The sequence below is a fragment of the Enterobacter sp. Bisph1 genome (genome assembly GCF_000814905.1).
Classification (GTDB): domain Bacteria; phylum Pseudomonadota; class Gammaproteobacteria; order Enterobacterales; family Enterobacteriaceae; genus Kosakonia.
This window is the reverse complement of sequence record NZ_JXAG01000042.1, coordinates 1-115343: the sequence shown is the minus strand read 5'-3', so window position 1 is coordinate 115343 and position 115343 is coordinate 1. Positions and strand designations below refer to the sequence as shown.

The 115343-nt window shown below is 55.3% G+C and carries 103 protein-coding genes and 1 tRNA gene (1 of these 104 running past the window's edge); 61 read left to right on the top strand and 43 right to left on the bottom strand.

The features are described 5' to 3' along the window. Together aas and lplT are read left to right on the top strand one after the other, a co-directional pair. Positions 1-198: the 3' portion of a bifunctional acyl-ACP--phospholipid O-acyltransferase/long-chain-fatty-acid--ACP ligase gene (gene aas / locus RW65_RS13425; protein ID WP_039057273.1), read on the top strand. 1962 nt of this gene lie to the left of the window's left edge; only the last 198 of its 2160 coding nucleotides appear in the window; its start codon lies beyond the left edge, outside the window; the stop codon is at positions 196-198. After that, positions 191-1384 (top strand): lysophospholipid transporter LplT, encoded by a 1194-nt coding sequence (gene lplT, locus RW65_RS13420; RefSeq protein WP_039057272.1) that lies wholly within the window; start codon positions 191-193, stop codon positions 1382-1384. Before aas ends, lplT begins: the two co-directional genes overlap by 8 nt. 3 nt (positions 1385-1387) lie before the next feature. Here lplT and RW65_RS13415 read toward each other — a convergent pair whose 3' ends face one another. From RW65_RS13415 to mutH, 4 genes are all read right to left on the bottom strand, one after another. Beyond that, positions 1388-2428, bottom strand: a complete 1041-nt coding sequence (locus RW65_RS13415; RefSeq protein ID WP_039057271.1) for an NADP(H)-dependent aldo-keto reductase — start codon at positions 2426-2428, stop codon at positions 1388-1390. A 129-nt stretch (positions 2429-2557) separates the two neighbouring features. Then, positions 2558-2776: a YgdI/YgdR family lipoprotein gene (locus RW65_RS13410; protein ID WP_039057270.1), complete on the bottom strand. Its 219-nt coding sequence runs from the start codon at positions 2774-2776 to the stop codon at positions 2558-2560. A gap of 146 nt (positions 2777-2922) precedes the next feature. Beyond that, positions 2923-3636, bottom strand: coding sequence for a TerC family protein (locus RW65_RS13405; protein WP_039057269.1), 714 nt, complete (start codon positions 3634-3636; stop codon positions 2923-2925). Positions 3637-3701: 65 nt separating this feature from the next. Beyond that, a complete protein-coding gene (gene mutH, locus RW65_RS13400; RefSeq protein ID WP_039057268.1) occupies positions 3702-4397 on the bottom strand; it encodes a DNA mismatch repair endonuclease MutH in 696 nt (231 codons plus the stop codon). Between the two features lie 680 nt (positions 4398-5077). Here mutH and rppH point away from each other — a divergent pair. The 12 genes from rppH to recD all read left to right on the top strand — a co-directional run bounded on the left by rppH (position 5078) and on the right by recD (position 23408). Next, a complete protein-coding gene (rppH, locus tag RW65_RS13395; protein ID WP_039057267.1) occupies positions 5078-5608 on the top strand; it encodes an RNA pyrophosphohydrolase in 531 nt (176 codons plus the stop codon). Between the two features lie 12 nt (positions 5609-5620). Then, a complete protein-coding gene (gene ptsP, locus RW65_RS13390) occupies positions 5621-7867 on the top strand; it encodes a phosphoenolpyruvate--protein phosphotransferase (RefSeq protein WP_039057266.1) in 2247 nt (748 codons plus the stop codon). 149 nt (positions 7868-8016) lie between these two features. Next, positions 8017-8892, top strand: coding sequence for a prolipoprotein diacylglyceryl transferase (gene lgt, locus RW65_RS13385; RefSeq protein WP_039057265.1), 876 nt, complete (start codon positions 8017-8019; stop codon positions 8890-8892). A 6-nt stretch (positions 8893-8898) separates the two neighbouring features. Beyond that, entirely contained in the window at positions 8899-9693 is a 795-nt protein-coding gene (gene thyA / locus RW65_RS13380; protein WP_039057264.1) for a thymidylate synthase, read from the top strand. Positions 9694-9878: 185 nt separating this feature from the next. Further along, a complete protein-coding gene (locus RW65_RS13375) occupies positions 9879-10340 on the top strand; it encodes a prepilin peptidase-dependent protein (RefSeq protein ID WP_039057263.1) in 462 nt (153 codons plus the stop codon). Further along, positions 10334-10897 carry a prepilin peptidase-dependent protein gene (locus RW65_RS13370; RefSeq protein WP_039057262.1) on the top strand — a complete coding sequence of 188 codons (564 nt, stop codon included), beginning with the start codon at positions 10334-10336 and terminating at the stop codon, positions 10895-10897. Before RW65_RS13375 ends, RW65_RS13370 begins: the two co-directional genes overlap by 7 nt. Then, positions 10894-11301, top strand: coding sequence for a DUF2509 family protein (locus tag RW65_RS13365; protein WP_039057261.1), 408 nt, complete (start codon positions 10894-10896; stop codon positions 11299-11301). The genes RW65_RS13370 and RW65_RS13365 overlap by 4 nt, the downstream gene beginning before the upstream one ends. Then, on the top strand, positions 11286-11609 hold the full coding sequence (locus RW65_RS13360) for a prepilin-type N-terminal cleavage/methylation domain-containing protein (RefSeq protein ID WP_039057260.1): 324 nt from the start codon (positions 11286-11288) through the stop codon (positions 11607-11609). The genes RW65_RS13365 and RW65_RS13360 overlap by 16 nt, the downstream gene beginning before the upstream one ends. Before the next feature lie 12 nt (positions 11610-11621). Continuing rightward, positions 11622-14993, top strand: a complete 3372-nt coding sequence (gene recC / locus RW65_RS13355; RefSeq protein WP_039057259.1) for an exodeoxyribonuclease V subunit gamma — start codon at positions 11622-11624, stop codon at positions 14991-14993. Between the two features lie 153 nt (positions 14994-15146). Continuing rightward, a complete protein-coding gene (ptrA, locus tag RW65_RS13350) occupies positions 15147-18047 on the top strand; it encodes a pitrilysin (RefSeq protein ID WP_039057257.1) in 2901 nt (966 codons plus the stop codon). Then, complete coding sequence (recB, locus tag RW65_RS13345) at positions 18028-21576, top strand: exodeoxyribonuclease V subunit beta (RefSeq protein WP_039057256.1); 3549 nt, start codon at positions 18028-18030, stop codon at positions 21574-21576. The genes ptrA and recB overlap by 20 nt, the downstream gene beginning before the upstream one ends. Further along, on the top strand, positions 21573-23408 hold the full coding sequence (gene recD, locus RW65_RS13340) for an exodeoxyribonuclease V subunit alpha (protein WP_039057255.1): 1836 nt from the start codon (positions 21573-21575) through the stop codon (positions 23406-23408). Before recB ends, recD begins: the two co-directional genes overlap by 4 nt. Before the next feature lie 30 nt (positions 23409-23438). Here recD and argA read toward each other — a convergent pair whose 3' ends face one another. Then, positions 23439-24770, bottom strand: coding sequence for an amino-acid N-acetyltransferase (gene argA, locus RW65_RS13335; RefSeq protein WP_039057253.1), 1332 nt, complete (start codon positions 24768-24770; stop codon positions 23439-23441). A gap of 227 nt (positions 24771-24997) precedes the next feature. On the opposite strand from argA, the gene amiC reads away from it, so the two are divergent. Further along, complete coding sequence (gene amiC, locus RW65_RS13330) at positions 24998-26251, top strand: N-acetylmuramoyl-L-alanine amidase AmiC (RefSeq protein ID WP_039057350.1); 1254 nt, start codon at positions 24998-25000, stop codon at positions 26249-26251. An 80-nt stretch (positions 26252-26331) separates the two neighbouring features. On the opposite strand, the gene RW65_RS13325 is transcribed toward amiC, so the two are convergent. Beyond that, a tRNA-Met gene (locus tag RW65_RS13325) sits at positions 26332-26408 on the bottom strand. Positions 26409-26614: 206 nt separating this feature from the next. Between RW65_RS13325 and mltA the strand changes: the two genes are divergently transcribed. Both mltA and tcdA read left to right on the top strand, forming a co-directional pair. Next, a complete protein-coding gene (mltA, locus tag RW65_RS13320; RefSeq protein ID WP_039057252.1) occupies positions 26615-27721 on the top strand; it encodes a murein transglycosylase A in 1107 nt (368 codons plus the stop codon). Between the two features lie 72 nt (positions 27722-27793). Beyond that, positions 27794-28606 (top strand): tRNA cyclic N6-threonylcarbamoyladenosine(37) synthase TcdA, encoded by an 813-nt coding sequence (gene tcdA / locus RW65_RS13315; protein ID WP_039057251.1) that lies wholly within the window; start codon positions 27794-27796, stop codon positions 28604-28606. On the opposite strand, the gene csdE is transcribed toward tcdA, so the two are convergent. After that, positions 28591-29040, bottom strand: a complete 450-nt coding sequence (gene csdE / locus RW65_RS13310) for a cysteine desulfurase sulfur acceptor subunit CsdE (RefSeq protein ID WP_039057250.1) — start codon at positions 29038-29040, stop codon at positions 28591-28593. The two genes, tcdA and csdE, sit on opposite strands and share 16 nt — an antisense overlap. Continuing rightward, positions 29037-30245, bottom strand: coding sequence for a cysteine desulfurase CsdA (gene csdA, locus RW65_RS13305; protein WP_039057248.1), 1209 nt, complete (start codon positions 30243-30245; stop codon positions 29037-29039). The genes csdE and csdA overlap by 4 nt, the downstream gene beginning before the upstream one ends. A gap of 192 nt (positions 30246-30437) precedes the next feature. On the opposite strand from csdA, the gene RW65_RS13300 reads away from it, so the two are divergent. From RW65_RS13300 to rlmM, 4 genes are all read left to right on the top strand, one after another. Next, positions 30438-30665, top strand: coding sequence for a YgdI/YgdR family lipoprotein (locus RW65_RS13300; RefSeq protein ID WP_039057247.1), 228 nt, complete (start codon positions 30438-30440; stop codon positions 30663-30665). A gap of 351 nt (positions 30666-31016) precedes the next feature. After that, positions 31017-31931: a glycine cleavage system transcriptional regulator GcvA gene (gcvA, locus tag RW65_RS13295; protein ID WP_039057246.1), complete on the top strand. Its 915-nt coding sequence runs from the start codon at positions 31017-31019 to the stop codon at positions 31929-31931. Between the two features lie 40 nt (positions 31932-31971). Beyond that, complete coding sequence (locus RW65_RS13290; RefSeq protein WP_039057245.1) at positions 31972-32367, top strand: DUF423 domain-containing protein; 396 nt, start codon at positions 31972-31974, stop codon at positions 32365-32367. Next, positions 32360-33460, top strand: coding sequence for a 23S rRNA (cytidine(2498)-2'-O)-methyltransferase RlmM (gene rlmM / locus RW65_RS13285; protein WP_039057243.1), 1101 nt, complete (start codon positions 32360-32362; stop codon positions 33458-33460). The genes RW65_RS13290 and rlmM overlap by 8 nt, the downstream gene beginning before the upstream one ends. Before the next feature lie 38 nt (positions 33461-33498). On the opposite strand, the gene RW65_RS13280 is transcribed toward rlmM, so the two are convergent. Then, a complete protein-coding gene (locus tag RW65_RS13280) occupies positions 33499-34530 on the bottom strand; it encodes an aminopeptidase (RefSeq protein WP_039057242.1) in 1032 nt (343 codons plus the stop codon). Positions 34531-34774: 244 nt separating this feature from the next. Here RW65_RS13280 and cysG point away from each other — a divergent pair, with 244 nt between their 5' ends. The 13 genes from cysG to rpoS all read left to right on the top strand — a co-directional run bounded on the left by cysG (position 34775) and on the right by rpoS (position 46052). Further along, positions 34775-36181: a siroheme synthase CysG gene (cysG, locus tag RW65_RS13275; protein WP_197058892.1), complete on the top strand. Its 1407-nt coding sequence runs from the start codon at positions 34775-34777 to the stop codon at positions 36179-36181. 9 nt (positions 36182-36190) lie between these two features. Then, positions 36191-37099 (top strand): sulfate adenylyltransferase subunit CysD, encoded by a 909-nt coding sequence (gene cysD, locus RW65_RS13270; protein ID WP_039057241.1) that lies wholly within the window; start codon positions 36191-36193, stop codon positions 37097-37099. A gap of 9 nt (positions 37100-37108) precedes the next feature. Then, positions 37109-38536, top strand: a complete 1428-nt coding sequence (cysN, locus tag RW65_RS13265; protein ID WP_039057240.1) for a sulfate adenylyltransferase subunit CysN — start codon at positions 37109-37111, stop codon at positions 38534-38536. Continuing rightward, the gene (cysC, locus tag RW65_RS13260) at positions 38536-39141 is read left to right on the top strand and encodes an adenylyl-sulfate kinase (RefSeq protein WP_039057239.1); all 606 of its coding nucleotides are present in this window, start codon (positions 38536-38538) and stop codon (positions 39139-39141) included. Before cysN ends, cysC begins: the two co-directional genes overlap by 1 nt. Before the next feature lie 105 nt (positions 39142-39246). Beyond that, the gene (locus RW65_RS13255) at positions 39247-39576 is read left to right on the top strand and encodes a DUF3561 family protein (protein ID WP_039057238.1); all 330 of its coding nucleotides are present in this window, start codon (positions 39247-39249) and stop codon (positions 39574-39576) included. A gap of 161 nt (positions 39577-39737) precedes the next feature. Next, positions 39738-40076, top strand: coding sequence for a cell division protein FtsB (gene ftsB / locus RW65_RS13250; RefSeq protein ID WP_039057237.1), 339 nt, complete (start codon positions 39738-39740; stop codon positions 40074-40076). Between the two features lie 19 nt (positions 40077-40095). Next, positions 40096-40806, top strand: a complete 711-nt coding sequence (gene ispD / locus RW65_RS13245; RefSeq protein ID WP_039057236.1) for a 2-C-methyl-D-erythritol 4-phosphate cytidylyltransferase — start codon at positions 40096-40098, stop codon at positions 40804-40806. Beyond that, positions 40806-41285, top strand: coding sequence for a 2-C-methyl-D-erythritol 2,4-cyclodiphosphate synthase (gene ispF, locus RW65_RS13240; protein WP_039057235.1), 480 nt, complete (start codon positions 40806-40808; stop codon positions 41283-41285). Before ispD ends, ispF begins: the two co-directional genes overlap by 1 nt. Beyond that, positions 41282-42331, top strand: coding sequence for a tRNA pseudouridine(13) synthase TruD (gene truD, locus RW65_RS13235; RefSeq protein ID WP_039057233.1), 1050 nt, complete (start codon positions 41282-41284; stop codon positions 42329-42331). The genes ispF and truD overlap by 4 nt, the downstream gene beginning before the upstream one ends. Next, entirely contained in the window at positions 42312-43073 is a 762-nt protein-coding gene (surE, locus tag RW65_RS13230) for a 5'/3'-nucleotidase SurE (protein WP_039057232.1), read from the top strand. The genes truD and surE overlap by 20 nt, the downstream gene beginning before the upstream one ends. Then, positions 43067-43693 (top strand): protein-L-isoaspartate(D-aspartate) O-methyltransferase, encoded by a 627-nt coding sequence (locus RW65_RS13225; protein WP_039057231.1) that lies wholly within the window; start codon positions 43067-43069, stop codon positions 43691-43693. The genes surE and RW65_RS13225 overlap by 7 nt, the downstream gene beginning before the upstream one ends. A gap of 166 nt (positions 43694-43859) precedes the next feature. Further along, positions 43860-44933 (top strand): murein hydrolase activator NlpD, encoded by a 1074-nt coding sequence (gene nlpD, locus RW65_RS13220; RefSeq protein ID WP_231564391.1) that lies wholly within the window; start codon positions 43860-43862, stop codon positions 44931-44933. Between the two features lie 126 nt (positions 44934-45059). Further along, a complete protein-coding gene (rpoS, locus tag RW65_RS13215) occupies positions 45060-46052 on the top strand; it encodes an RNA polymerase sigma factor RpoS (RefSeq protein WP_002442472.1) in 993 nt (330 codons plus the stop codon). Positions 46053-46116: 64 nt separating this feature from the next. On the opposite strand, the gene RW65_RS13210 is transcribed toward rpoS, so the two are convergent. Both RW65_RS13210 and mutS read right to left on the bottom strand, forming a co-directional pair. Then, positions 46117-46482 (bottom strand): hypothetical protein, encoded by a 366-nt coding sequence (locus tag RW65_RS13210; RefSeq protein ID WP_039057228.1) that lies wholly within the window; start codon positions 46480-46482, stop codon positions 46117-46119. Between the two features lie 96 nt (positions 46483-46578). After that, positions 46579-49140, bottom strand: coding sequence for a DNA mismatch repair protein MutS (gene mutS, locus RW65_RS13205; RefSeq protein ID WP_039057227.1), 2562 nt, complete (start codon positions 49138-49140; stop codon positions 46579-46581). Between the two features lie 170 nt (positions 49141-49310). Between mutS and RW65_RS23170 the strand changes: the two genes are divergently transcribed. Both RW65_RS23170 and RW65_RS22885 read left to right on the top strand, forming a co-directional pair. Next, positions 49311-49433, top strand: a complete 123-nt coding sequence (locus RW65_RS23170; protein ID WP_286133888.1) for a hypothetical protein — start codon at positions 49311-49313, stop codon at positions 49431-49433. Positions 49434-49579: 146 nt separating this feature from the next. Then, positions 49580-49747: a hypothetical protein gene (locus tag RW65_RS22885; RefSeq protein ID WP_197058891.1), complete on the top strand. Its 168-nt coding sequence runs from the start codon at positions 49580-49582 to the stop codon at positions 49745-49747. On the opposite strand, the gene RW65_RS13200 is transcribed toward RW65_RS22885, so the two are convergent. Further along, positions 49744-50361, bottom strand: coding sequence for a Fic/DOC family protein (locus tag RW65_RS13200; RefSeq protein ID WP_039057226.1), 618 nt, complete (start codon positions 50359-50361; stop codon positions 49744-49746). The genes RW65_RS22885 and RW65_RS13200 overlap by 4 nt on opposite strands. A gap of 484 nt (positions 50362-50845) precedes the next feature. Continuing rightward, a complete protein-coding gene (locus RW65_RS21990; protein WP_156124002.1) occupies positions 50846-51178 on the bottom strand; it encodes a type II toxin-antitoxin system RelE/ParE family toxin in 333 nt (110 codons plus the stop codon). Between the two features lie 229 nt (positions 51179-51407). Here RW65_RS21990 and RW65_RS13195 point away from each other — a divergent pair, with 229 nt between their 5' ends. After that, positions 51408-52301 carry a GntR family transcriptional regulator gene (locus RW65_RS13195; protein ID WP_039057225.1) on the top strand — a complete coding sequence of 298 codons (894 nt, stop codon included), beginning with the start codon at positions 51408-51410 and terminating at the stop codon, positions 52299-52301. A 34-nt stretch (positions 52302-52335) separates the two neighbouring features. Here the strand turns inward: RW65_RS13195 and RW65_RS13190 are convergent, their stop codons facing one another. Further along, on the bottom strand, positions 52336-53673 hold the full coding sequence (locus RW65_RS13190) for a CitMHS family transporter (RefSeq protein WP_039057224.1): 1338 nt from the start codon (positions 53671-53673) through the stop codon (positions 52336-52338). A gap of 73 nt (positions 53674-53746) precedes the next feature. Next, entirely contained in the window at positions 53747-54490 is a 744-nt protein-coding gene (gene phbB / locus RW65_RS13185) for an acetoacetyl-CoA reductase (RefSeq protein WP_039057223.1), read from the bottom strand. 308 nt (positions 54491-54798) lie between these two features. Here phbB and RW65_RS13180 point away from each other — a divergent pair, with 308 nt between their 5' ends. After that, complete coding sequence (locus tag RW65_RS13180; RefSeq protein ID WP_039057222.1) at positions 54799-55896, top strand: lactonase family protein; 1098 nt, start codon at positions 54799-54801, stop codon at positions 55894-55896. A gap of 2 nt (positions 55897-55898) precedes the next feature. Here the strand turns inward: RW65_RS13180 and RW65_RS13175 are convergent, their stop codons facing one another. The 7 genes from RW65_RS13175 to RW65_RS13145 all read right to left on the bottom strand — a co-directional run bounded on the left by RW65_RS13175 (position 55899) and on the right by RW65_RS13145 (position 64336). After that, positions 55899-56822: a LysR family transcriptional regulator gene (locus RW65_RS13175; protein ID WP_039057221.1), complete on the bottom strand. Its 924-nt coding sequence runs from the start codon at positions 56820-56822 to the stop codon at positions 55899-55901. Then, on the bottom strand, positions 56812-59472 hold the full coding sequence (locus RW65_RS13170) for an aconitate hydratase (protein ID WP_231564390.1): 2661 nt from the start codon (positions 59470-59472) through the stop codon (positions 56812-56814). The genes RW65_RS13175 and RW65_RS13170 overlap by 11 nt, the downstream gene beginning before the upstream one ends. Before the next feature lie 121 nt (positions 59473-59593). Further along, on the bottom strand, positions 59594-60271 hold the full coding sequence (locus tag RW65_RS13165) for a transporter substrate-binding domain-containing protein (protein ID WP_039057219.1): 678 nt from the start codon (positions 60269-60271) through the stop codon (positions 59594-59596). Then, positions 60258-61631: an MFS transporter gene (locus tag RW65_RS13160; protein ID WP_039057218.1), complete on the bottom strand. Its 1374-nt coding sequence runs from the start codon at positions 61629-61631 to the stop codon at positions 60258-60260. Before RW65_RS13160 ends, RW65_RS13165 begins: the two co-directional genes overlap by 14 nt. A gap of 11 nt (positions 61632-61642) precedes the next feature. Next, positions 61643-62533 (bottom strand): amidohydrolase family protein, encoded by an 891-nt coding sequence (locus RW65_RS13155; protein ID WP_039057217.1) that lies wholly within the window; start codon positions 62531-62533, stop codon positions 61643-61645. Between the two features lie 26 nt (positions 62534-62559). Continuing rightward, the gene (locus tag RW65_RS13150; protein ID WP_039057216.1) at positions 62560-63213 is read right to left on the bottom strand and encodes an aspartate/glutamate racemase family protein; all 654 of its coding nucleotides are present in this window, start codon (positions 63211-63213) and stop codon (positions 62560-62562) included. A gap of 52 nt (positions 63214-63265) precedes the next feature. Further along, complete coding sequence (locus tag RW65_RS13145; protein WP_039057215.1) at positions 63266-64336, bottom strand: isocitrate/isopropylmalate dehydrogenase family protein; 1071 nt, start codon at positions 64334-64336, stop codon at positions 63266-63268. Between the two features lie 327 nt (positions 64337-64663). On the opposite strand from RW65_RS13145, the gene otnK reads away from it, so the two are divergent. The 3 genes from otnK (at position 64664) to RW65_RS13130 (ending at position 67929) form a co-directional block, all read left to right on the top strand. Beyond that, on the top strand, positions 64664-65923 hold the full coding sequence (gene otnK / locus RW65_RS13140; protein WP_039057214.1) for a 3-oxo-tetronate kinase: 1260 nt from the start codon (positions 64664-64666) through the stop codon (positions 65921-65923). After that, a complete protein-coding gene (gene otnC / locus RW65_RS13135; RefSeq protein WP_039057213.1) occupies positions 65916-66554 on the top strand; it encodes a 3-oxo-tetronate 4-phosphate decarboxylase in 639 nt (212 codons plus the stop codon). The genes otnK and otnC overlap by 8 nt, the downstream gene beginning before the upstream one ends. A gap of 73 nt (positions 66555-66627) precedes the next feature. Continuing rightward, positions 66628-67929 (top strand): SLC13 family permease, encoded by a 1302-nt coding sequence (locus RW65_RS13130; RefSeq protein ID WP_039057212.1) that lies wholly within the window; start codon positions 66628-66630, stop codon positions 67927-67929. Between the two features lie 75 nt (positions 67930-68004). On the opposite strand, the gene RW65_RS13125 is transcribed toward RW65_RS13130, so the two are convergent. From RW65_RS13125 to RW65_RS13110, 4 genes are all read right to left on the bottom strand, one after another. Beyond that, entirely contained in the window at positions 68005-69021 is a 1017-nt protein-coding gene (locus tag RW65_RS13125; protein WP_039057211.1) for an AI-2E family transporter, read from the bottom strand. An 87-nt stretch (positions 69022-69108) separates the two neighbouring features. Beyond that, complete coding sequence (locus RW65_RS13120; RefSeq protein ID WP_039057209.1) at positions 69109-69984, bottom strand: GNAT family protein; 876 nt, start codon at positions 69982-69984, stop codon at positions 69109-69111. Between the two features lie 226 nt (positions 69985-70210). Further along, on the bottom strand, positions 70211-70969 hold the full coding sequence (locus RW65_RS13115; RefSeq protein WP_039057208.1) for a MipA/OmpV family protein: 759 nt from the start codon (positions 70967-70969) through the stop codon (positions 70211-70213). Between the two features lie 91 nt (positions 70970-71060). Continuing rightward, complete coding sequence (locus tag RW65_RS13110) at positions 71061-71657, bottom strand: TetR family transcriptional regulator (protein ID WP_039057207.1); 597 nt, start codon at positions 71655-71657, stop codon at positions 71061-71063. Positions 71658-71955: 298 nt separating this feature from the next. Here RW65_RS13110 and RW65_RS13105 point away from each other — a divergent pair, with 298 nt between their 5' ends. Then, a complete protein-coding gene (locus tag RW65_RS13105; RefSeq protein WP_039057206.1) occupies positions 71956-73092 on the top strand; it encodes an efflux RND transporter periplasmic adaptor subunit in 1137 nt (378 codons plus the stop codon). Positions 73093-73125: 33 nt separating this feature from the next. Beyond that, positions 73126-76230 carry a multidrug efflux RND transporter permease subunit gene (locus tag RW65_RS13100; RefSeq protein ID WP_039057204.1) on the top strand — a complete coding sequence of 1035 codons (3105 nt, stop codon included), beginning with the start codon at positions 73126-73128 and terminating at the stop codon, positions 76228-76230. A 252-nt stretch (positions 76231-76482) separates the two neighbouring features. Here the strand turns inward: RW65_RS13100 and cspE are convergent, their stop codons facing one another. Both cspE and RW65_RS13090 read right to left on the bottom strand, forming a co-directional pair. Beyond that, positions 76483-76695, bottom strand: a complete 213-nt coding sequence (gene cspE / locus RW65_RS13095; RefSeq protein ID WP_039057203.1) for a transcription antiterminator/RNA stability regulator CspE — start codon at positions 76693-76695, stop codon at positions 76483-76485. Positions 76696-77048: 353 nt separating this feature from the next. Further along, positions 77049-77339, bottom strand: a complete 291-nt coding sequence (locus RW65_RS13090) for a putative quinol monooxygenase (RefSeq protein WP_039057202.1) — start codon at positions 77337-77339, stop codon at positions 77049-77051. 293 nt (positions 77340-77632) lie between these two features. On the opposite strand from RW65_RS13090, the gene RW65_RS13085 reads away from it, so the two are divergent. From RW65_RS13085 to RW65_RS13075, 3 genes are all read left to right on the top strand, one after another. Continuing rightward, positions 77633-78484 carry a hypothetical protein gene (locus tag RW65_RS13085; protein WP_156124001.1) on the top strand — a complete coding sequence of 284 codons (852 nt, stop codon included), beginning with the start codon at positions 77633-77635 and terminating at the stop codon, positions 78482-78484. A gap of 185 nt (positions 78485-78669) precedes the next feature. Further along, positions 78670-79485, top strand: coding sequence for a hypothetical protein (locus RW65_RS13080; RefSeq protein ID WP_039057200.1), 816 nt, complete (start codon positions 78670-78672; stop codon positions 79483-79485). Positions 79486-79797: 312 nt separating this feature from the next. Next, positions 79798-80121 (top strand): hypothetical protein, encoded by a 324-nt coding sequence (locus RW65_RS13075; protein WP_039057199.1) that lies wholly within the window; start codon positions 79798-79800, stop codon positions 80119-80121. 53 nt (positions 80122-80174) lie between these two features. Here the strand turns inward: RW65_RS13075 and RW65_RS13070 are convergent, their stop codons facing one another. The 8 genes from RW65_RS13070 to RW65_RS13035 form a co-directional block, all read right to left on the bottom strand. Beyond that, on the bottom strand, positions 80175-81515 hold the full coding sequence (locus tag RW65_RS13070; protein ID WP_039057198.1) for a carbohydrate porin: 1341 nt from the start codon (positions 81513-81515) through the stop codon (positions 80175-80177). A 713-nt stretch (positions 81516-82228) separates the two neighbouring features. Further along, entirely contained in the window at positions 82229-82987 is a 759-nt protein-coding gene (gene chbG, locus RW65_RS13065; RefSeq protein ID WP_039057197.1) for a chitin disaccharide deacetylase, read from the bottom strand. 12 nt (positions 82988-82999) lie between these two features. Then, positions 83000-84355, bottom strand: a complete 1356-nt coding sequence (locus RW65_RS13060; protein ID WP_039057196.1) for a 6-phospho-beta-glucosidase — start codon at positions 84353-84355, stop codon at positions 83000-83002. Positions 84356-84408: 53 nt separating this feature from the next. Then, positions 84409-85248, bottom strand: coding sequence for a transcriptional regulator ChbR (gene chbR / locus RW65_RS13055; protein WP_039057195.1), 840 nt, complete (start codon positions 85246-85248; stop codon positions 84409-84411). Between the two features lie 13 nt (positions 85249-85261). Beyond that, positions 85262-85609 (bottom strand): PTS N,N'-diacetylchitobiose transporter subunit IIA, encoded by a 348-nt coding sequence (chbA, locus tag RW65_RS13050; RefSeq protein ID WP_039057194.1) that lies wholly within the window; start codon positions 85607-85609, stop codon positions 85262-85264. 50 nt (positions 85610-85659) lie between these two features. Further along, positions 85660-87018 (bottom strand): PTS N,N'-diacetylchitobiose transporter subunit IIC, encoded by a 1359-nt coding sequence (gene chbC, locus RW65_RS13045; protein ID WP_039057192.1) that lies wholly within the window; start codon positions 87016-87018, stop codon positions 85660-85662. 79 nt (positions 87019-87097) lie between these two features. Then, entirely contained in the window at positions 87098-87418 is a 321-nt protein-coding gene (locus RW65_RS13040; protein WP_039057191.1) for a PTS sugar transporter subunit IIB, read from the bottom strand. 324 nt (positions 87419-87742) lie between these two features. Beyond that, on the bottom strand, positions 87743-88420 hold the full coding sequence (locus RW65_RS13035) for a type 1 glutamine amidotransferase domain-containing protein (RefSeq protein ID WP_039057190.1): 678 nt from the start codon (positions 88418-88420) through the stop codon (positions 87743-87745). A 222-nt stretch (positions 88421-88642) separates the two neighbouring features. On the opposite strand from RW65_RS13035, the gene RW65_RS13030 reads away from it, so the two are divergent. Beyond that, positions 88643-90307 carry a phospholipase D-like domain-containing protein gene (locus RW65_RS13030; protein WP_039057189.1) on the top strand — a complete coding sequence of 555 codons (1665 nt, stop codon included), beginning with the start codon at positions 88643-88645 and terminating at the stop codon, positions 90305-90307. 57 nt (positions 90308-90364) lie between these two features. On the opposite strand, the gene RW65_RS13025 is transcribed toward RW65_RS13030, so the two are convergent. Continuing rightward, positions 90365-90961: an NAD(P)H-dependent oxidoreductase gene (locus RW65_RS13025; RefSeq protein ID WP_039057188.1), complete on the bottom strand. Its 597-nt coding sequence runs from the start codon at positions 90959-90961 to the stop codon at positions 90365-90367. A 112-nt stretch (positions 90962-91073) separates the two neighbouring features. Here RW65_RS13025 and RW65_RS13020 point away from each other — a divergent pair, with 112 nt between their 5' ends. The 11 genes from RW65_RS13020 (at position 91074) to RW65_RS12970 (ending at position 106797) form a co-directional block, all read left to right on the top strand. Continuing rightward, complete coding sequence (locus RW65_RS13020; RefSeq protein WP_039057187.1) at positions 91074-91670, top strand: TetR/AcrR family transcriptional regulator; 597 nt, start codon at positions 91074-91076, stop codon at positions 91668-91670. A 59-nt stretch (positions 91671-91729) separates the two neighbouring features. Then, the gene (locus RW65_RS13015) at positions 91730-92986 is read left to right on the top strand and encodes a nitrate regulatory protein (protein ID WP_039057186.1); all 1257 of its coding nucleotides are present in this window, start codon (positions 91730-91732) and stop codon (positions 92984-92986) included. A gap of 273 nt (positions 92987-93259) precedes the next feature. Further along, complete coding sequence (locus RW65_RS13010) at positions 93260-94516, top strand: CmpA/NrtA family ABC transporter substrate-binding protein (RefSeq protein ID WP_039057185.1); 1257 nt, start codon at positions 93260-93262, stop codon at positions 94514-94516. A 10-nt stretch (positions 94517-94526) separates the two neighbouring features. Then, positions 94527-95414: a nitrate ABC transporter permease gene (gene ntrB / locus RW65_RS13005; RefSeq protein WP_039057184.1), complete on the top strand. Its 888-nt coding sequence runs from the start codon at positions 94527-94529 to the stop codon at positions 95412-95414. A gap of 9 nt (positions 95415-95423) precedes the next feature. Further along, positions 95424-96218, top strand: coding sequence for an ABC transporter ATP-binding protein (locus tag RW65_RS13000; protein ID WP_039057183.1), 795 nt, complete (start codon positions 95424-95426; stop codon positions 96216-96218). 31 nt (positions 96219-96249) lie between these two features. Continuing rightward, positions 96250-99159 carry a nitrite reductase large subunit NirB gene (gene nirB / locus RW65_RS12995; protein ID WP_039057181.1) on the top strand — a complete coding sequence of 970 codons (2910 nt, stop codon included), beginning with the start codon at positions 96250-96252 and terminating at the stop codon, positions 99157-99159. Positions 99160-99177: 18 nt separating this feature from the next. Next, a complete protein-coding gene (locus tag RW65_RS12990) occupies positions 99178-102918 on the top strand; it encodes a bifunctional nitrate reductase/sulfite reductase flavoprotein subunit alpha (protein WP_039057180.1) in 3741 nt (1246 codons plus the stop codon). Positions 102919-103006: 88 nt separating this feature from the next. Further along, positions 103007-103747, top strand: a complete 741-nt coding sequence (locus RW65_RS12985; RefSeq protein WP_039057178.1) for a response regulator — start codon at positions 103007-103009, stop codon at positions 103745-103747. Further along, the gene (locus RW65_RS12980; RefSeq protein WP_039057177.1) at positions 103744-105042 is read left to right on the top strand and encodes an ATP-binding protein; all 1299 of its coding nucleotides are present in this window, start codon (positions 103744-103746) and stop codon (positions 105040-105042) included. The genes RW65_RS12985 and RW65_RS12980 overlap by 4 nt, the downstream gene beginning before the upstream one ends. Positions 105043-105172: 130 nt before the next feature. Continuing rightward, a complete protein-coding gene (locus RW65_RS12975; protein WP_039057176.1) occupies positions 105173-106360 on the top strand; it encodes a cytochrome c biogenesis protein DipZ in 1188 nt (395 codons plus the stop codon). Positions 106361-106440: 80 nt separating this feature from the next. Next, positions 106441-106797 (top strand): nitrous oxide-stimulated promoter family protein, encoded by a 357-nt coding sequence (locus RW65_RS12970; protein WP_039057348.1) that lies wholly within the window; start codon positions 106441-106443, stop codon positions 106795-106797. Between the two features lie 35 nt (positions 106798-106832). Here the strand turns inward: RW65_RS12970 and flhA are convergent, their stop codons facing one another. Genes flhA through hypA form a run of 6 tightly spaced genes read right to left on the bottom strand, consistent with a single transcriptional unit; the run spans position 106833 to position 112565 of the window. Beyond that, the gene (gene flhA / locus RW65_RS12965) at positions 106833-108911 is read right to left on the bottom strand and encodes a formate hydrogenlyase transcriptional activator FlhA (RefSeq protein WP_039057175.1); all 2079 of its coding nucleotides are present in this window, start codon (positions 108909-108911) and stop codon (positions 106833-106835) included. 39 nt (positions 108912-108950) lie between these two features. Then, the gene (hypE, locus tag RW65_RS12960; protein ID WP_039057174.1) at positions 108951-109961 is read right to left on the bottom strand and encodes a hydrogenase expression/formation protein HypE; all 1011 of its coding nucleotides are present in this window, start codon (positions 109959-109961) and stop codon (positions 108951-108953) included. Beyond that, on the bottom strand, positions 109958-111079 hold the full coding sequence (gene hypD, locus RW65_RS12955) for a hydrogenase formation protein HypD (RefSeq protein ID WP_039057173.1): 1122 nt from the start codon (positions 111077-111079) through the stop codon (positions 109958-109960). Before hypD ends, hypE begins: the two co-directional genes overlap by 4 nt. Continuing rightward, positions 111079-111351, bottom strand: a complete 273-nt coding sequence (locus tag RW65_RS12950) for a HypC/HybG/HupF family hydrogenase formation chaperone (protein ID WP_039057172.1) — start codon at positions 111349-111351, stop codon at positions 111079-111081. Before RW65_RS12950 ends, hypD begins: the two co-directional genes overlap by 1 nt. Next, positions 111342-112214 carry a hydrogenase nickel incorporation protein HypB gene (gene hypB / locus RW65_RS12945; protein WP_039057171.1) on the bottom strand — a complete coding sequence of 291 codons (873 nt, stop codon included), beginning with the start codon at positions 112212-112214 and terminating at the stop codon, positions 111342-111344. The genes RW65_RS12950 and hypB overlap by 10 nt, the downstream gene beginning before the upstream one ends. A 3-nt stretch (positions 112215-112217) precedes the next feature. Beyond that, positions 112218-112565 carry a hydrogenase maturation nickel metallochaperone HypA gene (gene hypA / locus RW65_RS12940; RefSeq protein WP_039057170.1) on the bottom strand — a complete coding sequence of 116 codons (348 nt, stop codon included), beginning with the start codon at positions 112563-112565 and terminating at the stop codon, positions 112218-112220. A gap of 199 nt (positions 112566-112764) precedes the next feature. Between hypA and hycA the strand changes: the two genes are divergently transcribed. The 3 genes from hycA to hycC all read left to right on the top strand — a co-directional run. Then, entirely contained in the window at positions 112765-113232 is a 468-nt protein-coding gene (gene hycA, locus RW65_RS12935; RefSeq protein WP_039057169.1) for a formate hydrogenlyase regulator HycA, read from the top strand. Positions 113233-113329: 97 nt separating this feature from the next. Next, positions 113330-113938: a 4Fe-4S dicluster domain-containing protein gene (locus tag RW65_RS12930; protein ID WP_039057347.1), complete on the top strand. Its 609-nt coding sequence runs from the start codon at positions 113330-113332 to the stop codon at positions 113936-113938. Next, positions 113935-115343, top strand: a 1409-nt coding sequence (gene hycC, locus RW65_RS12925; RefSeq protein ID WP_039057168.1) for a formate hydrogenlyase subunit 3, incomplete at its 3' end; no start/stop codon positions are given. The genes RW65_RS12930 and hycC, both read left to right, overlap by 4 nt.

Here is a 115343-nt window from a genome sequence, read left to right as displayed (position 1 = left end):
GCGCTGGTGATGTTTACTACCGATAACGAACTAACGCGCGATAAGCTGCAACAGCAGGCGCGTGCGCAGGGCGTACCGGAACTGGCCGTTCCCCGTGATATCCGTTACCTGAAGCAGCTGCCGGTGCTGGGCAGTGGCAAACCCGATTTTGTGACCCTTAAAAGCATGCTGGATGAGGATGAAACCGCGAATGCCTAAGTCAGTAAGCACTAACTCCTCGCTGTGGTCGCGCGGGATGATGGCGGTGATTGCCGCCCAGTTCCTGTCAGCTTTTGGCGACAACGCGCTGTTGTTCGCCACGCTGGCCTTACTGAAGGCGGAGTTTTATCCCGACTGGAGCCAGCCAATTTTACAGATGGTGTTTGTGGGTGCTTACATTCTGTTTGCCCCTTTTGTCGGTCAGGTGGCGGACAGTTTCGCCAAAGGCCGGGTGATGATGTTCGCCAACGGTCTGAAACTGTTAGGCGCGGCGAGTATCTGCCTCGGCATTAATCCGTTTGTCGGTTATATGCTGGTGGGTGTTGGTGCGGCAGCCTACTCGCCGGCGAAATACGGCATTCTTGGCGAAATCACGACCGGCGATAAGCTGGTTAAAGCGAATGGTTTAATGGAGTCGTCGACCATCGCCGCGATTCTGCTTGGCTCCATGGCGGGTGGCGTGCTGGCCGACTGGCATGTACTGGCGGCGCTGGGGGTTTGTGCGTTGACCTACGCGGGCGCGGTAGCGGCGAATCTGCTGATCCCGAAACTGCCGGCGGCACGGCCCGGGCAATCCTGGCGTTTCGGCCCGATGACGGGCAGCTTCTTCAGCGCCTGTAAAAGCCTGTGGCACAACAGCGAAACCCGCTTCTCGCTGGTAGGCACAAGCCTGTTCTGGGGGGCCGGGGTGACGCTGCGTTTTCTGCTGGTGCTGTGGGTGCCGGTGGCCCTCGGCATTACCGATAACGCAACGCCAACTTATCTTAATGCGATGGTCGCCGTTGGGATTGTGGCCGGTGCGGGTCTGGCGGCGAAACTGGTGACGCTGGAAACCGTGGCGCGCTGCATGCCCGCTGGCATCTTGATTGGCGTGGCGGTGGTGCTGTTTTCTCTGCAACACGCGCTGTTGCCCGCCTACGGCGTTCTTATGCTGATCGGTATGCTGGGCGGCTTCTTTGTCGTGCCGCTTAATGCGTTATTACAATCCATTGGTAAAGCGTCCGTCGGCGCGGGCAACGCGATTGCCGTGCAGAACCTGGGGGAGAACCTGGCGATGCTGCTGATGCTGGGATTGTACTCGCTGGCAGTGAAGGCGGGCGTACCGGTTATCGCCACCGGCGTTGGCTTTGGGGTGATTTTCGCGCTGGCGATTGCGGCGCTGTGGATCTGGCAGCGCCGCCGTTAACGATTACGGTGCCGGGTAGGTATAAACCTGATGCACCGCTTCGATCTCCGCAATAACCTCTTCACTGAGTTCCAGGTTGAGGCTTTCAACGTTGGTTTTCAGCTGTTCCATCGTCGTCGCGCCCAGCAGGGTGCTGGCGACGAAGGGCTGACGACGCACAAAGGCCAGCGCCATCTGTGCCGGATCCAGATTGTGACGCCGGGCAATATCAACATACGCCGCAACGGCTTTTTGCGCCTGTTCGCCGCTGTAACGCGTAAAGCGGCTAAACAGCGTGTTACGCGCGCCTGCGGGTTTCGCGCCGTTAAGATATTTGCCGGTTAACGTACCAAACGCCAGACAGGAGTAGGCTAACAGCTCGACGCCTTCATACTGGCTCACTTCTGCCAGACCCACTTCAAAGCTGCGATTTAACAGGCTGTAGGGATTCTGAATCGTCACAATCCGCGGCAGTTCATGTTTCTCCGCCAGTTGCAGATAGCGCATCACGCCAAAGGCGGTTTCGTTGGAGACGCCGATATAGCGAATTTTCCCGGCGCGTTGATACTCCGTTAGCGCTTCCAGCGTCTCCAGCAGCGTTACTACCGGCGCGCTCTCCACCCAGCTGTAGCCGAGTTTGCCAAAGCAGTTAGTCTGGCGCTGTGGCCAGTGCACCTGGTAAAGATCGAGATAGTCCGTTTGCAGGCGTCTTAAACTGTCGTCCAGCGCCACGCGGATATTTTTCCTGTCTAATGCCTGGTTCGGGCGAATACCGCTGTCACCGTTACGGCTCGGGCCGCTGACTTTCGAGGCAATAACCAGTTTTTCACGGATGCCGCGTTTTGCCAGCCAGTTGCCGACATAGGTTTCCGTTAATCCCTGGGTTTCCGGGCGTGGCGGAACAGGGTACATCTCTGCGACATCAATCAGGTTGATTCCCTGACTGACGGCATAATCGAGCTGTGCATGGGCGTCGGCTTCGCTGTTTTGTTCACCAAACGTCATTGTGCCCAGCCCAAGGGTGCTTATCTCAAGCGTACTGTGGGGGATACGGTGATACTGCATAGCCGGCTTCCTTAAGCGTGCAACGTCAGACGACCTGACAAAGGAATATAAACATGGCAGAGGGCAGACAAAAGGGGAAGAGAAAAATCATTGAAAGGTCAGTAGGTCACTGACCTTTATGGTAATTTCTTAGCGTTCGATAATCTGGGATACGTCATCGCGGTTAATCTGCATCTTATTGCCCTGCTGATCGCGGTAGCTTACCAGCCCCGTATCATCATCAACCTGTGGCTTTCCATCCGTCAGGATCATCCTGCCGTCTTTGGTAGCCATCACATAATCACTTGAGCATCCGGACACGGCGAAAGCCAATCCTACTGCGGAAATAATCACTGCCCATCTCTTCATTATTCTCCCCCTCTGGTAGCGTGTGTCTGACAACAAGTGTAGTAATAGCGTGCTGTATAGCGATGAAAAAGCGGGATAATCTGAAAATAGCCGTTAAAAGCAGATTAATCAGGAAAAACGCTTCCCCGCAAGAGGAAGCGTTTTACTTACAGAGGATTCTTCTTATTTCGTATCAGGTTGAGACTTTCAACGGCGATGGAGAAGAACATGGCGAAGTAAATGTAACCTTTCGGCACATGAATAGAGACGCTTTCCAGAATCAGCGTGAAGCCGACCAGAATCAAAAACGACAGCGCCAGCATTTTCACCGACGGGTGACGATCGACAAACTCACCGATGGGGCGCGCGGCAAACATCATCACGCCGACGGCGATAACCACCGCCGCCATCATAATAAACAGATGATCGGAGAGCCCGACGGCGGTGATCACCGAGTCGAGGCTAAAGATGATATCCAGCAGCATAATCTGCACAATCGCGCCGAAGAACGAATGCACATTGGTTTTTAAGCCTTCCTCTTCCCCTTCGATCGATTCGTGGATCTCTTTGCTCGCCTTCCAGATTAGGAACAGGCCGCCGAGGAACAAGATCATATCGCGGGCTGACACGTTGTGATCAAACACGCTGAACAGCGGGTGCGTTAGCCTGGTGACCCAGGCAATCGACGCCAGCAGTAACAGACGCATTATCATCGCTGCGGCCAGACCCAGCCTGCGCGCGTGGTTTCGCTGCGCAGCAGGCAGCTTAGCAACCACCAGAGAGAGAAAAATGATGTTGTCGATCCCAAGCACTATCTCCAGTAGCGTCAGCGTACCGAGCGCCATCCAGGCATTGGGATCGGTGATCCATGCAAATAACATTGATAAAAATCCTGCCAAAAAAAAGAAGCGCTAATTATAAGCGCCGCTGACAAGGAGGCAAAAAATTAATAGGGTGAAAGTAAAAAGTGGCGCGCCAGCAGGGCACCGGTGAAGTTCTTTTTCAGGTAAAAGCCGCGCGGTAGGGTGAGAATGGTTTCCCCATGCTCGCCGATGGCTTCAGTCAGCGCTTTGCTGTTGGCGGCCTTTGGGCGCAGCTGCAGCACTTCGCCGTGGCGGGCCGTGATGCGGGTGACCTGCCCTAGCACAATCAGATCCATTAACTCTTCCCAGTCGAGACGCAGCTGCTGCTCTTCCGCTTCATTGGGGCTCCACAGCAGCGGCGATCCGACGCGGCGATCCGCAACCGGGATCTCCCGCGCGCCTTCAATGGGGATCCATAACACGCGCTTAAGCTTATGCCGCACATGGCTGGTTTCCCACACCACGCCGCTATTGCCCGTCAGGGGCGCGACGCAAACAAAGGTGGTCTCCAGCGGACGCCCGAAGTTATCCACCGGGATGGTTTTAAGCTCGACGCCGAGCGCGGCAAAATCCTGCTCAGGTTTACTGCCCGCGCTGGCGCCCAGCCACAGCTCCAGCAGCACGCCGGTCCAGCCTTTGTCACGCTTCAAATTGAGCGGCACGGGCAAACCGGCAATCGCCGCCAGTTCGCCAAGGGTATAACCCGCCAGGCGCTGCGCCTGCGCGAGCAGCTGCGCTTCGGAGTCGGGTGGAGAAGTGAAAGGGGCTAACGCTAGCATGTTTAAAACCTTCGCTCAAAAAATAGACAGCTGTTTTGTACCGTCGCCGGGCAGTGTATCTTTTTCTGCATGACATAAACAATGTGATGATTTATAAGATAATTTCTGACGATATATTTTGAGTTGCGCAACACCCCGTCGGGTTTTCCAATTCTGGTCACTGACAATGAACAGGATCTTACACCATGTTATCCACAGAAAAGTGGGATAACTGGGGAAAAGCACGACTACTGTTTCGATTTACAGCATTGACGTGCGACGAAAATCGAATTCCTGCACAAAATACGCTTAACTAAGTGGCATAAACTGTGGATAAATTCGACTCTGTTCGATCTTTCATCAGTTACAGGATCCTTTAGGTGATGATCGTCACATTATGGGCGGGATAACCGTGTTTAATGGGGTTAACGTAATGAATTTATGTATTTTATTTTCTGACGATAATAATGTGTTATTCAGACTGTTCCGGGTTTTCCCTGGGTAATTCCATACTTTTTCACAACTCTATCCACAGAAAAGGTGAATAAAAAGCGCCGCCGATGGCGTTCTCTGTTTATAACTTCGAGGATAGCTGTGAGTTATTCAAATGTTATTCGTTCTGATCCTTGTCATAGAGTGGTTTACCGTTTTCCGGGAGTGTGAAACAATCACTTTATTCAGACTTTTTTTGAGGTAGTCCGGTGATTGATGACGATGGCTACCGCCCAAATGTGGGAATCGTAATCTGTAATCGACAAGGTCAGGTCATGTGGGCCAGACGTTTTGGACAGCACTCATGGCAGTTTCCCCAGGGTGGGATCAACCCTGGCGAGTCCCCGGAGCAGGCAATGTACCGGGAACTGTTCGAGGAAGTGGGCTTAAGTCGTAAAGATGTACGTATTCTTGCTTCTACGCGTAACTGGTTGCGTTACAAGTTACCGAAACGTTTGGTGCGTTGGGACACAAAGCCGGTTTGTATCGGCCAGAAACAAAAATGGTTTCTTTTGCAGTTGATCGGTAACGATAGCGATATCAATATGCAAACCAGTAGTACGCCCGAATTTGATGGCTGGCGTTGGGTAAGCTACTGGTATCCTGTTCGTCAGGTAGTGTCGTTTAAACGCGATGTCTACCGACGGGTGATGAAAGAGTTTGCAAGCGCGGTGTTGTCGCTTCAGGAAACGCCTGTGAAGCCACAAAGCGCGCCTGCCTGGCGACGTAAACGAGGTTAAGCCACCCACATCATGCTCACCCGACTGCGAGAAATAGTTGAGAAAGTCGCCAGCGCGCCACGTCTTAACGAAGCGCTGGAAATATTGGTTACCGACGTGTGTCTGGCGATGGAAACCGAAGTTTGTTCGGTTTATCTCGCAGACCATGACCGGCGTTGTTATTACCTGATGGCAACGCGCGGTTTAAAAAAGCCGCGCGGTCGCACCGTCACGCTCGCATTCGATCAGGGAATCGTCGGTCTGGTAGGCAGGCTGGCGGAACCTATCAACCTGGCCGATGCGCAAAAGCACCCCAGTTTTAAATACATTCCGGCGGTGAAAGAAGAGCGCTTTCGCGCTTTTCTTGGCGTGCCGATCATTCAACGCCGTCAGCTGCTTGGCGTGCTGGTGGTACAGCAGCGCGAGCTGCGCCAGTATAATGAAAGTGAAGAGTCTTTCCTGGTTACCCTCGCCACGCAGATGGCGGCGATCCTCTCCCAGTCACAGTTAAACGCGCTGTTTGGTCAATATCGGCAGACGCGTATTCGCGCCCTGCCAGCCTCGCCCGGCGTGGCTATCGCCCCGGGTTGGGTAGATGAAACGCTGCCGTTAATGGAGCAGGTATATCAGGCTTCAACCCTCGACACCGGCCTTGAGCGTGAGCGGTTAACCGCCGCGCTGGAAGAGGCCGCCAGCGAATTTCGCCGTTACAGCAAACGTTTCTCCGCCGGGGCGCAAAAAGAGACCGCGGCTATTTTCGATCTCTATTCGCACCTGCTTTCCGATGCGCGCCTGCGCCGCGATCTGTTTGATGAAGTGGATCAAGGCGTGGTGGCCGAATGGGCGGTGAAAACCGTTATTGAACGTTTTGCCGAGCAGTTTGCCGCCCTGAGCGACGGCTATTTAAAAGAGCGCTCCGGCGATTTACGCGCGCTGGGTCAGCGTTTGCTGTTCCATCTCGATGACACCATTTCCGGTCCTGACAGCTGGCCGGAGCGTTTTATCCTCGTTGCCGATGAACTGTCTGCCACCACCCTTGCAGAGCTGCCCCACGACAGGCTGGCGGGTGTGGTGGTGCGCGATGGCGCGTCAAACTCCCACGCGGCGATTATGGTGCGTGCGCTCGGTATTCCTACGGTTATGGGGGCGGATATTCAGCCCGCGTCGCTGCGCCGCCGCATGCTCATTGTCGACGGTTATCGTGGCGAATTGCTGGTCGATCCTGAACCGGTGCTGTTGCAGGAATATCAGCGCCTGATTAGCGAAGAGAATGAGCTTAGCCGGCTTGCCGAAGACGATGTCAATCTGGCCGCGCAGTTAAAGAGTGGTGAACGGGTGAAGGTCATGCTCAACGCGGGCTTAAGCCCGGAGCATGAAGAGAAACTGGGTAGCCGCATCGACGGTATCGGGCTTTATCGCACCGAAATACCCTTTATGCTGCAAAGCGGTTTCCCCTCGGAAGAGGAGCAGGTCGCCCAGTATCAGGGCATGCTGCAGATGTTTAATGACAAGCCTGTCACGCTGCGTACGTTGGATATCGGCGCAGACAAGCAACTGCCCTATATGCCTATCAGTGAAGAGAACCCGTGCCTCGGCTGGCGCGGTATCCGCATTACGCTCGATCAGCCGGAAATTTTCCTGGTGCAGGTGCGCGCCATGCTGCGCGCCAATGCGGCAACGGGCAATCTTAGTATTCTGCTGCCGATGATCACCAGCATTGAGGAAGTCGATGAAGCGCGCAGGCTGATTGAACGCGCCGGGCGCGAAGTGGAAGAGATGATCGGCTACGCCATCCCGAAACCGCGTATCGGCGTGATGCTGGAAGTGCCGTCAATGGTCTTTATGCTCTCGCACCTGGCGAATCGCGTCGACTTTATCTCTATCGGTACCAACGATCTGACCCAGTACATCCTGGCGGTCGATCGTAACAATACCCGCGTCGCAAGTATGTATGACAGCCTTCATCCGGCGGTGCTGCGCGCGCTGGCGATGGTGGCTGATGAGGCCGAACGGTTAGGCATCGATCTGCGGCTGTGCGGTGAAATGGCCGGGGATCCGATGTGCGTCGCCGTGCTGATTGGGCTGGGCTATCGCCATCTTTCCATGAACGGCCGTTCGGTGGCGCGCATCAAATATTTGCTGCGGCGTATCGATTGTGAAGAGGCGCAAACTCTGGCGCGACGCGCGCTGGACGCGCAGCTGGCGACAGAAGTACGGCATCAGATTGCCGCGTTTATGGAGCGGCGCGGGCTGGGCGGCCTTATTCGTGGCGGCATCTAGCCCGTTCATACATAACTTTTACAACTTCCTCGCCACCCGCGCGCGGTGCCTTATGCTATGATTCGCAGCTTTGGAGCGGCCCGCGATGAGGGTCGCGTAGGTGAACCGCTGTCCACTTTCGGCGGAATAACAACAAGTTGTGGTGACAGATGAACAGTGGCTATCTGCATTTTCCGGACTTCGATCCGGTGATTTTTTCCATTGGGCCGGTGTCCCTTCACTGGTACGGATTGATGTACCTTGTGGGGTTTGTATTTGCGATGTGGCTGGCAACGCGCCGGGCCAATCGCCCCGGTAGCGGCTGGACTAAAAACGAAGTGGAAAACCTGCTCTACGCGGGCTTTCTCGGCGTTTTTCTCGGCGGGCGTCTCGGCTATGTGCTGTTCTACAACTTCCCGGTTTTCTTAAACGATCCACTGTATCTGATCCGCGTTTGGGATGGCGGTATGTCCTTCCACGGCGGGCTGATTGGTGTCATCGTGGTGATGATCGTTTTTGCCCGTCGCACCAAACGCAGTTTCTTCCAGGTCGCTGATTTTATTGCGCCGCTGATCCCGTTTGGTCTGGGCGCTGGCCGGTTGGGTAACTTTATCAACGGCGAGCTGTGGGGGCGCGTTGATCCGTCGTTCCCGCTGACCATGCTGTTCCCCGGCTCACGCGCGGAAGACGCCGCGTTACTGCCTGCTCATCCGGAATGGCAGTCCATCTTTGATACCTACGGTGTGCTGCCCCGTCATATGTCGCAGCTTTATGAGCTGGCGCTGGAAGGCGTGGTGCTGTTTATCATCCTGAACCTGTTTATTCGTAAACCTCGTCCGACGGGCGCGGTCTCCGGCTTGTTCCTGATTGGCTACGGCGCATTCCGCATCATCGTTGAGTTCTTCCGCCAGCCCGACGCCCAGTTTACCGGCGAATGGGTGCAGTACATCAGTATGGGGCAGATCCTCTCCATTCCGATGATTGTCGCAGGCGCAATTATGATGATCTGGGCGTATCGCCACCGTTCGCCGCAACACGTTTCCTGAGGAACCATGAAACAGTATTTAGAATTGATGCAGAAGGTGCTTCATGAAGGCACGCCGAAAAACGACCGCACCGGAACCGGTACGCTCTCTATTTTTGGTCATCAGATGCGTTTTAATCTGCAGGACGGCTTTCCGCTGGTGACCACCAAGCGCTGCCATTTGCGTTCAATTATTCATGAGCTGCTGTGGTTCCTGCAGGGCGATACCAATATTGCCTATCTGCGCGAAAATAAAGTCTCCATCTGGGATGAATGGGCCGACGATGAGGGCAATCTTGGCCCGGTTTACGGTAAACAGTGGCGCGCCTGGCCTGCGCCGGATGGCCGTCATATTGACCAAATCTCGACGGTCATTAACCAGCTGAAAACCGATCCGGACTCGCGCCGTATTATTGTTTCTGCCTGGAACGTCGGCGAGCTGGACAAAATGGCGCTGGCACCCTGCCACGCGTTTTTCCAGTTCTATGTTGCGGACGGCAAGCTCTCTTGCCAGCTCTATCAACGTTCCTGCGATGTTTTCCTTGGTCTGCCGTTCAATATCGCCAGCTATGCGCTGTTAGTGCATATGATGGCGCAGCAGTGCGATCTGGAGCCGGGCGATTTCGTCTGGACCGGCGGCGATACGCACCTCTACAGCAACCACCTGGAACAAGCGCATCTGCAACTAAGCCGTGAGCCGCGTCCGTTGCCGAAGCTTATTATCAAACGTAAACCGGCATCGCTGTTTGACTACCGTTTCGAAGACTTCGAGATTGAAGGCTACGATCCGCATCCGGCGATTAAAGCGCCCGTCGCTATCTGATTTTTCAGAGCCTGGCATAACCGGTGCGGTAACGCGCCGGTTATTTTTTGCCCTTCTGTAGTTTCTTCGGCCTCGCTTCCACCCTTCGTGTAACGACCTGCAACATGACCCATTCCTTTCGTACTGCCTCGTAACTTTGCCGTTTGCCTCTCGATTCGCAGCAACCGTCAAGAGAGACTGCGGCCATGAAAAAACAACGTGGCTTCACACTGATTGAAACCCTTGTGGCGATAACGATTATCGCTGCGCTGAGTAGCGCAAGCGTCGCGGGCTGGCAAAGCTGGCAGGCGCAACAGCGGCTGTGGCAAACCGCCGTACAGGTACGCCATTTCCTTGAACGTATACGCGATGACGTTAACTGGAACAACCGTTCTCAGCGGGTCTATGGCGTACGCGAAGGCGCGGGCTGGTGCCTGGCGAATTCACCCTCGCAGCGCTGCGCCGTGCAGAATGCGTTTACTCTGCAACCGCGCTGGCCGGAAGTGGAACTGCTGGACGTCACGCCCTCGCTGGGTTTCTTTGGCCTGCGCAATACCGCCTGGCCCGGCAGCATCCGGTTGCGCAGCAGCGCAGGGGAGTGGCGCGTAGTGGTATCGGTTTGGGGGCGCATCAGAATGTGCCAGCCGTCGGCGACTAACGCATGTTAGACCGGGCGCGGGGGTTTTCACTGCTGGAAACGCTGCTGGCGATGGCGATTGGCAGCGTGCTGCTGCTGGCCTCCGCCCGATTTTTACCGGCACTGCAGCTGGCGGTGTCGCAGCACACCCGTCTGCAGACGGTGGAGGACGATCTCTGGCTACAGCTGCGAGGCATCGCCAAACATCTGCAGCGCGCGGGATATTGCAACGGGCGATGTAGCGGCCAGCCGCTGACCATAAGCAGTAACGGCGAGTGCGTGATTGCGCAATGGGATGCCAACAGTAACGGGCGGTGGGAATCCTCGGCCAGCAGCGAATCGGAACAAACCGGTTTTCGCCTGCAAAGCGGCGCGCTGGAGATCCTGCGCGGTGCAACCTCCTGTAGCGGCCGGGGCTGGGAAAAGATAACCGATCCTGCCCAGATGACCATTGAACGCTTCCATGTTGTAAAGCAGCAGACGGCGGATTTTGCGCCCCGGCTTACCATTACCCTCGCTGCCCGCGTGGCGGGTTATTCCGGCCCGCCCATAACGGCGCAGCTGAGCGTAAGCGGATATAACTTATGAACCGCCAGCGAGGGATGTCGTCACTGGCGCTGGTACTGCTGTTATTGCTGCTGGGCAACCTGATGCTGCATGGCTTAAACCTGCAGTTAAGCAGCCACCTGTGGCGCGTGAACAGTGAAAATCAGGGAATACGCAACGCCGCACTGCTCCACTCGGCCATGGAGCGGGCGCGCCAGCAAACATGGCCAGCCACGCCGGCGCTGCGCTGTCAGCAGCATGACGAGGTGAATGTTCGCAGCTGTTTACGCATTTTTGATGACAACAGCGCGCTGCTTATTGTCGCCAGCGCAGACGCATCGCTGTGGCAGCGGGGGCAGGTAGAAGGGGATAGCGTACGTTTTCTGCCCCATGGCTGGAGTGATTTTTGTCCAATGAAGGAGGATGCGCTATGTCTGCCGCCATAAACAAACAGCACGGCTTTAGCCTGACGGAAGTCCTGCTTGCCATGTTGTTAATGGTCATGGTCGTTACCGCCCTTGGCGGGTATCATCGGGCGCTGGCTTCCGGGTTCACCTCCGCAAGCCAGTGGCGACAGCTTTGGCGCTATGCCTGGGAGCAGGCGCAATCCGAAGCCTCGCCGTTGCCGCCGGGCTGGCACGTTCAGCGGGGGCAGACAACCAGCGGGGGATGTGTCAGCATCAACGTTACCGTGACCTCACCCGCGGGTAGGCAGGGGAACATGGTGAGATTATTTTGCCCCAACAGTCAGTAGTCAGGAGCGTATATGTTAAGGGTTTACCACTCCAATCGTCTGGATGTGCTTGAAGCACTGATGGAGTTTATTGTCGAGCACGACCGGCTTGACGATCCCTTTGAGCCTGAAGTGGTGCTGGTGCAAAGCACCGGCATGGCGCAATGGTTGCAAATGACGCTGGCGCAAAAATTTAGTATTGCAGCGAATATTACCTTCCCGCTGCCGGCAAGCTTTATCTGGGATATGTTTGTCACCGTCCTGGATGACATTCCAAAAGAGAGCGCCTTTAACAAGCAGAGCATGAGCTGGAAGCTGATGTCGCTGTTGCCCGGCATGCTTGAGGACGAAGAGTTCACCATGCTGCGCCACTATCTCAACGATGACGACGATAAGCGCAAACTGTTCCAGCTCTGTTCACGGGTGGCGGATCTGTACGATCAATATCTGGTCTACCGCCCGGAATGGCTGACGCGCTGGGAAGCGGGGGGACTTATCGACGGGCTCGATGAAGCCCAGCGCTGGCAGGCACCGCTGTGGCGCGCGCTGGTCGAACATACCGCTGCGCTTGGACAGCCGCACTGGCACCGCGCCAATCTCTATCAACGCTTTATTAATAAGCTGGAAACGGCCACTGAACCGCCCGCCGGTTTGCCTTCGCGGGTCTTTATTTGCGGCATCTCGGCGCTTCCGCCGATCTATTTGCAGGCGTTACAGGCGCTGGGTAAACATATCGATGTCCATCTGCTGTTTACCAACCCTTGTCGCTACTACTGGGGCGATATAAAAGATCCCGCCTTTCTGGCGAAGCTCATCACCCGTAACCGTCGCCACCATCGGGAAAACCGTCTGCTTCCCCTGTTCCGCGATACGCAAAACGCGGAAGGTCTGTTTAACGCCGAGGGCGAGCAGGAGGTGGGAAATCCGTTGCTGGCTTCGTGGGGCAAGCTTGGACGGGACAATATCTTTCTGCTGGCAGGGATGGAGCGCTATGAGGAGCTGGATGCGTTCGTCGATGTTACGCCCGGCTCGCTGTTACAAAATCTGAAATACGACATTCTGGAATTGCAAAATGGCGCAGTGGCTGGCGTCACGGCGGAAGAATTTTCCCGCAGTGACAAAAAACGGCTCCTCAATGCCGACGATCGCAGCGTGACGGTGCATATTTGCCATAGTCCGCAGCGCGAAGTGGAGATCCTCCATGACCGGTTATTGACGATGCTGGAAGAGGATCCCGAGCTTACGCCGCGCGATATCGTGGTGATGGTCGCCGATATCGACAGCTATAGCCCGTTTATTCAGGCGGTATTCGGCAGCGCCAGCGGCGATCGTTATCTTCCTTATGCTATTTCCGACCGCCGCGCGCGCCAGGCGCACCCGGCGCTGCAGGCGTTTCTCAGCCTGCTGTCGCTGCCGGATAGCCGTTTTGTCAGTGAAGATGTGTTGGCGCTACTGGATGTGCCGGTACTCGCGGCGCGTTTTAATATCAACGAAGAGGGCCTGCGCTATCTGCGCTTGTGGGTCAATGAATCCGGCATCCGTTGGGGCATGGATGACGATAACGTACGGGAGCTGGAGCTGCCGCCAACGGGGCAGCATACCTGGCAATTTGGCCTGACGCGCATGCTGCTGGGGTATGCCATGGAGAGTCGTCAGGGAGAGTGGCAGTCCATTTTACCCTATGACGAATCCAGCGGGCTTATCGCCGAGCTGGTCGGGCACCTGGCATCGCTGCTGATGCAGCTCAATCTCTGGCGGCGCGGGCTTGCCGAGGCGAGGCCGCTGGAAGAGTGGCTTCCGGTATGCCGCGAAATGCTCAATGACTTTTTCCTGCCGGATCCCGACACTGAAGCCGCGCTGGCGTTAATTGAGCAGCAGTGGCAGGAGATTATTGCTCACGGCGCGGGGGCAAACTACCACGAAGCGATCCCGCTCTCTTTACTGCGTGATGAACTGGCGCAGCGGCTGGATCAGGAACGCATCAGCCAGCGTTTCCTCGCCGGGCCCGTCAATATCTGCACGCTGATGCCGATGCGCTCCATTCCTTTTAAGGTGGTATGCCTGTTGGGGATGAACGATGGCGTTTATCCCCGCGCGCTGCCGCCGCTGGGGTTTGATCTGATGAGTCAGAAGCCGCAGCGTGGCGATCGCAGCCGCCGGGATGATGACCGCTATCTGTTCCTGGAAGCGCTTATCTCAGCCCAGCAGCAGCTTTATATCAGCTACATTGGCCGCTCTATTCAGGACAATAAAGAGCGTTACCCCTCGGTACTGGTGCAGGAGCTGGTGGATTACATCGGTCAGAGCCACTATTTACCTGGCGATGCGCTGCGCAACTGCGATGAAAGCGAACGGCGGGTGAAGGCGCATATCACCCATCTGCATACGCGCATGCCGTTCGACCCGGCAAACTATACCCATGATGAGTGGCAAAGCTATGTCCGCGACTGGTTGCCAGCCGCCAGCTCGCAGGGCGAAGCCCACGCGGCGTTTATTCAAACACTCGATGAGCTGTCGTTTGATACGCTCACTTTTGAACAGCTGCAGCGGTTTTGGTCGCATCCGGTGCGCGCCTTTTTCCAGATGCGCCTGCGGGTTAATTTCCGCCCGGAAGAGAGCGAAATCCCCGATGCGGAACCCTTTATTCTCGACGGCCTGAGCCGTTTCCAGCTTAACCACGAGCTATTAAATACGCTGGTGGATCAGGAAGATGCGGACAAACTGTTTCGCCGCTACCGGGCAGCGGGCGTGCTGCCCTATGGGGCATTCGGTGAAATCATTTGGGAAACGCAATGTCAGGAGATGCAGGAGCTTGCCGATCGCGTCATTGAGTATCGCCAGCCTGCTGAAAGCATGGAAATCGATCTGCACTGCGCTGGGGTGCATCTCACCGGCTGGCTGCCGCGGGTGCAGCCTGACGGGTTATTACGCTGGCGTCCGGCGCTGCTGAACGTTGCGCAAGGGGTGCAACTTTGGCTGGAACATCTTGTCTATTGTGCCAGCGGTGGAACCGGCACCAGCCGTTTGCTGGTTCGTAAAGAAGGGCAGTGGTGTTTCCCGGCGCTGCCTGCCGATAAAGCGCTGGCGTACCTGGCGACAATGATTGAAGGCTTTAAACAAGGGATGGCAAAACCGCTGCTGGTCCTGCCAGAAAGCGGGGGGGCGTGGATAAAAGTCTGTTATGACGCGGCAAATGATGCCATGTTAAAGGACGAGGAGACGTTACAAAAAGCGCAAAGTAAATTTCTGCAGGCCTATGAAGGCAATATGATGGTGCGCGGTGAAGGCGAGGATGTTTGGTATCAGCGTCTGTGGCGAACCCTTGAGCCGGAGTACTACGCAGAAATTACCCGGCAGGCGCAGCGTTTCCTGTTACCGCTTTATCGACACAACCAGTCCGAATGACGGTATAAAAATTGCGCGAAATGGAGGCATCCATTATCATGCGCGACGGTCACGGACTGATATAACAAGCGTGCTGGCTCAGCCGGCACGAAATGAACGGGTTGTCCCGAGCGTTATCGGGCAAGCCGGAAAAGTTAATGATGAGGTTCGTGAATGCCCCGCAGCACCTGGTTAAAAGCGTTAATCCTGTTTTTCGCCCTCTGGGCTTCCTTCAGTCAGGCAGATACCGGTTGGCAACCTGTTCAGGAAACCATCCGTAAAAGCGACAAAGACACCCGCCAGTATCAGGCTATCCGCCTTGATAACGGTATGGTGGTGCTGCTGGTTTCCGATGCGCAGGCGGTGAAATCCCTCTCTGCGTTGGTGGTACCCGTTGGTTCGCTGGAAGATCCCGATGCCCATCCGGGGCTGGCCCATTTCCTTGAGCATATGACGCTGATGGGGTCGAAAAAATACCCGCAGCCCGAAAGCCTCGCCGAATACCTGAAACTGCATGGCGGTAGCCATAATGCCAGTACCGCGCCTTATCGCACCGCTTACTACCTGGAAGTGGAAAACAATGCGCTGGAAGGTGCCGTTGATCGGTTAGCCGATGCTATTGCCGCACCGATGCTGGACAAAAAATACGTTGAGCGCGAGCGTAACGCGGTGAATGCCGAACTGACAATGGCGCGTACCCGGGACGGCATGCGGATGGCGCAGGTCAGCGCCGAAACCATTAACCCGGCGCATCCCGGCGCGCGCTTCTCCGGCGGTAACCTCGAAACCTTAAGCGATAAGCCGGACAGCCCGGTGCACACCGCGTTGTTGAACTTCCGCGATAAATACTACTCGGCAAACCTGATGAAGGCGGTGATTTACAGTAACCGCCCGCTGACGGATCTGGCGAAAATCGCCGTCGAGACCTATGGTCGCGTGCCGAATAAGGGGCTTGAAAAGCCGGAAATCACCGTTCCTGTGGTGACCGATGCGCAGAAAGGGATCATCATTCATTACGTTCCGGCCGTGCCACGTAAGGTACTGCGCGTTGAGTTTCGTATTGATAACAACACCCCAGCGTTTCGCAGCAAAACGGACGAGCTCATTACCTATTTGATTGGCAACCGTAGCCCGGGCACGCTCTCGGACTGGCTGCAGAGTCAGGGGCTGGTGGAAGGGATCCGCGGTGATTCCGATCCGGTGGTTAACGGCAACAGCGGCGTGCTGGCTATTTCCGCCACCTTAACTGATAAAGGTCAGGCCCGACGTGACGAAGTGGTCGCCGCCATATTCAGCTACCTGCAGCTGCTGCGCGAAAAAGGGGTAGATAAGCGCTATTTTGACGAGCTGGCGCATATCCTCGATCTCGATTTCCGTTATCCCTCCATTACCCGCGATATGGACTATGTTGAGTGGCTGGCGGATACCATGATCCGCGTACCTGTTGCCCATACGCTGGACTCGGTGAATATTGCCGACCAGTTCGATGCCAAAGCGGTGCAGGCGCGCCTTGATGAAATGACGCCGCAGAACGCCCGTATCTGGTACATCAGCCCCGATGAACCCCATGACAAAACCGCCTATTTTGTCCAGGCACCTTATCAGGTAAATAAAATTAGTGCCGACACCTTCGCCGACTGGCAGAAACGCCAGAGCGCGATTGCGCTTAAAGTCCCGGAGCTGAACCCCTATATTCCCGATGATTTCACCCTGATCAAAACCGCTAAGCAGTACGATCATCCTGAACTGATTGTCGATGAACCGAACCTGCGCGTGATCTACACGCCAAGCCAGTACTTCGCCAGCGAACCGAAAGCGGACGTCAGCGTCGTGCTGCGCAATCCGCAGGCGATGGACAGCGCCAAAAATCAGGTGATGTTTGCCCTCAATGATTATCTGGCGGGGCTGGCCCTTGATCAGCTCAGCAACCAGGCGGCGGTCGGCGGCATCAGCTTCTCGACCAATGCCAATAATGGTCTGATGCTTAACGCCAATGGTTACACCCAGCGTCTACCGCAGCTTTTCAAGGCGCTGCTGGCGGGCTATTTCAGCTACACGGCGACGGAAGAGCAGCTGGCCCAGGCCAAATCCTGGTATGCGCTGATGCTCGATTCGGCTGAAAAAGGCAAAGCCTTCGATCAGGCGATCATGCCCATTCAAATGCTTTCGCAGGTGCCCTATTTTCAGCGGGCAGATCGCCGCGCGCTGCTGCCGTCCATCACCCTGCAGGATATTTTGCACTATCGCGATGCGCTGAAGAGCAATGCGCGCCCGGAGTTTTTGGTCGTCGGTAACCTCAGCGAGCAGCAGGCAAAAGATCTCGGCCATGACGTCCAGCAGCAGCTGGCGGCTAACGGCAGCGTCTGGTGTCGCAATCAGAACGTTGTCGTGGAAAAGCAGCAGAACGTGAGCTTTGAAAAAGCGGGTAACAGCACCGACTCCGCGCTTGCGGCAGTGTTTGTGCCCACCGGCTTTGACGAGTTCAGCAGTTCGGCCTACAGCGCCATGCTCGGGCAAATCGTCCAGCCGTGGTTCTATAACCAACTGCGTACCGAAGAACAGCTGGGTTATGCGGTATTTGCCTTCCCGACCAGCGTTGGTCGTCAGTGGGGGCTGGGGTTCTTACTGCAAAGCAATGATAAACAGCCAGCCTATCTCTGGCAGCGCTATCAAGCCTTCTTCCCGACGGCAGAAGCGAAGCTGCGGGCGCTGAAGCCGGACGAGTTTGCCCAGCTCCAGCAAGGGGTAATAACGCAAATGACCCAGGCGCCGCAAACCTTAAGCGAAGAGGCGGCCAAATTTAGCAAAGATTTCGATCGCGGTAATATGCGCTTTGATTCGCGTGATAAAGTAGTGGCTCAGATAAAACTGCTGACGCCGCAAAAACTTGCCGACTTCTTCCACCAGGCGGTGGTCGAGCCGCAAGGTATGGCGATCCTGTCGCAGATCTCCGGAAGCCAAAGCGGAAAAGTGGATTATGCCCGACCGCAGGGGTGGAAGGTCTGGGATAGCGCCAGCGCGTTGCAGCAAACCTTACCGAAGATGATCGAGAAAGATGAGAGAAACGACCGCTGAGACCCTTGATCCCCTGCGCCTGCCGCTTACCGGTGCGCGCCTGATTGAAGCCTCGGCGGGCACCGGGAAAACTTATACCATTGCCGCACTCTATCTGCGGCTGCTGTTAGGGTTAGGCGGCAGCGCCGCCTTCCCGCGCCCCCTCAGCGTGGAAGAGCTGCTGGTGGTGACCTTTACCGAGGCCGCGACAGAAGAACTGCGCGGCCGCATTCGTAGCAATATCCACGAACTTCGTATCGCCTGCCTGCGCGACAGCACCGAAAACCCGCTCTACGCGAGCCTGCTCAATGAGATTGATGACAAGCAGCAGGCGGCGCAGTGGTTGCTGCTGGCTGAGCGGCAAATGGACGAAGCCGCGGTGTTTACCATCCACGGCTTTTGCCAGCGCATGTTAAGCCTGAACGCCTTTGAATCCGGCATGCTGTTTGAACTGCAGCTGCTGGAAGATGAATCCCTGCTGCGTTACCAGGCCTGTGCGGATTTCTGGCGTCGTCACTGTTATCCGCTGCCTCGCGAGATCGCCGAGGTTATCCATGCCTCGTGGAAAGGGCCGCAGGATCTGCTGAAAGCGATCGATCGCTATTTGCACGGCGAAGCGCCGCAAATCAAAGTCCCGCCGGCGGCAGATGAAACGCTGGCCTCTCGCCATCAGCAAATTATTACCCGCATCGATGAGGTAAAAGGTCAGTGGAACGCTGCCGTCAGCGAACTTGAGCCGCTGCTGGAAAATTCAGGCATTGACCGGCGCAAGTTCAACCGTGGCAACCAGGCTAAGTGGATCGAGAAGATTTCTGCCTGGGCGCAGGAAGCGACGCGCGGCTATCTGTTGCCGGACGCGCTGGAAAAATTCGCCCAGTCTTTTCTTATCGAGCGTACTAAACCAGGGGGCGCGGCACCTGAGCATCCGCTGTTTGTCACCATTGAAAACCTGCTGGCACAATCGTTAACCCTCAACGATCTGGTGCTGACCAGCGCGATGCGGGAAATCCGCGACATGGTGGCGAAAGAGAAGCGCCGCCGTGGCGAGCTGGGCTTTGACGATATGCTCAGCCGCCTTGATGACGCATTAAGAAGCCCGAACGGCGAAGCGCTGGCTGCGGCCATCCGCGCCCGTTTCCCGGTGGCGATGATCGATGAGTTCCAGGATACCGACCCGCAACAGTACCGTATCTTTAGCCGTATCTGGCTGAATCAGCCGGAGTGCGGTTTACTACTGATTGGCGACCCGAAACAGGCTATCTACGCTTTTCGCGGTGCGGATATCTTCACCTATATGAAAGCGCGCGACGAAGTGAGCGCCCGCTACACCCTGGATACCAACTGGCGTTCAGCGCCGGGGATGATTGCCAGCGTCAACCAGCTGTTCAGCCGGATGGAAGACGCGTTTATGTTCCGTCAGATCCCGTTTCTGCCGGTCAAATCTGCCCCGCAAAAAGCGGGCTTACGCTTCACCTTTAAGGGCGAAACGCAGCCGGCAATGAAGCTGTGGCTGATGGACGGGGATGGCGTCAGCGTGGGCGATTATCAGGGATTTATGGCGCAGCTCTGTGCCGCGCAAATCCGCGATCTGCTTAATGCCGGGCAGCAGGGCGAGGCGCTGCTGTATACCGAAGATAACGTGCGCCCGGTAAAAGCGTCGGATATCACCGTGCTGGTGCGCAGCCGCCATGAAGCTTCGCTTATCCGCGATGCCCTTACCTTATTAAACATCCCGTCGGTGTATCTCTCTAACCGCGACAGCGTATTCGAAACGCCTGAAGCGCAGGAACTGCTGTGGCTGCTGCAGGCGGTGCTTGCGCCCGAGCGTGAAAGTGCTCTACGCAGCGCGCTGGCAACCTCTCTACTGGGGCTGACCGCGCTGGATATCGATGCGCTTAATCAGAACGAGCTGGCATGGGATGAGATTGTCGAAGAGTTTTCCCGCTATCGCGAACTGTGGCAAAAACGCGGCGTGATGGCGATGCTGCGCACCTTAATGGGCGCACGGCAGGTGGCGGAAAATCTGCTCGCCACGCCGGGGGGCGAACGGCGGCTGACGGATATGCTGCATATCAGCGAGCTGTTGCAGGAAGCGGGAACACAGCTGGAGAGTGAGCATGCACTGACCCGCTGGCTGGCGCAGCGTATCGCCGAGCCAAATGCTAATGCCTCCAGCGAGCAGTTACGTCTGGAGAGCGATAAACATCTGGTCCAAATCGTCACTATTCACAAGTCGAAAGGGCTGGAGTATCCGCTGGTCTGGCTGCCGTTTATCGCCAATTTCCGCATCCAGGATCAGGGCTTCTACCACGATCGCGACTCCTTTGCCGCCGTACTCGATCTCAGCCACGCCGAGGAGAGCGTCGCGCTGGCGGAAGCGGAGCGCCTGGCCGAAGATCTGCGCTTGCTCTACGTCGCGTTGACCCGTTCGATTTGGCACTGCAGTTTAGGCATTGCGCCCCTGTTTCGTCGGCGGGGTGAAAAAGCCGGCACCAGCGACTTTCACCAGAGCGCGCTTGGGCGGCTGCTGCAACAAGGCGAAGCGCTGGATGCCAACGCATTGCGTAACGTCTTACAGCAGTTCTGCAATGACGATATTGCCCTGAGTACCCCTGATATGCCGGATACTGAGCGCTGGCAGCTGCCGCAAACAGACGCGCCGAGCTTAAGCGTACGCAGCGTCACCCGGCGCATTATCGATGACTGGCGTGTGACCAGCTATTCCGGGCTGCAGCAGCGCGCCCACGGTATCGCTCAGGATCTGCTGCCGAGGCTCGATATCGACGCCGCTGGGGAGCGAGAAGTGTTGCCTGAGCCGGTATTGACGCCGCACCAGTTTCCCCGCGGCGCAGCGCCGGGCACCTTCTTGCATAGCCTGTTTGAAGATCTGGATTTTACCCAGCCGGTATCAGACGCCTGGGTTGAGGCGAAACTGCTGGCCGGTGGCTATGAAGCGCACTGGCAGCCGGTAATAAGCCGCTGGATAGAGGCGGTGCTGACCGCGCCGCTGGCGCAAACCGGTGTTTCCCTGAGCCGCTTGAGCAATAAAGAGAAACAGGTCGAGATGGAGTTTTACCTGCCGATTAGCGCCACGCTCAGCGCCGATGCCCTTGATAGCTTGATTCGGCGCTACGATCCCCTGTCGGCGGGCTGCCCGCCGCTGGATTTCCGCGATGTGCGCGGTATGCTGAAAGGCTTTATCGATCTGGTGTTTCGCCATAACGGGCGCTATTACCTGCTGGATTATAAATCCAACTGGCTTGGCGAGAGCGCGGAAGCCTACACGCAAGCGGCAATGGCGGCGGCGATGCAGTCGCACCGTTATGACCTGCAGTATCAGCTCTATACCCTGGCGCTGCACCGCTATTTGCGCCATCGTATTGCCGATTACGATTATGAGCGCCATTTTGGCGGCGTGATTTATCTCTTTTTACGCGGCGTGGATGCGCAAAACCCGCAGCAGGGGATATTCACCATTCGCCCTGATATTGAACTGATTAGCCAAATGGACGACCTGTTCACAGGCGTTGCGCCAGAGGTCTTGCCATGAGTATGCAAAAATTATTGCAGGAGGCGGTGGCGCAAAAGCTATTGCGCCCGCTGGATGTCCAGTTCGCCCTGACGGTCGCGACCGAGCAGGAGCCCGCCGTGATGCTGGCGGCGGCGTTGCTCAGTCACGATACCGGAGAAGGGCACGTTTGCCTGCCGCTGTCGCGCCTGACGTCGGAGATCTTCGGCACAGACTCGCCGCTGTTTAAGGAATTATTCGCCCTCGCCGATAACCCGGATGACTGGCAGAAAACCCTGCTGGCTTCGCCTGCCGTTAGTGAAAATGAAGCCGCCGCGCCGATGATCCTGACGGATTCCCGGCTCTACCTGAACCGGATGTGGTGCCACGAACGAAGGGTAGCGGAATTTTTTGCTGAACAAGCGCTGCTTGCCGGGGTAGATGAAGCGCGCATGATGCAGACGCTGGAAACGCTATTTCCCGCCGCCACAGAAGCCGATATCAACTGGCAGAAAGTAGCCGCCGCCGTGGCGCTCACGCGGCGGATTTCGGTAATTTCCGGCGGGCCGGGGACCGGAAAAACCACCACCGTGGCGAAACTGCTCGCCGCCCTGGTACAGATGGTGGATGGCGACAAATGCCGGATTTGCCTTGCCGCACCGACGGGTAAAGCCGCCGCGCGCTTAACGGAATCCCTCGGTAATGCATTACGCCAGCTACAGCTGGATGCGCGTCTGAAAGCGATGCTGCCGGACGAGGCCAGTACGCTACATCGTCTGCTGGGTGCTCAGCCCGGCAGCCAGCGGATGCGCCACCATGCGGGTAACCCGTTGCATCTGGATGTACTGGTGGTCGATGAAGCCTCCATGATCGATTTACCGATGATGTCGCGCTTAATTGATGCCCTGCCGTCGCGGGCGCGAGTGATCTTCCTCGGCGACCGCGATCAGCTGGCCTCGGTGGAAGCGGGCGCGGTGCTGGGGGATATTTGTGCATGGGTTAACGTCGGTTACAGCCCTGAACGTGCGGCGCAGCTATCACGTCTGACCGGCACTACGGTTCCGCCAGGCGAGGTGCAAAAAGGCGGTTTGCATGACAGCCTGTGCCTGCTGCAAAAAAGCTACCGTTTTGGCAGTGATTCCGGCATCGGCCAGCTCGCCGCCGCCGTCAACCGCGGCGATAAACGCGCCACCCAGGCCGTCTTTCAGCAGGGTTTTAGCGATATTGAACGTAAGCCCCTGCAAAGCGCGCAAGAGTATCAGGATATGATTGACGATGCCCTTGCGGGCTATCGCCACTTTCTCTCGGCTGTGAAAAAGCAGGCCGCGCCGCAGGCGGTGATTGAGGCCTTTGGTGAATACCAGTTGCTCTGTGCGCTGCGCGAAGGGCCGTTTGGCGTGAGCGGGCTCAATGAGCGGCTGGAGCAAGCGATGGTGCGTCAGGGGCTTATTTCCCGCCTCCCGCACTCGCGCTGGTATCACGGGCGGCCGGTGATGATTTCACGCAACGATTCGGCGCTGGGGCTGTTTAACGGTGATATCGGCATCGCGCTGGATCAAGGGCAGGGGATGCGCGTCTGGTTCACGATGCCGGACGGCGAGATAAAACCGGTGTTGCCAAGCCGCTTGCCGGAACATGACACCGCCTGGGCGATGACGGTGCATAAATCGCAAGGGTCGGAATTCGATCACGCGGCGCTGATCCTGCCGCAACACATTGTGCCGGTGGTGACGCGTGAGCTGGTCTATACCGCTATCACCCGCGCCCGTAAGCGCTTATCCCTGTATGCCGATGAACGCGTGCTGGGACAAGCGATAGCGACCCGCACCGAGCGGCGCAGCGGGCTGGACGCGCTGTTTCGTTCACGCATGTAACACGCCTCCGCAGACGGCGGGGGCTGTTCTTCAGGTGAGATCCGCCATCAGCACCTTCGAACGGCGCTGATAGTTGTACATCTCTTTTTTGGTTTCCGGCAGGGAATCAATATCAACCGGCGTAAAACCGCGCTCCTGGAACCAGTGAATACTGCGGGTGGTGAGGACAAACAGTTTACTTAAGCCCATCTGTTTCGCCTGTGCCGCAATGCGCTCCAGCAGCGCTTCCCCGCGCGAGGAGCTGCGGTAATCCGGATGCACCGCCACGCAGGCCATTTCGCCAATTTTCTCTTCCGGGAAGGGATAAAGGGCCGCGCAGGCGATGGTCAGGTTATCGCGCTCGATAATGGTGAATTTGTCGATCTCCATCTCCAGCTGTTCGCGGGAACGGCGCACCAGAATCCCTTGCTGCTCCAGCGGGCGAATCAGCTCTAAAATGCCGCCGATATCGTTGATAGTGGCGCGGCGGATCTGTTCGGCGCTCTCCATCACAATCTGCGTACCGATGCCGTCACGGGAGAAAAGCTCCTGCAACAGCGCGCCATCTTCCTGATAGCTGATTAAGTGGCTGCGGCGTACGCCGCTGCGGCAGGCTTTGACCGCGCCGCGCAGGAAACGCACCGTGCCGGAGTGATAATCTCCGCGCGCTTCAAGGGCTTCAACGCGCGCCTGGGCTTCATTGGGAAACAACTCAGAAACAATGTCGCCCTCATCGTTCATCACCCCCTGCGAGGAGCAAAAGCCGATCATCTTTTCCGCTTTCAATTTGATAGCCAGCTGCGTGGCGATCTCTTCCGAGGTGAGGTTAAAGCTTTCGCCAGTGACCGAAACCGCCACCGGTCCCATCAGCACAATCGCGCCGCTGGCGAGCTGGCGGTTAATCGCCTCTTCATCAATACGGCGAATTCGCCCGCTGTGGCAGTAGTCCACGCCATCATCCACCCCCAGCGGTTGGGAAATAATAAAGTTGCCGCTGACGACATTAATATGCGCGCCCTGTAGCGGTGTGTTATTCAGGCTCATCGACAGGCGAGCGGTAATATCGAGCTGTAATAACCCGGCGGCTTGCTTAACCAGTTCCAGAGTTTTGGCATCGGTGACGCGGGTATGTTTGTGATAAATCGGCTCATGGTGATGTTCGGCCAGGTTCGCATCAATCTGCGGACGCGCGCCGTAGACCACCACCAGCCGGATACCCAGGCTGTGCAGCAGGCCGATGTCGTTGACAATGCTGGAAAAGTTCTCATGCTCAATGGCTTCACCGCCGAGCATAATGACAAAGGTCTTTCCCCGGTGGGTATTAATATAGGGAACGGAATGGCGAAATCCCTGCACCAGTTCGGTTCTACGCTCTTTTACCACGGCCTGTCCTCACTGCATGATTATTCGTAAATTGTGTATTTTTATTCTTTTATGCCGCCGCGTGCAAGTGCAAATTAAACGATCTCACAACAATTGTGCCTTCGCGCCGCCCGTGGGCAGACATATGTTTACCCTTTAATAGATGACAGTTTATGCAGCATTCGTTAAAGTTTTCGGTCAATTTTGACGAATATCTTTTTATTAAAGAAAAATTGCTCGGGAGAAGCATGTCGGGAAGTCATTCAGCGCTGAGCCGCCGCAGATTATTAAAAGGGACGGGGGCCATGTGGTTATTAAGCGTGAGCCAGATTGGGCTGGCCGCAGTAAGCCAGGTCGTGGCGGTTCGCGTCTGGCCTGCGTCAAGCTATACGCGCGTGACGGTCGAATCGAACCATGTCATCCAATACAAACAGTTCGCCTTGAGCAATCCCGACCGGCTGGTGGTCGATCTCGAAGGTGTGCATCTTAACTCCGTGCTAAAAGGCATGGCGGCGCAGATCCACGGCAACGATCCCTTTATTAAATCCGCGCGGGTCGGCCAGTTCGATCCGCAGACCGTGCGCATGGTTTTTGAACTGAAACAGGACATTAAGCCGCAGCTGTTTGCGCTGGCACCGGTGGCCGGTTTTAAAGAGCGCCTGGTGCTGGATCTCTATCCGGCAAACGCCAAAGATGTGCAGGATCCTTTGCTGGCGCTACTGGAAGAGTACAACAAGGGCGATCTTGAACAGCAGGTTCCGCCTGCCCAAAGCGGTCCGCAGCCCGGTAAAGCGGGGCGCGACCGACCGATTGTGATCATGCTCGATCCTGGTCACGGTGGCGAAGATCCGGGGGCGACGGGGAAATACCGCACCCGCGAAAAAGATGTGGTATTGCAAATCGCTCGTCGGCTGCATGCGCTGATCGAGAAAGAAGGCAACATGAAATCCTATATGACGCGCAACGAGGATGTGTTTATCCCTCTGAAAGTACGCGTTGCCAAGGCGCAAAAGCAGCGCGCCGACCTGTTTGTCTCGATTCATGCGGATGCCTTTACCAGCCGCCAGCCCAGCGGTTCTTCCGTTTTTGCCCTGTCGACCAAAGGGGCGACGAGTACCGCGGCAAAATACCTGGCGGAAACGCAGAACGCAGCGGACTTAATCGGCGGGGTGAGTAAAAGCGGCGACCGCTATCTCGATCACACCCTGTTCGATATGGTGCAGTCGTTAACCATTAACGACAGCCTGAAGTTTGGCAAAGCGGTGCTCAATAAGCTCGGCAGGGTGAATAACCTGCATAAAAACTCCGTTGAGCAGGCGGGCTTTGCGGTGCTGAAAGCGCCGGATATTCCCTCTATCCTCGTGGAGACGGCGTTTATCAGCAACGTCGAAGAGGAGCGTAAGCTGAAGACGGCGAAATTCCAGCAGGAAGTGGCTGAGTCGATTCTGGCGGGTATTAAAGCCTACTTCGCCGATGGGGCGACGCTGGCAAGAAGGGGATAACAGAATGGCGCCGAACAGCGCCATTTTTCTTTTTACAAACTGCAGATACAAAAAAACACCCGTTAAGGTGTTCATTGTGTTGGTTGCGGGGGCCGGATTTGAACCGACGACCTTCGGGTTATGAGCCCGACGAGCTACCAGGCTGCTCCACCCCGCGTCCGTGGATGCGCACTATACTCTGCTAACTATTTGATGCAACCTTTTTTTCGCCTTAATCCTTTAATCGCCTGATGGATGCATAAAAACAGTACAATCAGTTCAGTTTTTGCCCAAAATTGCGCTCTACGGCCGCTGGCGCATTTCATTAGTGGGGCGGGTTTGTTATCTTCACCCCGCTCCGGGTTAACCAAAAGATGAGAGATAATGAAAGGACGTTGGGTTAAGTTCGCACTCACAGGCGCAATGGTAGCAATTCTCGCGGCCTGTTCTTCCAAACCGACCGATCGCGGTCAACAGTATAAAGACGGAAAATTTTCCCAGCCTTTTTCCCTGGTCAATCAACCTGACGCGGTAGGCGCGCCGATCAACGGCGGTGACTTCTCCGAGCAGGTTAATCAAATTCGTAGCACCGCCCCGCGCCTCTATGGCAGCCAGAGCGGCGTCTATAATGCTATCCAGTCGTGGCTGATGTCCGGCGGCGATACGCGCAACCTGCGCCAGTTCGGCCTCGATGCCTGGCAAATGGAAGGCACCGACAATTACGGTAACGTACAGTTTACCGGCTACTACACTCCGGTGCTGCAGGCGCGTCATACCCGCCAGGGTGAATTCCGCTACCCCATTTACCGCATGCCGAACAAACGCGGCCGTCTGCCGTCGCGCGCGGAAATCTATGCAGGTGCCCTTAGCGAAAACTACGTGCTGGCCTACAGCAACTCGCTAATGGACAACTTCATTATGGATGTGCAGGGCAGCGGCTATATCGATTTTGGCGACGGCAGCCCGCTTAATTTCTTTAGCTACGCCGGTAAAAACGGCCGCGCTTACCGCAGCATCGGCAAAGTCTTGATCGACCGCGGTGAAGTGAAGCGCGAAGATATGTCGATGCAGGCGATTCGCGAATGGGGACAAAAACATAGTGAAGCGGAAGTGCGCGCGCTGCTGGAAGAGAACGAGTCGTTTGTCTTCTTTAAACCGCAATCCTGGGCACCGGTAAAAGGGGCCAGCGGCGTACCGCTGATTGGGCGCGCTTCTGTCGCCTCCGACCGTACGGTTATTCCGCCGGGCACCACGCTGCTGGCAGAAGTACCACAGTTGGATAACAACGGTAAGTTTAACGGCCAGTATGAACTGCGCCTGATGGTGGCCCTTGATGTAGGCGGTGCCATTAAAGGCCAGCACTTCGATATCTATCAGGGCATTGGTCCCGATGCCGGTCACCGCGCCGGATGGTACAACCATTATGGTCGCGTATGGGTGTTGAAAAACGCCCCCGGTACCGGGATGGGCGGCGGCGTGTTCAGCGGCTGAGTGTGCTTGTGATACACTCGCACCCTCTTCCGGCCCCGGAAGAGGGTTTCTTGTTTTCTCTGAGGTTTGAATATGTCAGCAGTAATCAGTGACGCCTGGCGACAGCGCTTTGGCGGCACCGCGCGGTTATATGGCGAAAACGCGCTGCAGAGTTTTGCCGATGCGCATATCTGCGTAGTCGGCATTGGCGGCGTCGGCTCCTGGGCGGCAGAAGCGCTGGCGCGCACCGGCATTGGCGCGATTACGCTTATTGATATGGATGACGTTTGCGTCACTAACACCAACCGCCAGATTCATGCCCTGCGCGAGAATGTTGGCCTGGCGAAAGCCGAGGTAATGGCCCAGCGCATTCGCGAGATCAACCCGGAGTGCCGGGTGACGGTAATTGATGATTTCGTTACCGCCGATAACGTTGCGCAGATGATGAGCGGCAATTACAGCTATGTGATAGACGCGATTGATAGCGTGCGCCCGAAAGCGGCGCTGATTGCTTACTGCCGACGCAATAAGATCCCGCTGGTGACTACCGGCGGCGCGGGCGGACAAATCGATCCCACGCAGATCCAGGTCAGCGATCTGGCGAAAACCATTCAGGATCCGCTGGCGGCAAAACTGCGCGAGCGCTTAAAAAGCGATTTTGGCGTGGTGAAGAACAGTAAAGGCAAGCTCGGCGTGGATTGTGTTTTTTCCACCGAAGCGCTGGTGTACCCGCAGGCGGACGGGTCGGTGTGTGCGATGAAAAGCACCGCCGAAGGGCCAAAACGCATGGACTGTGCATCGGGCTTTGGTGCGGCGACGATGGTCACCGCAACCTTTGGCTTTGTCGCGGTCTCCCATGCGCTAAAAAAATTGCTGGCGAAAGCCCAGCGTCAGGCCAGCGCCTGACGTGCCTCTTCCTGCACGGCGGCGGCCAGCGCCGCCAGTCCCTGACTGCGTGACGCGCTAATTTGCGCGCGTAAACCCAGCTCATCAAACAGCGCCAGCGGATCCTCATTCACCAGGGTTGCTGGCGTTTTGCCTTCCACGGCGGTCAGCAGAATCGCCAGTAATCCGCGCACGATGCGCCCTTCGCTATCGCCAAAGAAGTGCATTTTCCCGTCCGCGCCGAGCATCGAACCCAGCCAGACGCGATTTTCACAGCCGGGAATTTCCCGCGCCTGCGCTCTCAGTTGATCCGTGGCTGCAGGCAACTGCTTGCCGAGCAGGATCAGCTGGCGATATTTATCTTCCCATTGATGCAGCGCGCCAAAGGTCTGGCGCAGCGTCTCTTCGGTTACCGTTGTGCCGAACGGATGTCCGGCAAAAGTCGGGCTGGTCATTCATCCCCCAAAATTTCAAGGGCGCGATCGACGGCGTCGATCAGCGCGTCAACATCCTGCTGCGTATTATAGGGGGCAAACGAGGCTCGTAGCGTGCCCTGAACGCCGAGCGCCGCTAGCAGAGGTTGTGCGCAGTGCTGCCCGGCGCGCAGCGCGATACCGTAGCCAGCAAGCAGCGTCACCATATCGCTGTGATGAATACCGGCAAAATCAAAAGCCAGCAGGCTGGAGTCCTGACAGCGGAACGAGCGAAAACCGGGGCGCTGCGCCAGCTGCTCTTCGGCAAGGGTCGCCAGGCCGCGGCTGTAGCTTTCTGCCTGCACGACATCCTGGCTTTCCATCCACTCCAGCGCGGCGCTTAATCCGATCACCCCGGCGACGTTGGGCGTACCGGCTTCCAGTTTGTAGGGCACCGGCTGCAGGGTGAAACCGTCAAAGGTCACTTCGCGAATCATTTTGCCGCCGCCGAGCCACGGCTCCATTTCATTCAGCAGTTCCGCTTTGCCATATAACGCGCCAATGCCGTTCGGTCCGTAAAGCTTGTGGCCGGAAAAGGCGTAGAAATCGATATCCAACTGTTGGACGTCGGCCGGGAAATGCACCACCCCCTGCGCGCCATCGACCATCACCACCATGCCTGCCGCATGGGCTAGCGTAATGGCCTGGTGCAGATCCGGGCAGCCGCCGGTGACATTCGACATTTGCCCGAGCGCCAGAATACGGCTGCGTTTCGTTATCAACTGCGCCAGTTGGACGATGTCCGGCAGACGATCGGCGCCCAGCGGTAATTTCACCACTTTCGCGCCGGTCTGTTGCGCGACCATTAACCAGGGAACCAGGTTCGCATGGTGTTCCGCTTCGCTGACAATGATTTCGTCGCCGGGCTGCAGGCGCGGACGGGCGTAGCATTGAGCGACCATATTGATGGCTTCGGTGGTGCCGCGGGTCCAGACGATATTTTTACCGGACGGCGCATTAAGCAGCGCGGCAACCTGGTCGCGCGCCGCTTCATAGCGTGCGGTAAGCTGCTGCGCCTGCGCAAACTGGCTGCGATGAACGTTGCCAGCGCTCAGGCTGTAGAACTGTTGCGTGGCGTCGATCACCGCCTGCGGTTTCAGAGCGGTCGCAGCGCTGTCGAGATAGACACCCGCATCAACAAGGGCCGGAAACTGCGCGCGAAAATGCGCTGGGTTAAATGCGTTCATGGGATTCCTCATTCTATTGCCGCGATCGTCGCGCAATTTTTTCCTCTGAGCAAGGCAGTTGATAACCATAAGAATTATCTGTTTGTCCTGGCAGAGTTCATGAAGCAGGTTATGCTAAATAGTGTTAGGTAATTGTTCGAGACTCTTCTATGAAGAGTATTTCACAGTATTAATTGCCAGAAAGGAGAAGAAATGAAAAAGGCTGCCGCAATTATATCTGCATGTACTTTAGCTTTTGCCCTGAGCGCGTGTTCCGGTCCGAACTATGCATTGCACACCAATGACGGTCGTACGATTATCTCTGAAGGTAAACCGAAAACCGACAACCAGACCGGGCTGATTTCTTATAAAGATGCCAACGGCAATGAGCAGCAGATCAACCGTACCGATGTGAAAGAGATGGTTGCGCTGGAAAAATAGTGCTGCCAGCAGGTAAAAAAAAGCACCGCAATTTTGCGGTGCTACATTAATCACTATGGACAGACAGGGTAAATGTACAGGAAGTGAAAAAGGGGTAGCGTCGCTACCGGGGTCTGAATAGCAGACCAATTTGCAAACACAACAACACAACATCACAACCGTCAGCCAAAAGCCCATCAGAACACACATTCCGAAAAAAGCTTCTCGTTCCGGCTCAGGAAGTGCCGCCACTATAGGTATTTGCTGGTAGAAGCTCAACGAACAATTTATAATGGCTCAGATAAAAAAAACTAATAGGTTAAACACTGTTTCCTGTTTGTTAAATTGTATTAACATCAAAGCCAAATAACCATGTCCAAGCGATTACCGCCCCTTAATGCATTACGTGTTTTTGATGCTGCTGCCCGCCATTTAAGTTTTACTCGCGCCGCCGATGAGCTTTTTGTGACGCAGGCCGCAGTAAGCCACCAAATCAAGTCTCTCGAGGATTTTCTCGGTCTGAAATTGTTCCGTCGCCGCAACCGTTCGCTGCTGCTTACGGAGGAAGGCCAGAGCTATTTTCAGGATATTAAAGAGATATTTTCTCAGCTTAACGAGGCCACCCGCAAACTGCAGGCACGCAGTGCAAAAGGCGCACTGACGGTCAGTTTATTGCCCAGTTTTGCTATTCAGTGGCTGGTGCCAAGACTCTCCAGCTTTAACTCAGCTTATCCGGGAATCGACGTTCGTATCCAGGCCGTTGACCGTGAAGAGGACAAACTGGCGGACGATGTCGACGTGGCAATTTTCTACGGTCGCGGTAACTGGCCGGGGCTGCGTGTTGAAAAACTGTATGCGGAATATCTACTGCCGGTCTGCTCGCCTTTATTGCTGACCGGGGATAAGGCGTTGAAAAAAACCGAAGACCTGGCGCATCATACGCTGCTGCATGACGCTTCCCGCCGCGACTGGCAAACTTATACGCGCCAATTAGGTCTCAATCTTAACGTTCAGCAGGGGCCGATATTTAGCCACAGCTCAATGGTGCTGCAGGCTGCCATCCACGGACAGGGCGTCGCGCTGGCCAACAACGTCATGGCGCAGTCCGAAATTGAGGCCGGCCGCCTGGTCTGCCCGTTTAATGATGTTCTGGTCAGTAAGAATGCGTTTTATCTGGTTTGTCATGACAGTCAGGCAGAACTGGGTAAAATAGCCGCCTTTCGTCAGTGGATTCTGGCTAAAGCGGCAAGCGAGCAGGAAAAATTCCGTTTCCGTTATGAACAATAATTCGCGCGTTTATAACGCGTATGACTTTTAGGGTACTCAGATGACCAGCCGTTTTATGCTGATTTTCGCCGCGATAAGCGGCTTTATATTTGTTGCGCTCGGCGCCTTTGGTGCGCATGTGTTACGTAAATCCCTCGGCGTGGTCGAGATGAGCTGGATCCAGACCGGGCTTGAATATCAGGCGTTCCATACCCTGGCGGTGCTGGGGCTGGCGGTGGCAATGCAGCGCCGTATCAGCATTTGGTTTTACTGGAGTAGCGTCTTTTTGGCGTTCGGCACCGTGCTGTTTAGCGGCAGCCTCTATTGCCTGGCGCTCTCCCATTTACGCCTGTGGGCGTTTGTTACGCCGGTCGGTGGCGTCTGTTTCCTCATCGGCTGGGCATTAATGTTAGTGGGCGCAATTCGTCTAAAACGTAGGGGCGTTGTTCATGAATAAAGTGGTATTGCTGTGCCGCCCGGGTTTTGAGAAAGAGTGCGCGGCAGAGATTACCGATAAAGCCGGACGCCTTGAGGTGTTCGGTTTCGCGCGGGTGAAAGAGAACGCGGGCTATGTGGTGTTCGAATGCTACCAGCCAAACGATGCGGACAAACTGGCGCGCGAGTTGCCGTTCAGTTCGTTGATTTTCGCCCGCCAGATGTTTGTTGTCGGCGAATTGCTGCGGGATTTACCGCCGGAAGACCGCATTACGCCCATCGTGGGCATGCTGCAGGGCGCGGTGGAGAAGGGCGGCGATCTGCGGGTGGAAGTGGCAGACACCAACGAAAGCAAAGAGCTGATGAAGTTCTGCCGTAAATTTACCGTTCCCCTGCGCAGCGCGCTGCGTGAAGCAGGCGTGCTGGCGCACAGTGATTCAACCAAGCGTCCGGTGGTGCATGTATTCTTTATCGCCCCTGGCTGCTGTTACACCGGTTACTCTTATACCTTTAATAACTCGCCGTTCTATATGGGCATTCCGCGACTGAAATTCCCGTCGGATGCGCCGAGCCGCTCAACCCTGAAACTGGAAGAGGCGTTCCACGTCTTTATTCCGGCGGATGAGTGGGATGAACGTCTGGCAAACGGTATGTACGCCGTCGATCTGGGTGCCTGCCCTGGCGGCTGGACCTATCAACTGGTGAAACGCAATATGTGGGTCGCGTCGGTGGATAACGGCCCGATGGCGCAAAGCCTGATGGATACCGGCCAGGTAACCTGGCTGCGTGAAGACGGCTTCCGTTACCGTCCGAATCGCAACAACATTTCGTGGATGGTGTGCGATATGGTGGAGAAACCGGCGAAAGTGGCCGCGCTGATGGCGCAGTGGCTGACTAACGGCTGGTGTCGCGAAACCATCTTCAACTTGAAGCTACCGATGAAGAAGCGTTACGAAGAGGTCTCGAACAATCTGGCCTATATTCAGGCGCAGCTTGATGAGCACAATATTGCCGCAGAGATCCATGCCCGCCAGCTCTATCACGATCGTGAAGAAGTGACGGTGCATGTACGCAGAATGTGGGCCGCGGTGGGCGGCAGGCGCGACGAGCGCTAATCCTGCCAGCCGTCACGATAACGCCAGCTTAGCTGGCGTTATTTTTTGGCTTTTGCCAGCTCTTGCACCAACGGCAGCATAATGCGCATTACGTCGCGGCTGCGGCGCTCAATGCGTCCCGGCAGCGCCTGGTCGATATACTGCTGATTATCCAGCCGCGCACGGTGAAGCGTCACGCCATCGGGAAAGGCTTTTGATTTCGCCCGCTGCTGGGTGCCATCTTTCTGCCCCAGTGACCAGTTCGTCGCTTCCACGGACAGTACCGGGATCGAGGCGTTATCAAACACCTGCGCATCCGTGGCGCTATGGTTGGTTTTGCTGTTACTCTCCGGGGCGCTCGACGCCAGAATACCGTGCGTACGGGCAATCGCCAGCGCGCGATCGCGCGTGAGTTTGCGCACCGACGCCGGGGTATTTTTACCGCTGGCAAAGTAGAGCTTATCGCCGACGATCAGGTTATTCATATTGATCACCAGCAGGGTGTTTTTGCGCTCTTTATCGCTCATCCGCGCAAGAAAGCTCTCCGCACCCAGTTGGCCTTCTTCTTCGCCGCTGGTGGCGACAAAGCGAATACCGTATTGCGTGGGTGCTCGTTTCAGCACCTGCGCCAGCTCCAGCATTACGCCGACAGCTGCAGCGTTATCATCAATGCCCTGCAGGGTTAAGCCACCGAGATTAGCATCGACATCCGCATCGCTCTTAGGCGCGTAGGTATCGAGGTGCGCCATAATAATAATCTGCTGCGGCAGTTTACCTTCATGGGCGGCAATCACCGTGCTGCCGGTAATATTCTGCACGCTCTGCTGATTATCTCGCGTGGTATAGCGATAGCGGGTTTTGAATTTACGAATATCGCTTTGATAACCCATCTGTTGAAACTGCTGCTGAACATAATCCGCCGAGAGCATTTCTGCGGGCGTGCCGGTCATACGGCCGGGAAACAACGTGGCAATATGTCGTGCCTGCTCAGTGGCAAAGTCGCCGGTTTGGGAGGTACGGGCATGAACCGGAAGGATAAAGCATACGCCGAGCGCCAGGGCAGCGGTACGGAGGCGCAATGCGGAAAACATAGTGAGTCCTTTAGGAGGCAGAATTTTTACCGCGCCTAGTATGAAACTGTGACCCGCTTTACACAATTTCATTTGTTCTTAACCTTTCAAAAAACTGCTGTTAAGCACTTTTTGGCATTTGCTTTGCCCGGTCGTTATTCTTTTGCGGAACTACTCATTCCAATTCGTAATTTCATTCGTTCTAACCCGCCCCCTATAGTCCCTCTATTACTGGCTGTGAGTGAGTTACTGCGCTGTGGATTACCTGCCGATATTTGCGGAAGTGAAAGACCGTCCCGTTTTAGTGGTTGGCGGCGGCGAGATCGCCGCGCGCAAGATAACCTTTTTGCGCCGTGCGGGCGCGCAGGTGCAGGTGGTGGCGCAACGTCTGTCACCCGAACTGCAGCAGCTTGCTGATACGCAGGCCATTCACTGGCTGGATACCGCTTTTGCAGAATCGCAGCTGGAACAGGTTTTCCTGGTGATTGCCGCCACCAACGATGCGGCGCTCAATCGCCGGGTGTTCGACGCCGCCAACGCGCGCCATCGGCTGGTAAATGTGGTGGACGATCAGCCGCTGTGCTCCTTTATTTTCCCGTCGATTGTCGATCGCTCACCGCTGCTGGTAGCCATCTCCTCCGGCGGCAACGCACCGGTGCTGGCACGCCTGCTGCGCGAAAAAATCGAAGCGTTACTGCCGGGAAATCTCGGGCGCATGGCGGAAGTGGCCGGGCGCTGGCGCACACGCATTAAAGCCTATCGCCGAACCACCGATGAACGCCGACGTTTTTGGGAAAGCGCTTTTCGCGGGCGCTTCGCCAGCCTGATGGCGGCGGGAGACGAACCGGCGGCAGAAAAAGTACTGGAAGCGGAGCTTACGCAGCCCGGCTCCAGCAGCGGCGAGATTATCCTCGTTGGCGCAGGGCCGGGGGATGCCGGTTTGCTGACTCTGCGCGGATTACAGGTTATTCAGCAGGCGGACGTGGTGTTTTATGACCATCTGGTGAGCGATGCGGTCCTGGAACTGACGCGCCGCGATGCGGATAAAATTTGCGTCGGTAAACGCGCCGGTTCCCATGCTGTAGCGCAGCATGACACCAACCGCATGCTGGTTGAGGCGGCGCGCGAAGGGAAAACCGTGGTGCGTCTGAAAGGCGGCGATCCCTTTATCTTTGGCCGCGGCGGCGAAGAGTTGCAGGCAGCGGCCGCCGCCGGGATCCCTTTTCAGGTGGTGCCGGGCGTTACAGCCGCGTCTGGCGCAACAGCCTATGCGGGTATTCCCCTGACCCACCGGGATTTTGCCCAGAGCGTTACCTTTGTGACCGGCCATTACAAAGCCGATAGCGCCCCCTTTGACTGGTCGCTGCTGGCGAAAAGCCGCCAGACGCTGGCTATCTATATGGGCACGATGAAGGCGGCGGAAATCAGCACGCAATTAATCGCCCACGGGCGGGACAAAACCACACCGGTGGCGGTGCTTTCGCGCGGAACGCGGGCGGATCAGCAGGTGACCACCGGCACATTAGAACAACTCGAGGAACTGGCAAAAGCCGCGCCGATGCCCGCCCTGTTGGTGGTGGGCGAGGTGGTTGGTCTGCATCGCGAACTTGCCTGGTTCCAGCATTCGACAGCGGCGGAGGCGTTCGACGCTTCCGTGATTAATTTGGCTTAAGGAAAGGTTATGGATCAAAAACGACTCACTCACCTGCGACAACTGGAAGCGGAAAGTATCCATATTATCCGCGAAGTGGCCGCTGAATTTTCCAATCCGGTGATGATGTACTCGATAGGCAAAGACTCCAGCGTGATGCTGCATCTGGCGCGCAAAGCCTTCTATCCGGGCACGCTGCCGTTCCCGCTGCTGCATGTCGACACCGGCTGGAAATTCCGTGAGATGTATGAATTCCGTGACCGTACCGCGAAGGCTTATGGCTGCGAACTGCTGGTGCACAAAAATCCGGAAGGGGTAGCGATGGGCATTAACCCGTTCGTGCACGGCAGCGCCAAACACACCGATATTATGAAAACCGAAGGGCTGAAGCAGGCGCTGAACAAATACGGTTTTGACGCTGCATTCGGCGGTGCGCGCCGCGACGAAGAGAAATCCCGCGCCAAAGAGCGTATTTACTCCTTTCGCGATCGCTTCCACCGCTGGGATCCGAAAAACCAGCGCCCGGAGCTGTGGCACAACTACAACGGTCAGATTAATAAGGGCGAAAGTATTCGCGTCTTCCCGCTCTCTAACTGGACCGAGCTGGATATCTGGCAGTACATCTTCCTGGAAAATATTGAAATCGTGCCGCTCTACCTGGCGGCGGAACGCCCGGTACTTGAGCGCGACGGCATGCTGATGATGATCGATGACGACCGTATCGATCTGCAGCCCGGTGAGGTTATCGAGAAGCGGATGGTGCGTTTTCGTACCCTCGGCTGCTGGCCGCTGACGGGCGCGGTGGAATCGAGCGCGCAAACGCTGCCGGAGATTATCGAAGAGATGCTGGTTTCCACCACCAGCGAACGTCAGGGGCGCGTGATTGACCGCGACCAGGCCGGCTCCATGGAGCTGAAAAAACGTCAGGGATACTTCTAAGGAGCCGCCATGAATACCACCATTGCCCAACAAATTGCCGATGAAGGCGGCGTTGAAGCCTACCTGCATGCCCAGCAGCATAAAAGCCTGCTGCGTTTTCTCACCTGCGGCAGCGTCGATGACGGGAAAAGTACGCTGATTGGCCGTCTGCTGCACGACACCCGTCAGATCTATGAAGATCAGCTTTCGACACTGCATAACGACAGCAAGCGCCACGGCACCCAAGGCGAAAAACTCGATCTGGCGCTGCTGGTGGATGGCCTGCAGGCAGAGCGCGAGCAGGGCATCACCATTGATGTCGCCTATCGCTATTTCTCGACGGAAAAGCGCAAATTTATCATTGCCGACACGCCGGGGCATGAACAGTACACGCGTAATATGGCGACGGGCGCGTCGACCTGCGATCTGGCGATCTTGTTGATGGATGCCCGTAAAGGCGTGCTCGATCAGACCCGCCGTCACAGCTTTATCTCCACGCTGCTGGGTATCAAACATCTGGTGGTCGCCGTCAATAAGATGGATCTGGTGGACTTCAGCCAGGAGAGATTTGAGACCATTCGTCAGGATTACCTGACCTTTGCCGAACAGTTACCGGGCAATCTCGATATCCACTTTGTGCCGCTGTCGGCGCTGGAAGGGGATAACGTTGCCAGCCAGAGCGAGAAAATGCCGTGGTACAGCGGCCCGACGCTGCTGGAGATGCTGGAAACCGTCGAGATCCAGCGCGTGGTAGATACGCAGCCGATGCGTTTCCCGGTGCAGTATGTTAACCGCCCGAACCTCGATTTCCGCGGCTTCTCCGGCACGCTCGCCTCCGGCGTGGTGAAAGTGGGTCAGCGTATTAAAGTGCTGCCCTCCGGCGTGGAATCCGCTATTGCCCGTATCGTGACCTTTGATGGCGATTTACAGGAAGCCGGTGCCGGGGAAGCGATTACCCTGGTGCTGAAAGATGAGATCGATATCAGCCGTGGCGATCTTATTCTCGATGCGCAAGAGACGCTGCCCGCGGCTCAAAACGCCGCGCTGGATGTGGTGTGGATGGCGGAACAGCCGTTACAGCCCGGCCAGAGCTATGACATTAAAGTTGCCGGTAAGAAAACCCGCGCCCGCGTTGACGCGATTCACTATCAGGTGGATATCAACAATCTCACCCAGCGCCAGGTCGACGCACTGCCGCTGAACGGCATTGGTTTAGTTGATCTGACTTTTGATGAGCCGTTAACGCTCGATGCGTACCAGCAAAATCCGGTGACCGGCGGCATTATCTTTATCGATCGCCTGAGCAACGTGACCGTTGGCGCAGGGATGGTGCGCGAAGTGCATCTGGATACGCCTGCCCAAACCAGTGAGTTCAGCGCCTTTGAGCTGGAGCTGAATCAGCTTATTCGCAAACACTTCCCGCACTGGGGCGCGCGCGATCTGCTGGGAGGCAAGTAATGGCCGAGCATGATGAAAACGTTGTCTGGCACGCTCATCCTGTCACCCAGGAAGCGCGCGAGCAACTCCACGGCCATCGTGGCGTGGTGCTGTGGTTTACCGGCTTTTCCGGCTCGGGAAAATCCACCGTCGCCGGGGCGCTGGAAGAGGCGCTGCACCGCGCAGGCGTTAGCACCTATTTGCTCGATGGCGATAACGTGCGCCACGGGCTGTGCAACGATTTGGGATTTAGCGATGTGGATCGCAAAGAGAATATCCGACGCGTGGGTGAAGTCGCCAAACTGATGGTCGAGGCGGGGCTGGTGGTGCTGACGGCCTTTATCTCGCCGCACCGCGCTGAACGGCAAATGGTGCGCGAGCGCCTCGGGGAAGGACGGTTTATCGAGGTGTTTGTCGATACGCCGCTGGCTATCTGCGAAGCGCGCGATCCAAAAGGCTTATATAAGAAAGCGCGCGCCGGTGAACTGCGTAATTTCACCGGTATCGATTCTGTCTATGAAGCGCCACACGCCCCTGAAGCGCATCTGGACGGCGAACAATTGGTAACAAATTTAGTCAGCCAATTATTAGACCTCCTCCGGCGGGGCGATATTATCAGATCCTGAGACGGTACTGGCGATACGCGGCATAGTGGCGATGAAGGCGCGGATCTTCGCGCTTATTAGCCACGCGTATCTCCTCTACCGATCCTACAGGCAACAGGATCAGATATGCGCAACGGTCAGAACATCACCATTCCACGGTCGCAGCCAGTGGCTGCCACCCCCGACGAAACCACAACATGGTCGTTCCCCGGAGCGGTTGTGGGCTTCGTCGCATGGCTGCTGGCGCTCGGCATCCCCTTTATGCTCTACGGCTCCAATACGCTTTTTTTCTTTCTCTACACCTGGCCCTTCTTTCTTGCCCTGATGCCCGTTTCGGTGGTGGTCGGCATTGCGCTGCACTCGCTGCTGAGCGGTAAGCTGCTCTACAGCAGCGTGGCGACGCTGCTAACGGTCATCGCCATGTTTGGTGTGCTGTTTATGTGGCTGATGGGGTAATCCTCTGTACGTCAAACCGTAACGCTCATTAAGACAATGTGTCCGGCTACGGATCGCCGCACATTTATGATAAAGTTTGGCACTTGTGCGGCATCGCCCGGCCCGAAGTGGAGTCTGACGACAAGTTGTGGGATGATGATGCCGTTTTTTCAGGGGGCAGGATGGGCAAACTAACGCTGCTATTGCTGGCTTTACTGGTCTGGCTACAGTATTCGCTGTGGTTCGGCAAGAATGGTCTGCATGATTACGGCCGCGTCAGCGAAGATGTGGCGGCACAGCAGGCGACAAACGCCAAATTAAAATCGCGAAACGATCAGCTTTTCGCCGAAATTGACGATCTCAATGGCGGCCAGGAAGCGATTGAGGAACGCGCACGCAACGAATTAACGATGACTAAGCCGGGCGAAACCTTTTATCGTCTGGTGCCTGACGCGTCGAAACGCGCGGCGGGCTCTGCGCAGAACACGCAAAATACACAAAATACTCAAAACAGACCTTAAATAATCCCGGACTCACGACATGTCAGCAATGATACCGGACGTCTGTGCCGTGGTGCCGGCCGCCGGATTTGGCCGCCGCATGCAAACGGAATGTCCTAAGCAGTATCTCTCCATCGGTAATAAAACCATTCTTGAGCACGCGGTTGCCGCGCTGCTCGCCCATCCGCGCGTGGCGCGGGTGGTGATCGTCGTCAGCCCTGGCGATGAACGCTTTGCACAATTACCCCTTGCCGCCCATCCGCAAATCACCGTCGTCAACGGCGGCGCTGAGCGCGCCGATTCCGTGCTGGCGGGTCTGCATGCCGCCGAGGGGGCGCAGTGGGTGCTGGTGCATGACGCCGCGCGACCCTGCCTGCATCAGGATGATTTACAGCGCCTGCTTTCCTTAAGTGAAACCAGCCGCGTCGGCGGCATTCTCGCCGCGCCGGTGCGCGATACCATGAAACGTGCCGAACCCGGCCAAACGGCGATTGCCCATACCGTTGAGCGCAACGATCTCTGGCATGCCCTGACGCCGCAGTTTTTCCCGCTGCAGCTGCTGCGCGACTGCCTGATGCGCGCGCTTAACGAAGGCGCGGTGATAACCGATGAAGCCTCGGCGCTGGAGTATTGCGGTTTTCACCCACAGCTGGTGGCCGGACGCGCGGACAATATCAAAGTCACCCGCCCTGAAGATTTACGACTGGCAGAATTCTATTTGACCCATGCAGACCTGCAGGAGAAAGCATAATGCGCATTGGACACGGTTTTGACGTACACGCCTTTGGGGGCGTAGGCCCGATTATTATTGGCGGCGTGCGCATTCCTTTTGAAAAAGGCCTGCTGGCGCACTCCGATGGCGATGTGGCGTTGCATGCCCTGACGGATGCGCTGCTGGGTGCGGCGGCGCTGGGTGATATCGGCAAGCTGTTTCCCGACACCGATCCGGCATTTAAAGGCGCAGACAGCCGTGCACTGCTGCGTGAAGCCTGGCGACGCGTTCAGGCTAAAGGCTATACGCTTGGCAATGTCGATGTGACCATTATTGCCCAGGCCCCGAAAATGCTGCCCCATATTCCGCAGATGCGGGTGTTTATCGCAGAAGATCTGGGCTGTCACATGGATGACGTTAACGTCAAAGCCACCACCACCGAGAAGCTGGGCTTTACCGGCCGTGGTGAAGGCATCGCCTGCGAGGCCGTGGCGTTACTGCACAAGGCGGCGAAATGACCGACTTCGATAACCTGACGTTTTTACACGGCAAACCGGCGAGCAGCGGCGTACTGAAAGCTAACCCGGAAGATTTTTTGGTGGTAGAAGATCTCGGCTTTGCACCTGACGGTGAAGGCGAACATATTCTGGTACGTATTCAGAAGATCGGTTGTAACACGCGGGTTGTGGCGGATGCGCTGGCAAAATTTCTTAAAATTCCAGCCCGCGAAGTGAGCTTTGCCGGACAAAAAGATAAACAGGCGATTACCGAACAGTGGCTCTGCGCCCGCGTGCCGGGTAACGGTATGCCCGATCTCAGCGCCTTTGCGCTGGAAGGCTGCAGCGTGCTGGAGTACGCGCGTCACAAACGCAAGCTGCGCCTCGGCGCGCTACAGGGCAACGCGTTCACGCTGGTGCTGCGTGAAATAAGCGACCGCGCGGATGTTGAGGCGCGTATGAATGCCATCGCACAAAAAGGTGTGCCGAATTATTTCGGCGCGCAGCGCTTTGGTATCGGCGGCAGTAACCTGCAGGGCGCGCTGCGCTGGGCGCAAAGCAATGCCCCTGTGCGCGATCGCAATAAGCGCAGTTTTTGGTTGTCGGCGGCGCGTAGCGCGTTGTTTAATCAGATAGTCAACGAGCGGCTGAAAAAAACAGACTTCAATCAAGTTGTTGACGGTGATGCGCTACAATTAGCGGGTCGCGGCAGCTGGTTTGTGGCAACGACAGAAGAGCGAGCGGAACTGCAGGCGCGCGTTGATGCGAAAGCGCTGCTGATTACCGCCGCGCTGCCCGGCAGCGGCGAGTGGGGCACCCAGGGCGACGCGCTGGCGTTTGAACAACAGGCCCTGGCCGGTGCGCCGGAACTGCAGGCGCTTTTGTTGCGAGAGAAAGTGGAAGCGGCGCGCCGCGCGATGCTGCTTTTTCCACAAAATCTCTGCTGGAACTGGTGGGATGACGCCACCGTTGAACTGCGCTTCTGGCTTCCGGCGGGTAGCTTTGCCACCAGCGTCGTCAGGGAACTTATCAACACATCGGGTGATTATGCGAATATTGCTGAGTAACGATGACGGGATCCATGCGCCGGGCATTCAGACGCTGGCTAAGGCGCTCCGGGCGTTCGCCGACGTTCAGGTCGTCGCTCCCGATCGTAACCGCAGCGGTGCGTCTAATTCCCTTACTCTTGAATCCTCGCTGCGGACGTTTACCTTTGAAAATGGCGATATCGCCGTGCAAATGGGTACGCCGACGGACTGCGTTTATCTTGGCGTCAATGCGCTGATGCGCCCGCGTCCGGACGTTGTGGTATCCGGTATTAATGCCGGTCCGAACCTTGGCGATGATGTGATCTACTCCGGTACGGTTGCCGCCGCGATGGAAGGCCGTCACCTTGGCTTCCCGGCACTGGCGGTATCCCTTAACGGGCAGACGCATTATGACACCGCCGCGGCGGTGACCTGTTCGTTACTGCGCGCCCTGGGGCAGGAGCCGCTGCGCACCGGGCGGATTTTAAATATTAATGTTCCCGACGTGCCGCTCAATGAGATCAAAGGTATTCGCGTTACGCGCTGCGGCAGCCGTCATCCGGCAGATCAGGTTATTCCGCAGCAGGATCCGCGCGGTAACACCCTGTACTGGATTGGTCCGCCCGGCGAGAAATGCGACGCCGGACCGGATACGGATTTTGCCGCCGTGGATGAAGGCTACGTCTCGGTAACGCCGCTGCATGTGGATTTAACCGCTTACAGCGCGCATGATGTGGTGTCGGACTGGTTGGATCGTGCCGGGGTGAACAGGCAATGGTAAGCAAACGCGTACAGGATCTCCTCAATCAATTACGCGCGCAGGGCATCAAAAACGAGCAGGTGCTTGAGGCGTTATCGCAAGTGCCGCGCGAGAAATTTATCGATGAGGCGTTTGAACACAAAGCGTGGGAAAACGTCGCATTACCCATTGGTCAGGGACAAACCATTTCGCAACCTTATATGGTTGCACGCATGACGGAACTGCTGGAGCTGACGCCAGCTTCGCGTGTGCTGGAGATTGGCACCGGTTCCGGCTATCAGACGGCTATTCTGGCGCGCCTGGTTCATCACGTCTGCTCTGTCGAACGCATCAAAGGGCTGCAGTGGCAGGCGCGTCGCCGCCTGAAGCAGCTCGACCTACACAATGTTTCTACGCGTCATGGCGATGGCTGGCAGGGGTGGCAGGCACGCGCTCCCTTTGATGCCATTATCGTGACCGCAGCACCGCCGGAAATTCCGGCTGCCCTGATGGCGCAGCTTGATGACGGCGGCATTCTCGTTTTGCCCGTGGGCGACGAACTCCAGCATTTGAAGCGGGTTCGTCGGCGGGGAAGCGAATTCATTATTGATACCGTTGAAGCCGTACGCTTTGTGCCTCTGGTCAGAGGCGAATTGGCGTAAGAAACAGATTTTTCTTACGATTTTCAATCAATAACAGCGTATGGTGTGGCTGGTTGCCGGAAGTTTTCACGGTTATCTTTAAGTCATTGCTAAATTACATATTATTGGGGGATAAATGAGCGCGGGAAGCCCAAAATTAACCGTAAGCCGTGTTGCGGCATTGTCGCTGGTTTCACTTTGGCTGGCAGGGTGTTCAAATTCCACTAATCCTCCGGCCCCGGTCAGCTCCGTTGGCGGTAACAGCAACGCCAGCAGCAGTTCCAGCTCCGGTGGTATGCTAATCACGCCGCCGCCGAAAATCGGTAGCCCCGCACCGCAGCCGCAGTTTCAGCCCGTGCAACGTCCTGCTGTTCAGCCGACGCAAATGCAGCCGGTAACGCACCAGCCGGTACAGACGGTAAACGGTCATATCGTCTATAACCGACAATATGGCAATATTCCAAAAGGAAGCTACACTGGCGGCAGCACCTACACCGTGAAACGCGGTGATACGTTATTCTATATTGCCTGGATTACTGGTAACGATTTCCGTGACTTAGCGCAGCGTAACAACGTTGCAGCCCCGTACGGTCTCGAAGTGGGACAAACGTTACATGTAGGTAACTCATCTGGTACGCCAATCACAGGCGGCAATGCAATAACCCAGGCTGATGCATCCGCACAAGGAATAGTCTCAAAATCTGCACAAAATTCAACCGTAGTGGTTGCTTCAAAACCGACAATTACGTATTCTGAGGATTCAGGTGAACAGAGTGCTAACAAAATGTTGCCAAACAATAAGCCTGCGACGATTGTCACAGCGCCCGTTACGGCACCTTCTGTAAGCTCAACCGAACCGACTGTCAGCAGTACGTCAACCAGCTCACCAATCTCTACCTGGCGCTGGCCGACCGACGGCAAAATTATCGATAACTTCTCTGCGACCGAAGGTGGCAACAAAGGTATCGATATTGCAGGCAGTAAAGGACAGGCAATCACTGCGACCGCAGATGGTCGCGTTGTGTATGCCGGTAACGCACTGCGCGGTTACGGTAATCTGGTCATTATAAAACATAACGATGATTACCTGAGTGCCTACGCCCATAACGACACAATGCTGGTCCGGGAACAACAAGAAGTTAAGGCGGGGCAGAAGATTGCTACCATGGGTAGCACCGGAACCAGTTCAACACGCTTGCATTTTGAAATTCGTTACAAGGGGAAATCCGTAAACCCGCTGCGTTATTTGCCGCAGCGATAAATCGGTGCAAAGTGGCTGAAGTCCTTCCCACGTACGCCGTTGCAGCGCGCGCAGATGCCGCTGCAATGGGTGACATGAGTTGTCTTCATATGCTTTGCCCAGGGATCACGGGTAGGAGCCACCTTTATGAGTCAGAATACGCTGAAAGTTCATGATTTAAATGAAGACGCGGAATTTGATGAGAACGGAGTAGAGGCTTTTGACGAAAAAGCCTTAGTAGAAGAGGAACCCAGTGATAACGACCTGGCCGAAGAGGAGTTGTTGTCGCAGGGCGCCACCCAGCGTGTTTTAGACGCAACTCAACTTTACCTTGGGGAAATTGGGTACTCTCCACTGTTAACGGCCGAAGAAGAAGTTTATTTCGCACGCCGTGCGCTACGTGGTGACGTAGCCTCCCGCCGTCGCATGATCGAAAGTAACCTGCGTCTGGTGGTAAAAATTGCTCGTCGTTACAGCAATCGCGGTCTGGCACTGCTGGATCTGATTGAAGAGGGCAATTTGGGGCTGATTCGCGCCGTAGAGAAGTTCGACCCGGAACGTGGGTTCCGTTTCTCGACGTATGCCACCTGGTGGATCCGTCAGACCATTGAACGGGCAATCATGAACCAAACCCGTACGATTCGTCTGCCGATTCATATTGTTAAAGAGCTGAACGTTTATCTGCGTACCGCGCGCGAACTGTCCCATAAGCTGGATCATGAGCCGAGCGCAGAAGAGATAGCCGAACAGCTGGACAAACCCGTTGATGATGTCAGCCGCATGCTGCGTCTCAATGAGCGCATTACCTCAGTTGATACGCCGCTGGGCGGTGATTCTGAAAAAGCGCTGCTGGATATCCTGGCCGATGAAAAAGACAACGGTCCGGAAGACACCACGCAAGACGATGATATGAAACAGAGCATCGTCAAATGGCTGTTCGAACTGAACGCCAAACAGCGTGAAGTTCTTGCGCGTCGTTTCGGTCTGCTGGGTTATGAAGCTGCAACACTGGAAGATGTGGGCCGTGAAATTGGCCTGACTCGTGAACGTGTTCGTCAGATTCAGGTTGAAGGCCTGCGTCGTCTGCGCGAGATCCTGCAAACGCAAGGGCTGAACATCGAAGCGCTGTTCCGCGAATAAGCACTATTTCCTGTTAAAAAGGCCGCTCGAAAACGATGCGGCCTTTTTTCTTTGCTGCGCTGTGTTATTTGCCCAGCGCGGTTTCATGCAGATGCCGCCACACTATTTGCCCCTCTTGCAGCCTGAACACGGCAGTCGACCCGCGCACATTTTCCCCCTGGGTTTCCCGATAGCGAATCACCGCACCGTTGTCCCACTGTGCCAGCACGACAAAATCATCGACCACAATCTTCAACCCGGGACGGCTGCCGCGCTGCGCCTGAAAAAAACCGGTGAGGGAGGCATAATCCAGGCATGCGCCCGTCGGCGCGATCATGGAAAAATCGGCGGCAAAGCGCGCCATCAATGAAGCCAGCTCGCCTTCGCCGCGGCCAAGCCAGTTTTCGATGGCGATATGGGCGTCAACGATCTCTTGTATAAACACATTCATGGTTGCTCCTGATGCAGGCAGTAGACAGTTCGCGGATTATTAAAGAGAGCGGCCGCCAGCGCTAGCTGAGCGTCTGGCGGCCGGGAAAGGGCACCTTTACAGCAGATTTTTCAGCCGGTAGATCCACTCCAGCGCCTGGCGCGGCGTTAAGCTGTCCGGATCGAGATTCTCCAGCGCTTCAACCGCCGGGCTGGTCTCTTCCGGCGCGGCCAGCAGCGACATTTGTGTGCCGTCGATCTGCGTGGCGGCAGCGCTCGGCGATAAGCTCTCCAGCTCACGCAGTTTCCCACGCGCGCGCTTAATCACCTCTTTTGGTACCCCCGCCAGCGCGGCAACGGCGAGGCCGTAACTCTTGCTGGCGGCACCGTCCTGCACGCTGTGCATAAAGGCGATGGTGTCGCCGTGCTCCAGCGCATCGAGATGCACATTCGCCACGCCTTCCATCTTCTCTGGCAGCTGCGTTAGCTCGAAGTAGTGGGTCGCAAACAGCGTCAGCGCTTTGATCTTGTTCGCCAGGTTCTCGGCGCAGGCCCACGCCAGCGACAGACCGTCGTAAGTCGATGTGCCGCGACCGATCTCATCCATCAGCACCAGGCTGTTTTCCGTGGCGTTATGCAGGATGTTGGCGGTTTCGGTCATCTCTACCATAAAGGTCGATCGCCCGCTGGCCAGATCGTCCGCCGCACCAACGCGGGTAAAGATACGATCGATTGGGCCAATCTCCACTTTCTGTGCCGGAACATAGCTGCCGATATAGGCCAGCAGCGCTATCAGCGCAGTCTGGCGCATATAGGTACTTTTACCGCCCATATTTGGACCGGTAATAATCAGCATTCGGCGCTGTGGGGACAGGTTCAGGGGGTTGGCGATAAACGGCTCTTTCAGCACCTGCTCGACCACCGGATGGCGACCTTCGCTAATACGGATCCCCGCTTTTTCGCTAAAGGTCGGGCAGCAGTAGTTCAGGGTTTCCGCACGTTCCGCCAGATTGACTAAAACATCCAGCTCCGCCAGCGCCGACGCACTCTGCTGCAGATCGCCGAGGTGCGGCATCAGCAGATCGAACAGCTCTTCATACAGCTGTTTTTCCAGCGCCAGGGCTTTCCCTTTCGAGGTCAGCACTTTGTCTTCGTACTCTTTCAGCTCAGGAATAATGTAGCGCTCGGCGTTTTTCAGCGTCTGGCGGCGCACATAGTGGATCGGCGCATGATGGCTCTGCCCGCGGCTGATCTGAATAAAATAGCCGTGCACTGCGTTATAGCCGACTTTCAGCGTATCGAGCCCCAGACGTTCGCGCTCGCGAATTTCAAGACGATCGAGATAATCCGTCGCGCCATCCGCCAGCCCGCGCCACTCATCCAGCTCGGCGTTATAGCCCGGCGCAATCACACCGCCGTCGCGCACCAGCACCGGCGGCGCGTCGATAATCGCCCGCTCCAGCAGTTCGCGCAGCTCGCTAAATTCGCCCATTTTTTCACGCAGGGCCTGAACCGGTGCGCTATTGATTTCCGCCAGTCGGCTGCGCAGTTCCGGTAATTGCTGGAATGCGTAACGCATACGCGCTAAGTCGCGCGGACGGGCAGTACGCAGGGCCAGACGCGCCAGAATTCGCTCCAGATCGCCCACCTGGCGCAACACCGGCTGCAGTTCACCGGTAAACTCCTGCAACGCGCCTATCGCCTGCTGGCGCTCCGTCAACACTTGGGTATTGCGCACCGGCATATGCAGCCAGCGCTTCAGCATACGGCTGCCCATTGGCGTAACGGTACAGTCGAGCACCGAGGCGAGGGTATTTTCCACACCGCCCGCCAGGTTCTGGGTGATCTCCAGATTCCGGCGCGTCGCGGCGTCCATAATAATGGTGTCCTGCTGACGCTCCATGGTGATGGAACGAATATGGGGCAGGGCGGTGCGCTGAGTGTCTTTGACATACTGCAGCAAGCAACCGGCGGCGCAGAGCCCGCGCGGGGCGTTTTCGACGCCAAAACCCACCAAATCGCGGGTGCCAAACTGCATATTCAGCTGCTGGCGGGCGGTATCAATTTCAAATTCCCACAGCGGGCGTCGGCGTAAACCGCGACGGCCTTCAATCAGATCGCTTTGGGCGAAATCTTCCGCATACAGCAGCTCAGCCGGATTGGTGCGCTGCAGCTCGGCGGCCATGGTGTCGCGATCCGCCGGTTCGCTGACGCGAAAGCGACCTGAGCTAATATCAAGCGTCGCATAGCCAAAGCCGTTATTGTCCTGCCAGATGGCGGCGAGCAGGTTATCCTGGCGCTCCTGCAACAGCGCTTCATCGCTGATGGTGCCGGGAGTAACAATGCGCACCACTTTGCGCTCCACCGGCCCTTTGCTGGTGGCCGGATCGCCAATCTGTTCGCAAATCGCCACGGATTCGCCAAGGCTGACCAGTTTTGCCAGATAGTTTTCCACCGCATGATGCGGCACGCCCGCCATCGGGATCGGCTCACCGGCCGACGCACCGCGTTTGGTCAGGGAAATATCCATCAGCTGCGACGCGCGCTTCGCATCGTCGTAAAACAGCTCGTAGAAGTCGCCCATACGGTAGAACAGCAAAATATCCGGGTGCTGGGCTTTTAGCTTCAGATACTGCTGCATCATCGGGGTGTGGGCGTCGAAATTCTCTAGTGTACTCATCAGTTTGTGATGTCCATTTTCTTTAATTTTAATGAGTTAGGGATTTTAATTGTTCTCATGGCGTTCACCTGGCTCATTGGATCTCATGAAATCCTGCACTTCCTTTCATAAGGACGTAGCGAGCATGATAACGGACTCTTTATGGCAGGAAAACAGCGGGGGAGGGCTGGATGGATGAAGTGGGAGAAACACCTAAAAAGAGGTATCAAGAAATAGAAGAGACAAACGGAATGAAAGGACAGATTATCTGCATAAAGGCAGCGGAGGCTAATCGTGTAACTTTTTTCAGTTAATAAGGCATTACCTAATGCAGGTCACTTATATGCTTTGTACTTTAGCGCTTGTTCCAATGTCGTATTTAGAGCCTGTATTAAAGGCAGGAAGTTCTCACTATTCCTTGATATAATTCATTCATTAAGTCTGTCAACCGGGGGGTGTTATGAGCAACAACAAAAAAACTCAGGCAAGCTACGCTAAGCCGTCTCGTGCTGACATTGTTCGCTCAGTAGCGACATCTACGGCTGTTGAAACAGGCCAGCCTTCCGCCAGGGTTGAAGCTTCGCTGGAAGCTGCACGCAAGAAGTTCGCGCATCTTCGTCTTGCCTAATCCTTTCTTAATGCCTTCCTGACCCAGTGTTTCATTGGCTTGTAGTCCATTGATACGCCTGCATGAATAGCCGAGATATACTGGGTTTTGTTTTGCTCCCAGCTTTGATAGTCCAGCGGTTTGTATCCTCCCTGCACGGCCATCACGTCGGCTAATAGTCGCGACAAGCGTCCGTTTCCCTCTCTGAATGGATGGATAAGTATCAACTCCACATGAGTTATGGCGATAGCGGTGATGAGTTGTTCTTCATCTATGCCGCTACACGGTGTATATTGAGCCAGATACATGGTGTCGAATTCATTCAGCAGTTTTGGCAACTGCGCAGAGGGGGCAAACATAAAGCCACCTTTGCTGATATTGACCGCTCTTTCTTGCCCAGCCCACTCGTAAATGTTACCTAACCAGCGGCGATGCCAGCTTTTTATCATGGCTACGCTGAGCTGTCCTTCCGGGAACTGTTCTTCAAAAACGGACTGGTAGAGTTGTTCTAACAGGACAAGTTCGGCCTCATCCATCTCATCAGAAGTAGCGATTCCCAGCTTGTTAGCCAACACTTGCTCGCCAGAGTTTTTCTCATACTGGCCTTCACTGCTGGATACATGGTATCGGCTCATTGAGATGCCCTGTGTTATTAGAGGATGGAAAAACAGAGGGATTATAACGCTGGATAAGGACAGCAAACAATAATCGTAAAATCAGACACTTAAGTAAGTGTAGGTTAAAATATGGCTTTTATAATTTAGTGGAAAATAATCGTTATTAATCAGTGCTGTCACACCAATGCATCATCGGGGTATGGGCGTCGAAATTCTGTAGTGTACTCATCAGTTTGTGATGTCCATTTTCTTTAAATTTAATGAGTTAGGGATTTTAATTGTTCTCATGGCGTTCACGTGGCTCATTGGATCTCATGAAATCCTGCACTTCCTTTCATAAGGACGTAGCGAGCATGATAACGGACTCTTTATGGCAGGAAAACAGCGAGGGAAGGCCTGGATGGATCAAGTAGGTGAAACACTGAAACCAGTCGACAAAGATAAAACGGATGTTGGTGGAAATCGTGGATTCATTCAGTGTTCAGAATAGAAAAAAGCATGCTTACCATGCTGTATATCCGTCTAAGAGTGCATTAAATGTTGGTGAGGTTTTACGCCATGGCTGGTGGCGGAGGTTTTCCTGTGAAGGGTTTAAAATACGGCTTATGGTGACCACTGTTGTTTCAGGAATGAAGTAAATAACATGCTTCTCACTCGGGAGTGCAAAGATTTTTTCTCCAGGCTCCGGCCGCGGAGTGCCAATCTGATGAACACCTAATACATGAAAAACGGCAGAGATCCGCCCGATATACTCATCCGCTTTTACCATACCAAATTGGCGAAAACTGTAATTCCAGATGCATTCCGGGTCTTCTTCTGCCTTGGGGGAGGTCAATCATTTCGCCATTTCCTCGTCATTTAACCGTGTCATAGGAGCAGTGCATTTCTCACAAATTCCGCCTCTGACGGCCCAGTCCATTAGCATGTAAACCAACCACACACCTTTCGCGTATCCACTGCACACCAGTAAATTCCCCCTTCTTTACCCATTGCTTTTAAAGATTTAAAAATGCAATACTTATTTTATTTTTTGCATTTTGACTCTCATTTATCCGGGCTCCATCATGAAAATTAGTGCACTTACAGAACGTATTTCGCAGAAGATCATGACCTTAATTGATTCCGGGGAAATTGCACCCGGTTCGCATTTAAGCGTACCTAAGCTCGCGGAAGGCTTCGATGTCTCGCGTTCCCCGGTGCGGGAAGCCTTGTTATATCTCGAACATAAAGGGGTGCTGGCGCAAAAGGTGAATCGCGGCTTTTTTGTTAAAGACGATTATGTCACCCAGGCCGTCCACGACCAGCAACTGACCGAAGAGCTGGATCTGCCTGAATACTATCAACTTGCCGAAGACTGGCTGCAGGATCAGATCGCGTCCGAAGTCACCGAACTGTTCCTGATGAAGCGCTATAACCTGACCAAAAGCCAGCTCTCCACCGTGCTTGCCCGCGGTATCAGCGAAGGGTGGGTCGAGCGTAAGCAAGGGTACGGCTGGCGGTTTCTGCCCGTCGCAAAAACCAAAGCGGCGCTGGAGCATATCTTTAGTTTCCGCATGGTCATTGAGCCGATGGCGATTCTCGAACCCACCTTTAATGCGCCGCAGGAGAGAATTAACGAGCTTCGGCGCGAACTTGAAATGTTACTGGAAAGCGGTATCGAGCGGCTTTCTCCCACCCAGCTGCAGCTAGCCGGGTATAAGTTTCACGAAACGGTGATCGGTTTTTCCAATAATCCCTTTTTTGAAATCTCCCTGCGCAATGTCAACCGCATGCGTCGGCTGATGGATTACCGCATCATGGATGACCGCAATCGCTACTATGCCGAAGTTAAAGATCACCTGAAGATCCTTGCACTGATTGAATCCGGCCAGCGCATTGAGGCCTCTTACACCATCAAGCAACATTTGGCCGTGGCCCTCGAAAATAAAAAAATTCGTCGCATCGGCGCAGAAGCGTAAGGATAAGCTGGCTCACCCAGTGAGCCAGCGGCCATTAATTGGCGACTGAATAGAGCGGATAAAGCCCCAGCAGCAAACCCGACGCCAGAAAAATCATGCACAGCAAGATAGCCCATTTAAAGGTGTATTTTTGATGGTCGCTAAACTCTACCCCCGCCAGCCCGACCAGCAGATAGGTTGAGGCCACCAGCGGGCTTAACAGATGCACCGGCTGCCCGACAAGAGAGGCGCGACCGATTTCAGCAGCTTCAATGCCATAGGCTTTCGCCGCTTCGGCCAGCACCGGTAACACGCCGTAATAGAACGCATCGTTGGACATAAAAAAGGTGCCGGGCAGGCTTATCAGCGCGGTAATCGGTGCCAGATAAGGCCCCCAGGATTGCGGCAGGATATCCAGTAACGAATTGGACATTGCCGTCACCATACCGGTGCCGGACAAAATGCCAGCAAAAATGCCTGCCGCCAGGAATATAGAGGTCTGATTAAGGGCCGCCGGAGCATGAGCCGCAATACGCTGGCGCTGCGCATCGAGATGCGGGTAGTTAATCAATAGCGCGATGGCAAAAGCTACCATAAACAGCACCGACAGCGGCAGCAGCTCCATCACCAGCGACGCCATCAGCGCCAGCGTCAGCGTCGCGTTGAGCCAGAACATTTTCGGGCGGCGCAGCTCCTCATTCACTTCATTGATCGCCGGTAAGTAACTTTCGCTATCCTCTTCCACCACCGAACCGTAGCCATTGGTTTGGATGCTGAGCTTGCCCAGGCGGCGGCGTTCGCGGATGCCAATATACCAGGAGAGCACCAGTACACCCGCCAGCCCGGACAGCATCGAGGGGATCAGCGGGACAAACAGTTCGCTGGACTCGATTTTGAGCGATGCCGACACGCGCGCCAGCGGGCCGCCCCACGGCAGTAAATTGGTCACGCTGCCGGAGAGAAATACCACGCAGGTAAGAGCAAGGGGATCGAGGCGAATGCGTTTAAACAGCGGCAGCATGGCGGTGACACAAATCATATAGGTTGTCGATCCATCGCCATCCAACGAAACCATTGCCGCCAGCAGCGCCGTACACATGACCGCTTTTACCGGATCGCCATTAATAATACGCAGGAAGAAGCGAATAATCGGATCAAATAAGCCCGTATCGAACATGGTGCAAAAATAGAGAATGGCGAAGATCACCATAATTGCCGTTGGCGCGACCTTCTTTAAACCATCAATCATCATGTCGCCCATTTCACCCGCAAAGCCGGCAATCAGGGCAAAGATAATCGGGATAATAATCAGGGCCGTTAACGCCGATAATTTCCGCGTCATGATAAGGATCATAAAGACCACAATCATGCCGTAACCCAGTAACGAGAGCATAAGAGTCTCCGACGCATATATTGCTATATACGTTTTAAAGTCATGGAAAGGATGAATCGTTAATTCAGGCGGGTTAACTCATATGCATGCCGCCATTGACGGAGAAATTCGCCCCCGTGGCGTAGCCTGCTTCATCGGAGGCTAGCCAGGCGCAAATCGAGGCAATTTCTTTTGGCGAACCCAGGCGTCTGACGGGAATCTCCTGAACAAGTTTATCGATCACCTGAACAGGGGTTACGGTTTTAAGCTTACTGGTTGCCAGATAACCCGGCGATACAGTATTGACCGTTACGCCGCGCGCGGAAACTTCACGCGCCAGCGCGCGGGTAAATCCACGCACCGCGTATTTCGCCGTGGCGTAGTTCACCTGGCCAATGGTGCCAATCTGCGCATTTAACGAGGAGATATTAATAATTCGTCCCCAGCCGCGCGCCATCATACTTTCAACAACCTGGCGGGTGACGTTGAAAAGGGAATTCATATTGGTATCAATTACCGCCTGCCACTCCTGCGGTTGCATATCGCGGAACAGCACATTCCTGGCGGTGCCGGAATTATTTATCAGTACATCCACCTCGCCAACCTGCTGGCGGATCTTTTCAAAGGCTTTAACGGTGGAATCCCAGTCGGCAACATTGCCTTCCGAGGCGATAAAATCAAACCCTAATTTCTTATTATCCTCCAGCCAGCCCGCTTTCCTTTTAGAATTAGGCCCGCAACCGGCAATAACAATAAATCCGTCCTGGGCTAAACGGCGACAAATCGCCGTCCCCAGACTGCCCATTCCCGATGTGACATACGCAATTCGTTGAGCCATACCTCTCTCCTGCTGCAGATTTTTAACATTTGTTTACTTGTTGTTAACAGTAAGCGGTGGTCTCGCTTTTTCCGCAACCTGGGCTTGCCGAAAATGTGAGCAGGATCGTTCTGTTTTTGCATTTGCGATCATTTAAATGCAGTTTAATGTTATCTGCTAAAACTGCATTTCCGCTGTAATAGCGTGTAAAACAGTATTAATTAGCTTGAATGCTGAGGTGAGAAAGGCGGTGTAGTTGAAGTGTGATTGTTATCACGTTTCATTAAATGCATTTTTAGTATAAAAAATGCAAATAGAGCGAGGAATTCATGACCAGATTTGCTTATGTTGGCTGCCGGACGTCGGCGTGGCGCGGCGCGCGGGGGAAAGGGATTACGGTATTTCGTATTACCGACGCGGGGGAGTGGCAGCAGATCCAGTGCATTCCTTCCGTTCAGGACAATCCTTCGTGGCTGACCCTCGATGTTAAGCGCGATCGTTTATACGTTCTGCACGGCGATGGCGACCGGGTTGCCGTCTTTCATCGCGACCCACAGACGGGTTTACTCAGTTTGCAGAGCGACCAGACAACGGGCCCGCGCCACGCGAATCCTGACCTCGATCCGGCCCGCCGGAACAACCCTGTCGCCGCCGCTCTGACGCCGGATGGGCAGACGCTGCTTATTGCCAATCACGAGGGCGGAAACATTGCCGCGCTGCCCGTTACTGACGCAGGCCTCGGTGCGCCGGTCCATTTTTCCGCTGTCGAAGGGCAGGGGAATGACGGCGGAATTGCCACCCTTTCTCGCCCGCATGAGATTGTCTTCGCGCCGCACAGCGATCGCTTTGCCGTGCCGATTCAGGGCCGAAAAGCGGGAAACGGCATCGATATGATTCGCCTCTATCGCTGGCTTCCATCGCAGGCCTTCCAGACAAGTGAAGTCCGGCTTCCTGCAGGGAGCTGGCCGCGTCATGTTGATTTTCATCCCAATGGCATCTGGCTTTATGGCATTAGCGAACTGAGCAGCACCGTCACGGTGTTTGATGTCGACAGAGAATTCGGCGCGCTGTCCCTGAAACAGACCCTTAGTGCGTTACCGGAAGGTTATGCAGAGCGAAGCGACGCCAGCGAAGTGGAAGTTCACCCCTCAGGGCGATTTGTTTATGCCGCCAATCGCGGTCATGATTCTATCGTCCTGTTTCGCGTCGATCCGCACGATGGCACGCTAACGCCCGTCGAATGGGTGCCGTGCGGTGGTAAAACGCCCCGTTTCACTACGTTATCCCCTGATGGGTCGCAGTTCATTAGCGCCAATGAAGATTCAGATACCCTGCAGGTCTTTGATGTCGACAGTGAAACCGGCAGGCTTAGCCCCACAGCAGTGCTTGTCGAAACGGCCAGCCCAACCTGCATCTGCTTTGCCTGAACTTAGCGGGCTGGCGTGGCGCTAGCAGGATTAACGGGCTTCGCCGGGGGGATCAAATGGCTCAACAGGGCTTTGACCGACGGCGAAGCCTGCGAAGCGTTTTTAACACCGATCAACAGCTCCCGCCGTGCCCAATGATCGGACAGCGGAATGAATTTTACGCCGCTGTGCAATGTCCAGGGCGCCAGCTCATGCACCGGCAGTACGGCAATGCCCAGCTGCTGCGCCACCAGCTCGGCCATGGCGATAAAACTGCTGACGCGCAGCCCGACGTTCAGGCTTTTGCCTTGCGCACGCGCCTCTCGTTCGAGGATCTGGTTCACGGCGCTCAGGCGATGGGCGCCAATCATCTTTTCGTTAACGATATCCGCAAAGCTGAGCCGCTCGCGTCCGGCCAGCGGATGCGTCGGCCACACCAGCACCGATAATTCATCCTGCTGCCACGGCCAGCCGTCTATCCCCGACGCGGGCGTCCAGTTAGAAAAGAAACCAACATCGGCTTCGCCAGCAAGCAGCGCCTGCACCACCGCCAGCCCCGTATGCTCCTCAATCTCAATATCCGTTTGTGGATACAGGGCCAAAAAATCCCTGATCGCGCCCGGCAGGCTACTCATCAGCGCGGCGGAAATGGTCGCAATGCGGATATGCCCGCGAATGCCCGCTGCATAATCCCCCAACTCCTCTTCCATATTCTCCAGATGACGAAACACCTGGCGGGCGTGATAGAGCAGGGAGTGACCGGCCGGTGTCAGCGCGATACCGCGCGGCATACGCAGCATCAGCTGTGTGCCGACCTGTTGTTCCAGCTCGGCGATGCGCTTACTCACCGCCGACACCGCCGTATGTTTGCGCCGCGCTGCGCGGGTCAGATTCTGCTCCTCGGCTACCGCCACGAAAAGCGCTAGCGATACCAGGTCAAAGCGCATCTTTCTCTCCCCTGGCAAGCTTAAGGGTTTGCTGAATAACATAGGGCAGAATGCCGCCATGCTGCAGATAACGTAACTCCTGGCGCGAGTCAAGGGTTAAAGAGAGGGGAAATTCACCCATCCTGGTGCCATCACAGGTTATACGCATCAGCAACGGCGTACAGCCTGGCTGCAGATTTTCCAGCCCGCTAATCTCAATCTCCTCACGGCCGGTCAGCGCCGGTAACCGTGCCGCGTCGGCCGGAGTGATATGCAGCGGCAAAATGCCCATCCCGATAAGATTAGTGCGATGAATACGCTCAAAGCTGTTCGCTACTACCGCTTTTACGCCGAGTAGCGCCTGGGCTTTGGCGGCCCAGTCCCGGCTGGAACCAGCGCCGTAACGCTCACCGGCAAAAATAACCAGCGGTATTCCGGCGGCCAGCCAGCTTTGAGCGGCTTCATAAACCGGCACGATATTGTTATGCCCCCGATCCCAGGCTTTCGCCCCCTCGCCGCGCCGTTCGGCAGGCAGCAAGCGGTTGATAAGGGATTTATTGGTAAACGCGCCGCGTACCATCACTTCGTGATTACTGCGCCGCGTCGAATAGAGATTGAGATCGGCCGGATCTTCCCGGTGTTCAAGTAACCATTTCCCCGCCAGGCTTGCAGGCGGGATCGCCCCCGCCGGAGAGATATGATCGGTGGTCACATCGTCGCCCAGCCACAAAATGGGGTGCGCGCCAGAAAGGGTAAGGGGAGCGGCAGGATCGCGGGGTAAGCGCTCAAGGTAGCCGGGGCGACGAAGATAGGTCGAGGTCGATTCCCACGGATACAGTACGCTTCCCGGGGCTTCGATCTGCTGCCAGTGCGGGGTTCCCTGCCAGATAATCTCCCGGCGTTTTACATAGTGTTCGCGTTTAACGATCTTTTGCCGCCACCTGTCGACCTCTTCCCGCGACGGCATAAGATCCCGCAGGGTTACAGGCCGCTGCTGGTGGTCATAACCAATCGGTTCGTGAGTAAGATCGTAAGAAATATGACCCGCCAGCGCCCAGGCAATCACCAGCGCCGGTGAGGTGAGATAACCGTGCCCCAGCGACGGATTCACCCGACGCGGGAAGTTGCGATTGCCTGATAGCACACAAACGGCCTGCAGCCCTTCGTTGACCATCTCTTCCATAGCGGGTTGTAACGCACCGGAGCTGCCAATGCAGGTCATACAGCCGTAGCCGGTAACATCAAAGCCCACTTTCTCCAGCTCGGCCAATAATCCCGCTTGCTGCAGATAATCAGTGACGGCACGCGAGCCGGGCGAAAAAGATGTTTTCACCCACGGTTTCGGCTTTAAACCGAGTCGCGCCGCATTACGGGCAAAGAGCGCCGCCTGGATGATCAGCCACGGATTGGCGGTGGTCGTGCAACTGGTGATCGCCGCGATGGCTATCGCGCCCTGGCTGATGGGCTGCGGATAAGCCGCGTGCTGCCAGCTAAGGGATTGAGTCTGCGGGCTAAGGGTCTCTTCGAAGCTGATCGCGGCCTGGCCGAGGGGGATCTGTTGATGCGGATTCACCGGACCGGCCATACAGGGCTCTACGCTTGCCAGATCGAGTTCAATCAGTTGGCTGAATTCTGGCTGTGGCGAATCCGCTGCGCGCCACAAATGCTGTGCCCGCATATAGCCCTCAATCAGTTGCTGTTTCGCTTCCGAGCGCCCGGTCAGCGCGACGTACTCCGCGCTACGTTCGTCAAAGGGAAAGTAAACCACCGTCGCGCCATATTCGGGTGCCATATTGGCAAGGGTCGCGCGCGATTCAACGGACATCGTCTGTAACGCCGGTCCGGTAAATTCCACAAACTTACCCACCACGCCGGTTTCACGCAGCAGCCGCGTAATATGCAGCGCCAGGTCGCTGTCGCTAACATCCGGGGCAAGGGCGCCAGAAAGGGAAATGCCAACGACTTCCGGGAAACCTAAGGTCACCGGTTCCCCGACCAGCGCGGCCTGACCTTCAAGGCCGCCAACGCCCCAGCCCAGAATGCCCAGCGCGTTTATCATCGGTGTATGGCTGTCGGTAGCGATCATGCAGTCGGCATGCAGCAACGGCAGCGGTGCGCTTTCATCGACGCTGACCACTTCCGCCACCGCTTCGAGGTTCATCAGGTGAATAATGCCGGTACCGGGGGGAATAACGCGGAAATTGTCGAGGCTCTTCTCCGCCCAGCGAATAAAGCGATAGCGCTCCGCATTACGGCGAAAGTCATACTGTAAGTTCTCTTCCAGCGCGGTGGGCGAAGCATAGCTTTCGACAATCACCGAATGATCGATAGTCAGCACCGCCGGAATGCGCGGGTTAATCGCCGCCGCATCGCCCCCCAGCTCCGTTACCAGGTTGCGCATCGCAGCGAAATCCGCCAGCGCGGGCAGGCAGGTAGTGTCATGAAACATCAGACGATCGGGATAGAACTCCACCTCATTTTTCGCTGCAGAACCGTCAAGCATCTGTAAAAAATGATCCAGCGTGCCGGGCGAACGTAGTGCGACGTTTTCCAGCAAAATGCGCAGGCAATAGGGGAGTTTTTGCAGGCGTTCAAGAGGGAGATATTGCGTAAGATCCAGGTAGTGGTAGCGCTGGCCGTTAATCACCAGTTCAGAGCGGATTGATGTCATAAGCACGTCCATTACAGCAGTCGTTTTAGGTTTTGTCGCGATACCATCTCATGGGAATAACGGGGTGAAAATTGAGGGTTGGATAAGCGAGCGTTCCCGAAACGAGAACGCTGCGAACGCGTTACGCCGCGCCTAACTGTGAGGCGATCAGCGCTTTAACCGAACCATCCTGTTGCCATTGCGTCAACAAGTCGCTAACGGTTTGATACAGCGCACTATTGCCTACCGGAACACATATCGCCTGCTGAATCTGCGTAAAGTTATCCGGCAACACGCGAAAGCCAGCATGTCCCGCCGCCGTCCGCTCAAGGGGCTGGCGAATGCCCGCGGCCATCTCGCCTTCGCCCTGCAGAAACAGATCGATCGCCTGCTGTGAAGAGGCAACGCGATTCAGGGTGGCGTGTTGCAGCGCTCGCGTCAGATAGAGATCGTACGCTGCACCTTTCCCAACATTAATCACCACACCTTGTTTATCCATCTCATTCACGCTCTGCCAGCGGCTATTTTCGCGAACCAGCACCGTCCCCTGAATGGTGATATAGGGTTGCGTGAAGTGAAGTACCTCTTCGCGCAGGGGATCAACGGCCAGAAAGGCGATATCCCACAGCCCTTTTTGCGCGTCGTCCACCACCTTACCCGCCGTCGGGTAAGGGGTGAACGCGGGCGTTTTGTTGAGCGTCGCGGCAATCTTCTTCGCCAGTTCGACGGTGATGCCGCCGCAGCTGCCGTCCGGCAGGCTTTTTGCCAGCACGGCATTACCCAGGTTGATGGCGAAACGAAGTGGATCAGTGGCTGACATGCGGCTCCTCGGTAAGATTATCGTTGCGTTGATTATCAAAATTAAGACGCTGGATTTTCCCCGCCACGAATAGATAGCAGCACAGGTTCAGGAACGCGCAGACGCCAACGAAGATCAGCGCGCCGTTAAACGATCCGGTGTCTTTAATAATGTAGGCGATAATAATCGGTGTGAAAATGCCGGAGATATTGCCAATCATATTGAACAGTCCGCCGCTCAAACCGACGGCTTCTTTCGGTGAGAAGTCAGAAACCACGCACCAGCCCATCGCACCAAAGCCTTTGCCAAAGAAGGCGAGGGACATAATGGCAACCACCACCCAGGCGGAATCCACATAGTTACAAATCACCATGCTAACGGCCAGCAGCATACCGATCACAATCGGCGTTTTACGCGCGGCGGAAAGGCTAAAACCCCGCGACAGCATATAGTCCGACAGCACGCCGCCTAACAGAGCACCCGCGCAACCACACAGTGCGGGTAACGATGCGACAAACCCGGCTTTTAAAATGGTCATCCCGCGATCGTGCACCAGATAGACCGGGAACCACGTCAGGAAGAAGTAAGAGAGGACGGTAAAGAAGAACTGCCCCATGTAGACCCCAAGCGCCAGGCGGTTAGTCAGCAGCTTCATGGTGTAGCCTTTGCCGACATTGTCCCCTTTTTTGCTCGCCTTCATGTTGATCAAGCCGCCGCCGGACTGGATGTAATCCAGCTCTTCATTATTGACCAGCGGGTGCACTTTCGGCGTATCCGCCAGCACCTTATTCATCACCAGCGAAACAATAATCCCCATTCCGCCCATAAACCAGAACACCGCTTCCCAGCCGTAAGTGTAGGAAAACCAGCCCATCAGCGGCAGAAACACCACCAGCGCGAAGTACTGGGCAGCGGTGGTAAAACCTGATGCTTTACCACGCTCTTTTGCCGGGAACCAGGCGGCAAGAAAACGGGAGTTCGCCGGAAGGGTGGGCGCTTCAATCAAGCCCATCATAAAGATGAAGCCGAAGATCATGATGCGGGTCACCCAGACGTTGTGGAATGAGGTGCTGAATCCGACCAGAAAGACGAAAAAGGACCAGGTAAAGACGCCGGCCACCAGCACTTTTTTGGATCCGAAACGGTCGAGCAGCCAGCCGCCAGGATATTGGCCCAGCACATAGGCCCAGGTAAACGTCGAAATCAAATAGCCGAGGGCGACAATATCAAGACCGGCGGCTTTAACCATATCGGTGCCGGCAATGGAAAAAGTCGCGCGATCGCCATGGTTGAGGGCAATACTGAAGAACACCATTAACAAAATCATATAGCGATAATGTGTGGGTTTCTTTTTCGTTTTTGTAGAGTCAGGTGTTGTCATTATTTTCGGCCTTATAGTGAAGACGAAACGTTAAATCCATAAAGTTCTGCCGGGTTATCAACAAATAATTTCTGCCTTACCCGGTCGTTATTTGCCCACTGGGAAATATTTCCCAGAATTAATGCGTCATCCGGCATTCTCTTATTTGCGCTAATTAAATTCGGATGCGGCCAGTCGCTTCCCCATACCACCCGCTCCGTTCCGTCATGCAAAAAACGCGTTATCATCTGCGCCATATCGGAGACGTCATCGCATTGCGACTGATGATAAAGGGCGGAGAGCTTGACCCAACAGCGCCCGGACTCGAGTAACTCCCAGGCCAGTTTCCATGCCGGATGCGTCATCGGCGCGGGCTGCGGCAGGCGAAAATAGTGGTCAATAACCAGATTGCCGGGCATTTGTTTCAGCACCGGTGCTAACGCTAATAACGTATCGGCACTGGCGTGAAGCTGGATATGCCAGCCGCGCTCGGCCACGCGTTTCGCCAGCGGTAAAATCATCTCCGGCGTCGTCACATTACCGGCACCAAAATTAAAACGGATGCCGTTCACGCCTGCTGCCGCGAGGCTATTCAACTCTTCATCGCTCACGGCGTCCGTCACAACCGCTTCGCCACGCGCCGCGCTGCCAAACTCTTTTAATGCGGCAATCAGACAGCGATTATCCGTGCCATAGGAAGAGGGCTGTACTAATACGTGACGCGTAAAACCGAGATAGCGTTTAAATGCCCGATAATCGCTTACCGTCGCATTGGGTAAATCCCGTTTATCATCGGGCGTATACGGAAAGCGTCGGTCAAAAATATGATGATGGCAGTCACAACTGTTCGCTGGTAATACATAATCAGGCCGAGTCGCCAGGTGACTGTATTTTATCTCTGCCGCTATTAGCTCTTTATTCACAGCGATGCCTTAATGTCTGCAAAAGATTACTTCATCACATGCTTAAGTTTTTTTACCGCCGATTGTGGGCTACTTAATACCGTGCAAGGGACCGCAGCTTTCACCTGTTGATAAGCGATCTCCATCGAGAAGTGGGCGAGGATAATCGCGGCGGCTTCCTGATGCTGTTTCGCTGCTTCAACAATCAGTTGGTTGTGACGTTCGGCATTGCCGCTGTTCAGGGCGTCTCGCGCACCGGCAACCACGACGCTGCTGAGAGTGGCATCGGAGTGGTGGGATGAAGCCAGCGCCTGAAACTCCTCTTCCATCCCCTTTACCGCCGGGGCAAAGGTCGCCAGCATCACGATATTGCCACCCTGTTCGAGGGCATCTTCAAACATCGCCTCGTTCGGCTTGAGGATCGGCAGCGCATGTTGCTGCGCGCTGGCCTCAATCGCCGCGCCAAATGCTGAGCAGGTAAATAGCACTGCGGACGCGTCAATATTGACCGCATAGTCCACCAGCGTATCAATGCGTTTATATAAGCGTGGGGTCAGGGCTGACTCTTTTGCGCGATCGACACTTAACGCATCATCAAGAAGATTGCTGATTTCTGCCTCCGGCCAAAGTTGTTTAAAGGTGTCATTTATGGGGCCGACGGCCAGCGGCGTGGCATGAATTAGGACGATACGTTGACGCATTACGCTCTCCACAACGGATGGCCGCCCGCAAGACGGGCAGCCTTATTCAGACTCAGGCGCGAATAGCCGCCGCGACTTTTTCTGCAAATGCTTTGGTGCCGCAGGTGCCGCCCAGATCCGGCGTACGGGTTTGCGGGTTTTCCAGCACTTCGTCCACGGCGCGGTGGATTTCATTGGCCGCTTTCAGGAAGGTCGGTTGGTTATGCTTCTCGGCATACCACGAAAGCATCATTGCCGCCGACAGGATCATTGATACCGGGTTCGCTTTATCCTGGTTTTGAATATCCGGTGCGGAACCGTGCTGCGCCTGGGCGCAACAGTGGGTATCGCTGGCCATAATCGAACCGGCCAGTCCTAAGCTCCCGGAGAGTTCGCTTGCCAGATCGCTGATGATATCGCCGTAGAAGTTGGTGGCGACCAGCACGTCAAAACGTTCCGGGTTACGCACCAGATGCGCGGTGGAGGCATCTACCAGCAGATCGTCGAGCTGCACTTCCGGGAACTCTTTCGCTACCGTACGCACGGCTTCGAGGAACAGACCATCGGTCATATGGAAGCTGTTGGCTTTATGGATGGCGGTGACTTTCTTCTTACGCTGCATCGCCAGTTCAAAGGCTTTGCGCGCAATACGCTCAGAACAGTGACGGGTGATCTTACGGGTGGAGAGCGCCATATCCGGGCTTGGCATCACTTCACCCCAGCCGCGGGTCATATTGCGATCCGGATAAAAGCCTTCGGTAGCTTCACGCATAATCACCAGATCCATCGTTTTGCCTTCCTTCATGTTGGAAGTCAGGAATGGACGAGTGCGCGCTGGACGCACGTTGGCGTAGAGATCAAGGCCAATACGGAAACCGGCGGACACGTTGCGGCCGCCTTTTTCCGGTGCCGGATAATCAGCATGTGATTGCGTACCCAGAATAATGCCGTCATAGGTTTTGGCTTTATCTAAGGATTCCTGGCGAAGGGTGGTGCCATATTTTTCAAGGCTGGTGAAGCCCACTTCTTCATAATCGAATTCAAAGCCCAGGCCGTAGGCTTTATCCAGGGCATTCAGCACGGTAACCGCAGCCGAGGTAATTTCAGGACCGATGCCATCACAAGGCAGAACCAGAATACGCATAACATGACTCCAATAAGTTGTTTACCTTCGATTGCATTTTTATACCAATAAATGCATTAAACGCAAGGTGATGGAGATCACATTTATCCGATATTCCCGATCGCATTTAGCAATTTCTTTACCTTTCATGGCGTTAACGCTCCTGGCTGGAAGTAACAAAATATGGCAATTGAGACGGGCATTGTGGCGCATATTAATAGCTATCAGGCAATCGACATTGTTAACTCGAAAAGTGTGATCTTAACCACGTTTTAACAAATGGGTTATTTGCATTTTTTATCACATAAAAGCACTATGATGAGCATCAAAGCATGTCGAGGAATCAAAATGATTAAGTTAGGCGTTATCGCCGATGACTTTACCGGTGCAACAGACATTGCCAGTTTTATGGTAAATGCGGGCTGGAACGTCGTGCTGTTTAATGGCGTTCCGCACCAGGCATTCGACGCCAGCAATACCGATGCCATTGTTATCGCATTGAAAAGCCGTTCAATTCCCGCAAACGAAGCGGTGGAAATGTCGCTTGCGGCAAGCGACTGGTTACAAAAACAGGGATGCCAGCGTCAGCTATTTAAATACTGCTCAACCTTCGACTCGACCGCGCAGGGCAATATCGGGCCGGTAACCGATGCGCTGATGAAGCAGCTCAATACCGCCGTCACCCTGATTTGCCCGGCGGTGCCGGATAACGGACGCACCATTATTAATGGTCATCTGTTTGTAAAAGGGGAGTTGCTCAATGAAAGCGGCATGGAGCACCATCCCGTGACGCCGATGAAACACTCCTCCCTGAAAAAACTGATGGAAGCCCAGTCGGTTGGACGCTGCGGCAATATCAATCTGGAGACGGTAAAAAACCATCCCGAAAACATTGCGGCAGAAATAGACGCGCGGCTGGCGGATAAAGTCCGCTATCTGGTGTTCGACGTGCTGGATAATCAGGATCTGCTTACCGTGGCGCGGGCAACAGAGGAGTTTCCGCTGGTTACCGGTGCGGCGGGCTTAGGCTATGCCATCGCCACGCTGGACAGTGAGAAAGCCTCTGCCAACAAGCAGGCTTTGCAGATCGAGCCGCAAGGTCCTGCCGTGGTGCTCTCAGGCAGTTGTTCCGCCATGACCAATCAGCAGGTTGACTTCTATCAGCAACGCGCTTCGTCGCTGGCGCTGGATGTGGAAAAAATCATTAACGACCCGGCTTATCTGCAGACGGTCTCCGGCTGGGTGCAATCCCATGCCAATGAATCCACCGCACCGCTGGTTTATGCCACGCAGCCGCCACAGCTGATTGAGTTAATTCAAAAGCATTACGGCGCGGCCTTCGTCAGCACAAAAATTGAAGCCTTCTTCGCACAGCTGGCCCAGTCCCTTGCCGGGGCGGGCTTCAATAAATTTATTGTCGCCGGTGGCGAGACATCTGGCGCGGTGACGCAGGGCCTTGAAATTGACGGGATGATTATCGGTGAACAGGTCGCACCTGGCGTGCCCTGGACACAGGTTCTTAACCGGTCGCAATGGGTCATTCTTAAATCCGGAAATTTCGGTAACCCGGATTTCTTCCTGAAAGCGCAGGAGCACTATCATGAGTGAACAACAACTTCGACAGGATATGGTCCGCTATGCACGCTCTATGTTTGAGCGCGGTTACAGTAGCGGCGGCGCAGGGAATATCAGTCTTAAACTTCCCGACGGTAATATCCTGGCGACGCCGACAAACTCCAGTTTTGGCGATCTCGTCGCCGATGAACTGAGTAAGGTCACTATGGAGGGCGAACTGCTGTCGGGCCAGAAAGCCTCGAAAGAGGTCTTAATGCACCTGGCGATGTACCGTCAGCGCCCGCAGTGCGGCGGTATTGTTCATCTGCACTCGCCGTGGCTCACCGCGCTCTCCTGTCTGCCGGGCATCGACTGCGAAAATGCGTTACCGCCCATTACACCTTATTACGTCATGCGCGTGGGGAAATTACCGGTGGTGCCTTATATTCGCCCCGGTTCACCGCTGATTGCTGAACATGTAGAAAAATTGGCTGCGGAACATAACGCTATTTTACTTGCTAATCATGGGCCGATTATTTCCGGTAAAAATATTCGCGAAGCGGTATTTAATGCCGAAGAGTTAGAAGAAACCGCGAAATTATATTTTATGCTGAAACCCTTTGGCATGAATACGTTAACCGATGAAAACGTTGCCGAACTCAACGCCACTTTCAATATGAAATAATTGACTTACCCTGCGCGAGTTTATCGCGCAGGGTTTGCCTGCAATAAATAATTCTACCGAAATAAGGTCGTATATGTCGCTGATGCTTATCACCGGGATAGTGATGTTTATACTCCTAACCTGGGGTTTATTAAAAAATGTTTTCCCACCGGGCGTATTATTTATTGTTCTGCCAACCATTGCCGCACTGGTATGTGGATTTGGGTTTAAAGAGCTGGGTGAATATGTTGCCCAGGGGCTAAAGTCCGTGGTCGGCACGGCGACGCTGGTGGCATTCAGCGCCATGTTTTTTACCTTAATGAAAGAGGCGGGCGTATTTGACGTTATTGTCCGTTTTATTCTGCGCTTTATTACGCCATCGACCTTTTCCGTCTTACTGGCAACGTTAGTCATTGCCTCCGTCTGTAGCCTGGACGGCAATGCCTATGCCACGTTGCTGGTGACGGTTCCGGCGTTGCTGCCGATCTATGAAAAAATGAACATCAGTAAAAAAACGCTTTTACTGTTGATAACCGTCGGCGTTGGCGTAACGGGCATCACGCCGTGGGGCGGTTCACTTAACCGCGCAATTGCCGTCACCCATTTAGATATTCTGGATGTCTACTATCGGCTTATTCCCCTGCAGGCGGTACTGTTCTTGCTGGGCGTCATTCTTTGCTGGGTAATGGCAAAACGCGAAGACCGCAGCGGTTCAGGCATAACCCGTGAAGAGTTTGCCGTGATGCGTGGACAAATGCTCACCAGCAACACCAACCACAATCCGTGGCTGCTAAAACTCAATTTTGCGCTGGTTATCGCCACTATTGTCATCCTTGTTTCAGGATTAGTGGCAGGAAACTTCCTCTTTATGTTGGCCTTTTCGCTGGCGGTAATGATTAATTACCCCAATACCAAAGAGGCGCAGCAGAAGATAAAAGAGTACGCCCTGACCATCTTCCCGGTGATTGTGATTTTCCTTACCATCGGCGTATTCGTCGGGATTTTGCAAAACACCGGTATTATCAAAGTGCTGGTTAACGAGATTGCCGAAATCTTCCCAACCAGTCTCGGGCCTTATCTTTATCTTATCCTTGCCGCTTTTAGCGTGCCGATTGTGATATTAATCGGCTCCGATGCGTTCTACTTTGCGTTATTACCCCTTGCCGTTGGGCTGGGGCAGAACTTTGGCGTATCGCCGTTACATGTCACGATTGCGATGCTGATTACGGAACAGATCGGCCTGCTGCTCAGCCCGGTGATTCCCGCCACGCATCTTGGTTTGAGTTTGCTTAATTTACGCGTTGATGAGCATATTCATCACTCATTATTAAAGGTATGGATAATGAGCCTGTGCGCCCTGATTGCCGCGTTAGGGCTGGGGATTATTCCGCTGTAAAAAGCGCTGGCACAGCAGCAAACTAAAAAGAGAAGAAGGAAGGCAACTGCATCCTTCCTCTCTGGTTAGCGCCTCTCAGATCAGCTGTTTTTTGCGCAGTTCTGCCTTAAGCCAGGCATAAAATATCGGGGCTGCGACGACGCCAGCCACACCGAAAAGAGATTCTAATAACAACATTGCCAACAGCAACTCCCATACCGATGATTGTATCTTTTCACCGAAGAAGCGGGCGTTAATAAAGTACTCCGCCTTATGAATCACAATCAGGAAGATGATTACCACCATTGCCGCCTGTAGGCTTATAGAAAGAGCGATAAGGGTAATTAAGGTATTCGATATCAGGTTGCCAATAATCGGCAGCAGGCTACAGAGGAAAGTGATAAAGGTTAAGGTCTTGGCGTAGGGCAAATGATACCCAAGCATCGGCATTATCAAAAACAGGAACAGGCCCGTCGCCAGCGCATTAAAGGCGGCGACCTTCACTTGTGCCGAAACAACGGCGCTAAAGACCTCTCTGAAGGTTCTGATGCGCTGCAAAAGATGGTATTTCAGATTGGCCGTTTCAGGCGCTTCGCCTGCAGAGCCAAGAGCAATCAGGATCGCCAGAAAAATACCTACCAGAGTAACGGCAAAAAAGTGCAGGGTTCTTTGTCCTGCGTTTTGCAAAACATAGATATGGGTTTGAATCCAGGTGAATAAGGTGTTTTCAATTTCCTGATAACTTGCCGGCATATAATCGCCCAGTACCGGGTAAAGCTTATCGTGCGCCTCACGAACCACGTCATTCATCTTCTGATAAAAATCCCCTTCGCTGTTGAAGTCGAGGGCAAAGACATTATAAACCAGCGTGAAAACGCCAAAGAGTGCGGCCAGGATAACCAGGCTGATAAACATCACGGCGAGCCAGCCGGAGACTTTAGAACGCAGAAAACCTTGCGATCGCACCCGAAACGCATCAATGATTTGATAAATGACCATGCCCGCCAGCAGGCACGGCAGCAGCCGGAGGGGAAACACCATAACCGCGGCCGCAACGGCAATAAGGTAAGATGCAAGTTCGCAAGCGGTTTCCTTTCTTTTTCCAGTTTGCACTGTTTACTAAACCTCTGATTTTTTGTGAATGTACTGTATAGCGCGACCGCACCGTCCTCGCCAAAATAAATCTTATACGGCTTAGCGTCAGAGGATAACCCTGCCGGAGGCAGAGATATCACACCACTGTTTTTTGTACTCCCATCCTTTCAAATAAGCACCCAGCGAAAAAATGGTCTGCTGGTGAGCCATGGTTCCAACCATTCTGGCATCAAGGATATTTTTCCATAACAGGGCGGTACCTGCGCCGAGGTGCATAAACTGTGGGTCGACGCCGCCATTGATATCATCAAAATATATCCAGGCAGAAGAGTCAGCCTTAAAGATTAAATCGAATGCGCAGGGCGTATTCTTCATCAGCAGTACGTTGCCGAAAACAAGATCGCTGAGTTCTCTCAGCACGTCTTCCAGCAGATCGCGGTCAAAACAGCGAATCTTCCCCTGCCAGCGTAAATCAAACAGGTGACAGTAAATCTGGCTCAGGTTTGCAGCACTGAATTGACCGGCACGGCGAAATTCGCCGCCGGCTTGCTGGATCTTTCTTACATCACCATTGCGCTTACGAACGGTGGTTTTAGAAAACGTCTCTTTGACATAAGCGATTTTATGCTTCAGAGCATCGGAATAAATTGCGTTCCGGTAGCGATAGCGTGAGAAAGGGGAGAGGCGTTTAGTTTTAAACGGCAACAGTAATTTACTTTCCGGACTGGCAGGAAAGAGCAGATCGTCAAATACGAAAGGGATCTTTGAATTTTTATACAGCAGGGAGTGATTAAAAGTACAGAATGCCGCATTATTTTTATAATAATAATGGATATCAATACCCAGCGTTGATTTGAGATAGGCGAGCACGCGCGGATGCACGCAGACGCTTCCACCATATTGAAAGTAGAAATTCGCATACACGTCAGCAGAACACCCTTTCCAGCCGTATATTTTTTGCTTCAGTAGGGATATATTCATTTGATAACCTGTAAGCAGAATGTTTTATCCGTTAAAATAAAGCCATGTGGACCGCTATTTTTGGCTAACAATAGGGCAGCGACGCAAATTAATAACTCGCGCTTTTCAATTCGGTCGAAGTGAGCTATTTCGCGCTGCAGATGCTGACGCGAGTCTAAAATACCTGGGTCGAATAACGACTTCTATTAGGTTAATAAAACCGCCGGAGCCGGCTCCGGCGTTGTCATTAAAAGGTATAGGAAGCCCCGGTCCAAAAAGTGACCAGTGAGTCTTTCGCTACCATCGGACTGTTTTTTACCTCTTTTGCCAGGACGGTAAAGCGCGTTCCGCCATAGATATTCCAGTTATCCGTCAAACTGTAATTGAGATTGAGTTCAGCAAAAGGCGTCCAGCTGTCTCCGGGCGTGTATTTGCGTAAACCACTTCTGGCTGATTCACCTGAACTGACGCCGTAGTAATAACGGTTGAATTTCCGGTCGTTCCAGTTCACACCCAGCGCAGGCTCGAGGGTGAAAGCGCCAAACTCAAGAGGCAGACTCCAGGTGTTACTCCAGTTGTAACCGTTGCTGTTATCCAGCACGTCTGCTGCCAAAACCGATTCAAAAACACCCCAGGTGTTGGACTGGTGCGTATAGCTTAGGCCTGCCATAAAGGTGCTTCGGCGGTCTTTAAGCTCACGCATTTGCCTTGAGTGACTGTCGCTGGCTTTGTAAGAGAGGGGCAGATAATAGCCCAGCACGGCTAAACGATCTTCGGGTGTTTCAATAAAGTTATACCCGGTACTAAGACCATGTAACCAGAAATGGTCGGCTTCGAAATCAATATTTGGAAAAATGAGGTTATTTTTATTCTCATTAACCTGTCGATAGAGTTTCGAAGACCAACTGGCTGTTAAACCCATAGAAAAATCAGCTGCCTGAGCCACCTGCAGAAAGGCTCCCGTCAGGGCGACCGCTGCGATCCCCGACTTCATTACATTTCTCATACTTTACCTTGCCAAAAATACGCTATTTACTTTGTTATTCTGGACGCTTCTTTAACCGGCAAATCAACGCAACATAGAATGACCCTGCCGGTCATTTATTTACATCCAGCTGGCTTTTTAAAAAATATTCCGCGTGAGCCTGATACTCGTTATCTCCAAATTCCTCCATTTTTAAGCTGAAAATACCGTCAAGGCCGCATGAAAAAGCAATGCAGTCCCATGCGACTGCATCCACAGGTCGTTTGCACGTAAATTCACCGTTGGCAATACCGGTCTCCAGCAGTTCGACTAAAACGTTATGCCACTCTTTAGTCGCCGCTCTGAATCCTTTAAGCATGGCCTCATCGGTCCAGGAGATCACTTCTGCCTCTTTCCATAGCTGGCTGTAGTGACGCAGTTCTTCAAATTGCGACGTAACGAGAGACCAGCTCATCATTTCTAAACATCCCGCGCCTTCGGTTTTACCCGAATCTTTCAGCAATGCCAGAGACTGCGTGACCGATAACAGAAAAGCCTCCGCTTTGAGATCGGATGCTGAAGCGAAATGACGATGAATTTGCCCGACGGCAATCTGCGCCTCCTGCGCAACTCTGCGTACCGTCATCGCCGCCAGCCCTTCGGTAAAAGCAATATTTACAGCCGTCTCCAGAATCATTTGGCGTCTTGCATCATGACTGAGATAAGACATTCGTCACGTTTCCTCATTTTTTACCAAAAGATGGACAAGCGTTCATCTTCACTATAAATTCAAGCTGAACGCTTGTCCACCTTTTTGATTTTTAGGGTTTGATCGCTATGTATAACCAATGGCAAAGGCCAGTTCTTTTTAAATTCAAAAGCTTACCGCTTCCATTGGGCTTGCTGACATCGTCGGTGTTCATGCCGAAGGTTTCAGGCGACGCATAGCGGCATTATGCCTTAACACACCGTTACCCTCTTCGCTGATGGTTATACCGTTTTTTATCTGACCATACCGGAAATTTGCAATGAATATCAGAAAGCTGGCTCTTTTTACCCTGCTTTGCTTAGGGTTTATTACAGGCTGTGATTCTTCCGAATCAACCGAAGCCCCTGCCGCGCCAGCGAAAACAAAAGTGGTTATCCAAACCCTTATCCCGGCAGAGATCTATTCAGTTCGTCTTTATCCGGCGCGCGTCTGTGCCGTTAAAACGGCACAGATCCGCCCGCAGGTAGGGGGGATTATCCAAAAGCGACTGTTCAGGCAGGGCGCAGAAATTAGTCAAGGGCAACCACTTTTTCAAATCGATGCCGCGCCTTTTGCGGCGGATGTCGAAATGGCTAGCGCAGCGGTTGCAAAAGCAAAGGCCACCTGGCAGCAGATGAGTAAGCGGGCTGCGCGCTTTTCACAGTTACAAAAGAGCGCGGCCATAAGCCAGCAGGATTTCGATGATGCAAAAGCCAGCAGCGAGCAGGCGGCGGCCGACCTGGCTGAAGCGGTGGCTTCTCTGAACCGTAAAAAGCTCGATTTAAATTATGCGACGGTCAAAGCACCGATAAGCGGACGTATCGATCAGGAGTTTGTCACCGAGGGGGCGCTTGTTAGCCCCAACGACACGCAGGCGATGGCGGTAATCCAGCAGCTGGACCACGTGTATGTTGATGCGCGTGTACCGGCTCAAGAGCTGCGCTCGATTTTTATGGCCGCAGATAACGCTGCGGGAAGCCAGCCCGGCGAAGGGGTCAGCGCACAGGTTCTGGATGACAACGGCAGAGCGTATGGCGTTGCGGCCCAGCTATTGTTCTCAGGCGTCAGTGTTAATGATGAAACCGGTGATGTTGTCCTGCGCGCTGAAGCTGACAACCCGCAGCGGGCGCTGTTGCCGGGTATGTTTGTAAAATTGCAGACCACGCGTCTTATCCAAAAAGAGGGCCTGGCGATACCTGAGCAAGCACTGGAAAGGCGTGATGCTAAAACCACAGTATGGATTGTAACCCACGAAAACAAAGCGAAGCGCGTTGAAATCCAGACCGGAGAGCAGACGGAAAAGGGCATCACCGTCACCGCTGGCCTGAAAGCAGGGGATAAGGTTGTTATTAATGGTCAGGACAAACTGCGGGATGGTGCCGACGTTATAGCCCAGCCAGCCGGTAAACAACGCTAGCCTCGTCATGATCGCTTACAACGGGAATTTCTGATGTCTCAGTTCTTTATACGCAGGCCTGTTTTCGCCTGGGTCATTGCGCTTTTTATTATCCTGCTGGGCGTAATTGCTATCCCGCAGCTCCCGGTTGCGCAGTATCCTGCTGTCGCTCCGCCAAGTCTTTCTATTTCGGTCACGTATCCCGGCGCAACGCCCCAGACCATGAATGACTCGGTTATTTCACTGATTGAGCGCGAGTTATCGGGCGTGGACGATCTGCTTTACTATGAGTCCACCAGTGACACCTCCGGTGTGGCGTCAATCACCGTCACGTTCAAGCCGGGTACGGATATCCGCCTTGCCCAGGTTGATGTGCAAAATCAGATAAAAGTCGTCGAACCGCGCCTTCCACAAGCGGTGCGTCAAAATGGGTTAAGCGTCGAGGCGGCATCGTCAGGATTCTTGATGATGGTCGGGCTGAACTCCCCCAGCGGGAAGTTCAGCGAAGCGGATTTAAGCGACTACTTTGCCCGAAATATCACCGACGAACTGCGTCGTGTTGATGGCGTGGGAAAAATTCAGGCGTTTGGTTCAGAAAAGGCGATGCGCATTTGGCTGGACCCGGCGAAACTTATCGCCTACAAGCTCTCAATCAGTGACATCACGACGGCAATTACGGAGCAGAATGCGCAAGTTTCGCCGGGTAAGCTGGGCGATTCACCATCGACCGCCGATCAGTTAACCGCCTGGCCTCTTGATGTTGATGGACAGCTCTCTACGCCAGAAGCGTTTCGTAAAATCGTCCTGCGGGCGAACACGGATGGCTCTCGCGTGACGTTAGGCGATGTGGCTCGCGTTGAGCTTGGATTGCAGTCCTACTCCTTTGCCATCAGGGAAAACGGGCATGGCGCGACGGCGGCAGCTATCCAGCTATCCCCGGGCGCAAACGCCGTGCGTACATCCGAGGCGGTCAAAGCCAGAATGCAGGAGCTGGCCAAATCTTTTCCCCCCGGAATGGAGTATTCGATCCCTTTTGATACCTCGCCCTTTGTCAAAATCTCGATAGAAAAAGTGGTCCATACCTTTATCGAGGCGATGGTGCTGGTTTTCCTGGTGATGTATCTCTTCCTGCAAAATGTCCGTTATACCTTTATTCCGGCCATCGTTGCGCCGGTCGCTTTGCTGGGCACATTTACGGTGATGTTGCTGGCGGGGTTCTCGATAAACGTACTCACCATGTATGGCATGGTGCTGGCAATAGGTATCATCGTGGATGATGCCATCGTGGTGGTTGAGAACGTCGAGCGCTTAATGGCGGAAGAAGGGCTATCGCCAAAAGAGGCCACCATTAAAGCTATGAAGGAGATAACCGGTGCCGTTGTAGGCATAACATTAGTGTTAAGCGCCGTGTTCTTGCCGATGGGGCTGGCATCGGGTTCGATCGGCGTGATTTATCGTCAATTTACGCTTTCGATGGCCGTTTCTATTCTCTTTTCAGCGTTCCTCGCATTAACCCTAACGCCGGCATTGTGCGCAACGCTGCTGAAACCCGTTACGGCTGACTCCCATAAAAAGAATCGTTTTTTTGCCTGGTTTAACCGGCTTGTTGATCGGCTGACGGGACGCTATGAGAAAGGCGTGAGCCGGGTGGTGCGTAAAACCGGTAGAATGTCGCTTATCTATTTGGCTTTATGCGTTGTTCTCTATTTCGCATTTAAATTTTTGCCCTCCTCATTTCTGCCCGAGGAGGACCAGGGCTACTTTATTACTTCCGTACAGCTGCCCGCTGATGCCACGATGGAACGAACGGCAGAGGTGGTGAAAAAATACGAGAAAGTCGTGATGGAGAGAGAGGGCATCGACCGTAATGTTTCCATTCTGGGCTTCAGTTTTTCCGGCGCGGGTTCGAATGCCGCAATGGCCTTCACCACTCTGAAAGGATGGGATCAACGTAACGGCGCAACGGCGCAGGATGAAGTCTCTCATGTGCAGCAAGCGCTGGGTGATATCCCGGAAGCGACAGTTACCAGTCTGCTTCCCCCTGCCATCTCTGAGCTGAGTACCTCTTCCGGGTTCACTCTGCGTCTGGAGGACCGAGCGGGGCACGGCTATCCTGAGCTGGTTAAAGCGCTCAACATATTGCTTGAAAAAGCAGGCCAGAGCAAAGCGTTATACGGTGTTTATATGGACGGTTTACCTGACGGTATGGGTATCAGCCTGAAAATAGACCGACCAAAGGCTGAAGCGATGGGCGTCTCTTTTAATGAAATCAATCAGACGCTTTCCGGTGCGCTTGGCTCCAGCTATGTTAACGATTTTCCGAATGAAGGCCGTATGCAGCAGGTGATTGTGCAGGCTGAAGCTTCGGCACGTATGCGCTTACCGGAAGTGCTGGCGCTGAATGTGCGTAATAAAAATGGCGGAATGTTGCCCCTCTCTGAGTTCGTCCATCCGGTATGGCAAAAATCGCCGGTGCAAATGGTTCGTTATCAGGGGTATCCGGCATTCAGGATAACCGGTTGGCCAAACTGGGGTTATTCAAGCGGCGAGGCGATGGCAGAAATGGATAAAATCGCCGCTGAATTACCCGCAGGCTTTGCTATCGAGTGGACCGGACAGTCGCTACAGGAGCAGGAGTCGGCCTCCGAAGCGCCGACGCTGATGATTCTGTCGATGCTGGTTATCTTCCTGGTGCTGGCGGCTCTGTATGAAAGCTGGTCCATACCGGTTTCCGTTATGCTTGTGGTTCCACTGGGGCTGATTGGCGCGATGATTGCGGTTTATCTGAGAGGAATGCCAAACGACGCCTTCTTTAAGGTCGGTATGATTACCCTTATCGGTTTGTCGGCAAAAAACGCCATTCTTATCGTGGAGTTTGCGCGTCAGCTGCAACGAGAAGGGGAATCGCTGGTGAATGCTACCGTAAAAGCCGCAAAAATGCGTTTACGCCCCATCATGATGACCTCCCTCGCTTTTACGCTGGGGGTTGTCCCGCTGATGCTGGCGTCGGGTGCCAGCGCTACGACTCAGCAGGCGATCGGGACCGGGGTGTTTGGTGGCATGGTAACGGGGACATTATTAGCGATATTTTTCGTCCCGCTGTTCTTCGTAACGGTGCTGTCAGCCGTTGATAAAGTCACTAAAAAAGTGAAGCCCTGACCGGCAATAAGCAGGAGAGACGCATGTTTCTCCTGCTTAAGTGAATTTAAGCCCGCGGGTTTGATCGTGGCGTGATGCATAATTCTGTGGGGTAAATCCGGCGGGAAGCGTCATGATAAACGAAACGGCAGGGCGAATTTCAGGCAATAAAAAACCCGCATCGAGGCGGGTTTTTTTTATTATCAGCAGATCTTAACTGCTCAGGCTGGTGCCTTCATCGCTGTTGCAAGGACCGCTGATAATGAGCGCGGCTTACAGTGCAGTTACGTTAGCAGCTGCAGGGCCTTTGGCGCCATTTTCGATGGTGAAGGAAACCTGTTGGCCTTCGTCCAGCGTTTTGTAGTTATCGCTCTGGATTGCAGAGAAGTGTACGAATACATCTTTGCTGCCGTCGTTCGGAGTGATGAAACCGAAACCTTTATCAGAGTTGAACCATTTTACTAAACCAGTCATTTTGTTAGACATAGATAAATCCTTAATTTATGAGCCACTAAGCGCGGCGATGATGGCCTGTTTTATAGAGTAACTTATTTGGCACTTAGGAGGAGGCTCTCGAAGAAGGGTATCTTTGGATAACTCTTGAACTGAGGACTGCTTTACTAAAACTGCTTTCATAAGGTCTGTATTCCAAACCGATGACGCTATTAAGACACAGCGAATTTTTTATAGCAACATTTATCTTATTTTATTTTAACCACTTAAACACCCGGATGGCTGAATGGCTTTAACAAACGAGCCGCTAAAAGCCAGCAGCCCGGCGGCGCTTAAGCGTTAAGCGAAACGCTGGCCGGGCTGAATAATTAATGCGCCAGTAGCGCTTAAATGTTGCGGGTTAAGGTGGTGACATGCAGATCCGCGAGCCCGTCAATAGCGCTGACTAATGCTTTAAACGGTGCGGCCTGGCTGTGTTGTTCCAGCATTTGCATGGAGGCCCAGCGCTCAATCATCACGAACTGATGATCGTTTTCACGGTTAAGATGCAACTGGTAAAACTCACAGCCCGGTTCGCCCTGCACATCCCGCTCAACGGTTTTCAGCGCCTGAGCCACTTTTTCGCGGCTGCCGGCATGGGCAGTAATGGTTGCAACAACCGTAATGGCGTCGTTCATTGGATACTCCTGGTTTCAGTTAACTGTGCGGGTAATTTTACGCCGTCAGGTTGCATGAGAAAGCCCTTTTTTGCGATTAAGGCTTTCACCCCATCAGTGAAAATGGCTACCCGGCACCAGGTGCAATACCGTCATTATGACGCGCTAAGCCTTCAGCCACGGCTTTAATCATCGCCCGTTACCGTTGAGCAGACACATTTTCACAATGTATCACATTTCATCACTTTCCCTCTCTGGTGTAGAGCCGGAAATTAATCATGCTTTATATCTTACTCACCGGCGGGAGGATATTAATGATGTATATATTAACCGATAAAGATATTATGATTGCGACAAGAGAAATATATGATGGCTATATGAATGCCCATAACAAAAAAAATGGGATGTGTTTTGGCGCAAGCCTGCATTTTGCAGTGGAAATTTTAAAGCAGGCAGGCAAAGGTGATACCCCCACGGGAATGACATTAAATGAAGTACACAGACTAAGAATACAGGATGTATTTCTTAAATATACATTTCAACTGGATGCTTCAACGAAAAGAGTAGAAAGTACACAAAGATTACTTATGCAAAATGAGTTAATTGAAGGTGCCCGTTTTTTAACTGGTAGGGATTTCCCCCTGGCACGCGTGCGCGAGTTTTATGATTTTAGTATGTTTATACAGAATTATTATGAAACTTCTGAAGGTACTGAAGAGGGTTTAATTGCGCAAAAAAAACAAATTGTCTCTTCATTAAATGCACAGGCGCAACTTCTTGCGAACAGTATAAAATGTAATGCAATTCGTGAAAATAAATTAAAATACACTCTTCTTAATGGTAATGAAACAGGTAAAAAACTCAACGGGCTGTTAAAAAACCGTAAAGGTAATGAAAACACAGCGATGATTATAAACACCAGGTTGGTGACGGCAAAATCGCGGGCGCAACTATTTTCCCATAGCACAGTGGTTATAAATTATGAACAATCACTTTATTTCTATGATATCAATAAAGGGGTATATATATTACCTAAACCCTGGAATCCTCCATTCTGTAATGAAAATTTATTTTTAACACTGGCCAGCAATCTTCAGGTTAAGGGTGTTTATCGACTTACCCCACTTCCACACCATATTTTTATTGAAATAGAAAAAGAGCAGTGATCTTTGTCAGCGCTGATGCTCTCGGTGGGTGAGTGTCTGTGGTAGGGAATGAGGGGTAAGAAAAGAGGCTCGCAAATTAATCCAGTTATGTTATTGCCGATTCATAATGCATCACATTTATTCACTTTACCCGGCGAATCACTTGCATAAATTATATTCCTCCACTCATTGCAAGGTATCCCATCATGAGACTTTTAACAAAGGAAGATTTATTAATAAACACAAAAAAAATATACTTTAACTATTCTGTATTAAGGAATCACGAGAAAGGTATCTGTTTTGGCAGCAGCCTGTTTTGGGTCACAGAGGTGTTAAAGCAAGCAGGCAGAAATCATCAGAGTCGTTCTATGATGGAAATTCACAGAGAGAAATTGCACAATCTTCTCGTCAAAAATTCATATAAATTTAATGATTACAGCAAGTATTTACAACAAATTTTAGAAGCTAATAAACTCTATACACCGCTGCTTCTCAACTCTCTAAAAATGATGGTTGATACTTTGAATGATCAGGAGCAACAACTTGCTTTTAATCGCAGCGCTGAAGAGAGTGAATACAAAAACAAGCTGCTCTACACGCTTATAACAGGCGCTGAAGCTAAAAACGAAATAGATGAGATGCTCCAGTACCGTGATCGTTATGAAAATACAGCATTAATCATTACGACAAAAATGAAAAGAAACCCGACGCAGGAAGATATATGTGCACATAGTACTGTCTTTATCAACTATGAGAAATCGTTGTATTTTTATGATCCTAACAGAGGCGTTTATGCCATACCTGATACGAAGGAAATGCCATTCAAATGCAGCAATTTGTTATTAACCCTAGCCAGAACGTTCAAACTTGATAATACCTACAGGCTCTCCCACAGCCTGCACCATATCCGTGTGCAAACCGATATTCCGCTGGAAGGGATAGCAGCGGCCTGTCAGGAGGATTATGCGGATCCCCGTGTAGAAATCTGCGATCGAGTAAGATTACTACCCGGCAACACATGAAGATCCTCTCGTTTTTGCTAAATATCAAATTATGCGTCTGTTAACGGAAAGAGACATATCTGTGTTCGCAAAAAACATCTGTAATAAATTCTATGACCAAAGGAATATCTCCCGTGGCTTTTATTCTGACGCCAATGTTTATTAGTTATGATGTTTTTTAAAAAAAGCCGTTAATAATCATTTGTTATAAAACAACGCATTATCTTAATATATCGAATGGATCAGCTTTGAGCATTAACTTATCCTGGCACGCAGTTCAGTGCAGCATTGTCTACCCTTAAAACAAACGAAACAGCCTGGTAAGGAGCGTCAATGAGCAAGAACATTATGCAGGAGTATCTGGTGCTGGGTGGCAAACACCATGGCGCGGTCTGGCGCGGTGTCTATCCGGCAATGGGGCTAAACCTGTCCCGGCATGATGAGCGTTACGGACAGTTCTTTGACCGCGAGGGACAGCGGAAAATTGAGCTGTCCTACGAAGAGCAATATTTCATCTCTGAATGGCTCTCTGCCGAGGGCCACACTTATTTACTTGCCACGGCGCAGGATCTTACCGAGTTTGATATTGCAGAGGAGATCGGTCGTATCGCGCCGCCGCTGCGCCCGCTGGACGGTGCGGTCGAAGACTGGATATAAACGGCGGGAAAAGAGAAATCCACGCCGCAGCGTGGATTTTTATTGCGGCAAGATTAGAAATTGATGTTCGCCGTAATCCCACCCACCAGCGCGTTATCCACGCGGCTGACCGCACCTGGTGCTGTAATAAACTGCAGGTTCGGACGCAGCTGCAGCCATTTTGTCGCCTGCACGTTGTAATAAATTTCGTAGTTATATTCAGACCCTTCCTGAATCGGCAGGTAGGCCAGGCTGTTATAGTCGGTTTGATTGTTAAAGCGATTTTGGTTCTTTAACTGCTCCGTCCAGGTAGAGTTAATATGAATACGGCCGACACCAATGCCGATTTCATCCTGCGGTCGTGCGTCAAACGGCCCTTTCCAGGTCAGCGCAATCGACTGGTAGTTATCCGTTTTCGAGGTTTTGTGATCGTTCATCACCGCCTGAACCGTAAGGCTGATGCCGCGATCGCTCGAGCCACCCTGGGTGGTTAACTGTTGCTGCGCCAGGATATAGCCGCCGTAAGCGTGGGCGGTATCCTGATTACTACCGTTACGCCATGAACCATAGACATCATCATTGGCTGATGAATAGTAGAAGCCAACGCGGTAGTTCCCCGGCAGTTTGTCCGCGCCCAGCTGCGGTTTCCAGCCCAGTTCAACGGGTACCAGGTTGCCTTCCGTTGGGCTGAACTCCATGCGGAAGCCATCGCCGCGATTGTAGTTGTAAGGGTTCTGGTTATAGAAGCCGACCTGCATAAACACCTCAGGGGTGAAATTCAGCCGCACGCGGCCGCCCCATTGTGAAACCGGCCAGTTGTACCAATGATCGCCACGCCAGTTACCCGCCTGGCCGCTACCGAACGCAAGGTTTTGAAATTTGCTGTCGAAGTTGTCGAAGTCTTCGCCAACGGTCACGCGACCCGCTTTGATATCCAGTACATCATTAAAGAAACCTTTACGTAGCCAGAACTGAGTCAGGCGCCACGTTTGACCGCGGCCGTAGACTTCCTGCGGCGAAGAGAGCATGCCGGTACGCGGATCGGCTACCCGATTGGTAAGATTCTGCCCATTACGGTTGGTGATGGTCACCTGGAATTCCGTATCATCCCAGTTGAGCAGCTTTTGCAAATCGAGGTTCATGCCAAAGGCTTGCTGGTCACTGTAACGCGCGGTGGTGGAGGTGCTATAACCGCCCGCCAGGTTTGAGGCGGTTTCCATGGTGTAATTGACCTGGAAATCTACGCCATTGTCTTTCAGTTCGCTCCGGGTGCCGCCCCAGTCGCCAAACATCCATGGGGAATCTGCACTGAAGGCATCAGCGGCATGGACAATAGCAGGTTGCATGGAGAGAAGAAAGGTCGCGCATATTGCCGTTAAGGCGGGTTTTTTCACTGCTTTTTTTATCGATCTCATTTTGTTTGTTCTTATGTAAAGGAAGTAAATGGAATTTTGAGTTTAATAACCTGCGGGAATGGTTTTTTTAATTATTCGTGCGCGTTTATTTTTCTTTGCGAAAAAAGTAGATCGATAGCACAAAAAATTACTCTTGCGCTTCACATTTCTCTTTTTTAGTGAGTGGGATTATTGCCAGCAGGGGAATGCCCTTTATTTTTCCGCGTTGGTGTTTTTTTGTGCTGCTTTAAAAAGGCTGTTTTTCCATTTGCCGTACTTAAATATAACCTTCGTAAATATTAAATGTTTCTTTTAGTGCGGGACTTATTAAAACAAGAAAGAGGTGGAAATATAATTTCATATTAGGAAGGGGAGTCGCGCAATAATGTAATGTCAACCTGGTTGCCTGGGATTTATGCGATTTTGATCAAAGAGATGCAAAACCGTGGTAGACAGATATATCCTCTATAGACCACTATTCCCGCTGATTTCACCCCGTGTGTCATCATCAGGGAAGTAGACCAATAATAATAAGATCGATGCTTGTTCGAGTTAGCCCTTCTTTTAAGTTTTGCATTGTCTGGTAAAAAGGATTTACCAGTCAATGCAACTATTTTAAAGGCTGTTTTGCAATGGCCTGCTTTTTAAAACGGGCGCAAGGCCGTTAATTCCCAGGCGACGCAATCATCCACACCTTAAGCGTTGCGGTGCGAAACGCACCGCAAACGCGTGACTTAAATATCAAGAAAGCTGCCCAGCCGATAGCCGCGCTCGGCAATCGCATACTTCAGCGTCTGCGAGGTCAGCACCTCCAGCTCCGTCAGGCGGGGAAAACAGTAGCCGCTTGTGCGCAACGTATTATCGATAAAAGCCGGATGGCACATCATCTCAAGGGTGGTTTCTCCCCGTGCCGTGGAGTCATCCAGCGCCTGCAGAAACAGCGCTTCGCTGATACTTTCCCCGTAAAACGCGCTGCTGAATCCGTCGGTACTGCGCAGACCCGCGGGCAGGACGGCGTCGGGCGACAGGGCAGGACGATCCAGGCGCAGGGCAATACCGTGCCGGTCGGCGAACTCCGCCACCAGCGGCAGGATCTGCGGGATCATATGCACATGATGATGGCTGTCCAGGTGCGTTGGCTTTTGGCCAAACAGCGCGATAAAGCGCTGATATTGCGCCTCCAGCTCGCGGGCTATTTCCCCCAGAGGCAGGGCATCTTCCTGTGCCAGCTGCCAGAGCCATTTTCCCAGTTGCCCTTCCCGCGCCAGGCCCGGCATGGGCGTTAACGGTTTTCCTAAGGTCAGGGAAAAATGCAGACCCACGCCCAGCCACGGCACCTGCTGGCACAGCAGAACGGCGTGTTCCACAGCATCAACGTTCACCAGCGCCGTGGTGGAAGTCACCACGCCATGGCGAAAGCTGTCGATAATGCCGTAGTTCTGCCCTTTACTGAGGCCGAAATCATCGGCGTTAACAATCAGTAAGCGTTCCATAGCCAGCCCCGGTTAGTGATGTTCAGCTTTCAGGTGTGCAATCGCCCCGGCGAAGTTTGGCAGCCACTTTTCATGGGCCAACAGCAGTTCGCGGGCGATAATTTCCGCATCGCTGTCGGAGTGAATCAGCGGGCTAAGGCTCAGGGCCAGCAGCACCTCGTTGAGATCGCCGCTTAAGGCCGCCTTACTGGCGGCGATTTCAAAGCCTTTAATCGTATAGATAAGCCCCAGCACCTTCTCGTCAAAGTGCGTCACGCGCGGGTGCGGCGTTGCGCCGTTACGTCCCAGCAGGCAGGTCATCTCCACCGCCCAGTCCGCGGGAATATTGTCGATATGCCCGTGATGGGGAATATTCACATAGTGCTCGGTTTGCTTATCGTTATAGATAGCGTTAATCACTTCGCAGGCCGCATCGGAATAATAGGCACCGCCGCGCTGCTCAAGCTCTTTCGGCTTCACTTTCAGCTCGGGATCTTTGTACAGATCAAACAGCTGCTTCTCGACCTTTTGCACCACCTGCGCGCGTGCACCGCCTTTGTAATATTCACCTATCTCGATAGCCAGCATCTCTTTTTGCTTCACGTAGTAGAGCAAATAGGAGCAGGGCAGCAGATTTAGCGCGCGGATCAGCCCTTCGCTAAAGGGCATGTCGAAAATGTTCTTCACCGATGAGGCTTTCAGCCGACCGGAAGCCACGCCGTCGAGCAGCTCGGCAAAGCGGGACTCGCCGTTGACCAGCACATCTTTAATAAACACCATGTGGTTCAGGCCAAACAGATCGATTGCCAGATCGTCGTTATCGCGCAAGCCCAGCACGTCGTGAATAAACATTTTCATGCCGATAGGAATATTGCATACGCCAATAAACTTTTTAAAACCGCTGTGGCGATAGACCGCTTCGGTAACCATTCCCGCCGGGTTGGTAAAGTTGATCACCCACGCGTCGGGGCAAATCTCTTCCACGTCTTTAATAATGTCGAAAATAACCGGAATAGTGCGCAGCCCTTTAAATAAGCCGCCGGCACCGTTGGTTTCCTGGCCTAAATAGCCGTGGCTCAGCGGAATGCGTTCATCGAGTTCGCGCGCTTTAAGCTGGCCGACGCGCAGCTGTGTGGTGACAAAACTCGCCCCCTGCAGCGCTTCGCGGCGGTTGAGGGATTTAAACAGTTTTAGTGGGATCCCCGCTTTCTCAATCATACGCTGGCAAAGATCAAAAATAATATCCAGCTTCTCTTTACCGTCTTCAACGTCAACCAGCCATAATTCCGCGACCGGCAGTTCGTGATAGCGCTTAATAAACCCTTCGAGTAATTCAGGTGTATAGCTGCTACCGCCGCCAATGGTGACGACTTTCAGTTTCTGATTCATCTTTTCTCCCTTCGTGTCAAACACGGTGGTTTATTACGTTCAACCCGCCGACCTTATTGGTTGATTTCCGTTAACCTTTTCCGGTAGCTATTGGGGGTGAATGAGGTCATTTTCTTGAATGTTTTAATAAACAGGCTTGGGCTGCTATAGCCCGACTCATAAGCAATATCCGTCACCGAGTAGTTGGTGATTTCCAGCTGTTTTTTGGCAAAATCGATACGGATTTCATTAATAATCTGCATCGGCGTTTTCTGGTAATAGCGCCGGGTGGCGCGGGTTAAATACTCCTGAGATTTCGCCGCCAGCTGCACCATATTCTCCAGCGCGTTTTCACCGAACTGGGTTTTATCGTGCATCGACTCAACGGTGCTTTTTAGCCACTGCGGCGTATCATCCACCACTTGCTCTTCGCGGTAATGGCGCAGGCGGTTAATCACATAAAAGGTCACCGCTTCAATAAACTCATCCAGCCCGTTTTCGCGAAAATTAAGGGAGGTAATGACGTTCTCCACATAACTGAGAAAAGCGTTACTGGTGCGGTAGGCTTGAGAAGCGACAAAACAGCAGGGCAGCAGAGCCTGGTAATGTTGTTCAAAAAAGCATTTGCTGATGCCGACATTGAGAATGCGCGTTGCGCCGAAGGTGTAAAAACTTTGATGGTGCGAGCCGAGGGGGATAAAGACAAAATCGCCGCGTTCGAGCAGCACGCGCTTGCCGTTAATCTCCTGAAAATAGCGTCCGGTTAATACCAGGGTAAACTCATAATAATCATGCTGATGCAGCCCGCTGGCGCTCTCGGTTTTATTGTAGATAAACACATGAAAATTTTTACCGTTAAACAACTGCTGCTCATAAACGGTTTTAATTTCCAGCGTGTTGATCGAAGGCTGCATTGTTTACTCCTTGTCAGTGCAATTTCTCGTGAAGCTCAATCAGTTCCACTACCAGCTCGCGCGCCAGCATAGAGGTCATCAGATGATCCTGCGCGTGCACCAGCACCAGGCTCAGTTTTACCCGCCCTTCGCCAAGATCGCTCTCTATCAGTTTAGTCTGCACAAGGTGCGCCTCGTTAAGGGCCAGGCGCGACTGCTCCATCAGCGCCTTCGCGCCGTCAAAATCTCCCTGTTTGGCCTGCTTCAGGGCGGTATAAGCCAGGCTTCGCGCGTGTCCGGCGTTGATGATTAAGTTCATCACCACCTCTTCCAGTTCATCCGTTGGCGAAGTGCTCTCTTGCACGGTATCGAAATCGAACATCATTGCTCCTCGAAGTCAGTGCGGCAGGGCACATACCCTGCCGCGGTCGGTCAGAATTTCAGGGCGTTAGCGATATCTTCTTCGCTCTCTTCCTGCTCGATGGCGTTCTGCGCTTTGTTGGCGACAACCACAAAAGGCAGGTAAACCAGCGTGGCAATGCCTAAGTTGAACACCGCCAGCAACAGGGCGGCGATGCTGCCGTTGGTATTAAAGAATGCGCCCAGTCCGATGGGCATCGTCCACGGCGCAATATTGGTAATCGGTGGAATAATGCCCGCGTAGTAAGCCAGCAGGGTGATCGCTGCCAGAATCGGCTGCACCAGAATGAACGGGATAAACATTACCGGGTTCATGATGATTGGCAGGCCGAACAAAATCGGTTCGTTAATCTGGAACAGACCAGAAGGCAGCCCGAGCTTAGCCACCTGGCGATAATCCGCCCGGCGGGAAGCGATGAAAATAGCGATAATCAGCCCCAGCGTCGCGCCGCTGCCGCCAAGGAAAATATAGGAGTCGAGCAGCGGTTTCGCCCACACATGGAAGGTTTTCCCCGCCGCCAGCGCAGCGTCAACGGAGCCGTACTGCTCGTACAGCGCAACGTTCTCCAGCGCCCACGGCGTCATAATGCCGCTGTCCAGCGCCGTGAGCGCCAGGGATCCATGAATACCGAAAAACCACAGCAGCGGCACAAACACCACATACGCCCAGCCGACCACGCTGCCGAGCGACGCCAGCGGCTTAGAGACAAAATCCATAATAAACTGATGGAAATTGGTGCCATATTGAGTCAGCGCCCAGGCGATAATCCCCATGATCGACAGAATAATAAAGCCGGGAATCAGCGCCGAGAAGGAACGGGCAACGGACGCCGGAACGCTATCCGGTAAGGTAATGACCCAGTTGCGCCGCACAATAAAGGTGAACAGTTCCGCGACCACCAGGCCAATAATAATCCCCGAAATAATATTCGCGCCGCCTAACCAATTTGCGCCGACGGCATAGGATTCGCCCACGCTATAAGGCGTTACCGTCATAAAGGCGGCAATGGAGAGCAGCCCGGCGGCCAGCGCATCAACTTTGCGCTCTTCCGCCATTGCCATCCCGATAAAGAAGGGCGCCATTAGCGACATAATGCCCAGCGTACCGTTATAAACATTGCCGCCGATGCCTTTCAGGCTATTCAGGGTTTCAATGGTTGAAGCATCAAGGCGGATACCTAAGGAGTAAAAAAACGATCCTTCGCCAAAACTCAAAAACACATTATTAATTAAGACAAACATCGCCCCCACAAGGGTGATTGGCATTAAGCGAATAAAGCCGTTTTTAATCGCGTTAACGTGCGGCTGTTTGCCGATTTTTATTGCAAAAGGCACCAGTATCTTTTCAAGTGAAGCAATCGCATTACTCATAGAAAAATACCCTTTAAAGCCGCACCAGAAATAGTGCGGCGTATGTGTCGATTAGGTGTGTAAATAGCGAGAATGGAGCTTATTGCGCGGCGGCTTTTTTTATCGCCGCCACCGCGGCTTTAAGAACGCCTAAACCGTCCACTTTGCCGTACAGCGCAGAGTCGATGACTTCAACGGGTTTATTGGGCAGCAGACGCCGGATATCCTCTAACATCCAGGCGATTTGTGGGCCCAGCAATACGACATCGGCCTGCGGGCCTTTTTCACTGGCCAGCGATTCAGAAAATGCTTCAATAATGACCGGAACGTCATATTTTTCCGCCTGGGTTCGCATTTTTGACACCAGTAACGACGTTGACATACCCGCAGAGCAAAACAGATAAATATGTTTCTTTTCCATACAAACGACCCTCACTGTCCGATGATCCGCCTGCCAGAATCGTAGTTTTCTCTTCTTACTGGCCGCGCGACTAATCTGAATGACTTTTTTCTTTTCCTGAAACAAGTATACGGTAGGGTTGCCGATGCGGATATTTCAAGAAAAGTAAAATTGTCTTAGGTTGACCTGGCCTTTTGCTGGTCTTCACATTTTGGCTATTTATTCTGGCAAATTTGGCGGCAAAGAGGGGAAACGGCGCGGTTATCAGCAGCGGAAAAGCGGAAAATCGGCGACGGTGTAGTGGGAATGCCGCCATTACGCGAGCGGTAATGGCGGCCAGACGTGTTAGCGCAACATCGTAAGCAGCGCTTTCGCCACCGCTTCCGAGCTTGCCGGGTTTTGCCCGGTGATCAATTTACCATCTTCCACCACGAAAGAGTCCCAGTTTGGCCCTTTTTGATATTCAGCGCCGAGGGCGGTTAACGCATCTTCCACCAGGAACGGCACTATGTTAGTCAACTCGACATCCGCTTCTTCGCCGTTGGTAAAGCCGGTCACTTTACGCCCTTTCACCAGCGGTTCGCCCGCCGCGTTTTTCACATGGCGCAGGACGCCCGGCGCGTGGCAGACGAAGCTGACGGGTTTACCGGCACGTTCAAAGGCCTCAATCAGCGCAATCGAGCTTTGGGATTCTGCCAGATCCCACAGCGGGCCGTGACCGCCAGGATAGAACACGGCGTCAAACTCTTCGCTTTTCACGCTCTCAAGCTTAACGGTATTCGCCAGCGCCTGCTGCGCCGCCGGATCGCCTTTAAAGCGCTGGGTTAATTCGGTCTGAAAATCAGGTAAATCGCTTTTCGGATCCAGCGGCGGCTGACCGCCCGCCGGGGAGGCCAGCACCACATCCGCGCCTGCGTCTTTAAAGACATACCAGGGCGCGGCAAACTCTTCCAGCCAGAATCCGGTTTTCTTGCCGGTATTACCCAGTTCGCTGTGGGACGTCAAAACCATTAATATTTTCATCTTACCTCCGCCATGGGATCTGTTTTTAACTTGCCCGCTATGGGAAAAGCGCGTTGTACAAGGATAGCGGTGAATGCCGCAGCGGGGCGGATTGTAGGAATACTCCGTGCGCAGCAGGGCGCGGCCAGTTTTAATGCCTTTCACCGTTACGTCATGCCGGTAGTTTATACTTGCTGCTACGTGCCGCGATATTCCTCGCGCGGACCCCAGCGGAGAGTAACCATGCGTGTAAGCGGGCAGCAGGGTGGATTAACGGCATTAGCCGTCGCGGGCAGTTATGTGGTGCTGCTGGGCTGGGATATGTCGGCCCAGCAGATAACCGATGACAATATTTTGGGCTTTGCTATTCAGCGCACGCGCAAAAGCGATGGCGAAGTTATCTGGCTAAAGGGGATGAAGACCTTTGCCAGCGTTGAGCCGACCCCCGCGCCGGGCGTGCCGGTCTCCTCATTTAAACACCCCTTTCAAACCTTTCAGTGGTCGGATTACAGCGTCGCGCCCGGTAGCGAATACCATTACCAGATTGTGGCGATGAAAGGCCCGGCTGATGCGCTGATGTCCGGCGATACGGTGCAGCTCGCGGTAGTTACCGAGCCGGTGGATAACGGCGAGCATGCGATTTTCTTCAACCGCGGCGCGATTGCCTCCCAGGAATATGCCCGTCGTTTTCACAACGCCAGCCCGGCGGAGATTGGCGATGCGGCGTGGAAATGGCTGTCGCGCGGGCTGCTTGAAGGGCTGGAAAAATTTATCGCCCAGGCCGAAAAAGGCGATGAGCTGCACGGCGCTATTTTTGAGTTCAAAAATAGCCGTATCTACGACGCACTTCATCGTGCCGCCGATCGGGGCGTGCAGGTAAGCGTGATCTACGATGCCGATTCCCAGCGCGAGTCGAACGAAAAACACCTCGCCCACAGCGGCATCCAGGCGCTGGTGCACCCGCGCGAACACTCCGGCCGCTATATGCATAACAAGTTTTTTGTCTGGCGGCGTCAGGGCGTCTCGCAGCAGGTCTGGACCGGCTCCACCAACCTGAGTGAAAACGGCATCTTTGGCCATTCGAACAATGCCCATATCGTGCGCGATAGCCGGGTGGCAGAGGAGTACGAAACCTACTGGCAGCTGTTGTTGCAGGATTTAACCCGCGGGCCCACGGCGAAAAAGGTTGAAACCATTACCGCCGCGCCGCCGGTTCCCTGGCAGGAAGAGGTGAGCTGCGTCTTTTCGCCGCGCACTTCGTTGCAGGCGCTGGAGTGGTACGCAAAACTTGCGGCGGGTGCCGAGCGTGGGCTGTTTGGCACCTTCGCCTTCGGCATCAATGCGCTGTTGCTGCCGGCCTGGGATCGCACCGATGACGTATTGCGTTTCGCCCTGCTGGAGAAAAAAGGCACCGGCAGCCAGTACAAGCAGCAGGCGGCGGAAATCGACCGTATCCGCAAACATCCGAATGTTACCGTCGCCGTCGGGCAAAACCTCGTGCTGAACGCCTTTGACCGCTGGCTAAAAGAGATCGAAAGCCCCGTAGAACAGACCCACGTAACCTGGATCCACACTAAATATTTGCTGATCGACCCGCTGGGGCCGGAACCGATTGTGATTGTCGGCTCGGCGAACTTCTCCGCCGCGTCCACGGATACGAACGATGAAAATATGCTGGTGATAAAGGGCAATCCTGCCGTGGCGGATGTCTATCTTGGCGAGTTTATGCGCCTGTTTAGCCATTATGCGTTTCGTGAATCCGTGGCGCGAAATCAGCAGCGCGTGGTGGCCGGTGCCGTTTCGCCCAAATACCTGTATGAAACCACGCAGTGGATCGATGCCGCCTCAGGCTATTTTGTCGACGGTAGCGACCGCGCGCTGCGTCGGCGCTACTTCTCCGGCCAGTAATCGTGTTTGCCACGAGAAAGCCCGCTGGGTGTACGGGCTTGCGGGGGATAAAGAGGCTTATTGCGGGAGGGGAAATATCTGCTCACCCAACTTCAGTGCTTCTTGCAGCAGCGCCTGCGGCGTGCCGAAATCGGGCAGCATCAGCGTCGCGTTGGTACGCACCGGCGCGCCGCAGTAATCAAAAATTCCGTGGGCAATCTGCGTATTCCATGACTGTGCATAGCCGTGTTTATCGAAGGTTTTCATATCTGAACCGCCCAGCGCGACGAGGTGAACAGGCAGGTGGCCCAGTTTGCCGGACACTTTGCCATTCGCCCCCTCTTCATAAGCCCAGCCGTTGGAAAACACCCGATCGATCCAGCCTTTTAACAGGCCGGGCATGGTCCACCAGTAGATAGGAAAAACCAGCACCAGCGCGTTGGCTTTTTCAATGCGCACCTGCTCGGCCAGTACATCGGCGGGCAGCGGTGCACCGTCGGTAAACGCCTTATGGTCGGCTGCGTTAAACACCGGATCAAAGCCCTCCTGCGTAAGCGAAGCCATTTCACTGCTATTTTCCCTGTTGGCCTGGGTTATTCCCTGCGCGACCGCCTCGGCGACCTGCTGCGTTAACGAATCTGTTAAAGGGTGAGAAACCACGATTAATGCGTGCATCTGTACCTCCTGCGTTGCCATCCGTCATCAACAGACGTAAGCTTATATACGAACAGTAACCTACCATTAGTAAGTTACTTTTAGTATATGAATCTGTCAAGGGAGAAAGAGCATGGCGGAAAAACGCGTGCGTCAGCGTTTGTCTCGGGAAGCGCGTGCTGCGCAGCTGGTGGATGTTGCGTGGCACATTATTCAACAGGAGGGAACCGAAGCGTTGACCCTCGGCCATCTTGCGGAGTTAGCGGGCGTCACCAAGCCGGTGGTTTATGACCATTTTACCAGCCGCTCCGGGCTGCTGGCGACGCTCTACCGAGAGTACGACAATCGACAGAATCAAAAAATGGATCAGGCGCTGGCACACGCCGCACCGGAGCTTGCCGCGCGCGCCTCGGTTATCGCCACCGCCTATATTGAGTGCGTCCTGTTCCAGGGCCGCGAAATGCCGAGCCTGCTGGCGGCCCTTGCCGGTTCGCCGGAGCTGGAGACCATCCGCCACGACTACGCCGTCGACTTTACGGGAAAATGCCGCCTCCTGTTCGCGCCGTTCTGCGGCGAGCCGCTGCGCGATGCGGCACTGTGGGCGATGTTGGGGGCCGCCGAAGGGCTGGCGTGGGCGGCGTTGCAAGGTGCTATCGGCGAGAAACAGGCGATTGAGGAGCTGTATACGGTCATTATCACCATGGTCAAGGCGACGCGAGCGGGCGACTAAATAGGGCGACCTGGCGCGCCCCTTGCATCAGTGAAGGATAACTTCTCTGGAGCAAACGTATGATCGCCAACTCATCGACCACCATTCGTTTCCTGCTCGCCTCGCGCCAGTGCGAGCTAAACAGCCTGCGTTATCTGCTGCAAAGCGGCGAACTGGTAGGCAAAATCAGCCAGCTGGTGCATATGCTGCAGCGCGAGCGCGGCACCTCCAATATGTTTCTTTGCGCGATGGAAGGGCAGTTTGCCGATGAACTGCGACAGCGCGAAGAGGAAGTGGCGCAGGCGCAGGCACCGCTGATGGCGCACCTCGACATCCTCGAGCAGCATATCGCCGCGCTGCCGCAGGCCAGCCGCCTGTTCAGCCATGTCGCCAGTGTCACCTACGCCCTCGGCGTGCTGCCCGCGTTACGCCAGCAAATTCGCCAGCGCACCTTGCGCTTGTCGCAGGCGATGAGCTTCTTTAACGACATTATTCGCCATCTGTTAGCGCTGGTGTTTGAGCTTTCGGACACCGCCGCCGAACCGGCTGTTTCGCGCCATTTAATCGCCATGTTCAGCTTTATGCAGGGCAAAGAGTACGCCGGACAAGAGCGGGCCACGGGCGCGGCGGCCTTTGCCGCCGGCACCTTCAGTGGCGATACGCAGCAAAAATTAGTGGATCTGATTGAACGTCAGGAGCGCTGCTTCACCACCTTCGCCGATTTTGCCGATGATGAACATCGCCTGCGCTGGCAACACATCAGCGTCGATAGCGAGTTTGAACGTCTGCGGCGCATAGCCTGTACCGGGCGCGAAACCTTCGCCGCCGACAGCTGCCTGCGCTGGTTTGCCCTCGCCACCCAGCGCATTGATGATATGAAAAGCCTCGAAGATGGTCTGGCAAACGCGCTAATGGCGCACTGCCGGGCGCGCATTGCCGCCACCGAGCAGGCAAATCACCAGCAGCTTGCCGATATCGAAAGCCTGCTGCCGTTACAGGAGAGCGAAGAGAGCGGGTACTCGGTGTTTAGCGAGGCGCACGGCTGGCTGGAGAGCGACGGCGTGCGTCCGCAGCTTGGCCGCTCATTGCTGACGCTGGTGGTGCAGCAATCGCGGCGCTTACAGGCGCTGGACAGCGAACTGGCGGCGCTGCGTGAAACCCTCAATGAACGCAAACAGATTGAGCGCGCCAAAAACATGCTGATGCAGCACCGCCAGCTCAGCGAAGACGAAGCCTATAAAACCCTGCGGCGCATGGCGATGAACCAGAACAAAAAGCTGATTGATATCGCCTCCGCCATGCTGGCGGTAGCCGATGTGTTTCAGACTAACCCTTAAGGAGTAGCTGCACACTGCCAGTGCGAAAAGTGCGCTTTCACAGTGCGCCCGTGGGTCGGTGAAAGCGTGTAAAGCCGCATAAAACGGTTTTTTCCATTCTGGCACAACCCTTGCTTTATCCTTTGAGAAATAAAAATCATAACGCGCAACCGGCCAACGGCGGTCGGTAACGCGTTAAGCGGACAACGGTGTCCATAAGCGTGCAGTTTTGCACGGGCTTATGGGCACCGTTTTTTTTTGCATCCCACAACGGTGAGCAGCGCGAGGATGGCAATGAGCGATAACAACAAAGGTATGACGGTTTCCCGCCGTCAGTTTTTACTCGGTAGCGCGGCGCTGGGCGGCAGTCTGCTGGTGCCCGGCGTCATTAACCGCGCCTGGGCCGCCGGTTCCGACGCGCCGGAGCTGCAAACGGTGCGCGTGGGCTTTATCCCGTTGACGGATTGCGCATCGGTGGTGATGGCCGCCGTTAAAGGCTTCGACAAAAAATACGGTATCTCTATTCAGCCGAGCAAAGAGGCCAGCTGGGCGGCGGTGCGCGACAAGGTGCTCTCTGGCGAACTCGACGCCTCGCACATGCTTTACGGCCAGCTTTACGGCCTGCAGATGGGGCTTTCCGGGCCGCAAAGCAATATGGCGGCGCTGATGACCATCAACCAGAACGGGCAGGGGATCACCCTTGCCAATGCCCTGCACGAGGCGGGCGTCACCGATCTGCCCCAGCTTGCCAAACATATCGCCGCCAGCTCCGCCGGAACCTACACCTTTGCGCAAACCTTCCCGACCGGCACCCACGCTATGTGGCTCAACTACTGGCTGGCGAGCGCGGGCATTAACCCTCTCAATGACATTCGCAGCGTTGTCGTGCCGCCGCCGCAAATGGTGATGAACATGAAGATCGGCAATATGGTTGGCTACTGCGTTGGCGAACCGTGGAACCAGCGTGCCATTAGCGATGGTATCGGTTTTACCGCCGCCACCAGCCAGCAGATCTGGCCGGATCACCCGGAAAAAGTGCTGGGTACGCGCGCGGAGTGGGTGGCAAAAAACCCCAACACTGCTCGTGCGCTGACCGCCGCCGTGCTGGAGGCGTCGCGCTGGATTGACGCCTCGGATGAGAATCGCCGCGAAACGGCAAAAGTGATCGCCGGGCGGGCTTATCTCAATACCAAAGAGGAGACCATTGTCGGTCGCATGCTCGGCCAGTACGACAACGGCATTGGCAAAAACTGGAAGGATGAGCACGCGATGCGCTTCTTCCATGATGGCGCAGTCAACTTCCCGTGGCTCTCCGATGGCATGTGGTTCCTCACCCAACATAAACGCTGGGGGCTGCTCGACGCCGATCCCGACTATCTCGCCGTCGCCCGCCAGGTCAACCGTATTGATATCTACAAACAGGCTGCTGCTGCCGTGGGCAGCATTTCGCTGCCCGACAGCGAGATGCGCAGCAGCGTATTAATCGACGGCGTTCGCTGGGACGGCAGCAATCCTGCCGCCTATGCCAACGGATTTAGCGTAAAAAAATGAGAGGTCGCTGATGAAAAACCAGGCGCAAGTTATCCCCTTACCCCGTGACGAGGCGGCAATCTCCCCGCAAGAGGCTGAGATCGTCACGCTGCCCGCCAAACCGCGTGTGCGTCGCCGCCCGACATTGCTGCGCCCGTTGATGCAGCGTGTGGTACCGGCGCTTATCGGTATCGGGCTGCTGCTCTGCCTGTGGCAGATCGCGGCGCTGAACAGCAAAAACTTTCCCGGCCCCTGGCAGACATGGCTGGCGGCGCTGGAGATCTTCGCCGATCCCTTTTACATCGGCGGGCCAAACGATCAGGGCATCGGCTGGAACGTGCTGGCCTCCTTACAGCGCGTGGCGACGGGCTTTGGTCTGGCGGCGCTGGTCGGTATTCCGACCGGTTTTCTGATTGGCCGCTTTTCCTTTGTCGCCAATATGCTCAATCCGCTGATCTCCCTGCTGCGCCCCGTTAGCCCGCTGGCCTGGCTGCCGATTGGCCTGCTGCTGTTTCAGCGTGCAGAACCCGCGTCGAGCTGGACGATTTTTATCTGTTCTATATGGCCGATGATCCTCAACACCGCCGAAGGCGTACGGCAGATCCCGCAGGATTACCTCAATGTGGCGCGGGTACTGAAGCTTTCTGAATTCACCATCATGCGCAAAATCCTGCTCCCCGCCGCGTTGCCCGGCATTCTCACCGGTATGCGCCTGTCGATTGGCATCGCCTGGCTGGTGATTGTCGCCGCCGAAATGTTAACGGGCGGCATTGGCATCGGTTTTTGGATCTGGAACGAGTGGAACAACCTGAATGTGGAAAACATCATCATCGCCATCGCGGTGATTGGCGTGGTCGGTCTGCTGCTGGAGCAGGGGCTGATGTGGATTGCTAACCGTTTTAACTACACCAACCGCTAGGGGGCTGTGATGCGTACCCATCCCATTATCCAAGTTCAGCAGGTGAGCCAGCGTTTCAACACCAGCAGCGGTGAGTTTCTGGCGCTGGATAACGTCAGTTTCGATATCCACCCCGGCGAAACCCTCAGCCTGATTGGTCACTCCGGCTGCGGTAAATCCACGCTGCTCAATTTGATTGCCGGGCTGACGCTGCCCACCAGCGGCGGCCTGCTGTGTAACAACCGTGAAATCGACGGCCCCGGTCCCGAGCGCGGGGTGGTGTTTCAAAACCACTCGTTGCTGCCGTGGCTGACGGCCTACGACAACGTTGGGCTGGCGGTGCGCCAGGTCTTTCGCGGCGAGATGCATAAACCCGAGATGCATGAGTGGATCATGCACAACCTCGATCTGGTGCATATGAGCCACGCGTGGAATAAGCGCCCCCACGAGATCTCCGGCGGGATGAAGCAGCGCGTCGGTATTGCCCGCGCGCTGGCGATGAAACCCAGCGTGCTGTTGATGGACGAGCCGTTTGGTGCCCTTGACGCTTTAACCCGCGCCCATTTACAGGATGCGGTAATGGAGATTCAGCAGCGTCTGCATACCACCGTTGTGCTGATCACCCATGACGTCGATGAAGCGGTGCTGCTCTCGGATCGCGTGCTGATGATGACCAACGGCCCGGCGGCAACCATCGGCGAAATCATGGAGGTGGAACTGGAGCGTCCGCGTTCGCGCGTCGCCCTTGCCGACGATACCCGCTATCAGCGCTATCGCCAGCAGGTACTCCATTTCCTCTATGAGAAACAGCCGAAAGCGGCCTGAGCTCATCCCTTTTGCTTTAAGGATCCAGCGTATGAAAAAGCCAATATTAGCGGTGATTGGGCACGGCATGGTCAGCCACTACTTCCTGCAGCAGCTTGTTGAGCGCGGGCTGCATCAGCACTACGACATTGTGGTGTTTGGCGAAGAGCGGCTGCCCGCCTATGACCGGGTGCATCTTTCGGAATACTTCGCCGGGCGCAGCGCGCAATCTTTGTCGCTGGTAAGCGAAGGCTTCTTTGCGGAAAACGGCATCACGCTGCACTGCGGCAGTAAAATTGTCGCCGTCGACCGCGAGCGGCACTGCCTGCGCGACGAACAGGGTACTGAAACCCACTATGACACCTTAGTGCTCGCCACTGGCTCCTACGCTTTTGTGCCGCCCATTACCGGCAATACGCGCCCCGGCTGCCTGGTTTATCGTACGCTGGACGATCTGGATGCCATTGCTGATATGGCGCAAAACGCCACCCGCGGCGTAGTGATCGGCGGCGGTCTGCTCGGGCTGGAAGCGGCCAATGCCCTGCGCCAGCTGGGGCTGGAAACCCATGTCGTTGAGTTTGCCCCGCGCCTGATGGCGGTGCAGCTTGATGAAAGCGGCGCGGCGATGCTGCAACGCAAAATCGAAGCCCTCGGCGTGCAGGTGCATACGCGCAAAGAGACGCGGGAGATTGTCGGCGGGGAACAGGCGCGCCATCGCCTCTGCTTTGCTGACGGCAGCTGGCTGGAGACGGATCTGCTGCTCTTCTCTGCGGGGATCCGCCCGCGTGACGAGCTGGCGCACAGCGCAGAGCTGCAAATCGGGCCGCGCGGCGGCATCGTCATCGATAACTTTTGCCAGACCTCCGACAGCGCCATTTACGCCATTGGCGAGTGCGCACTGTGGAACGGGCAGATCTTTGGCCTGGTCGCCCCGGGTTACCAGATGGCGCGCACGCTGGCCGACAAACTGGCCGCGCGGGAAACGCCGTTTACCGGCGCGGATATGAGCACCAAGCTAAAATTGCTCGGCGTTGAAGTGGCCTCCCTTGGCGATGCTCACGGCAAAACGCCGGGCTGCCAGAGCTATCAGTGGACCGAAGGCCCGCGCGAAATCTACAAAAAAATTGTTGTCTCTGCCGATGGCAAACGGCTGCTCGGCGCGGTGCTGATTGGCGACAGCGCCGATTACAGCCTGCTGCTGCAAATGGTGCTGAATGACATGCCGCTGCCCGCGCAGCCGCAAACCCTAATCCTGCCCGCGCTCTCCGGCGATGCGCCGAAAGGGCTGGGCGTGGCGGCGCTCTCGGCGAGTGCGCAAATCTGCTCCTGCCACAACGTCAGCAAGGGCGATATCGCCGCTGCGGTGGCGGGTGGCTGTACTGAGCTTGGGGCGATCAAAAGCTGCACCAAAGCCGGAACCGGCTGCGGCGGCTGCGTACCGCTGCTCAAACAGGTGATGGAACACGAACTGCAGCAGCACGGCGTGGAGGTGAAAAAGGATATCTGCGAACACTTCGCCTGGTCGCGCCAGGAGATCTATCACCTGATCCGCCTGCATGAGATTCGCAGTTTCGATGCGCTGATTACCCAGTTCGGCCACGGTCACGGTTGTGAAGTGTGCAAACCGCTGGTCGGCTCGCTGCTCGCCTCCTGCTGGAATGACTATCTGCTGAAACCGCAGCATCTGCCGCTGCAGGATACCAACGATCGCTACTTCGCCAATATCCAGAAAGATGGCACTTACTCCGTGGTGCCGCGCATTCCCGCCGGAGAGATTACCCCGCAGGGGCTGATCGCCATCGGCGAAGTGGCGCAGCGCTACAACCTCTATACCAAAATCACCGGCGGCCAGCGCGTCGATCTCTTTGGCGCGCGCCTCGAGCAGCTGCCCGCCATTTGGGAAGAGTTGATTGCCGCCGGGTTTGAAACCGGTCACGCCTACGGCAAATCCCTGCGTACGGTGAAATCCTGCGTCGGCTCCACCTGGTGCCGCTACGGTGTGCAGGATTCCACCCGGATGGCGATTACCCTTGAGAACCGTTACAAGGGGCTGCGCTCGCCGCACAAAATCAAAATGGCGGTCTCCGGCTGCACCCGCGAGTGCGCCGAAGCGCAGGGCAAAGATATTGGCGTTATCGCCACCGACAAAGGCTGGAATCTCTATGTCTGCGGCAACGGCGGCATGAAGCCGCGCCACGCGGATCTGTTTGCCAGCGATCTCGATAGCGAAACGCTGATCCGCACCATCGATCGCGTATTGATGTTTTATATCCGCACCGCCGACCGCTTACAGCGCACCAGTACCTGGCTTGACAATATGGAAGGCGGGCTGGAATACCTGAAACAGGTGGTGCTGGAAGACAGCCTTGATATTGCCGCCGAGCTGGAGCGTGAAATGCAGCAGGTGGTCGACAGTTACCAGTGCGAATGGAAAACCACCCTCGATAACCCGCAGAACCGCCTGCTGTTCCGTGGCTTCCTTAATAGCGATCGGCCCGATGAAGCGGTGGTGATGGTGCCGGAACGCGGGCAGATCCGCCCGGCAACGCCGCAGGAGAAACCGCACCCGCGACAGACGCACAGCGGTGATGGCGAATGGGTACATATTGCCGCGCTGGCGGATATTCCGGTCAACGCAGGTATGGCGGCGCGCCTCGGCAACCAACAAATTGCCCTGTTTCACCTGCCCGGCAGCGAGCCGCAGGTCTTTGCACTGGACACCCATGAACCGGGCAGCGAGGCCAATGTGCTGGCGCGCGGGCTGCTGGGCGATGCCAACGGCGAAGCGATGGTGATTTCACCGATGTACAAAAAACGCTTTCGCCTGCGCGACGGGCAGAGCCTGGAGGATGCGGCGCTGCGCGTGCGCGTCTGGCCGGTAAAAATCCAGCACGGGCAGATCTGGGTGCAGCGCGTGGCGGCAGAGCAGAGCGCATTCACCGCCATTGCCGAAGCATCTTAAGTCACCCGAGGGGCGAAAATGGAGCAGATCAAAAGCGTATGCCCCTATTGTGGGGTAGGCTGCGGGCTGGTGATGCAGGTGGAAAACCAGCGCATTATCGCGGTCAGCGGTGATAAAACCCACCCGGCTAACCGGGGGCGTTTATGCACCAAAGGCAAAAGCTGCGCCGAGGCGCTTACCGCCGCCGGACGGCTGGAGAGCGCTTTTCTTCGCACGACCCGCCAGCAGCCAGCGGTACGCACCGCGCTGGATAAGGCGATTAGCGACAGCGCCCGGCGGCTGCGCGGCATTATCGATAATCACGGCCCCGATGCCGTAGCGCTCTATGTTTCCGGCCAGATGTCGCTGGAGGCGCAGTACCTGGCGAACAAGCTGGCGAAGGGCTTTATTGGCACTAACAATATCGAGTCCAACTCGCGCCTGTGCATGGCCAGCGCCTCCAGTGGTTATAAGCTGTCACTCGGCGCGGATGGCCCGCCGGGTTCTTACGATGATTTTGATCACGCCTCGCTGTTTTTAGTGATTGGCGCGAATATGGCGGACTGCCACCCGATCCTCTTTCTGCGCATGATGGAGCGGGTTAACGCCGGGGCGAAGCTGATCGTCGTCGATCCGCGCCGCACCGCGACGGCGGAAAAAGCGTCGCTGTTTTTGCAGATCAAACCCGGTACCGATCTGGCCCTGCTCAACGGCTTGCTGGCGCTGCTGGTGCAAAACGGCCATCTGGATAACAATTTTATCAGCAGCTTCACCGAAGGCTGGCAGGGGATGCCGGACTTTCTGCTGGACTATACGCTGTCGCAGGTGGCGGAGCGCACCGGACTCAACGAAGCCGATATTCGCCAGGCGGCGCAGTGGATTGGCGAAGCGGATGAGTGGATGAGCTGCTGGACGATGGGGCTGAATCAGAGCACCCACGGCACCTGGAGCACCAATGCCCTGTGCAATCTCCATTTGGCGACGGGCGCGATTTGCCGCCCCGGCAGCGGCCCGTTCTCCCTTACCGGCCAGCCAAACGCCATGGGCGGGCGCGAAATGGGCTATATGGGCGGCGGTTTACCGGGGCAGCGTTCGGTGCTGGTGGATGAGGATCGCGCCTTTGTCGAACGCCTTTGGCAGCGCCCGCCGGGCACGCTGCGCCGCGAGGTTGGCGACGGCACGGTAGCGCTGTTCGACGCCATGAGCGCAGGCGAGATCAAAGCCTGCTGGATAATTTGCACCAACCCGGTTGCCACCGTGCCGAACCGCGATAAGGTCATCGCCGGGCTGGAGCGCGCCGAGCTGGTGATTGCCCAGGATGCCTTTCTGGATACGGAAACTAACCGCTATGCCGACATTCTGCTGCCCGGCGCGCTGTGGGCGGAAGCCGAAGGAGTAATGATCAACTCCGAGCGCACCATGACGTTAATGCAGCAGGCGGTTTCGCCGCCGGGTGAGGCGCTGGCGGACTGGCAAATTATCGCCCGCGTCGCCTGCGAGATGGGCTATGCCGAAGGTTTTAGCTATAGCAGCGCCGCCGAGGTGTTTGATGAAATTCGTGCGGCCTACAACCCGGCAACGGGCTATGACATTCGCGGAGCCAGCCATGCGCGGCTGCGTGAGACGCCGTTGCAGTGGCCCTGCGGCCCGGATAATACTCAGCCGCGCCATCCCATTCGTTACCGTCAGGCAAATGGCGAAGTGCGCTTTGCCACCGCCAGCGGCAAGGGGCAGTTTTTCCCTCGCCCGGATCTCGCTCCCGCCGAAATGCCCGATGAAGAGTACCCGCTGGTGCTCAATACCGGGCGTGTGCAGCATCAATGGCACACCCTGACTAAAACCGGCAAAATCCCGATGCTTAACGCCCTCAACCCCGGTCCGTTTATTGAGATTGCCCCGCAGGACGCAAAACAACGGGCGATTAATGAAGGCGACTGGGTAGAGATTCGTTCCCGACGCGGCAACGCCAGGCTGCCCGCGGTGATCACCGATCGGGTGCTGCCGGGTAACTGCTTTGCGCCGTTTCACTGGAACGATCTCTTCGGCGAGCAGCTTGCCATCAACGCCGTCACCAGCGCCGCGCTGGATCCCGTCTCCCTGCAGCCGGAACTAAAACATTGCGCTATTTCACTGGTGCGCAGCGAACAGCAGCCCGCGCCCGTCGCCGCTCCGTCCGCGCATGCGGACGATAAACCGGTGCTGGTGCTGTGGGCCTCCACCACCGGTAACGCGCAGGCCTTTGCCCGCCGCTGCGCCGAACACTTTTTACATGCCGGGCAGACGGTAAAGCTGCGCGGTATGGACCGCGTAAGCGTGGCGGATATCAACGCCGCGCCGTATCTATTACTGATTGCCAGCACCTTTGGCGATGGCGATCCACCGGGCAATGGCTCGGCGTTATGGGCGGCGTTAAGCGCCGAAAATTGCCCGCAATTTAGCACTACCGCTTTTGCGGTGCTGGCCTTCGGCGATGCCAACTATCAGCAGTTTTGCGGCTTTGGCCGCAAACTCGACGCCCGTCTGGCGGCGCTGGGCGCGCAGCGGCTATGGGAATGCCAGCCGTGCGATGTCGGCAATGATGAAACCGCGCCGCAGTGGCTGGCGACTATTCAGCGCGATATTCTCGGCACCGATGCGCCAGTACTCAGTGAACCGCCCGCCGTCAAACCGGGGTTTAGCCGCAACACGCCGGTGAGCGCAGCATTGATTACCAACCAGCGCCTGAGCGCGCCGGGGTCAGAAAAGGAGATCCGCCGTTTCGCCTTTGACCTGCAAGGCAGCGGCCTGAAGTACGAAGCGGGTGACGCCCTCGGCGTCTGGCCGCGCAACTGCCCGCAGCGCGTGTCGGAGATCCTCGAACTTCTGCGTCTTAACGGTGAAAGCGTGGTAACGGTAAGCGGCGTGGGCGAGATGACGCTAACGCAGGCTCTGTGCGACTGTTACGACATCACGCGCATCACGCCAGAGGTGCTGCGGCTGGTGGCGGAGCATGCCGTAAGCGAGACGCTGAACAACCTGCTGGCGGAGGAAAACCAGGCGGAACTGGCGCAATGGCTGTGGGGACGGCAGATTATCGATCTGTTACAGCTTTTCCCCGTCACCCTCGCACCCGCGCAACTTCTGGCGGCGCTGCGCCGCCTGCAGCCGAGACTCTACTCTATTTCCTCCAGCCCGAAAGTGTGCCCGCAGCGCGTCGAGTTAACCGTCTCCGCCGTGCGTTATGGCGACAGCAAGCAGCGCGGCGGTGTCTGTTCAACCTTTCTGGCGGATCGCGCCGGGCAGGCGGCGATCTTTATTCAGCCCGCGCCCCATTTTCGCCTGCCGACGGATCCGGCCACGGCAATCATTATGGTCGGCGCAGGCACCGGCATCGCGCCGTTTCGCGGATTTTTGCAGGAGCGCGAAGCGGTAGGGGCAAGCGGGGAGAACTGGTTATTTTTCGGCGAGCAGCATGAAGCCACGAATTTTTACTACCGCGAGGAACTGGAAGCCTGGCAGCAAAGCGGCGTGTTGACGCGCTTAACCACCGCCTTTTCCCGCGACCAGGCGCAGAAGATATACGTTCAGCAGCGCATGCTGGAGCAGGGCGCGGCTCTGTGGCACTGGTTAGCCGCCGGGGCGCACTTTTATGTCTGCGGCGACGCCAGCCAGATGGCGAAAGATGTCGAAAACACCCTTCAACAAGTGGCGCAAATTCACGGCGGTATGAGCACAGAGGAGGCGAGCGACTGGCTGGCGGTGCTGGCACGGGAAAACCGTTACCAGCGTGATGTCTATTAGCGGTTGTACAGTGTGATACAAAGCCGGAAACCGCAGCCGCCGTAACCAGGATACACTCATTTTATCGTTTCCTGCCGGGGCTAAGTTGATGGAACATATTGATCATATTTTGGTTGTTGATGATGACCGCGAAATTCGCACCCTGCTTGCCGACTACCTGACCCAGGCGGGCCTGCGCGCCAGCGTTGCCGCCAACGGTAAAGAGATGCGCCAGCGCCTTGAAACCACGCCGGTGGATCTGATTGTGCTGGATATCATGATGCCCGGCCCCGACGGGCTAACCCTGTGCCGGGAACTGCGCAGCAGCGCGCACAAAAATGTGCCGGTGCTGATGCTAACGGCCCGCAGTGAAGAGACGGACCGCATTGTCGGGCTCGAGATGGGGGCCGATGATTACCTGGTGAAACCCTTTGTCGCCCGCGAGCTGCTGGCGCGTATTAAAGCCATTTTGCGCCGCACTCGCATGCTGCCGCCCAATTTGCAAATAACCGAAGTCGGGCGCTGTCTGGCCTTTGGCGACTGGCTGCTCGATACCTCGGCGCGCCACCTGGTGGATCAGCAGGGTACGGTAGTGGCGTTAAGCGGCGCGGAATATCGCCTGCTGCGCGTCTTTCTCGACCATCCGCAGCGCGTGCTCAACCGCGATCAGCTACTGAATCTGACCCAGGGGCGCGACGCGGAACTTTTTGAACGCTCCATCGATCTACTGGTGAGCCGCCTGCGCCAGCGCCTGAATGACGATGCCCGCGAACCGGCCTATATCAAAACCGTGCGCAGCGAAGGCTACGTTCTCGCGATGTCGGTGATGATTAAAGAGGTGTGGGAATGAGGCTCTGGCCGCGCTCGCTGCTCTCGCGTTTAGTGGTGATTGTGCTGGTGGGATTGCTGCTGGCCAACGGCTTAACTCTCAGCCTGCTGCTGTATGAACGTATCAGCACCGCGCGCTCGGTGATGCTCGGCAATCTGGAATATGACGTTGTCTCAAGCGTGGCGATCCTCGACCGGCTACCCGCCAGCGAGCGTCCGGCGTGGCTGGCGCGTATCGATCGCACCAACTATCGCTACTTACTCAGCAATGGGGAAGGGGGTGAGTACCCGACAAGCTGGCGCTCGCAACAGACCGCGCGCTCCCTTGAACAGGCGCTGGGCGGGGAATATGCGCTGAAAATCAACGCCATTCCCGGCCCGCAGGAGCATTTACAGGCTCATTTAACGCTGCATGATGGTGCGCCGCTGACTATCGATATTACACCGCGCCCGACGCCCATCGCCCGCTGGCTACCGGCGGTGCTGGTTGGGCAACTGCTGCTGATGCTGCTGTGCTGCTGGCTGGCGGTGCGCCTGGCGGTCGATCCCCTGACCCGCTTTACCCGCGCGCTGGAGGCGTTAACCCCGTCAGCGCAAGCGCCGCAAATGGCGCAAAGCGGCCCAACGGAGGTGCAGCATGCGGTACGGGCGTTTAACGCCATGCAGGCGCGGATTGCCCATCATTTAACATCGCGCGCGCAAATCCTTGCCGCCATCTCGCACGACTTACAAACGCCGATTACCCGCATGCGCCTGCGCAGCGAGATGTCCGCCGATGAGGGGCTACGCGACAAGCTGCTGGCGGATCTCGATCAGATGTCGCGGCTGGTACGAGAAGGTATCGCCTATGCCCGCACCCAGGACGCGCCCTCCCTTAGCCCGTCGCGGCTGGCGCTGCAGCCGTTTATCGAAAGCCTGGTCTATGACTATGTCGATGTCGGCAAAGAAGTCACGCTGCTGCGCTGCCCGGCGGATATCACTTTACAGATTGATGTGCAGGCGCTGCGGCGCGTATTGAGCAATTTGCTGGATAATGCGCTGAAATTCGCCGGACAAGCAGAAATTGATATCGAACTGGCAGCCAATGGCGCGGTGGAAATTCACGTTCTGGATAACGGCCCCGGTATTCCCGACGCGGAATTAGCGGCGGTGCTGGAGCCGTTCTACCGGCTGGAAACCTCGCGCAATCGCGGCACCGGCGGCACCGGTCTCGGGCTGGCGATTGCTCAACAGCTGGTGTCGCAGCTGGGCGGCGCGCTGCGCCTGAGTAATCGCCCGCAGGGCGGGCTGGATGTTTGCGTGTCGCTGACGCAATAGATTTGTATCGCTGTGTATCTTCCCCCGGCCGGGTAACAACGGCTGACAAAACCCCTCCTTCACCGACACCGCCGCGATACACCGCGGCGCTGTAATGCGTCTGTTTCCTCAACGCATTAAGGAGCTTGTTATGGTGATAATTGCTTTTTTAGGCGGCTTACTGACGCTGCTTAGCCCCTGCACCCTGCCGGTGATCCCGCTGTTGTTCGCCAGTTTTGGCCGCGATAAACGCCATCTCGCCGCGCTACTGGGCGGAATGGTGCTGATGTTTACCCTGGTAGCACTGCTGGCGACCGCCACCCAGCAGTGGATTATCCAGGCTAACGCCTGGGGACGCTGGCTGGCGCTGGGCGTGCTGGCGTTAATGGCGCTGTCGCTGATATCCACGCGTATCGCTAATACCGTGATGCAGTTTGCCGTGCGCGCCGGAGAGCGTCTGGATAACCGCAGCCGTCGTACGGCAGGCGTGGCCTCGGCGCTGCTGGCGGGGTTATCCGTCGGGCTGCTGTGGGCGCCCTGCGCCGGGCCGATTTTGGGCGCTATCTTAAGCAGTACCATGCTCAACGGCGCGAGCGGGCAAACGGCCGTAGCGCTGGCGGCTTACGGCAGCGGCGCGGCATTTATGCTGGCGCTGCTCTGGCTGTGCGGGGATAAACTCTATGCCCGTCTGCGCGCCAGCCTGTCAGTGAGCGAGCGGCTGCGCCAGGGGGCGGGAGTGGTGATGTTGGGGGCGGTGGTGTTGATCGGCAGTGGCGCAACGTCAGCATTGCAGGGCGCAAGCGGGCTGACCACGCGGCTCGAGCAGCAGTTGTTAAGTTTAGGGTCGCCGACGAAACCGGCCGTCACGTTACAGCCGGTGAGTGAACCTGTTGTGCGCAACACCATGCCGCCACTCGATGGCGCGGTCAGCTGGCTTAATTCCCCACCGCTTACGCCGCAGGCGCTAAAAGGCAAAGTGGTGCTGGTGGATTTCTGGACTTTCGACTGCATCAACTGCCAGCACACGCTGCCGTATGTTAAAGCGTGGGCGGAGAAATACCGCGATCAGGGGCTGGTGGTGATTGGCGTGCATACCCCGGAATACCCCTTTGAAAAGAACATCCAGTCGTTAAAAGAGGTAGTGCGCAAAGAGAATATTCGTTTCCCGGTAGCGGTGGACAATCACTACGCCATCTGGAACGCCTTTGGCAATCAGTACTGGCCAGCGCACTACTACTTCGATGCCAAAGGGCAGCTGCGGCAGATGTTTTTTGGCGAAGGGGAGTATCAACAGCAGGAGCAACTGATTCAGAAACTGCTGGCGGAAGCGCACTCCTGAGGTAAAAAACGCCCTACGGATGGTTTTTTGCCGCGCGGTAAAGGAGTATTATGTATGCATCTTTTGAAGGGGTGATTGCTATGTCTGGTCCTCGCATCCAGCGCGAAAAAAAGACCATCCGCCATATGATTGCGCTGTATGAGCGCGCCTGCCCGAACGCGGTTAACAACCCGGAGCATTACGCCGGGCTTAATGCCTACGCGGAAAAGCGCCTTGATAAGTGCGTGTTTGGCGAAGAAAAACCGGCCTGCAAACAGTGCCCGGTGCACTGCTATCAGCCGGCGAAGCGTGAAGAGATGAAGCAGATTATGCGCTGGGCCGGGCCGCGGATGCTGTGGCGACACCCAATTCTGACGGTGCAACACTTAATCGATGATAAGCGCCCGGTGCCGGAACTGCCGGAGAAGTACCGGCCAAAACCAAAGCGTGATGAATAAGTGAGGGGGCCAGTTGGCCCCCTTTTCTGTCTAAATTAGCCGAGCGCCTCTTTATCAATCCCCAGACGCTTCATCCGTGAGAGCAGGGTGGTGCGTTTTAGCCCCAGCCGCGCCGCTGCGCCTTTCGGCCCGGCGACCACGCCGTTGGTTTCCCGCAGCACGCGCACAATCAGCTGATATTCATCTTCGCCTTCGCGCGCCACTTCTGCCTGGGTTGCCGCAGCCGCAGCGGGCGGCACGGGAATTTCCGCCATCGACAGTTGCAGGATATTGCCGCGCGTTAACAGCACCGCGCGCTCAATCACATTCTCCAGTTCGCGAACGTTGCCCGGCCACTCCATCGCGCTGAGAATGCGCAGGGTTTCTGCCGGGATACTGTCGATATTGCGCCCCATTTTGCGGGCGATTTTAAAGGTGAAGGCTTTTACCAGCAGCGGGATATCTTCCGGGCGTTCACGCAGCGGCGGCAGGTGGATAGGGAAAACGTTCAGCCGGTAGTAGAGATCGCTACGGAACTCGCGATCCGCCACCATCTGTTTCAGATCCCGGTTGGTGGCGGCGATCAGCCGCACATCGGTCTGGATCAGTTTATTGCTGCCGAGGCGCTCAAACTCCTGCTCCTGCAAAACCCGCAGCAGCTTGGGCTGCAGCTCAAGGGGCATATCGCCCACTTCATCCAGAAATAGCGAGCTCTTATCCGCCAGTTCAAAACGGCCGATTCGCTGGGCGCTGGCACCGGTAAACGCCCCGCGCTCATGGCCAAACAGATCGCTTTCCAGAAGACCGGCGGGCATCGCCGCACAGTTCATCTTCACCATTCGCCGACCGTTGCGGCTGCTCAGGTTATGGATAGCGCGGGCAATCAGCTCTTTGCCGGTGCCGGTTTCGCCAAGGATCAGCACCGTGCTGTTGCTCTGCGCCACCATCTCTACCTGCTTGAGCACGCGATACATGGCATCGCTGCGCCCGATGATCTCGCCAAACTCGCTATCGACATTATTTAGCTGTTCCGTCAGGGCGAGGTTCTCATCCACCAGCCGCTCTTTCAGGCGGTGGATCTCCTGGTAGGCCAGCGCGTTATCAACGGCAATGGCAATACGCTCGGCAATCTGGCGCAGCAGTTTCAGGTTCGCCTGGGTAAAGACCTCTTTCTGGCACTGCGCCAGTTTCAGCACGCCGAGCAGATTTTTCCCGGACATCAGCGGCAGCAGGCACAGGGTCTGAATATTATTGCCCCAGGTTTCAAACAGCATCCGCTCATAAGGGGCGAGCTTGTCGCGCTCATGGAGATTGAGCAGCAGCATCTCTTTGCTGTTAAATACCCGCTCCGTCAGCGTGCCCGCTTCATCGGCTTCCTGGGTATCGTGGGTCGGATTGGCTTCATCAAGATAATGGGTCGAATAGATGGTCAGCTTGCCTTTGCGGCTGCCGCGCAGCACGAGGCTAATCGCATCAATACCGAAGTAGTAGTGGATCTCTTTTGCCACTTCGCTGACCAGCTCATCCATATGCAGCCGGGAGAGCACCGCGTTGGTAATGGCGACCAGAATGCGAAAGCCGTCGCGCTCCTGACACATCAGATCGTAATCCGAGGTTGGGTTTTCCCTGCTCTGGAGCTGCTCGACCACTACCGCGACAATTTGCGTTAGCGTTTGCAGGCGCTCGGTCTCTTTTTCGCTCCATGGCCGATCGAGGCTACGAAAAAATTCGCAGCCGCCAAAAATTTTCCCTTCGGCGGCAAGGGGCAGCAGGCAGTAGTGGGCGAATTCTGGGTAAATTCCGCTTTGCGCGAGAGCGGGCCAGGTTTCATTAAACAGCGACGCGCTGCAGTGCAAGGCCTGCGGATGCGAGAGAATATGCCGCACCGGGCCGCCTGCCAGCAGCGGTTGGTCATGATAGAGTGCGCTGTTGGCGGAGGGTTGCACGGCGTAGCGGCTGGCGAGATGGCTGTCGGCATGCCACAGCACAATCGCCGCGCTGTCCGCAAGGCCAGCCTCGCGGCTCAGACGCGCCAGCGTTTCACACAGGGCAGCCATATCGGGCTGCTGCAAACACATACGCGTGATATCGAACAACCCCTGTTGGCCGAGATCGCTCATCGGTGTATACGACATTTTGCTTTTCCAGGAACACACGCCAAAAGCGTGAAAAAATTAACAAATGCGCGGTAAAGGCTCGGCATGAGGCAGATCCAGCAGGCGCTTCACGCCGTACAGACCTGTTAGCCGCACACCTTTACGCTCAACCACTTCGCCAATTATTGCTGCATCGCGCCCTAATGGGTGGGCGCGTAACTGTGCCAGCGCCTGCTCTGCGGCCTCGCGCTGTACGGCAATCACCAGTTTGCCTTCATTGGCAAAATTCAATGCATCCAGCCCCAGCAGTTCGCAAACTCCGCGCACCGCCGGTTTCACCGGTAAATCACCTTCCTTAAGCTCAATGCCGAAACCGCAGGCGGCGGCAAACTCATGCACCACGGCATTGACGCCGCCGCGCGTGGCATCGCGCAGGGCTTTTACGCCGGGGATCGCTAAAAGCGTCTGAATCAGGGGCGTCAGCACCGCGCAGTCGCTGGCAAGTTCACCGTCCAGCCCTAAGCCTTCACGCAGATTAAGAATCGTTGCGCCGTGATCGCCGAGGGTGCCGCTGACCAGCAGCACGTCGCCGGGCTGGAGTCTGTTCGCCGCCCAGTGAATCGCCGTAGGGATCGCGCCGATCCCGGCGGTATTGATAAATACTTTATCCGCCGCACCGCGCTGCACCACTTTTGTATCGCCGGTGACAATGGCGATATCGGCGCTGCGGGCGGTGGCGGCCATCGTTTCAACAATGGTTTTCAGCGTCTCTATCGGCAACCCCTCTTCGAGGATAAAGCCGCAGGAGAGATAGCGCGGCGTTGCGCCGCTGACGGCAATATCATTCGCCGTGCCGCACACCGCCAGCTTGCCGATATTGCCGCCGGGGAAAAACAGCGGATCGATAACATAGCTGTCGGTGGAAAACGCCAGCCTGTCGCCGCTTGCCGCAAGGGAGGCGAGATCGAGGCGCGCCTGATCTTCCTGCTCCGCAAGCCAGGGGTTATCGAAGGCCTGCAGAAAAAGCTGGCTAATCAGCTGCTGCATCGCCTGGCCGCCGCTGCCGTGCGCCATTTGCACTTCTTTCATGCTTCACACTCCTGAGCGCGATACTGATACCAGGCCGCGCAGGCCCCTTCCGAGGAGACCATCAGCGCGCCAAAGGCGCTTTGCGGATTACAGGTATTGCCAAACAGCGGGCACTGATGGGGTTTGCATCTGCCCGTCAGCACCTCGCCGCAGCGGGCGCGGGGATCGTCATAAACCTGCTGAACCGCCGGACGGAAATGGGCTTCGGCATCAAAACGTTGATAGTCCGCCGTCAGATGCACGCCGGATTCACCAATCATGCCGAGGCCGCGCCACTCGCTGTTGCCGCGTACGGTGAACACCTCGGCAATCGCCGCCTGCGCCAGCCGGTTGCCCTCATCGGGCACCACGCGGCGGTACTGATTTTCTACCCGGCTATCGGCAGCGATTTTTTGCTCCACCAGCATTACCACGCCCTGCAGTAGATCCAGCGGTTCAAACCCGGCAACCACCAGCGGACGCTGGTACTCTTCGGCGATAAACGTATACGCCCCGGTGCCGATCACCATGCTCACATGGCCCGGCGCGAGAAAGGCGTCGATGCCGTTTTCCGGCTGCTCCAGCAGGCTGCGCAGGGTTGGGATCAGCGTAATGTGCTGGCAGAAAAACCAGAAGTTGTCGAGATTACGCGCCTTTGCCTGCTGCAAGGTAATGGCGGTGGCGGGCATGGTGGTTTCAAAACCAAGGCCGAAGAACACCACCTTGCGATCGGGATATTTCTGCGCCATCGCCAGCGCATCCATCGGCGAGTAGACAATGCGCACATCCGCGCCGCGCGCTTTCGCCTGCAGCAGCGAACCGTTTTTGCCCGGTACGCGGATAGCGTCGCCGAAGGTGCAGAAAATCACTTCCGGGTGCTGGGCTATCTCGACGCAGGTATCAATACGCCCCATCGGTAACACGCAGACCGGGCAACCGGGGCCGTGGATAAACTCAATGTTTTCCGGCAGCAGCTGATCGAGACCAAACTTAAAAATGGCGTGGGTATGGCCGCCGCAGACCTCCATAATGCGCAGCGGGCGCGCGGCGGTGTAAGAGAGAAGCGCGGCCCGTTGGCGCAGATGATCAATGAGCTGCATCACCTGCTCGGGGGCGCGATATTCATCAACAAAACGCATTATCGCTCCTCGCCGTATAGCAGCGCGCCGACATCCGGCTCGACATCGAACATATTTTGCAGCGCCGCCAGCGTATCCAGCGCTTCCTCTTCATTAATCACGCTCATGGCAAAGCCAACGTGCACCAGCACCCACTGGCCCATGCGCGACTGACCGTTTTCGTCGCTGCTGCCCACCAGGGTGAGATCGACATCGCGCTGAATGCCGCACACGTCGACTTTGGCCTGCAGCCCGTCAATGGCGCAAATTTGCCCCGGTACGCCTATGCACATCGTTGCGTCTCCAGCCAGTCAAGCCAGGCGTCCATTCCGTCGCCTTTGGTGGCGGAAATCAGCAGGATCTCAATTGTCGGGTTCACTTCGCGGGCGTAGGCGATGCACTGTTCAACGTTGAAGTCGAGATAGGGCAGCAGGTCCACTTTATTGAGCAGCATCAGCGAGGCGGCGGCGAACATATGGGGATATTTCAGCGGTTTGTCTTCGCCTTCGGTTACCGACAGCACCGCCACTTTATGGCGCTCGCCGAGGTCGAAACCCGCCGGGCAAACCAGATTACCAACGTTTTCAATAAACAGAATACCGCCGTTCGCCAGAGCAAGGCGCGGCGCGGCATCGGCAATCATCTGCGCATCAAGATGGCAGCCTTTACCGGTATTCACCTGAATCGCCGGGGTGCCGGTAGCGCGGATACGCGCGGCATCGTTGACGGTCTGCTGATCGCCTTCAATCACCGCGCAGGGGAGGCGGGTATTCAGACGCTTAAGGGTTTCGGTAAGCAGGGTGGTTTTGCCGGAGCCGGGACTGGAGACCAGGTTCAGCACCAGCTGTTTTTGAGCGGCGAAGCGGGCGCGGTTGCGGCCGGCGATCTGGTTGTTTTTCGCCAGTACGTCGATCTCCACTTCTACCATCCGCCGCTGGCTCATACCGGGCGCGTGGGTTCCCGCCTCGCCGTGACCGTAATGCAGATCGCCGTGCTCGAGCTGCTGCGGGCGAAAATCGTCGGTTTTGACGCCGGTAATTTTCAGCGCCGGGCGCGCAGCCGGGGCGAAGGGCGCACCGCGAAAGGCGGAGTGCGGGTTATGTTCATCGCCCTCGATATAGAGATTACCGTCCTGACAACCACATGTTGTACACATTGTTTACTCCTCAATTTCCAGCCGCTGAATTTGCATTCCGTCATCGGCGACAATCTGCAACTGGTCGCTGTGGCACTGCGGACACCGGCGCACGCGTTGGGTGAGTAGCGTCACATAGGCCTGACAAGACTCGCACCAGCACTCCGCCTGCTGCTGTTCGATGTGCAGTGTACAGCCTTCTGCGAGGGTGCCACGGCAAACCAGATCAAAACAAAACGTTAAAGCGTCGGTTTCGACACAAGAAAATGCGCCGACTTTGAGCCACACGCCGGTCACCCGACGCGCGCCGTTCGCCGACGCCTGCTGTTCAATGATTTCCAGCGCTCGCTGGCAGAGGGTGATTTCGTGCATAGCGCCTCCTGATGGCTTTGCCCCCTTAATGCAATAAGAGTGCCATCACGCGTTTTGACACCTGATGGCTGTCGACAATGTCGAGATGACACGTCGAAATGGCGTGTTGACGTGATTGATTTCGTTAAATATCAATAGATTAAAAATTGGCATGGATGATGCTTTACCGCCGTTGTTTTCATTAACCGGGTAAGCAGACATGACGATTTGGGAAATTAGCGAAAAGGCAGACTACATTGCCGGACAGCATCACCGGCTTCAGGAAGCGTGGCGCAGTTACTGTAACGCGCTAGTGCAGGGCGTCACGCTGTCGAAAGCGCGGCTGCATCACGCCATCAGCGGTGCGCCGCAGCAGCAGCTCTGCTTTGTCCTGTTCGAACACTTCACGGTGTACATCTCTCTGACCGGCGGTTTCAACGGCCACACCATTGAATACGCCATTGCCAATAAAGAGAGCGACGAGCGCCGGGTGATTGCCAAAGCACAGCTCACTGTTGATGGCAAAGTCGATGGCGCGTTCAGCGTCAGCGATCGCGAAAAAGTGCTGGATCACTATCTCTGCAAAATCGCCAGCGTTTACGACAACTTATACGCCGCGATGGCCGCAGACAGGCCGGTCAACCTCACTACGCTTGCCAATAACGCACACGCGCCAGCACTGGCCTGAGTTTGGGTGTCGACAGGTGTCGAAGTGACACGTAGTGCGACACGTTTCGTCATTAATGACCGCCCGTAACGCGGGTGAATCACCTGAGGATGAGTTGGTGAACCGTTTTGTAATTGCCGATTCGGCGCTGTGTATTGGCTGCCATACCTGCGAGGCCGCCTGCGCTGAAACGCACCGTGCGCAAGGACTGCAGGCAATGCCGCGTCTGCGCGTGATGCGCAACGCGAGCGAGTCTGCGCCGCAGCAGTGTCACCAGTGCGAAGATGCGCCCTGTGCCGGCGTCTGCCCGGTTAATGCTATCAACCGTGTCGATGGCGCGGTGCAGTTAAATGAGAGCCTGTGCGTCAGCTGCAAGCTGTGCGCTATTGCCTGTCCCTTCGGCGCGATTGAGTTTTCCGGCAGCCGACCGCTGGATATTCCCGCCAATGTTAACTCGCCAAAAGCGCCCGCCGCACCGCCTGCGCCCGCGCGCGTCAGTACGCTGCTTGATTGGGTGTCCGGCGTACGGGCGATTGCCGTGAAGTGCGATCTCTGCCACTTCGACCCGCAAGGCCCGGCCTGCGTGCGTACGTGTCCGACCAAGGCGCTGCACCTGGTCAATAACCGCGATATCGCCAGAGCCAGCCGGCGCAAACGGGAACAAACCCTCAATACGGATTACGGCGAGTTGTCGCTGTTTACGCAGCTAAACCGGAGCGTGAAATGACTATCCTCTCTTTGCTAAGCGGCGCGTTTTGGCTGCTTATCTGCGCCGCCATGCTCGGCTGGCTATTTATGCCATTCAAAGCGTTAAGCGGTCTGCTCGCCGGTGTTGGCGGCACGGTAGGCTGCGCGATGACGGCGATCTGTGGCGTGATGACCCTGAGCGGAGCGCAGGCGGTAGGCGGCACCCTGCCGCTGATTCAATATCATGTGCTGATCACGCCGCTGAGCGCCGTATGGCTTATCACCCTCGGCGTGTGTGGGGCTTTTATCAGCCTCTATTCCATCGCCTGGCATCGCCACGAGGCGGTAAAAGCCAGCGGCCTGTTAATGAACTTACTGTTGGCGGCGGCGCTGTGCGCGGTATGCGCCGCGAGCCTGGGCGCGCTGGTGGTGATGGCGGAAATCATGGCCCTGAGCGCCGTGTTTCTTACCGACAGTAGCGAATCCGGCAAGCTGTGGTTTGCCATGAGCCGGCTGGGTACGCTGCTGCTGGCGATCGCCTGCTGGCTGCTGCGCCAGCGTTATCAGACACTCGATTTTGCCGCCCTCAGCGGGCACGCCATCGGCAGCGATGTCTGGCTACTCGGCGTGGTGGGTTTTGGCCTGCTGGCGGGGATTATGCCGCTGCACAGCTGGGTACCGCAGGCGCACGCTAACGCAGCGGCACCGGCGGCAGCGCTCTTTTCGACCGTGGTGATGAAAATTGGCCTATTCGGCATTCTCAGCCTCTCGCTGCTGGGCGGCCAGCCGCCGCTGTGGTGGGGCGTTGTGCTGCTGGCGTTCGGCATGCTGACCGCCTTTGTCGGCGGCTTATATGCCCTGATGGAACACAATATTCAGCGCCTGCTGGCGTACCACACGCTGGAGAATATCGGCATCATCCTGCTCGGTCTGGGTACCGGCATTACCGGCCTGGCGCTGCAACAGCCTGCACTGGTGGCGCTGGGGCTGATTGGCGGCTTGTACCATCTTTTCAACCATAGCCTGTTTAAATGCACGCTGTTTCTCGGCGCGGGCGCACTGTGGTTCGGCACCGGTTTTCGCGATATCGAAAAACTGGGCGGTCTCGGTAAAAAAATGCCGCTTATCTCCCTCGCGATGCTGGTGGGCCTGATGGCGATGGCCGCGCTGCCGCCGCTGAACGGCTTTGCCGGTGAGTGGGTGATCTACCAGTCTTTCTTCCGCTTAAGCAGTAGCGGCCATTTCCTGCTGCAGCTGATGGGGCCGCTGCTGGCGGTTGGCCTGGCGATAACCGGCGCGCTGGCGGTGATGTGTATGGCGAAAGTCTATGGCGTCACGTTCCTTGGCGCACCGCGCAGCGCGCAGGCGGAAAACCCGCGTGCCGTTCCCGTACTCATGATCGCTGTTGTGGCCGCGCTTGCTATCTGCTGCGTTATCGGCGGGGT

Bases quoted from the DNA above. Each gene is read 5' to 3' on its own strand.
- lplT (WP_039057272.1), top strand. From the start codon at position 191: ATGCCTAAGTCAGTAAGCACTAACTCCTCGCTGTGGTCGCGCGGGATG.
- RW65_RS13415 (WP_039057271.1), bottom strand. From the start codon at position 2,428: ATGCAGTATCACCGTATCCCCCACAGTACGCTTGAGATAAGCACCCTT.
- RW65_RS13410 (WP_039057270.1), bottom strand. From the start codon at position 2,776: ATGAAGAGATGGGCAGTGATTATTTCCGCAGTAGGATTGGCTTTCGCC.
- RW65_RS13405 (WP_039057269.1), bottom strand. From the start codon at position 3,636: ATGTTATTTGCATGGATCACCGATCCCAATGCCTGGATGGCGCTCGGT.
- mutH (WP_039057268.1), bottom strand. From the start codon at position 4,397: ATGCTAGCGTTAGCCCCTTTCACTTCTCCACCCGACTCCGAAGCGCAG.
- ptsP (WP_039057266.1), top strand. From the start codon at position 5,621: ATGCTCACCCGACTGCGAGAAATAGTTGAGAAAGTCGCCAGCGCGCCA.
- lgt (WP_039057265.1), top strand. From the start codon at position 8,017: ATGAACAGTGGCTATCTGCATTTTCCGGACTTCGATCCGGTGATTTTT.
- thyA (WP_039057264.1), top strand. From the start codon at position 8,899: ATGAAACAGTATTTAGAATTGATGCAGAAGGTGCTTCATGAAGGCACG.
- RW65_RS13375 (WP_039057263.1), top strand. From the start codon at position 9,879: ATGAAAAAACAACGTGGCTTCACACTGATTGAAACCCTTGTGGCGATA.
- RW65_RS13370 (WP_039057262.1), top strand. From the start codon at position 10,334: ATGTTAGACCGGGCGCGGGGGTTTTCACTGCTGGAAACGCTGCTGGCG.
- RW65_RS13365 (WP_039057261.1), top strand. From the start codon at position 10,894: ATGAACCGCCAGCGAGGGATGTCGTCACTGGCGCTGGTACTGCTGTTA.
- RW65_RS13360 (WP_039057260.1), top strand. From the start codon at position 11,286: ATGTCTGCCGCCATAAACAAACAGCACGGCTTTAGCCTGACGGAAGTC.
- recC (WP_039057259.1), top strand. From the start codon at position 11,622: ATGTTAAGGGTTTACCACTCCAATCGTCTGGATGTGCTTGAAGCACTG.
- ptrA (WP_039057257.1), top strand. From the start codon at position 15,147: ATGCCCCGCAGCACCTGGTTAAAAGCGTTAATCCTGTTTTTCGCCCTC.
- recB (WP_039057256.1), top strand. From the start codon at position 18,028: ATGAGAGAAACGACCGCTGAGACCCTTGATCCCCTGCGCCTGCCGCTT.
- recD (WP_039057255.1), top strand. From the start codon at position 21,573: ATGAGTATGCAAAAATTATTGCAGGAGGCGGTGGCGCAAAAGCTATTG.
- amiC (WP_039057350.1), top strand. From the start codon at position 24,998: ATGTCGGGAAGTCATTCAGCGCTGAGCCGCCGCAGATTATTAAAAGGG.
- mltA (WP_039057252.1), top strand. From the start codon at position 26,615: ATGAAAGGACGTTGGGTTAAGTTCGCACTCACAGGCGCAATGGTAGCA.
- tcdA (WP_039057251.1), top strand. From the start codon at position 27,794: ATGTCAGCAGTAATCAGTGACGCCTGGCGACAGCGCTTTGGCGGCACC.
- csdE (WP_039057250.1), bottom strand. From the start codon at position 29,040: ATGACCAGCCCGACTTTTGCCGGACATCCGTTCGGCACAACGGTAACC.
- csdA (WP_039057248.1), bottom strand. From the start codon at position 30,245: ATGAACGCATTTAACCCAGCGCATTTTCGCGCGCAGTTTCCGGCCCTT.
- RW65_RS13300 (WP_039057247.1), top strand. From the start codon at position 30,438: ATGAAAAAGGCTGCCGCAATTATATCTGCATGTACTTTAGCTTTTGCC.
- gcvA (WP_039057246.1), top strand. From the start codon at position 31,017: ATGTCCAAGCGATTACCGCCCCTTAATGCATTACGTGTTTTTGATGCT.
- RW65_RS13290 (WP_039057245.1), top strand. From the start codon at position 31,972: ATGACCAGCCGTTTTATGCTGATTTTCGCCGCGATAAGCGGCTTTATA.
- rlmM (WP_039057243.1), top strand. From the start codon at position 32,360: ATGAATAAAGTGGTATTGCTGTGCCGCCCGGGTTTTGAGAAAGAGTGC.
- RW65_RS13280 (WP_039057242.1), bottom strand. From the start codon at position 34,530: ATGTTTTCCGCATTGCGCCTCCGTACCGCTGCCCTGGCGCTCGGCGTA.
- cysD (WP_039057241.1), top strand. From the start codon at position 36,191: ATGGATCAAAAACGACTCACTCACCTGCGACAACTGGAAGCGGAAAGT.
- cysN (WP_039057240.1), top strand. From the start codon at position 37,109: ATGAATACCACCATTGCCCAACAAATTGCCGATGAAGGCGGCGTTGAA.
- cysC (WP_039057239.1), top strand. From the start codon at position 38,536: ATGGCCGAGCATGATGAAAACGTTGTCTGGCACGCTCATCCTGTCACC.
- RW65_RS13255 (WP_039057238.1), top strand. From the start codon at position 39,247: ATGCGCAACGGTCAGAACATCACCATTCCACGGTCGCAGCCAGTGGCT.
- ftsB (WP_039057237.1), top strand. From the start codon at position 39,738: ATGGGCAAACTAACGCTGCTATTGCTGGCTTTACTGGTCTGGCTACAG.
- ispD (WP_039057236.1), top strand. From the start codon at position 40,096: ATGTCAGCAATGATACCGGACGTCTGTGCCGTGGTGCCGGCCGCCGGA.
- ispF (WP_039057235.1), top strand. From the start codon at position 40,806: ATGCGCATTGGACACGGTTTTGACGTACACGCCTTTGGGGGCGTAGGC.
- truD (WP_039057233.1), top strand. From the start codon at position 41,282: ATGACCGACTTCGATAACCTGACGTTTTTACACGGCAAACCGGCGAGC.
- surE (WP_039057232.1), top strand. From the start codon at position 42,312: ATGCGAATATTGCTGAGTAACGATGACGGGATCCATGCGCCGGGCATT.
- RW65_RS13225 (WP_039057231.1), top strand. From the start codon at position 43,067: ATGGTAAGCAAACGCGTACAGGATCTCCTCAATCAATTACGCGCGCAG.
- rpoS (WP_002442472.1), top strand. From the start codon at position 45,060: ATGAGTCAGAATACGCTGAAAGTTCATGATTTAAATGAAGACGCGGAA.
- RW65_RS13210 (WP_039057228.1), bottom strand. From the start codon at position 46,482: ATGAATGTGTTTATACAAGAGATCGTTGACGCCCATATCGCCATCGAA.
- mutS (WP_039057227.1), bottom strand. From the start codon at position 49,140: ATGAGTACACTAGAGAATTTCGACGCCCACACCCCGATGATGCAGCAG.
- RW65_RS23170 (WP_286133888.1), top strand. From the start codon at position 49,311: ATGGATGAAGTGGGAGAAACACCTAAAAAGAGGTATCAAGAAATAGAA.
- RW65_RS22885 (WP_197058891.1), top strand. From the start codon at position 49,580: ATGAGCAACAACAAAAAAACTCAGGCAAGCTACGCTAAGCCGTCTCGT.
- RW65_RS13200 (WP_039057226.1), bottom strand. From the start codon at position 50,361: ATGAGCCGATACCATGTATCCAGCAGTGAAGGCCAGTATGAGAAAAAC.
- RW65_RS13195 (WP_039057225.1), top strand. From the start codon at position 51,408: ATGAAAATTAGTGCACTTACAGAACGTATTTCGCAGAAGATCATGACC.
- RW65_RS13190 (WP_039057224.1), bottom strand. From the start codon at position 53,673: ATGCTCTCGTTACTGGGTTACGGCATGATTGTGGTCTTTATGATCCTT.
- phbB (WP_039057223.1), bottom strand. From the start codon at position 54,490: ATGGCTCAACGAATTGCGTATGTCACATCGGGAATGGGCAGTCTGGGG.
- RW65_RS13180 (WP_039057222.1), top strand. From the start codon at position 54,799: ATGACCAGATTTGCTTATGTTGGCTGCCGGACGTCGGCGTGGCGCGGC.
- RW65_RS13175 (WP_039057221.1), bottom strand. From the start codon at position 56,822: ATGCGCTTTGACCTGGTATCGCTAGCGCTTTTCGTGGCGGTAGCCGAG.
- RW65_RS13170 (WP_231564390.1), bottom strand. From the start codon at position 59,472: ATGACATCAATCCGCTCTGAACTGGTGATTAACGGCCAGCGCTACCAC.
- RW65_RS13165 (WP_039057219.1), bottom strand. From the start codon at position 60,271: ATGTCAGCCACTGATCCACTTCGTTTCGCCATCAACCTGGGTAATGCC.
- RW65_RS13160 (WP_039057218.1), bottom strand. From the start codon at position 61,631: ATGACAACACCTGACTCTACAAAAACGAAAAAGAAACCCACACATTAT.
- RW65_RS13150 (WP_039057216.1), bottom strand. From the start codon at position 63,213: ATGCGTCAACGTATCGTCCTAATTCATGCCACGCCGCTGGCCGTCGGC.
- RW65_RS13145 (WP_039057215.1), bottom strand. From the start codon at position 64,336: ATGCGTATTCTGGTTCTGCCTTGTGATGGCATCGGTCCTGAAATTACC.
- otnK (WP_039057214.1), top strand. From the start codon at position 64,664: ATGATTAAGTTAGGCGTTATCGCCGATGACTTTACCGGTGCAACAGAC.
- otnC (WP_039057213.1), top strand. From the start codon at position 65,916: ATGAGTGAACAACAACTTCGACAGGATATGGTCCGCTATGCACGCTCT.
- RW65_RS13130 (WP_039057212.1), top strand. From the start codon at position 66,628: ATGTCGCTGATGCTTATCACCGGGATAGTGATGTTTATACTCCTAACC.
- RW65_RS13120 (WP_039057209.1), bottom strand. From the start codon at position 69,984: ATGAATATATCCCTACTGAAGCAAAAAATATACGGCTGGAAAGGGTGT.
- RW65_RS13115 (WP_039057208.1), bottom strand. From the start codon at position 70,969: ATGAGAAATGTAATGAAGTCGGGGATCGCAGCGGTCGCCCTGACGGGA.
- RW65_RS13110 (WP_039057207.1), bottom strand. From the start codon at position 71,657: ATGTCTTATCTCAGTCATGATGCAAGACGCCAAATGATTCTGGAGACG.
- RW65_RS13105 (WP_039057206.1), top strand. From the start codon at position 71,956: ATGAATATCAGAAAGCTGGCTCTTTTTACCCTGCTTTGCTTAGGGTTT.
- RW65_RS13100 (WP_039057204.1), top strand. From the start codon at position 73,126: ATGTCTCAGTTCTTTATACGCAGGCCTGTTTTCGCCTGGGTCATTGCG.
- cspE (WP_039057203.1), bottom strand. From the start codon at position 76,695: ATGTCTAACAAAATGACTGGTTTAGTAAAATGGTTCAACTCTGATAAA.
- RW65_RS13090 (WP_039057202.1), bottom strand. From the start codon at position 77,339: ATGAACGACGCCATTACGGTTGTTGCAACCATTACTGCCCATGCCGGC.
- RW65_RS13085 (WP_156124001.1), top strand. From the start codon at position 77,633: ATGATGTATATATTAACCGATAAAGATATTATGATTGCGACAAGAGAA.
- RW65_RS13080 (WP_039057200.1), top strand. From the start codon at position 78,670: ATGAGACTTTTAACAAAGGAAGATTTATTAATAAACACAAAAAAAATA.
- RW65_RS13075 (WP_039057199.1), top strand. From the start codon at position 79,798: ATGAGCAAGAACATTATGCAGGAGTATCTGGTGCTGGGTGGCAAACAC.
- RW65_RS13070 (WP_039057198.1), bottom strand. From the start codon at position 81,515: ATGAGATCGATAAAAAAAGCAGTGAAAAAACCCGCCTTAACGGCAATA.
- chbG (WP_039057197.1), bottom strand. From the start codon at position 82,987: ATGGAACGCTTACTGATTGTTAACGCCGATGATTTCGGCCTCAGTAAA.
- RW65_RS13060 (WP_039057196.1), bottom strand. From the start codon at position 84,355: ATGAATCAGAAACTGAAAGTCGTCACCATTGGCGGCGGTAGCAGCTAT.
- chbR (WP_039057195.1), bottom strand. From the start codon at position 85,248: ATGCAGCCTTCGATCAACACGCTGGAAATTAAAACCGTTTATGAGCAG.
- chbA (WP_039057194.1), bottom strand. From the start codon at position 85,609: ATGTTCGATTTCGATACCGTGCAAGAGAGCACTTCGCCAACGGATGAA.
- chbC (WP_039057192.1), bottom strand. From the start codon at position 87,018: ATGAGTAATGCGATTGCTTCACTTGAAAAGATACTGGTGCCTTTTGCA.
- RW65_RS13040 (WP_039057191.1), bottom strand. From the start codon at position 87,418: ATGGAAAAGAAACATATTTATCTGTTTTGCTCTGCGGGTATGTCAACG.
- RW65_RS13035 (WP_039057190.1), bottom strand. From the start codon at position 88,420: ATGAAAATATTAATGGTTTTGACGTCCCACAGCGAACTGGGTAATACC.
- RW65_RS13030 (WP_039057189.1), top strand. From the start codon at position 88,643: ATGCGTGTAAGCGGGCAGCAGGGTGGATTAACGGCATTAGCCGTCGCG.
- RW65_RS13025 (WP_039057188.1), bottom strand. From the start codon at position 90,961: ATGCACGCATTAATCGTGGTTTCTCACCCTTTAACAGATTCGTTAACG.
- RW65_RS13020 (WP_039057187.1), top strand. From the start codon at position 91,074: ATGGCGGAAAAACGCGTGCGTCAGCGTTTGTCTCGGGAAGCGCGTGCT.
- RW65_RS13015 (WP_039057186.1), top strand. From the start codon at position 91,730: ATGATCGCCAACTCATCGACCACCATTCGTTTCCTGCTCGCCTCGCGC.
- RW65_RS13010 (WP_039057185.1), top strand. From the start codon at position 93,260: ATGAGCGATAACAACAAAGGTATGACGGTTTCCCGCCGTCAGTTTTTA.
- ntrB (WP_039057184.1), top strand. From the start codon at position 94,527: ATGAAAAACCAGGCGCAAGTTATCCCCTTACCCCGTGACGAGGCGGCA.
- RW65_RS13000 (WP_039057183.1), top strand. From the start codon at position 95,424: ATGCGTACCCATCCCATTATCCAAGTTCAGCAGGTGAGCCAGCGTTTC.
- nirB (WP_039057181.1), top strand. From the start codon at position 96,250: ATGAAAAAGCCAATATTAGCGGTGATTGGGCACGGCATGGTCAGCCAC.
- RW65_RS12990 (WP_039057180.1), top strand. From the start codon at position 99,178: ATGGAGCAGATCAAAAGCGTATGCCCCTATTGTGGGGTAGGCTGCGGG.
- RW65_RS12985 (WP_039057178.1), top strand. From the start codon at position 103,007: ATGGAACATATTGATCATATTTTGGTTGTTGATGATGACCGCGAAATT.
- RW65_RS12980 (WP_039057177.1), top strand. From the start codon at position 103,744: ATGAGGCTCTGGCCGCGCTCGCTGCTCTCGCGTTTAGTGGTGATTGTG.
- RW65_RS12975 (WP_039057176.1), top strand. From the start codon at position 105,173: ATGGTGATAATTGCTTTTTTAGGCGGCTTACTGACGCTGCTTAGCCCC.
- RW65_RS12970 (WP_039057348.1), top strand. From the start codon at position 106,441: ATGTCTGGTCCTCGCATCCAGCGCGAAAAAAAGACCATCCGCCATATG.
- flhA (WP_039057175.1), bottom strand. From the start codon at position 108,911: ATGTCGTATACACCGATGAGCGATCTCGGCCAACAGGGGTTGTTCGAT.
- hypE (WP_039057174.1), bottom strand. From the start codon at position 109,961: ATGAAAGAAGTGCAAATGGCGCACGGCAGCGGCGGCCAGGCGATGCAG.
- hypD (WP_039057173.1), bottom strand. From the start codon at position 111,079: ATGCGTTTTGTTGATGAATATCGCGCCCCCGAGCAGGTGATGCAGCTC.
- RW65_RS12950 (WP_039057172.1), bottom strand. From the start codon at position 111,351: ATGTGCATAGGCGTACCGGGGCAAATTTGCGCCATTGACGGGCTGCAG.
- hypB (WP_039057171.1), bottom strand. From the start codon at position 112,214: ATGTGTACAACATGTGGTTGTCAGGACGGTAATCTCTATATCGAGGGC.
- hypA (WP_039057170.1), bottom strand. From the start codon at position 112,565: ATGCACGAAATCACCCTCTGCCAGCGAGCGCTGGAAATCATTGAACAG.
- hycA (WP_039057169.1), top strand. From the start codon at position 112,765: ATGACGATTTGGGAAATTAGCGAAAAGGCAGACTACATTGCCGGACAG.